This window comes from Comamonas thiooxydans, assembly GCF_000964545.1.
Classification (GTDB): Bacteria; Pseudomonadota; Gammaproteobacteria; order Burkholderiales; family Burkholderiaceae_C; genus Comamonas; species Comamonas thiooxydans.
On sequence record NZ_BBVD01000007.1, the window covers coordinates 113,442 to 228,115 of the forward strand.

At 63.8% G+C, this 114,674-nt stretch carries 98 protein-coding genes, 1 tRNA gene and 1 riboswitch (2 of these 100 cut by a window edge); of the genes, 38 read left to right on the top strand and 61 right to left on the bottom strand.

Annotated features, from left to right (window positions below):
• Positions 1 to 356, bottom strand: partial view of a PQQ-dependent dehydrogenase, methanol/ethanol family gene (locus Cth01_RS11255; protein WP_045839251.1) — the start only. 1,771 nt of this gene lie to the left of the window's left edge; the window shows 356 of its 2,127 coding nt (coding positions 1-356); it begins with the start codon at positions 354 to 356; its stop codon lies off the left edge, out of view.
• Between the two features lie 161 nt (positions 357 to 517).
• Here Cth01_RS11255 and Cth01_RS11260 point away from each other — a divergent pair, with 161 nt between their 5' ends.
• Together Cth01_RS11260 and Cth01_RS11265 are read left to right on the top strand one after the other, a co-directional pair.
• Positions 518 to 1,669 carry a helix-turn-helix domain-containing protein gene (locus Cth01_RS11260; protein ID WP_045839407.1) on the top strand — a complete coding sequence of 384 codons (1,152 nt, stop codon included), beginning with the start codon at positions 518 to 520 and terminating at the stop codon, positions 1,667 to 1,669.
• A 115-nt stretch (positions 1,670 to 1,784) separates the two neighbouring features.
• A complete protein-coding gene (locus Cth01_RS11265; RefSeq protein ID WP_003070509.1) occupies positions 1,785 to 2,300 on the top strand; it encodes an AmiS/UreI family transporter in 516 nt (171 codons plus the stop codon).
• Between the two features lie 129 nt (positions 2,301 to 2,429).
• Here the strand turns inward: Cth01_RS11265 and Cth01_RS11270 are convergent, their stop codons facing one another.
• Positions 2,430 to 3,314: a DMT family transporter gene (locus Cth01_RS11270; RefSeq protein WP_034351411.1), complete on the bottom strand. Its 885-nt coding sequence runs from the start codon at positions 3,312 to 3,314 to the stop codon at positions 2,430 to 2,432.
• An 87-nt stretch (positions 3,315 to 3,401) separates the two neighbouring features.
• On the bottom strand, positions 3,402 to 4,703 hold the full coding sequence (lplT, locus tag Cth01_RS11275; protein ID WP_034351410.1) for a lysophospholipid transporter LplT: 1,302 nt from the start codon (positions 4,701 to 4,703) through the stop codon (positions 3,402 to 3,404).
• A gap of 133 nt (positions 4,704 to 4,836) precedes the next feature.
• On the opposite strand from lplT, the gene alr reads away from it, so the two are divergent.
• Positions 4,837 to 5,943, top strand: coding sequence for an alanine racemase (gene alr, locus Cth01_RS11280; RefSeq protein ID WP_003070517.1), 1,107 nt, complete (start codon positions 4,837 to 4,839; stop codon positions 5,941 to 5,943).
• 188 nt (positions 5,944 to 6,131) lie between these two features.
• Here alr and Cth01_RS11285 read toward each other — a convergent pair whose 3' ends face one another.
• The 3 genes from Cth01_RS11285 to Cth01_RS11295 form a co-directional block, all read right to left on the bottom strand.
• Positions 6,132 to 7,331 carry an aspartate aminotransferase family protein gene (locus Cth01_RS11285; protein ID WP_045839252.1) on the bottom strand — a complete coding sequence of 400 codons (1,200 nt, stop codon included), beginning with the start codon at positions 7,329 to 7,331 and terminating at the stop codon, positions 6,132 to 6,134.
• Positions 7,332 to 7,526: 195 nt separating this feature from the next.
• Positions 7,527 to 8,351: a YggS family pyridoxal phosphate-dependent enzyme gene (locus Cth01_RS11290; RefSeq protein ID WP_034406852.1), complete on the bottom strand. Its 825-nt coding sequence runs from the start codon at positions 8,349 to 8,351 to the stop codon at positions 7,527 to 7,529.
• Between the two features lie 4 nt (positions 8,352 to 8,355).
• The gene (locus Cth01_RS11295) at positions 8,356 to 9,585 is read right to left on the bottom strand and encodes a benzoate/H(+) symporter BenE family transporter (RefSeq protein WP_045839253.1); all 1,230 of its coding nucleotides are present in this window, start codon (positions 9,583 to 9,585) and stop codon (positions 8,356 to 8,358) included.
• A gap of 108 nt (positions 9,586 to 9,693) precedes the next feature.
• On the opposite strand from Cth01_RS11295, the gene pdxR reads away from it, so the two are divergent.
• Positions 9,694 to 11,175 (top strand): MocR-like pyridoxine biosynthesis transcription factor PdxR, encoded by a 1,482-nt coding sequence (gene pdxR, locus Cth01_RS11300; RefSeq protein WP_045839254.1) that lies wholly within the window; start codon positions 9,694 to 9,696, stop codon positions 11,173 to 11,175.
• A gap of 35 nt (positions 11,176 to 11,210) precedes the next feature.
• Here the strand turns inward: pdxR and bioF are convergent, their stop codons facing one another.
• From bioF to Cth01_RS11355, 11 genes are all read right to left on the bottom strand, one after another.
• The gene (gene bioF, locus Cth01_RS11305; RefSeq protein WP_080745908.1) at positions 11,211 to 12,407 is read right to left on the bottom strand and encodes an 8-amino-7-oxononanoate synthase; all 1,197 of its coding nucleotides are present in this window, start codon (positions 12,405 to 12,407) and stop codon (positions 11,211 to 11,213) included.
• On the bottom strand, positions 12,404 to 13,087 hold the full coding sequence (gene bioD, locus Cth01_RS11310) for a dethiobiotin synthase (protein ID WP_045839255.1): 684 nt from the start codon (positions 13,085 to 13,087) through the stop codon (positions 12,404 to 12,406). The genes bioF and bioD overlap by 4 nt, the downstream gene beginning before the upstream one ends.
• The gene (gene bioA, locus Cth01_RS11315) at positions 13,084 to 14,427 is read right to left on the bottom strand and encodes an adenosylmethionine--8-amino-7-oxononanoate transaminase (protein ID WP_045839408.1); all 1,344 of its coding nucleotides are present in this window, start codon (positions 14,425 to 14,427) and stop codon (positions 13,084 to 13,086) included. Before bioA ends, bioD begins: the two co-directional genes overlap by 4 nt.
• Before the next feature lie 131 nt (positions 14,428 to 14,558).
• The gene (gene bioB, locus Cth01_RS11320) at positions 14,559 to 15,551 is read right to left on the bottom strand and encodes a biotin synthase BioB (RefSeq protein ID WP_045839409.1); all 993 of its coding nucleotides are present in this window, start codon (positions 15,549 to 15,551) and stop codon (positions 14,559 to 14,561) included.
• Between the two features lie 545 nt (positions 15,552 to 16,096).
• Positions 16,097 to 17,092, bottom strand: coding sequence for a porin (locus Cth01_RS11325; RefSeq protein ID WP_003070535.1), 996 nt, complete (start codon positions 17,090 to 17,092; stop codon positions 16,097 to 16,099).
• A 259-nt stretch (positions 17,093 to 17,351) separates the two neighbouring features.
• Entirely contained in the window at positions 17,352 to 18,494 is a 1,143-nt protein-coding gene (locus Cth01_RS11330; RefSeq protein ID WP_045839256.1) for a hypothetical protein, read from the bottom strand.
• Positions 18,495 to 18,682: 188 nt separating this feature from the next.
• Complete coding sequence (locus Cth01_RS11335) at positions 18,683 to 19,759, bottom strand: homocysteine S-methyltransferase family protein (protein ID WP_003070538.1); 1,077 nt, start codon at positions 19,757 to 19,759, stop codon at positions 18,683 to 18,685.
• A gap of 66 nt (positions 19,760 to 19,825) precedes the next feature.
• Entirely contained in the window at positions 19,826 to 20,500 is a 675-nt protein-coding gene (gene alkB, locus Cth01_RS11340) for a DNA oxidative demethylase AlkB (protein ID WP_034351391.1), read from the bottom strand.
• Positions 20,497 to 21,969, bottom strand: a complete 1,473-nt coding sequence (locus Cth01_RS11345; RefSeq protein ID WP_034406832.1) for an efflux transporter outer membrane subunit — start codon at positions 21,967 to 21,969, stop codon at positions 20,497 to 20,499. The genes alkB and Cth01_RS11345 overlap by 4 nt, the downstream gene beginning before the upstream one ends.
• Positions 21,962 to 25,156 (bottom strand): efflux RND transporter permease subunit, encoded by a 3,195-nt coding sequence (locus tag Cth01_RS11350; RefSeq protein ID WP_045839257.1) that lies wholly within the window; start codon positions 25,154 to 25,156, stop codon positions 21,962 to 21,964. Before Cth01_RS11350 ends, Cth01_RS11345 begins: the two co-directional genes overlap by 8 nt.
• Before the next feature lie 12 nt (positions 25,157 to 25,168).
• Entirely contained in the window at positions 25,169 to 26,359 is a 1,191-nt protein-coding gene (locus Cth01_RS11355; protein WP_045839258.1) for an efflux RND transporter periplasmic adaptor subunit, read from the bottom strand.
• Between the two features lie 341 nt (positions 26,360 to 26,700).
• On the opposite strand from Cth01_RS11355, the gene soxR reads away from it, so the two are divergent.
• Positions 26,701 to 27,171, top strand: a complete 471-nt coding sequence (gene soxR, locus Cth01_RS11360; RefSeq protein WP_034351383.1) for a redox-sensitive transcriptional activator SoxR — start codon at positions 26,701 to 26,703, stop codon at positions 27,169 to 27,171.
• Between the two features lie 13 nt (positions 27,172 to 27,184).
• Here soxR and hutG read toward each other — a convergent pair whose 3' ends face one another.
• From hutG to Cth01_RS11410, 10 genes are all read right to left on the bottom strand, one after another.
• A complete protein-coding gene (hutG, locus tag Cth01_RS11365) occupies positions 27,185 to 28,000 on the bottom strand; it encodes an N-formylglutamate deformylase (protein WP_012836664.1) in 816 nt (271 codons plus the stop codon).
• Positions 28,001 to 28,041: 41 nt separating this feature from the next.
• The gene (locus Cth01_RS11370; RefSeq protein ID WP_034406822.1) at positions 28,042 to 29,469 is read right to left on the bottom strand and encodes a formimidoylglutamate deiminase; all 1,428 of its coding nucleotides are present in this window, start codon (positions 29,467 to 29,469) and stop codon (positions 28,042 to 28,044) included.
• Positions 29,466 to 30,695, bottom strand: a complete 1,230-nt coding sequence (locus Cth01_RS11375) for an MFS transporter (protein ID WP_045839259.1) — start codon at positions 30,693 to 30,695, stop codon at positions 29,466 to 29,468. Before Cth01_RS11375 ends, Cth01_RS11370 begins: the two co-directional genes overlap by 4 nt.
• 3 nt (positions 30,696 to 30,698) lie before the next feature.
• A complete protein-coding gene (locus Cth01_RS11380) occupies positions 30,699 to 31,841 on the bottom strand; it encodes a histidinol-phosphate transaminase (protein ID WP_045839260.1) in 1,143 nt (380 codons plus the stop codon).
• Positions 31,838 to 33,226: an FAD-binding oxidoreductase gene (locus tag Cth01_RS11385; RefSeq protein WP_045839410.1), complete on the bottom strand. Its 1,389-nt coding sequence runs from the start codon at positions 33,224 to 33,226 to the stop codon at positions 31,838 to 31,840. The genes Cth01_RS11380 and Cth01_RS11385 overlap by 4 nt, the downstream gene beginning before the upstream one ends.
• A gap of 25 nt (positions 33,227 to 33,251) precedes the next feature.
• Complete coding sequence (gene hutI, locus Cth01_RS11390; RefSeq protein WP_034406815.1) at positions 33,252 to 34,514, bottom strand: imidazolonepropionase; 1,263 nt, start codon at positions 34,512 to 34,514, stop codon at positions 33,252 to 33,254.
• A 139-nt stretch (positions 34,515 to 34,653) separates the two neighbouring features.
• Positions 34,654 to 35,220: a HutD/Ves family protein gene (locus tag Cth01_RS11395; protein WP_034351370.1), complete on the bottom strand. Its 567-nt coding sequence runs from the start codon at positions 35,218 to 35,220 to the stop codon at positions 34,654 to 34,656.
• A 107-nt stretch (positions 35,221 to 35,327) separates the two neighbouring features.
• Complete coding sequence (locus Cth01_RS11400; protein ID WP_045839411.1) at positions 35,328 to 36,659, bottom strand: amidohydrolase; 1,332 nt, start codon at positions 36,657 to 36,659, stop codon at positions 35,328 to 35,330.
• Positions 36,660 to 36,679: 20 nt separating this feature from the next.
• Positions 36,680 to 38,377, bottom strand: coding sequence for a urocanate hydratase (gene hutU / locus Cth01_RS11405; RefSeq protein ID WP_045839261.1), 1,698 nt, complete (start codon positions 38,375 to 38,377; stop codon positions 36,680 to 36,682).
• 42 nt (positions 38,378 to 38,419) lie between these two features.
• Positions 38,420 to 39,889 (bottom strand): purine-cytosine permease family protein, encoded by a 1,470-nt coding sequence (locus Cth01_RS11410; RefSeq protein WP_045839262.1) that lies wholly within the window; start codon positions 39,887 to 39,889, stop codon positions 38,420 to 38,422.
• Between the two features lie 144 nt (positions 39,890 to 40,033).
• Here Cth01_RS11410 and hutC (Cth01_RS11415) point away from each other — a divergent pair, with 144 nt between their 5' ends.
• On the top strand, positions 40,034 to 40,750 hold the full coding sequence (gene hutC / locus Cth01_RS11415) for a histidine utilization transcriptional repressor HutC (RefSeq protein WP_045839263.1): 717 nt from the start codon (positions 40,034 to 40,036) through the stop codon (positions 40,748 to 40,750).
• 93 nt (positions 40,751 to 40,843) lie between these two features.
• Here hutC (Cth01_RS11415) and hutH read toward each other — a convergent pair whose 3' ends face one another.
• From hutH to Cth01_RS11445, 6 genes are all read right to left on the bottom strand, one after another.
• Complete coding sequence (hutH, locus tag Cth01_RS11420; protein WP_034406810.1) at positions 40,844 to 42,403, bottom strand: histidine ammonia-lyase; 1,560 nt, start codon at positions 42,401 to 42,403, stop codon at positions 40,844 to 40,846.
• 67 nt (positions 42,404 to 42,470) lie between these two features.
• Positions 42,471 to 43,238: a histidine utilization transcriptional repressor HutC gene (gene hutC, locus Cth01_RS11425; protein ID WP_034351361.1), complete on the bottom strand. Its 768-nt coding sequence runs from the start codon at positions 43,236 to 43,238 to the stop codon at positions 42,471 to 42,473.
• A gap of 10 nt (positions 43,239 to 43,248) precedes the next feature.
• Entirely contained in the window at positions 43,249 to 44,028 is a 780-nt protein-coding gene (locus tag Cth01_RS11430; protein ID WP_034351586.1) for an ABC transporter ATP-binding protein, read from the bottom strand.
• A complete protein-coding gene (locus Cth01_RS11435) occupies positions 44,028 to 44,891 on the bottom strand; it encodes an ABC transporter permease (protein ID WP_034351359.1) in 864 nt (287 codons plus the stop codon). The genes Cth01_RS11430 and Cth01_RS11435 overlap by 1 nt, the downstream gene beginning before the upstream one ends.
• Before the next feature lie 17 nt (positions 44,892 to 44,908).
• A complete protein-coding gene (locus tag Cth01_RS11440; protein WP_034351357.1) occupies positions 44,909 to 45,877 on the bottom strand; it encodes an ABC transporter substrate-binding protein in 969 nt (322 codons plus the stop codon).
• Positions 45,878 to 46,138: 261 nt separating this feature from the next.
• A complete protein-coding gene (locus Cth01_RS11445) occupies positions 46,139 to 47,071 on the bottom strand; it encodes a LysR substrate-binding domain-containing protein (RefSeq protein ID WP_080746062.1) in 933 nt (310 codons plus the stop codon).
• Here Cth01_RS11445 and Cth01_RS11450 point away from each other — a divergent pair.
• From Cth01_RS11450 to Cth01_RS11485, 8 genes are all read left to right on the top strand, one after another.
• Entirely contained in the window at positions 47,050 to 48,339 is a 1,290-nt protein-coding gene (locus Cth01_RS11450; RefSeq protein WP_174447062.1) for a CaiB/BaiF CoA transferase family protein, read from the top strand. The genes Cth01_RS11445 and Cth01_RS11450 overlap by 22 nt on opposite strands.
• Positions 48,340 to 48,371: 32 nt before the next feature.
• Positions 48,372 to 49,520: an acyl-CoA dehydrogenase family protein gene (locus Cth01_RS11455; protein WP_045839265.1), complete on the top strand. Its 1,149-nt coding sequence runs from the start codon at positions 48,372 to 48,374 to the stop codon at positions 49,518 to 49,520.
• A 45-nt stretch (positions 49,521 to 49,565) separates the two neighbouring features.
• Positions 49,566 to 50,300: a histidine utilization transcriptional repressor HutC gene (gene hutC, locus Cth01_RS11460; RefSeq protein WP_233425156.1), complete on the top strand. Its 735-nt coding sequence runs from the start codon at positions 49,566 to 49,568 to the stop codon at positions 50,298 to 50,300.
• A gap of 137 nt (positions 50,301 to 50,437) precedes the next feature.
• Positions 50,438 to 52,348 (top strand): DNA helicase RecQ, encoded by a 1,911-nt coding sequence (gene recQ, locus Cth01_RS11465; RefSeq protein ID WP_045839267.1) that lies wholly within the window; start codon positions 50,438 to 50,440, stop codon positions 52,346 to 52,348.
• A gap of 265 nt (positions 52,349 to 52,613) precedes the next feature.
• Positions 52,614 to 53,987, top strand: coding sequence for an aspartate aminotransferase family protein (locus Cth01_RS11470; protein ID WP_034351349.1), 1,374 nt, complete (start codon positions 52,614 to 52,616; stop codon positions 53,985 to 53,987).
• Between the two features lie 189 nt (positions 53,988 to 54,176).
• Positions 54,177 to 55,238 carry a GNAT family N-acetyltransferase gene (locus Cth01_RS11475; RefSeq protein ID WP_045839268.1) on the top strand — a complete coding sequence of 354 codons (1,062 nt, stop codon included), beginning with the start codon at positions 54,177 to 54,179 and terminating at the stop codon, positions 55,236 to 55,238.
• Entirely contained in the window at positions 55,235 to 56,134 is a 900-nt protein-coding gene (locus Cth01_RS11480) for an arginase family protein (RefSeq protein ID WP_080746884.1), read from the top strand. Before Cth01_RS11475 ends, Cth01_RS11480 begins: the two co-directional genes overlap by 4 nt.
• A 47-nt stretch (positions 56,135 to 56,181) precedes the next feature.
• The gene (locus Cth01_RS11485; protein WP_045839269.1) at positions 56,182 to 57,495 is read left to right on the top strand and encodes an SAM-dependent methyltransferase; all 1,314 of its coding nucleotides are present in this window, start codon (positions 56,182 to 56,184) and stop codon (positions 57,493 to 57,495) included.
• 27 nt (positions 57,496 to 57,522) lie between these two features.
• Here the strand turns inward: Cth01_RS11485 and Cth01_RS11490 are convergent, their stop codons facing one another.
• From Cth01_RS11490 to Cth01_RS11545, 12 genes are all read right to left on the bottom strand, one after another.
• The gene (locus tag Cth01_RS11490) at positions 57,523 to 58,527 is read right to left on the bottom strand and encodes an ABC transporter substrate-binding protein (protein ID WP_034406791.1); all 1,005 of its coding nucleotides are present in this window, start codon (positions 58,525 to 58,527) and stop codon (positions 57,523 to 57,525) included.
• A 14-nt stretch (positions 58,528 to 58,541) separates the two neighbouring features.
• Positions 58,542 to 58,871, bottom strand: a complete 330-nt coding sequence (locus Cth01_RS11495) for a 4Fe-4S dicluster domain-containing protein (RefSeq protein ID WP_034382744.1) — start codon at positions 58,869 to 58,871, stop codon at positions 58,542 to 58,544.
• The gene (locus Cth01_RS11500; protein WP_034406788.1) at positions 58,868 to 60,499 is read right to left on the bottom strand and encodes an FAD-dependent oxidoreductase; all 1,632 of its coding nucleotides are present in this window, start codon (positions 60,497 to 60,499) and stop codon (positions 58,868 to 58,870) included. The genes Cth01_RS11495 and Cth01_RS11500 overlap by 4 nt, the downstream gene beginning before the upstream one ends.
• 139 nt (positions 60,500 to 60,638) lie before the next feature.
• Positions 60,639 to 61,844 carry a DegT/DnrJ/EryC1/StrS family aminotransferase gene (locus tag Cth01_RS11505; protein WP_045839270.1) on the bottom strand — a complete coding sequence of 402 codons (1,206 nt, stop codon included), beginning with the start codon at positions 61,842 to 61,844 and terminating at the stop codon, positions 60,639 to 60,641.
• A gap of 1 nt (position 61,845) precedes the next feature.
• Positions 61,846 to 62,232 (bottom strand): DMT family transporter, encoded by a 387-nt coding sequence (locus Cth01_RS11510; protein ID WP_045839271.1) that lies wholly within the window; start codon positions 62,230 to 62,232, stop codon positions 61,846 to 61,848.
• A gap of 12 nt (positions 62,233 to 62,244) precedes the next feature.
• A complete protein-coding gene (locus tag Cth01_RS11515; protein WP_003069552.1) occupies positions 62,245 to 62,613 on the bottom strand; it encodes a DMT family transporter in 369 nt (122 codons plus the stop codon).
• A complete protein-coding gene (locus tag Cth01_RS11520) occupies positions 62,606 to 63,514 on the bottom strand; it encodes an alpha/beta hydrolase (protein ID WP_045839272.1) in 909 nt (302 codons plus the stop codon). The genes Cth01_RS11515 and Cth01_RS11520 overlap by 8 nt, the downstream gene beginning before the upstream one ends.
• Positions 63,511 to 64,224: an MtnX-like HAD-IB family phosphatase gene (locus Cth01_RS11525; protein WP_034406777.1), complete on the bottom strand. Its 714-nt coding sequence runs from the start codon at positions 64,222 to 64,224 to the stop codon at positions 63,511 to 63,513. The genes Cth01_RS11520 and Cth01_RS11525 overlap by 4 nt, the downstream gene beginning before the upstream one ends.
• The gene (locus Cth01_RS11530) at positions 64,217 to 65,152 is read right to left on the bottom strand and encodes an HlyD family secretion protein (RefSeq protein WP_045839273.1); all 936 of its coding nucleotides are present in this window, start codon (positions 65,150 to 65,152) and stop codon (positions 64,217 to 64,219) included. Before Cth01_RS11530 ends, Cth01_RS11525 begins: the two co-directional genes overlap by 8 nt.
• 2 nt (positions 65,153 to 65,154) lie before the next feature.
• Positions 65,155 to 65,913 carry an ABC transporter ATP-binding protein gene (locus Cth01_RS11535; RefSeq protein ID WP_063662641.1) on the bottom strand — a complete coding sequence of 253 codons (759 nt, stop codon included), beginning with the start codon at positions 65,911 to 65,913 and terminating at the stop codon, positions 65,155 to 65,157.
• A gap of 10 nt (positions 65,914 to 65,923) precedes the next feature.
• Positions 65,924 to 67,072, bottom strand: a complete 1,149-nt coding sequence (locus Cth01_RS11540) for an FtsX-like permease family protein (RefSeq protein ID WP_045839274.1) — start codon at positions 67,070 to 67,072, stop codon at positions 65,924 to 65,926.
• A complete protein-coding gene (locus Cth01_RS11545; RefSeq protein ID WP_045839275.1) occupies positions 67,069 to 68,457 on the bottom strand; it encodes an efflux transporter outer membrane subunit in 1,389 nt (462 codons plus the stop codon). Before Cth01_RS11545 ends, Cth01_RS11540 begins: the two co-directional genes overlap by 4 nt.
• A 233-nt stretch (positions 68,458 to 68,690) precedes the next feature.
• On the opposite strand from Cth01_RS11545, the gene Cth01_RS11550 reads away from it, so the two are divergent.
• Both Cth01_RS11550 and Cth01_RS11555 read left to right on the top strand, forming a co-directional pair.
• On the top strand, positions 68,691 to 69,440 hold the full coding sequence (locus tag Cth01_RS11550) for a response regulator (protein ID WP_370545698.1): 750 nt from the start codon (positions 68,691 to 68,693) through the stop codon (positions 69,438 to 69,440).
• Positions 69,425 to 70,597, top strand: a complete 1,173-nt coding sequence (locus Cth01_RS11555) for a sensor histidine kinase (protein ID WP_045839276.1) — start codon at positions 69,425 to 69,427, stop codon at positions 70,595 to 70,597. Before Cth01_RS11550 ends, Cth01_RS11555 begins: the two co-directional genes overlap by 16 nt.
• Here the strand turns inward: Cth01_RS11555 and Cth01_RS11560 are convergent.
• Positions 70,572 to 72,128 carry a DUF3482 domain-containing protein gene (locus tag Cth01_RS11560; RefSeq protein ID WP_045839412.1) on the bottom strand — a complete coding sequence of 519 codons (1,557 nt, stop codon included), beginning with the start codon at positions 72,126 to 72,128 and terminating at the stop codon, positions 70,572 to 70,574. The two genes, Cth01_RS11555 and Cth01_RS11560, sit on opposite strands and share 26 nt — an antisense overlap.
• Positions 72,129 to 72,130: 2 nt before the next feature.
• Positions 72,131 to 73,579, bottom strand: a complete 1,449-nt coding sequence (locus Cth01_RS11565; protein WP_045839277.1) for a DUF2868 domain-containing protein — start codon at positions 73,577 to 73,579, stop codon at positions 72,131 to 72,133.
• A 187-nt stretch (positions 73,580 to 73,766) separates the two neighbouring features.
• Between Cth01_RS11565 and trpB the strand changes: the two genes are divergently transcribed.
• Positions 73,767 to 74,969: a tryptophan synthase subunit beta gene (gene trpB / locus Cth01_RS11570; RefSeq protein ID WP_034351324.1), complete on the top strand. Its 1,203-nt coding sequence runs from the start codon at positions 73,767 to 73,769 to the stop codon at positions 74,967 to 74,969.
• A 120-nt stretch (positions 74,970 to 75,089) separates the two neighbouring features.
• On the top strand, positions 75,090 to 76,466 hold the full coding sequence (locus Cth01_RS11575; protein WP_233425158.1) for a glycerophosphodiester phosphodiesterase family protein: 1,377 nt from the start codon (positions 75,090 to 75,092) through the stop codon (positions 76,464 to 76,466).
• A 66-nt stretch (positions 76,467 to 76,532) separates the two neighbouring features.
• On the opposite strand, the gene Cth01_RS11580 is transcribed toward Cth01_RS11575, so the two are convergent.
• Both Cth01_RS11580 and Cth01_RS11585 read right to left on the bottom strand, forming a co-directional pair.
• Positions 76,533 to 76,853 carry a hypothetical protein gene (locus tag Cth01_RS11580; protein WP_034382730.1) on the bottom strand — a complete coding sequence of 107 codons (321 nt, stop codon included), beginning with the start codon at positions 76,851 to 76,853 and terminating at the stop codon, positions 76,533 to 76,535.
• Positions 76,854 to 76,879: 26 nt separating this feature from the next.
• Positions 76,880 to 78,112, bottom strand: a complete 1,233-nt coding sequence (locus Cth01_RS11585) for an ammonium transporter (RefSeq protein WP_034351322.1) — start codon at positions 78,110 to 78,112, stop codon at positions 76,880 to 76,882.
• Between the two features lie 209 nt (positions 78,113 to 78,321).
• Here Cth01_RS11585 and cls point away from each other — a divergent pair, with 209 nt between their 5' ends.
• The 3 genes from cls (at position 78,322) to Cth01_RS11600 (ending at position 82,050) form a co-directional block, all read left to right on the top strand.
• Complete coding sequence (cls, locus tag Cth01_RS11590) at positions 78,322 to 79,764, top strand: cardiolipin synthase (protein WP_045839278.1); 1,443 nt, start codon at positions 78,322 to 78,324, stop codon at positions 79,762 to 79,764.
• 244 nt (positions 79,765 to 80,008) lie between these two features.
• Entirely contained in the window at positions 80,009 to 81,349 is a 1,341-nt protein-coding gene (locus Cth01_RS11595; protein WP_003069580.1) for a C4-dicarboxylate transporter DctA, read from the top strand.
• Between the two features lie 8 nt (positions 81,350 to 81,357).
• Positions 81,358 to 82,050, top strand: coding sequence for a GntR family transcriptional regulator (locus Cth01_RS11600; RefSeq protein ID WP_034351319.1), 693 nt, complete (start codon positions 81,358 to 81,360; stop codon positions 82,048 to 82,050).
• Positions 82,051 to 82,125: 75 nt separating this feature from the next.
• Here Cth01_RS11600 and metH read toward each other — a convergent pair whose 3' ends face one another.
• Positions 82,126 to 84,885 (bottom strand): methionine synthase, encoded by a 2,760-nt coding sequence (gene metH, locus Cth01_RS11605; RefSeq protein WP_072248246.1) that lies wholly within the window; start codon positions 84,883 to 84,885, stop codon positions 82,126 to 82,128.
• Positions 84,886 to 84,921: 36 nt separating this feature from the next.
• Positions 84,922 to 85,031: riboswitch (S-adenosyl-L-homocysteine riboswitch) on the bottom strand.
• 417 nt (positions 85,032 to 85,448) lie between these two features.
• Here metH and gltS point away from each other — a divergent pair.
• Positions 85,449 to 86,687 (top strand): sodium/glutamate symporter, encoded by a 1,239-nt coding sequence (gltS, locus tag Cth01_RS11610; protein ID WP_034351315.1) that lies wholly within the window; start codon positions 85,449 to 85,451, stop codon positions 86,685 to 86,687.
• A 109-nt stretch (positions 86,688 to 86,796) separates the two neighbouring features.
• Here gltS and Cth01_RS11615 read toward each other — a convergent pair whose 3' ends face one another.
• Positions 86,797 to 87,300, bottom strand: coding sequence for a PACE efflux transporter (locus Cth01_RS11615; RefSeq protein WP_003069587.1), 504 nt, complete (start codon positions 87,298 to 87,300; stop codon positions 86,797 to 86,799).
• 93 nt (positions 87,301 to 87,393) lie between these two features.
• On the opposite strand from Cth01_RS11615, the gene Cth01_RS11620 reads away from it, so the two are divergent.
• Positions 87,394 to 88,305: a LysR family transcriptional regulator gene (locus Cth01_RS11620; protein ID WP_034351314.1), complete on the top strand. Its 912-nt coding sequence runs from the start codon at positions 87,394 to 87,396 to the stop codon at positions 88,303 to 88,305.
• 126 nt (positions 88,306 to 88,431) lie between these two features.
• Positions 88,432 to 89,541 carry a PPK2 family polyphosphate kinase gene (locus Cth01_RS11625; protein ID WP_174447065.1) on the top strand — a complete coding sequence of 370 codons (1,110 nt, stop codon included), beginning with the start codon at positions 88,432 to 88,434 and terminating at the stop codon, positions 89,539 to 89,541.
• Between the two features lie 154 nt (positions 89,542 to 89,695).
• Here the strand turns inward: Cth01_RS11625 and Cth01_RS11630 are convergent, their stop codons facing one another.
• A complete protein-coding gene (locus Cth01_RS11630; protein WP_052703308.1) occupies positions 89,696 to 90,619 on the bottom strand; it encodes a fumarylacetoacetate hydrolase family protein in 924 nt (307 codons plus the stop codon).
• A gap of 209 nt (positions 90,620 to 90,828) precedes the next feature.
• On the opposite strand from Cth01_RS11630, the gene Cth01_RS11635 reads away from it, so the two are divergent.
• A complete protein-coding gene (locus tag Cth01_RS11635; protein ID WP_034351570.1) occupies positions 90,829 to 92,136 on the top strand; it encodes a Glu/Leu/Phe/Val family dehydrogenase in 1,308 nt (435 codons plus the stop codon).
• 165 nt (positions 92,137 to 92,301) lie between these two features.
• On the opposite strand, the gene Cth01_RS11640 is transcribed toward Cth01_RS11635, so the two are convergent.
• Positions 92,302 to 92,378 (bottom strand) — tRNA-Met (locus Cth01_RS11640).
• Between the two features lie 181 nt (positions 92,379 to 92,559).
• Here Cth01_RS11640 and radA point away from each other — a divergent pair.
• The 4 genes from radA to Cth01_RS11660 all read left to right on the top strand — a co-directional run bounded on the left by radA (position 92,560) and on the right by Cth01_RS11660 (position 95,954).
• The gene (gene radA / locus Cth01_RS11645) at positions 92,560 to 93,945 is read left to right on the top strand and encodes a DNA repair protein RadA (RefSeq protein ID WP_045839279.1); all 1,386 of its coding nucleotides are present in this window, start codon (positions 92,560 to 92,562) and stop codon (positions 93,943 to 93,945) included.
• A 180-nt stretch (positions 93,946 to 94,125) separates the two neighbouring features.
• Positions 94,126 to 94,581: a hypothetical protein gene (locus Cth01_RS11650; protein WP_034351309.1), complete on the top strand. Its 456-nt coding sequence runs from the start codon at positions 94,126 to 94,128 to the stop codon at positions 94,579 to 94,581.
• Between the two features lie 81 nt (positions 94,582 to 94,662).
• Positions 94,663 to 95,601 (top strand): branched-chain amino acid transaminase, encoded by a 939-nt coding sequence (locus tag Cth01_RS11655; RefSeq protein WP_034351308.1) that lies wholly within the window; start codon positions 94,663 to 94,665, stop codon positions 95,599 to 95,601.
• Between the two features lie 143 nt (positions 95,602 to 95,744).
• Positions 95,745 to 95,954 (top strand): zinc-finger domain-containing protein, encoded by a 210-nt coding sequence (locus tag Cth01_RS11660; protein WP_003059801.1) that lies wholly within the window; start codon positions 95,745 to 95,747, stop codon positions 95,952 to 95,954.
• 45 nt (positions 95,955 to 95,999) lie between these two features.
• Here Cth01_RS11660 and Cth01_RS11665 read toward each other — a convergent pair whose 3' ends face one another.
• Complete coding sequence (locus Cth01_RS11665) at positions 96,000 to 96,965, bottom strand: glycosyltransferase family 32 protein (protein WP_174447077.1); 966 nt, start codon at positions 96,963 to 96,965, stop codon at positions 96,000 to 96,002.
• Positions 96,966 to 97,027: 62 nt separating this feature from the next.
• Here Cth01_RS11665 and Cth01_RS11670 point away from each other — a divergent pair, with 62 nt between their 5' ends.
• A complete protein-coding gene (locus Cth01_RS11670; RefSeq protein ID WP_045839280.1) occupies positions 97,028 to 98,161 on the top strand; it encodes a glycosyltransferase in 1,134 nt (377 codons plus the stop codon).
• On the opposite strand, the gene Cth01_RS11675 is transcribed toward Cth01_RS11670, so the two are convergent.
• Positions 98,151 to 98,915 carry a glycosyltransferase family 25 protein gene (locus Cth01_RS11675; RefSeq protein ID WP_045839281.1) on the bottom strand — a complete coding sequence of 255 codons (765 nt, stop codon included), beginning with the start codon at positions 98,913 to 98,915 and terminating at the stop codon, positions 98,151 to 98,153. The two genes, Cth01_RS11670 and Cth01_RS11675, sit on opposite strands and share 11 nt — an antisense overlap.
• 283 nt (positions 98,916 to 99,198) lie before the next feature.
• On the opposite strand from Cth01_RS11675, the gene Cth01_RS11680 reads away from it, so the two are divergent.
• On the top strand, positions 99,199 to 100,290 hold the full coding sequence (locus Cth01_RS11680) for an O-antigen ligase family protein (RefSeq protein ID WP_233425159.1): 1,092 nt from the start codon (positions 99,199 to 99,201) through the stop codon (positions 100,288 to 100,290).
• Here Cth01_RS11680 and Cth01_RS11685 read toward each other — a convergent pair.
• Entirely contained in the window at positions 100,281 to 101,180 is a 900-nt protein-coding gene (locus tag Cth01_RS11685; protein WP_174447066.1) for a lysylphosphatidylglycerol synthase transmembrane domain-containing protein, read from the bottom strand. The genes Cth01_RS11680 and Cth01_RS11685 overlap by 10 nt on opposite strands.
• Before the next feature lie 32 nt (positions 101,181 to 101,212).
• Complete coding sequence (locus Cth01_RS11690) at positions 101,213 to 102,229, bottom strand: glycosyltransferase family 2 protein (RefSeq protein WP_034351303.1); 1,017 nt, start codon at positions 102,227 to 102,229, stop codon at positions 101,213 to 101,215.
• 265 nt (positions 102,230 to 102,494) lie between these two features.
• Between Cth01_RS11690 and Cth01_RS11695 the strand changes: the two genes are divergently transcribed.
• From Cth01_RS11695 to Cth01_RS11705, 3 genes are read left to right on the top strand one after another with little or no spacing between them, the layout of a single operon-like run.
• Positions 102,495 to 103,874 carry an ArnT family glycosyltransferase gene (locus tag Cth01_RS11695; protein WP_052703309.1) on the top strand — a complete coding sequence of 460 codons (1,380 nt, stop codon included), beginning with the start codon at positions 102,495 to 102,497 and terminating at the stop codon, positions 103,872 to 103,874.
• A complete protein-coding gene (locus Cth01_RS11700; RefSeq protein ID WP_045839285.1) occupies positions 103,871 to 104,881 on the top strand; it encodes an NAD-dependent epimerase in 1,011 nt (336 codons plus the stop codon). Before Cth01_RS11695 ends, Cth01_RS11700 begins: the two co-directional genes overlap by 4 nt.
• Positions 104,878 to 106,215 carry a UDP-glucose dehydrogenase family protein gene (locus Cth01_RS11705; RefSeq protein ID WP_034351299.1) on the top strand — a complete coding sequence of 446 codons (1,338 nt, stop codon included), beginning with the start codon at positions 104,878 to 104,880 and terminating at the stop codon, positions 106,213 to 106,215. The genes Cth01_RS11700 and Cth01_RS11705 overlap by 4 nt, the downstream gene beginning before the upstream one ends.
• 52 nt (positions 106,216 to 106,267) lie before the next feature.
• On the opposite strand, the gene Cth01_RS11710 is transcribed toward Cth01_RS11705, so the two are convergent.
• The 3 genes from Cth01_RS11710 to Cth01_RS11720 form a co-directional block, all read right to left on the bottom strand.
• Positions 106,268 to 107,488, bottom strand: a complete 1,221-nt coding sequence (locus Cth01_RS11710) for a HAMP domain-containing sensor histidine kinase (RefSeq protein ID WP_045839286.1) — start codon at positions 107,486 to 107,488, stop codon at positions 106,268 to 106,270.
• Positions 107,488 to 108,237: a response regulator gene (locus Cth01_RS11715; protein ID WP_034351293.1), complete on the bottom strand. Its 750-nt coding sequence runs from the start codon at positions 108,235 to 108,237 to the stop codon at positions 107,488 to 107,490. The genes Cth01_RS11710 and Cth01_RS11715 overlap by 1 nt, the downstream gene beginning before the upstream one ends.
• A gap of 124 nt (positions 108,238 to 108,361) precedes the next feature.
• Positions 108,362 to 109,720: an AmpG family muropeptide MFS transporter gene (locus tag Cth01_RS11720; RefSeq protein WP_034351291.1), complete on the bottom strand. Its 1,359-nt coding sequence runs from the start codon at positions 109,718 to 109,720 to the stop codon at positions 108,362 to 108,364.
• Between the two features lie 106 nt (positions 109,721 to 109,826).
• On the opposite strand from Cth01_RS11720, the gene Cth01_RS11725 reads away from it, so the two are divergent.
• The 4 genes from Cth01_RS11725 to Cth01_RS11740 all read left to right on the top strand — a co-directional run bounded on the left by Cth01_RS11725 (position 109,827) and on the right by Cth01_RS11740 (position 114,151).
• Positions 109,827 to 110,522, top strand: a complete 696-nt coding sequence (locus Cth01_RS11725) for a helix-turn-helix domain-containing protein (RefSeq protein ID WP_034389906.1) — start codon at positions 109,827 to 109,829, stop codon at positions 110,520 to 110,522.
• A 113-nt stretch (positions 110,523 to 110,635) separates the two neighbouring features.
• Positions 110,636 to 111,508 carry a DMT family transporter gene (locus Cth01_RS11730; protein ID WP_082085653.1) on the top strand — a complete coding sequence of 291 codons (873 nt, stop codon included), beginning with the start codon at positions 110,636 to 110,638 and terminating at the stop codon, positions 111,506 to 111,508.
• A gap of 37 nt (positions 111,509 to 111,545) precedes the next feature.
• Positions 111,546 to 112,379, top strand: a complete 834-nt coding sequence (locus Cth01_RS11735; RefSeq protein WP_045839288.1) for a M48 family metallopeptidase — start codon at positions 111,546 to 111,548, stop codon at positions 112,377 to 112,379.
• Positions 112,380 to 112,474: 95 nt separating this feature from the next.
• On the top strand, positions 112,475 to 114,151 hold the full coding sequence (locus tag Cth01_RS11740; RefSeq protein ID WP_045839289.1) for an acyl-CoA dehydrogenase family protein: 1,677 nt from the start codon (positions 112,475 to 112,477) through the stop codon (positions 114,149 to 114,151).
• A 6-nt stretch (positions 114,152 to 114,157) separates the two neighbouring features.
• Here the strand turns inward: Cth01_RS11740 and Cth01_RS11745 are convergent, their stop codons facing one another.
• A protein-coding gene (locus tag Cth01_RS11745) for a helix-turn-helix transcriptional regulator (protein ID WP_034351280.1) crosses the window boundary here: on the bottom strand, positions 114,158 to 114,674 show its 3' portion. It continues 386 nt past the right edge of the window; the window shows 517 of its 903 coding nt (coding positions 387-903); its start codon lies off the right edge, out of view; it ends in the stop codon at positions 114,158 to 114,160.

A 114,674-nucleotide genomic window follows, 5' to 3' on the forward strand; every position in this document is an offset into this window, starting at 1 on the left:
ACACTCCATGAAGCGCTGACGTACATGATGCCGTCCACGACGACAGGCGTGGCCTCCACGCCGCGCGTGGATTCGAGGTTGTACGACCATGCAAGGCCCAGGTCCTTGACGTTGGCGGCATTGATCTGATCGAGGCGGCTGTAGCGGGTCTCGGCGTAGTCCACGCCGATGGTGGGCCAGTCGGGCGTCTTGGCGGCATTGGCGCTGATGAAAGCGCCATCGACTCGCTGCACGGCGGCCGCGGCCTGCGCCGCAGGGTCGGCTTGCGCGAGGGCCGCTGCGCTGCCCAGGCAGGCGGCCAGCATCCAGGCCATGCGACCGGGCCGTCCATGAGAGTTGTCGATCAGCCGTTTCATCGAGGTCTCCTGTTGTGATTGCTATGCCGCAAAGCATGGTGTATCGCCTGTTTTTCTTCATGATCGGGATTTCCCCAGGCTAGAACTGTTCCATTGCGGAACACATTGACCGCTCCTGCGGACAGCCTGGGCATGACATGAACGTTGATGAGCCACGCGCGATGGACGCGCTACAGCAGTGCTTCTCGAGCACCGGGGCGGAGCGGGCCTTGCAGGCTCGCCGCCAGTTCTTCGAGGCCGGCATACGCCCCTCGGGCCTGGTCAGCGAGGCGGTCATCCAGTCCTGGCTGCGCAGCCAGCGCCAGCACTGCAATGGACGGCGGCTGGCTCTGGCTCCGGTCAGCCCCAGCCGGCTGCATGCCACGCAGGAGCGCTGCCGCGGCCTGCTGCAGGCGTTGCAGCACGAGCTGCCGACCCTGGAGCAGGCACTGGCGGGCACCGGCACGCGCGTGATGCTGACGGACGACAAGGGCATCGTGCTCCATGTCTCCCCAGCATCCATGAGGCCCCGTGACGAGCGGGTCGGCCTGAACATGTCCGAGCAGGCCATGGGCACGACCGCCCCGGGCATCGTCGCCGCCACCGGCCAGGCCTGTACCGTCACCAACGGCGAGCACTATTTCGACGAGCTGCACGCCTTCCGCTGCGCAGCAGCCCCCATACGCGACGTGCACGGCCGCCTGGCCGGGGTGCTCAATCTGATGGTGGAGCAGCAGCATTTCAGTTTCGATGCCGCTCCCGTGGTCGGCATGTACGCCACGACCATCGAAAACACCTTGCTGCAGGCTCAGTCGCACGAGCATCTGGTGCTGCGCTTTCAGGTGACGCCTGCCCTGCTGCACACGCCGCTGCAGGCGCTGATGGGCGTGGCCGCCGATGGCCGCGTCGCCTGGATGAACGGCACCGCCGCCCAGCTCATCGGCCAGCCCTTGGATACAGCGTGCAGCGCGCAGGAACTGCTGGGCCATGATCTATCGTGCCTGCTTCAACTGAGCGGCCAGCCCGCCCCCGCGCCGCTGCGCCTGGCCAGCGGCCTGGGCGTCTGGATGCAGGCGCATCTGCAAACCTCGCATGGCCTTGGCTCGCACCTGGACACCAGCAGCGTGGAAGACCAGGCCAGCCCCGCAACCACCGAAGCAACGCCCGTCGCCGAGGCACAACCCCTGGCAACGCTGCGCGAGCACAGCGCGCAGCTGATCCGGGAGACGCTGGACCAGCATGGCGGCAATGTCTCCCAGGCCGCGCGCGCCCTGGGCATCTCGCGCGGCACGCTGTATCGCCGCCTGCGTGGCGGTCGGGACGAGGGTTTCTGAGCCCATTCCCGACCCATGGCGCAAGACTCTTTTGCGTTCGCCCAGGGTTCCGCCCCGCCCCGCTCGGCCCCACAATCCTGGCCGCGCTGCACCGGCCTGCAGCCAAGGAGCGTGTATGTGGTTGGGTTTGTCGCTGTTTTATGTGGGTGCGGTGCTGTTTCTCAACGGCCTGTGGATGCTGGGCAAGATTGCCGACAAGGAAATCTGGGTCATCAATATCTTCACCGGGGTGGTGTCGCTATGTATTGGTCTGGCCAGCATCTTCGGTCCGGCAGCCGATGCGGCATCGGTCAAGAGCGGCGCTCTGACCCTGCTGTTCGCCTTCACCTATCTCTGGGTGGCTTTCAATCGCTTCAGCGGTGCCGACGGCCGGGGTCTGGGCTGGTTCAGCCTGTTCGTGGCGATCACCGCTGTTCCCGTCGCCCTCGATACGCTGACCAGCGCCAGCTCGGGGCTGGACTGGTGGATGGGCGTCAACTGGGCCGCCTGGGCCGTACTCTGGGCCTTGTTCTTCGCGCTGCTGGCCCTGAGGAAAAGCATTGAACGCCCCACGGGCTGGCTGTGCATTGCCCAGGGCGTGCTTACGGGCTGGGTACCCGGGTACCTGATCCTGGCGGGGAAGCTGATGTGACCCCCTGAGGCGCTGTGCGCCTGGGCGGCCCCGCCTTCCCCCTCTCTCTTCGGGAGGGGGACGACACCTTCGGTGCGGGGCGGCGCGGCCGGCCCAGGCCCTTCCTCGGTGTCCTTGATGTGGTTTGGGCTATTTTCTCGGGGCTCTGCCCAAGGTGGCCAGCAAGGCTGCTCCCATGATGAGCGCACCGCCGGCCAGCGTGCGTGCGCTGAGCTGCTCGTGGGCGATGAGCACCGAGGAGATGCTGGCAAACACCACTTCCGACAGCATGACCACCGAGGTCACACCCGAGGGCAGACGCGCTGCGCCAAACTGCAGAGCCCAGTTGCCAAACATCAAAACCACGGCCAAGCCAAGTGCGAGAAAGGCCCAACTGCTATCAAAAGCAGGAAAGCCCGGCACCATGCCAGCGCTGCTGGCGCTCAAGGCGGTCAGCAGGCCCATGCTCATGCAGCCGGCAAACATGGCCAGCATGCGGGCCTGGGCCGGAATGCCTTGAAAGCGGCGCAGCAACACATTGGTCAGCGCAAACATGAAGCCGCCGAACACGGCCAGCGCATCGGCCAGGGTGAGACCGGCAAACAACCCGGAGAGCGAGGCATCGGCGGGCAGCAACACCAGCACCACACCGCCAAAGGCCAGCAACAGGCGCAGCAGCGCCATGGGCGTGGGCTTTTCGCCCAGCAGCTTCCAGGCCAGCAGCACCGCCCAGGCGGGCATGAGATAGAACAAGAGGATGACGCGCACCACGTCGCCCACGGTCACGGCCCAGTTGAAAGCCACGTTGTTCAGGCCCGAGCTGGCAGCCAGCAGCAGGAGCACCGGGTATTGCCAGGCCTGCCTGAGGCTGGCGGGACGCAGCGCCAGCAGACCGGCCAGCACCAGCGCATACATCGATGCCGTGGCCCACAGCGGATGCAGTCCGGCCTCATGCATGAGACGAAACGGCCACCATGACAAGCCCCAGATCAGGGCATTGAGCAGCAGCGCAAATACAGGCAGTGGACTATGCATAAAAAAGGCTTCTAACGTTTGCTCTGCAAGCGTTAGAAGCTATTGATCGTGTAGTGAATGCAGCTTGCCGGCGCCAGCTGCAGAGCTTCAATGGCAGTCGCGGCGGGCGACTTCCAGCAGCTTTTCAACCTCTGCCGGGTGCCTTCTGCAATTATTCCAGTGCCAGATGCCGATCAGCACCATGCTAGCGGCAACCAGCAGACCGAATACCGTGATCGCACCAAAGGCAGTCAGCCCCATCTTGGTGGACAGGCTGTAGAAGCCGCCCATGGCCAGAATGGCCAGTTGCTCGTTGAAGTTCTGCACCGCAATCGAGCGACCCGCGCCCATGAGATTATGGCCGCGATGCTGCAGCAGCGCATTCATGGGAACAACCAGAAATCCGCCCAAACCGCCAAGCAGAATGAGGAAGGGCACGGCCACCCAGAGATTGTCGATAAAGATCATGCAGACCACGAGCAGGCCCATGAGCACGCCCAGGGGGATCACACGCGTGGCGTTGTCCAGGCGCATGCGCATGGATGCCAGCACCGCACCGACGGCCGTACCGATTGCCACCACCCCCACCAGGGCCGAGGCCTGGGTGGTGCTGTAACCCAGGGCCGCAGCTCCCCAGGCCAGCACGATATAGCGCAAATTGCCCGAAGCCCCCCAGAACAACGTGGTGGTGGACAGCGAAATCTGGCCCAGCTTGTCGGCCCACAGGCGCTTGCTGCACTGCCAGAAGTCGGGCAGCAGACCCAGCAGATTGGCAACCAGGCTCTTGTTCGGGTCTTCGCGCAGCGGGCGCATGGCCACGCCCGTCAGCGGAATATGCAGATTGAACCAGGCCGCCACGACGTAGATCAGGATCAGCAGGGCAATTGCGGCCTCGGCAGGGGTGTCCACGCCGGTATTGAAATACGGGAAGTCAAAGCCCAGCAGATGCTGGGAAATGGTCGGCCCCACCAGTTGGCCGCCTACCAGCACGCCCAAAATGATGGAGGTGATCGTCAGCCCCTCGATCCAGCCATTGGCCTTGACCAGTTGAGAGGCCGGCAGCAGCTCGGTCAGGATGCCGTACTTGGCCGGCGAATAGGCGGCCGCGCCCAGCCCGATGACGGCGTAGGCGATCAAGGGATGATGGCCGAAGAGCATCATCAGACAACCCATCACCTTGATGGCATTGCTGATGAACATGACCTTGCCCTTGGGCAAGGCGTCCGCAAAGGCTCCGACAAAGGGGGCCAGGACCACATAGAACAGGGCGAACATGGGCACCAGGGCAGCACGTTGCCACTCGGGGGCACCATTGGCACGCAACAGCTCTACAGCGGTCACAAACAAGGCGTTGTCTGCCAGCGAGCTGAAAAACTGCGCTGACATGATGGTGTAGAAACCGCGCTTCATGAATTAGCTGTAACTGGCACCGGACGGACCGATGCCAAGGAAATAATAGACCCCGTGGCAAGTGACTGGCGGTTATATCACGCAGGCTCCAGCTGACAGTGCCAGAATCCCACTGGTCTGATTGAGAAAAACCATGCCTCGTCCCATTACTGCCACCATCCATCCTGAAGCCGTTCGCCACAACCTGGAGCGGGTACGGCAAGCCGTCCCTGATGCCAAATTGTGGTCCGTGATCAAAGCCAACGCTTATGGCCACGGTATCGAAAACGTGTTTGAGGGTCTGCGAGCGACGGACGGTTTTGCCATGCTGGACCTCGATGAGGCCCAGCGCGTGCGCAATCTGGGATGGCGCGGCCCCATCCTGCTGCTCGAAGGCGTGTTCGAGTTGCGCGACCTGGAAATCTGCTCGCGTCTGGGCATCTGGCATGCAGTGCACTGCGACGAGCAGATCGACTGGCTGGCCGCCCACAAGACCCAGGTCGGCCACCGTGTCTTTCTCAAGATGAACAGCGGGATGAACCGGCTGGGCTTTACACCCGAGCGTTTTCGTGCGGCTTATGCGCGGCTGAACGCTCTGCCCCAGGTCGACGAGATCTCGTTCATGACCCACTTCAGCGATGCCGATGTGGAGCATGGCCTGGATCACCAGCTCAGGGTCTTTCACGAAACCACGCTGGACCTGCCCGGCGAGCGCAGCGTCAGCAACAGCGCTGCCACCTTGCTGCATGGTGATGAAAACAATGTGCGCTGCGACTGGGTGCGCCCCGGCATCGTGCTCTACGGCAGCTCGCCAGACTTTCCCACCCATGATGCGGCTCACTGGGGTCTTGAGCCGACCATGACGCTGTCGTCAAAAATCATCGGCACGCAGGAGCTGCATGCCGGTGACACCGTGGGTTACGGCTCGCGTTTTCAATGCGACGGACCGCTGCGCCTGGGCGTGGTGGCCTGCGGCTATGCGGACGGCTATCCGCGCGTCTGCCCCACGGGTACGCCCGTGCTGGTGGACGGTGTGCGCACCCGCACGCTGGGCCGCGTCAGCATGGACATGATGGCCGTGGACCTGAGCCCCGTTCCCAAGGCCAGGCTGGGCAGCGAGGTCACGCTCTGGGGTCGCGCCAGCAATGGCGCCGTGCTGCCCATCGACGAGGTAGCCGCTGCTGCCGGCACACTGGGCTACGAGCTGATGTGCGCCGTGGCTCCCCGCGTCCCCAAGCAGGTGGAGGGAGCAGGCAAGTAGACCGGCCTGCTCCCGTCAAAAAGCCGCTGCAAGCACAGCGGCTTTTTATCGATTCAGAAAGCGTAGACATGCCTGCACCCGACGCGATGCAGGCATGCAGGACAGCGCATCAGAGCCCGGAATGCGGTGCCAGGAACGACCTCATCGGACCAGCGACGACTTCGGTCGCAGCGCTCACGCACCGGCAGCTAAACGGCGTGGCGGCTTGGTGCACTGTCCTGGCACAGGCTGGCGACTCTGGCAACGATGTCGTCAATCTGTGCCTCGTCGCAGATCAGCGGCGGCAACAGCCGGATCGTGCGCTCACGGGTCACGGTAATCAGCAATCGCTGTTCAGCCAGCGCGCGGCCGACCAGCTCCTGGCAGTTACGGTTCAACTCGATCCCTGCCATCAGCCCCAGGCCTCGGATGGCCTGCACACCCGGGTGTCCTCCCAGAGCCAGCCGCAGCCCGGCCAACAGGCGCTCGCCCAGCAGGGCTGCCCGCTGCGCAATGCCGTCTCTTTCCATGATGTCGAGCACGGCACAGGCCACGCGGCATGCCAGCGGATTGCCACCGAAGGTGGAGCCGTGCTGGCCGGGACAGAACAGGTTCGCGGCCGTGCCACGTGCCAGACAGGCGCCAATGGGAACGCCATTGCCCAGTGCTTTGGCCAGGGTCATCACATCGGGCGTGATACCGGCGTGCCGGTGCGCGAACCAGGCCCCTGTGCGGCCCAGGCCGGTCTGTATCTCGTCGAGCATCAGCAGCCAGCCCTGGCTGTCGCAGAGCTCGCGCAGAGCGCGCAGGTAGCCGCGACTGGCGACACGGATGCCGCCTTCGCCCTGTACGGGCTCGACCAGCACGGCGACGATACCTGGTACTTCCTGGGCCGCACGGCGCACTGCATCGATGTCGTCATAGGGCACGCGCACGAAACCGGGCATCTGCGGCTCGAAGCCCTGTTGCTTGGCCGCGTTGCCCGTGGCGGCGAGTGTCGCCAGCGTGCGGCCATGAAAAGCGTTCTCCATCACGAGAATTTGCGGCTCGGCCACCTGCTTGCGATGCCCGTGCAAGCGGGCGAGCTTGAGAGCCGTCTCATTGGCCTCGGCACCCGAATTGCAGAAGAACACCTTTTCCATGTCGGCGAGCGCGCATAAGCGCTCGCCAAGCTGCTCCTGCCAGTCGATACGGAACACGTTGGAGGTATGCAGCAGCCTCGCGGCTTGCTCGGCCATGACGGCGGCGATCTCCGGATGGGCATGACCCAGGCTGGTGACAGCCACGCCGGCGATGGCGTCCAGGTATTCCACCCCCTGCTCGTCCCAGAGGCTGGCACCGCGACCGCGCACAAAAGAAACAGGTTGGCGGGCGTATGCCCTCATCAGATGGGAATCGGTCTGTGGCATGCATTGCTCCGTGGTATGTAAAAGAAAGCTGGCGGATATCAACCAGTTCAAGAGAACTCTGCAGCGGGCCAATGCCCGGTCTCAGCGGCAAAAGCGCGCATTGCGCCTGCAGGACTTGGCGGCAGGTTGGCCGGCTTGCTACGGCCGCAACGCACAGCGCAGGCACAAGCCACCTGCGATTGCGCCTATGCCATATCAATCGGTAACGGATTCCGGCGTATCCGGATCAGAGCGCGTTGGCCAGTAATAGCTATCGGGTAACGGACGCGCGCCGAAGATGGCCTGCCCCACGCGCACCACGGTAGCGCCCTCCTCGATGGCGATCTCGAAATCGCCGGACATCCCCATCGACAGCGCATCCAGCTCCATGCCCGCAGGCGCGCTTTGCTGCAGCTGATCGCGCAGCTCGCGCAGGAGAATGAAACACCGACGCACCCGTTCGGCTTCGGCGGAAAACAGCGCCAGCGTCATCACACCACGCACGCGCAACGCGGAAAACACGGGCAGTTGCTGGATGAAACCCGGCACATCCTCGGGATTCAAGCCATATTTGCTGGCCTCGCCCGAGGTATTGACCTGCACGAACACGTCCAGCGACCGCCCTTCGGCCTGCAGATGCCTGTCCAGCGCCTCTGCCACGCGCAGGCTGTCCAATGCCTGGAACTCGCTGGCAAAACGTGCCACCAGTCTGGCCTTGTTGGTCTGCAGGTGACCGATGACCGACCAGCGCAGATCGGCCAGGTCCTGCATGGACTCCCATTTCCCAAACGCTTCCTGTACCTTGTTCTCGCCCAACAGGCGGCAGCCCGCTGCATAGGCCAGACGCAGGCTGGCTTGCGGCTTGGTCTTGCTGACGGGCAGCAAGCGCACGCTGGCTGGATCACGCCCCACGCGCTGGCAGGCAGCTGCAATGCGCTCCTGCACGGTGGCGAGGTTGCGAAGAAAGTCCTCTACCGTGCCGGCCTCGGGGTACAGGCCATGTTGATCGTGACGGGTCGGGGTTTCTGAAGTCATGGGCATCACCTCATCCTTTTTCCATGGCGGCTATCGCGGCCGACTGTGCGCTCCACGGCAGCCGGCCGTTGAGGACGGCATAGGCGAGCAGTCCTATGACCAGGCCCCAGAAGGCGCCGCCAATACCCAGCAACGTGATGTTGGCGGCGGCGGCCAGGAAGGTGATCAGCGCGGCCTCGCGCACCTTGGCATCCGCCAGGGCCGTGGCCAGGCTGGCGCCAATGGTGCCCAGCAGGGCGAGACCTGCCAGCGTGGTGATGAAGGTGGCGGGAAAGGCCATGAAGACCGCCGCCAGCGTGACCCCGAACACGCCGACCAGGATGTAGCACATGCCTGCAGCAACGCCGGCAATCCAGCGCCTGGAGGGATCTTCATGCGCCTGCGGGCCGGTAGCGATTGCAGCCGTGATCGCGGCGATGTTGAACGCATGCGAACCAAACGGAGCCATGAGCAGCGAGCCCAGACCCGTGATCGTGACGATGGGATTGGCGCTGGTCTTGAAGCCATCGTTGCGCAGCACCAGCATGCCGGGCATGTACTGGCCGGTCAGCGTGATGAGAAACAGCGGCAGCGCGACGCTGAGCAAGGCATTGAGCGAGAACTCCGGCCTGGTGAACACTGGGGCAGCAAGCTGCAACTCCAGCCTAGACAGATCGACCCGATTCTGCGACAGCAAAAAGACCAGCCCCAGCACCAGGATGCCGACGACGGCATAGCGTGCCGAAATCCGTTTGAGCACCACATAGGTCGCGATCAGCAGGCCCGCCAGCATGGGATCGACGCTCATGCCACCAAACGCCTTGATACCGAATTGCAGCAGGATGCCCGCGAGCAGTCCGGCCGCAATGCCGGCAGGAATAAGCCGGATGACGCGCTCGAAATATCCCGACAGCCCCAGCACCACGAAAGCCAGCGCGGAGACCAGGTAGGCCCCCACTGCTTCGGCATAGGGCGTGCTCGCCAGGGCAGTCACCAGGAATGCCGCAGCAGGTGTGGACCAGGCCGTGATGATGGGCTCGCGCGTCACCCAGCTCAGCAGCAGACCTGTCAGCCCTACGCCAATCGAGATCGACCATACCCAGGAGGCCGTCAGCTCGGGGCCGAGGCCCGCCACCTTGGCCGCCTGGAACACAAGGATGAAGGTACCGCCGTAGTTGACGATGACCGAGATCAGGCCTGCCACTATGGGATGTGTGAGATCGTTCCAGCGAAGAGACGAAGGCGAGTGGGTGGTTGACATGGTCTTGCAAGGGCTCCCGGAAAAGTGATTGACCCCATGGGGTAGCAGATTTATAGAATCGAAGTGGCCTGATACTCCCAGCCACTTTTTTGCAGGAATACAGACCATTTGTTCAAGCACGCCCAACTCGAATCCGTCAAAGCCTGGATCGGAGACCCCGCTCATGGCGCCTTGCCGCTGCATGCCCGCATCCAGCGGGCCATCCGGCACCTGATCCTCGATGGCGCGCTGGACGTGGGCCGGCGCCTGCCGGCATCGCGAGCCCTGGCCCAATCTTTGGGTGTCTCGCGCGATACGGTGGAGGCCGCCTATGGCCAGCTGCATGCCGAAGGCTTTATCGAACGACGCACGGGCAGCGGCAGCTTTGTGTCCGAGCAGGTGCAACGCCTTCCGGGACGCGGCCTGATGCAAAGTCCTTTGGCGCGCGTTCCCGCCCTGCGTTTGAGCCAACGCGGCGCAGCCATGTTCGCGGGCGGTGGCCTGCGTGATTTCCTCGCGCCACGCGCTTTTGCGCCCGGTGTGCCCGAGACACGCAACTTCCCGCTTCAGACCTGGGAGCGCTTGCAGCGGCAGGTGCTCAAGGAGCACGGCACCCGGGCTCTGCTGCACAGTCCGCCACAGGGCACCAAGGCTTTGCGCCAGGCCATTGCCGCCTATGTCAACCTGGAGCGCGGCGCGCGCGCCACACCTGAACGCGTGCTGGTGCTGACCAGTTCGCAACAGGCTCTGACCCTGTGCGCCAATGTACTGCTCGATGCCGGTGATCGCATCTTCATCGAAGACCCTGTGTATCACGGCGCACGCAAAGCCTTCGATGCGGCCGGGCTGGAATGTGTGCCCGTGCCGCTGGACGGCGACGGCATGCGGGTGGACTTACTGCAGACCCTACCCGCTGCCAGGGCGGTGTTTCTGACACCCTCCCACCAGTTCCCTACGGGCACCACGCTGGCTCTGGATCGCCGGCTGGCCGCCATAGCCTGGGCGCAGCAGGAGCAGGCCTGGATCATCGAAGATGACTACGACAGCGAATTTCACTACGCCGGCAAGCCCATGGCCTGCGTGCAGGGGCTGGATCAGCACGAGCGCACGATCTATGTCGGCACCTTCACCAAATCGATGTTCCCTGGGCTACGCATAGGCTATATGGTGTTGCCGGCTTCGCTGGTCGCCCCCATGACGGTGGCGCGAACCTTGCTGGATGGACACAGCGCAGCGATTGCGCAATTGACGCTGGCGCGGTTCATCGAAGGCGGGCACCTGGGTGCGCATGTGCGTACCATGCGCGCCGTCTATGCCGAGCGACGCGATGTGCTGGCGCGGCTGGTGCGCGAGCATCTGGGCGACTTCCTCGAGCCACGGGTGCCGGCGGGAGGCATGCAGATGCCTTGCACCCTGTTGCACGGCATTGCTGAACGCGCCGCCGTGGATAGCGCGCGCAGGGCGGACATAGACCTGCTCGGCTTGACGCAGCTGCATGCATCAAGCCCGCAACAGGCGGGTTTTCTCATGGGATTTGCCGCTCACACACCGCATGAGCTGGAAGTCGCCGCGAGGAAGTTGGCGCAGGTACTGCAGGCGCTACGCCACTGACAGCGACCGGCGCGCCAGCGCAAAACGGCCAGGCCTCAGCCGGCAAGCTCCTGCAGCGCCGCCAGCAATTGCTTCACATCGGCCTCGGTATGCAGCGCCGACAAGGCAATACGCAGCCGCGCCGTGCCCACGGGCACGGTGGGAGGGCGAATCGCCGGCACCCACAGGCCATGGCGGCGCAACCCCTCCATAAGGCCGAGCGCAGCGTCATTTCCGCCCACCACCAGTGCCTGCACGGCCGTGTCCGATGGCAAAAGCCGCCAGCCCTTGCCCTGCAACAAGGGCTGCAGCCCCGCACGCAGCTGGGCAATCCGAGCCTGCAGCTGCTCGCGCAAAGCGCTCTGCTCCTCAATCAGTTGCAGACTGGTTTGCAATGCGCGCGCCAACATCGCAGGGGCGGCGGTCGCAAAGGTGTAGCTACGCGTTTTTTGCAGCAGCCATTCGATCAGCAGCGCATGTCCTGCAACAAAGGCCCCCGACACGCCAGCCGCCTTGCTCAGCGTGGCCATGTAAAGCACACGCGGCGAGGCCTTGACCCCTGTCAGCCCCGCAGCCGCCAGGCTGCCACGGCCTTGCGGGCCGAGTACGCCGAAGCCGTGGGCATCGTCCAGCAGCAGCAACGCGTCGTAGCGCTCGCACAGTGCCAGCAGCCCCTCGATATCTGCCACATTGCCATCCATGCTGAAGACGGCATCGCTCACCACCAGCTTGCGCTGCACCGGGCAAGCAGCCAGCAGCTGCTCCAAGGCAGCCAGATCGCCATGCTCGAAACGGTGGATCTGGGCACGCGACAGGCGACAGCCGTCGATCAGGCTGGCGTGGTTCAGAGCGTCAGAGAAAATGGCGTCGCCCGCCCCCACCAGCGCCGGGATGATGCTGGCGTTGGTGGCAAACCCGGCATAGAAGTAAAGCGCACGGGGCAGTTGCACAAAGCGGGCCAGTTCTTCCTCCAGCGCGGCATTGGCCGTGCTATGGCCGTTGACCATTGGAGAGCCGCCCGAGCCCACACCGAAATCCTGCGCACCGGCGCAGGCCGCCTCAATCATGGCCGGGTGCTGTGCCAGCCCCAGATAGTCGTTGCTGCAGAACTGCAGCATGGGCTGCCCGTCGACCAGAATGCGCGCGCCTTGCAGGGGCGCTACGGTACGGCGGGTACGGCGCAGCGCGGCGGCGTCCAGGGCTGCCAGCTGCTGTGGAATATCCTGCAGCCAGAAATTGGAAGATGCGGTCATTGCCATTCCTTGGGCAAGGAGAAATTGGTCAGGCGAGGATCGGGAGTGGCCTGCCACGGAATATCGGCCAGCAGCGGCGCGCCAAGCCGTCCCAGCTGGTTGCGCAGCCAGTCCATGTTTTCCTCAGGCACCAGCATCTGCGGCTCCACACGGCTTGCCACCCAGCCCGCCAGCGGCAAGCCGGCGGCGCGAATCGCCTCTGCGGTCAGCACCGCATGGTTCAGACAGCCGAGCTTGACTCCGACCACCAGCACCACCGGCAGCTGCAGCGCCACGGCCAGATCGGCAATGCACAGAGTCTCGGACAGCGGCACGCGCCAGCCACCCGCGCCCTCGACCACCACGGCGTCGGCCTGCGCGGCCAGTTGTCGGTAGGCGTCGAGAATCGGCGCCAGCGTCACCTCCACGCCTGCGCGCCGGGCTGCAATATGCGGCGACATGGGGTCGGGCAGCAGCACGGGGTTGTCCAGCGCTGCCGGCACGGCCAGCGTGGAGGCCGCGCGCAAGGCCACCGTGTCTTCGTTGACCCAGCCGCCCTGCCCGTCGGGCTCGGCGCCTGCGGCCACGGCCTTCATGCCCACCACGCGCGAATGGTGGCCTGCCAGTGCGTGCAGCAGCGCGCAGCTGGCCAGGGTCTTGCCCACACCGGTATCGGTGCCCGTGACGAAACAGCCGATCATGCTTTTCCCTTCTTCGCGGCGAGCTCCGCTTCCTGCTGCAAAGTGGTATTCAACGCGGCCAGCGCCGCCTGACCCAGGTGGGCGATATCGGTATCGTTCAGCACATAGGGCGGCATGCAGTACAGCGTGCGTCCTATGGGGCGCAGCAGCAGGCCCAGATCCAGAGCCGCCTGGTGGTAGCGCTGCGCAAAGTCCGGCAGGGAGGTATCGATGTCCCAGGCCCAGATCATTCCCTGCTGGCGCGCGTTGCTGACACGGGGGTGAGCATTCAGCCCGGCGAATGCAGCACTGATTTTCCGGGCTAGCTGCCGATTGGCAGCCAGCTGGTCCAGCTGCTCGAACAGCTCCAGCGTGGCCACGGCAGCGCGGCAGGCCAGGGGGTTGCCGGTATAGGAATGCGAATGCAGAAAGCCGCGAGCGGCATCGTCGTCATAAAAAGCGGCATAGACCGCGTCGGTGGTCAGCACGGCAGACAAGGGCAGCGTGCCACCGGTCAGCCCTTTGGACAGGCAGATGAAGTCCGGCCTGATACCGGCCTGCTGGTAGGCAAACAGGCTGCCGGTGCGGCCAAATCCCACGGCGATCTCGTCCACCACCAGATGCACTGAATAGCGGTCGCACAGCGCACGGGCCAGACGCAGATATTCGACATCGTGCATGGCCATGCCGGCGGCGCACTGCACCAGCGGCTCCAGAATCAGGGCAGCAGTCTCCTGGTGATGCGCCTGCAACCAGGACTCCAGACCCTCTGCTGCGCGGCGTGCCACATCGGCGGCGGTTTCGCCAGGCCGGGCCTGACGTGCATCAGGGCTGGGCACGGTGGCCGACAGACGCACCAGGGGGCCATAGGCATCGCGAAACAGCGCAATATCGGTGACCGACAGCGCGCCTACCGTCTCGCCGTGGTAGCCGCCAGCCAGGCCCACGAAGCGGTGCTTGGCAGGATGCCCCTGGTTGCGCCAGTAATGGGCGCTCATCTTCAGCGCGATCTCGGTGGCCGAAGCGCCGTCACTGCCATAGAACGCATGGCCCAGGCCGGTCAGGCCGGCCAGGCGCTCGGACAGCTCGACCACGGGGGCATGGGTGAAGCCGGCCAGCATCACATGATCGAGCTTGCACATCTGCTCGGTCAGCGCCGCCCGGATATGCGGATGCGAGTGACCGAACAGATTGACCCACCAGGAACTGATGCCGTCCAGATAACGGCGGCCCTCGGTGTCCACCAGCCAGGGCCCGGTGGCGTGATCAATGGCAATCGGCGGCGCGGCTTCGTGCCGCTTCATCTGGGTGCAGGGATGCCAGACATGGCGCACGCTGCGGCTGGCAAGACTGTGTTCCATCAAAAACTCCTGAGGCGAATCACCCGCCTTGTCAAAACGCAGGCGCAGCGCGGCCTGGCCCGCACCAGAGGCAGGGCCATGCAATTTGCAATGAGAAAGCCCCGGCGCGACGGCCGGGGAAGATTCAGGGATCAGCTTGCTGCCGATGCCCCCAGCCCCTTGAGGCCCAGCTTGCGCATCAAGGTGGTATCGGCCTCCACATCTGGATTGCCGGTCACCAGCAGCTTGTCACCGTAGAAGATGGAATTGGCTCCCGCCATGAAGCACAGGGTCTGCACGGCCTCGCCCAGTTGCTGGCGGCCCGCCGACAGGCGCACGCGAGCCTTGGGCATGGTGATGCGCGCCACGGCGATCACACGGACAAAGTCCAGCGGATCCACCGGCTCGCTGTCGGCCAGCGGCGTGCCGGGCACGGGCACCAGGCTGTTGATGGGCACGGACTCGGGGTAGGGCTCCATGTTCGCGAGCTGGGCAATCAGGCCGGCACGGTGGACCTCGGTCTCGCCCATGCCGATGATGCCGCCGCAGCAGACGCTGATGCCCGCATCGCGCACGGCAGCCAGCGTGTCCAGCCTATCCTGGTACTGGCGCGTGCTGACCACATCCTTGTAGTACTCGGGCGCGGTGTCGAGGTTGTGGTTGTAGTAGTCGAGACCCGCATCGCGCAGCGATGCGGCCTGGTGGGGCTGCAGCATACCCAGCGTGGCGCAGGTCTGCATGCCCAGTCCCTTCACGGCACCGATCAGCTCGTTCATCTTCTCGATGTCGCGGTCCTTGGGCGCACGCCAGGCAGCGCCCATGCAAAAGCGGGTGGCTCCGGCATCCTGGGCCGCCTTGGCGGCGCGGGTGACCTCCTCCACGCTCATCAGCTTCTCGGCCTTCACGCCCGTATCGAACTCGGCCGACTGCGGGCAATAGCCGCAGTTCTCGGGGCAGCCGCCGGTCTTGACGGACAGCAGGGTCGCCAGCTCGATCTCGCCTGCAGGCCAGTTCTCACGGTGCACGCTCTGAGCACGGTGCAACAAGTCCAGAAAAGGCAGGTCCAGCAAGGACTGCACTGCCTCCACGGGCCAGCGCTGCGCTTCGGGAGCCGCGACGGGCTTGGCCGGCGCATGCCAGTGCATGGTCTGGCTGCCGCAGGCAGCGGCTTGCTGCGCGTCGGCGGCGCGCACTGGGTTGTCTTGCTCGGGCACGGAATAGGACATCGCGGTCTCTCCTCAATCGGGGGAATGCCGCGCATTTTGGGCAAAAAAATCAAGGATTTACAGAGCCCGCATGCAAATAGTTGCTCACCAAAGAGTTGCAACAAGAAGCGCTATTTTTGAGCGCTATTTCAATGCATTTGACAGATTTTCAGCACTCATTAAAAACAGCCAGCCATAACTTCTGCCAAATTGAGCTCTTGTGCACTCAATTAAGTGGAACACACCAGATTCAGACCTTGGATTTCAACGAGGAAGAGCGTAGATATCGGCAAAAAACACGGTTTTTGGCGATTTTTACCCGGACAAGGCCTGGATCAGGGCCAGAAACGGTGCTGTACCGCCCGTGCAAAGGCGGACAAACACCCCAAACTGGCGGATTTAATTCCCTCAACTCTTGTTGGACATTCGCACCGGGCGCAAAAAAGCCGCAGCAAGGCTGCGGCTGTGGGGCTGGAGGCCTGGGCTTAGAAGGCGTGAGCCATGCCCACGCCGAACGAAGTTCCCGAGTCCGCGCCGTACTCGTAGCTCTTGCGCCCCAGGCTGGCATAGAGCGTGGTGCGCTTGGACAGCGCGTAGTCGGCGCCCAGAGAGTAGAAATGATTGGTCTGCTCCTGCATGCGCTGGCGTCCATAACCGGCCTTCAGCGTGGTCTGTCCCATCTGATAGGTAGCGCCCAACGTCACGGCCTTGGCCGAGAGTGCCGTCTGTGCCACGCGCGAATAGTCCCAGGCGGCCATCACGGCGGCTGCGCCAAAGCGGTATTTGCCAGCCACGAAAGTGTCCTTGTCACCGCTGCCGTTGCGCTCGAAGGCCAGCATCCCGCTCAGGCTGTCCGAGTCGTAGTTGAGAGAGGCCGAATAACCGCGCCCTTCGCGGCGCAAGGTCAGCGGTACCTCGGTGCGCTCCGGCGAGGCACTCAGATGCAGGGTGAAGCCGGCCACCGTGGGCGAGTCGTAGAAGATGCCATTGGCCATGCGCCCATACTCGGCCGTGCCGTTGTTGCTGTAGCGGTCGGTAGGCGTGAGGTAGTGCCACTGATACCAGGCGGGCGAGGAAATGCGGTTGAAATTGGCCCAGGGGTCGAACTTCCAGTCCTGCGACCACATGGCCGACAGGGCGCGGCCCAGGCGCAAGTGGCCAAAGCCGCCCTGCAAGCCCACCGTGGACTCGTCGTGCCAGAACGGCTTGCGGCCCTGATCCTCCAGACGCCCGGTATCGATATCGAAACGTGCGCTCAGGCGGAAGGTGGCCTTGAGGCCACCGCCCAGGTCCTCCCAGCCGGCAATCGCAAGATTGCTGCGCTGAATCGTGCCGGCCTGCGCCGTGCCATCAAAGCCGCGATAGATGCCGCCGTCGATCAGACCGCCAATGCTGACGCTGGACGACTGGGCCGCAGCAGGCAGCACGGCAGACAAAAGAGTGAAACATGTGGAACAAGCAATGCCAGTACGCAAGCGCATGCCGGTGGTTCTCCTTGAATTGTGAAGTCACTGCCCCCCGCAGCCAGCTCTTGGCACAGCAGAAGACGGAGAAGGTCGAAGACCTGTGAGATGAGGTGATGACAGGCAGTCAGGCCCTGCCTGATGCACTGAAGACAGCCGGAACATGGCTGGCAGCCTGGCTGCCAATTCCGACCCGAGAAGCCTGCTCAAAAAGCAGGCAACGGGAAGCATTATGAAAGTGCGGCACGCGCAGAGTCCAGCCCTGCGTCAGCTTGGTTCAGCCGCTGCGCGCCACGCCGGAGGCGGCCCAGATGCGATTCATCTCGCTGCAGAACGGCTGGGCGCAGGGTGCCAGGCCCTGGTACTGGCAGCCTTCGGTCATGCACAGATGCGAACGGTGCTCGCCGCTGCGGCGCGGCACAGGCAGGGCATTGGCAGCCTGGGCCGCGGCCATCATCAGCCAGGGATCGGACTTGTTCTGCAGCAGTTGCTGCACTTCCTGCGCCAGCGCCGGTGCGGGCATGGCCAGAGGCAGACCGGCCATCTGTACCGGCGTCGCCTGAGCGGAACTCGCCGTGACGGGCTGCAGCTCCAGCCACAGCAATGCGCTGGTAGCAAGTGTGCTGGTCGCCACCGACGACTGCGGCTGCACCACCAGAGCCAGAGGACCGCTGCTCAAGACACCCGGATCCGCCATGGGCAGGCGCAGGGCCGTCCCCGGCCCCTGGGCTGTCGGGATGCTTGCCGCACCCACAGCCTGCGCCCAGGCGGCGGGTACCTGCAATGTCAGGGAAAAGCTGCGCTCGCCTTGCGGCGTGACCAGCGTGCCTTGCTGCACCAGCCAGTTCTGCAGCTGGGGCAGACGCGGTGCGACAGCGCCGCCAGCGGTTGCTGCCATGCCCTGCTGTGCCTGCTCCAGCGCCACGGCCGCCGTGGGCGACAGGGCCGCAGCCGTCTGCAAGGCCGAGCTGGGCGGCTGCACGCCAGACACCGCAGCCTGCGCCAAGGCCTGCATCAGCGCAACCGATCCTTGCTGGCCGGCCAGCAGTTGCAAGGGCTGGGCCTGTCCCTGCAGGCTGACCTGAACCTGCGCGAGCAGGCTTTGCACAAACTGCTGCACGGCCGCTGGCAGGCCCTGGCTAGGCCAGCTTGCCGCAGGTGCACCGGGCTGGGCCTGCACCTGCAGTGCCAGCTGCGCAATCAGATGCTCAAAGGCCTGGAGCTTGAGGTTCTGCAAGGTTTGCGGCGACCACTGCACCATGCTGGTCGCCGGGGGCGCAGCTTGAGCAGCAGGCGGTTGCTGCGCTGCGGGAAGGTCCGAGACAGCGGCTGCAGCCACATTGCCGGCCTGCGCAGCCGCCTGGCCCGTGGGCACGGACACGGGCAGTACGGAGGCAACGGGTTGCAGTGGTGCAGTCATGCGGTCGTCGGTGGCGGGGCAGCAAAGCCGGAATCAGGGCATTGTGCCCGCCCCTGCGGATAAGCATCGGAAAAAGAGCTGCCAATGCTTGCGGCTCAAGCACCAGGGCTGCCCGGATCGTGCCGGGGCCGCATGGTTCACACCGGCGATCCGAAGCGCGGGTCAGGGGCGAACCATTCCAGGCGGAATCAGGCCTCGGCCGGGTAGAACAGCTTGCGCGTGGCCGTGGCCTGCACGGCCTTGGCAATGGCACCGATATGGTCGGGCGTGGTGCCGCAGCAGCCGCCCACGATATTGACCAGACCTTCGGCCGCGAACTCGTGCACCAGACGGCTGGTGATCTCGGGCGTTTCGTCAAAACCGGTGTCGCTCATGGGGTTGGGCAGGCCGGCATTGGGGTAGCAGCTGATGAAGGTGTCGGGAGCCGCCTTGGCCAGCTCCTGCACATAGGGACGCATCAGCGTGGCACCCAGGGCGCAGTTCAGACCCACGGACAGCGGGTTGCTGTGGCGCACGCTGTGCCAGAAGGCCGTCACGGTCTGTCCGCTCAGAATGCGGCCCGAGGCATCGGTCACCGTGCCGCTGATCATGATGGGCAGGCGCTCGCCGGTCTGCTCGAAGGCCTCGTCCACGGCAAACAGCGCGGCCTTGGCGTTGAGGGTGTCGAAGATGGTCTCGACCAGGATCACGTCGGCACCGCCTTCAATCAGCGCCAGCGTCTGCTCCAGATAGGCCTGGCGCAGCTGCTCGAAAGTGATGTTGCGCGCGGCAGGGTCGTTCACATCGGGGCTGATGGAGGCCGTCTTGGGCGTGGGGCCCAGGGCGCCGGCCACATAACGCTTGTGATCGGGCGTGCTGTACTTGTCACAGGCCGCACGCGCCAGCTGGGCGCTCTTGAGGTTCATCTCATAGGCCAGATCGGCCATGTGATAGTCCTCCTGCGCAATCGTGGTCGCGCCAAAGGTATTGGTCTCGATCAGATCGGCGCCGGCAGCCAGGTATTTCTCATGGATGTCGCGAATCACGTCGGGACGGGTCAGCGACAGCAGTTCGTTGTTGCCCTTGACGTCATGGGCGAAGTCCTTGAAGCGCTCGCCCGCACCGTCGGCACCGGCATAGCCCTCGCCGCGATACTGAGCCTCGCCCAGCTTGAAACGCTGAATCATGGTGCCCATGGCGCCGTCAAGAATGACGAGGCGCTTGGCAAGCGTTGCGGGCAGCTCCTGGGCTCGAGTGTAGGCGGGGGTGGGGTGCGACTGGCTCATAGACCGCCATTGTAGGAAAGCTAGCCGACTTTGCCGGGCAGCCGGGCATTGCCCTGTCGCCAGCGCCTATTCCGATGGCTGGCCTGCCGGGTAGCGAGCCTTGGCCATGCGGAACGTCAGATTCCAGCGCTCATTGCCAAGCAGCGGGTGCTGGCCCTCCATGAGCGGAGCGACGCCATGAAACACCAGGCGCGAGGGCCCGCCCCAGACCAGCACATCGCCATGGGTGAGCGCAAGGCGCCGGGTGGGACTCTGGCGCGTCAGCCCGCCCCAGAGAAAACGACAGGGCAAGCCCAGCGAGACCGAGACTATGGGCGCAGCAAAGTCATGCTCGTCCTGGTCGCGGTGCAAGCCCATGCGCGCACCCGGCTGATAGCGGTTGATCAGGCAGGCATCGGGTGCAAAGCCCGGATAGCCGGCCAGCGCCGCCGCCCTGGCGGCCTGCTCGCCCAGAAAAGCCGGGATGGCAGGCCAGGGCTTGCCGGTCTGCGGATCGACGGCGCTGTAGCGATAGCCCTGCAGATCCGAAATCCAGCCCCAGCCGCCAGCGTTGGTGATCGCCACCGACATGAACTTGCCGCCGGGCACCTGCATGGTGCGAAATGCGGCCCGCGTCTGCAAAGCCGTCACCTCGGCCACCCAGCGCTGCTCCTCGGCTGCCGCAAACCCGCGCAGCAGCACGGCACCGTCATCAATGATTTCGGCGGGCAGGGAGTCGGCAGGAAACAGCGAAAGCGTCATTGCAACGCCATCATAGGCCTGGCCGGCGACTGGCCCTCCCAGCCGCCAGCCAGCGCCTGGTACAGCGCCACGGCGGCACGCAGGCCGCGCGCGCGGCTGTCGGCCGCCGCGTCCTGGGCCGCATAGAGGTCGCGCTGCGCGTCCAGCACCTCGTACAGGCCCACGCTGCCCAGGCGGTAGCGGCGCTGCGCGAGCTGCTCGGCCCGTGCACGCTGCTCGGCGGCCTGGGCCAGATGGGCGTCCTCGCTGCGGGTGCGCGTGAGAAGCACCAGGGCGTTCTCGGTGTCCTCCAGCGCCAGCAGCACGCTTTGCTGGTACTGAGCCAGCGCGACCTGGGCGCCCGCTTCGCTGGCAGCGATGCGCGCGCGTACGCGGCCCACGTCGAGGAAAGACCAGTCCACGCCCAGGAACACGCTGCGGCTGGCACTGCCGGCCCCGAACAGCGCGCCCGTGCTGAGAGCGGAGCTGCCCAGCAGACCGCCCAGCGACAGGCGCGGGAACAGCTCGGCCGTGGTCACGCCCACCCGCGCCGTGGCCGCATGCAGACGCGCCTCGGCGGCGGCCACATCGGGGCGACGGCGCAACAGGTCGGCGGGCGTGCCGGGAGCGATGGTCTCTGGCAACTGCGGCAACGCGGCCGGCACGTCCAGCGCCGCGATCAGTGCCTCGGGCACCTGGCCGGTGAGCACGGCCAGCCGATGCTGTGCCACGGCGATCCGGGCTTGCAGCGCGGGAATGCGCGAGCGCGTGGTCTCCAGTTGCGCCTGGGCGCGCGCCAGGTCGAAGTCTGTGCCGCTGCCATGCGCCAGCCGCAGCTGCACCAGGCGCAGCGTATCTTGCTGATTGGCGGCATTGGCCTCGGCCAGCTGCAGGCGCTGCTGCCAGCCGCGCAGGTCGGCGTAGCTGGCCGCGACCTGGGCCGCAATGGCGACCTGCAGCGCAGCCAGATCAGCGGCACTGGCCCGCAGATCGGCTCTGCCGGCCTCGATGTTGCGACGCACGCGACCAAACAGGTCCAGCTCCCAGCTCGCATTGATTCCGGCGCTGTAGCTGCGCTGGCTGCGCGGCCCGCCCATGGCTTGGCTTTCGCTGCGTCTTTGCTGCAGCGCCTGGCCCGACAGGGTAAGCGTCGGGAGCTGATCAAGACGGCTCTCGCGCAGCAGGGCCTGGGCCGCATCGAGCCGCGCCAGCGCACCGCGCAGATCCTGGTTGGCCCGCAGGGCCTGCTCGACCAGTTGCGTGAGTTGCGCATCCTGGAACTGGCGCCAGAACGCAGCGTCGGAGCCGGTCTCGGGCGATGCCTGCTTCAGGACTGCAGACGGCTCGGCCCGCGCAAACTGCGCGCCGGCCTGAGGCAGCTCGGGCGTGCGGAAATCGGGGCCGACGGCGCAGCCTGCCAGCAGGGTCGCAAGGCCCGCCACGGCATATGCCAGAGCATGCCGGCGCAAGGGTTTGCGGATCTCAGACATGGCTGCCCTCCAGGGATGTGGGTGAAACAGGTGAAGCAGGATGGGCAGGCGTGCGGGTCGCCAGCGACCGGCCCGACAGGCGGCGCAGCGTGACGTAGAACACCGGCGTGAGGAAGAGGCCGAACAGCGTCACGCCCAGCATTCCCGAGAACACCGTCACGCCCGTGGCCGCGCGCACCTCGCTGCCCGCGCCGCCGCCGATCAGCAATGGCACGGCGCCCGCGATGAAGGCGATGGAGGTCATGACGATGGGACGCAGCCGCAGACGGCAGGCCTGCAACGCGGCATCGACGATGGGCGAGCCGCGCATCTCCAGCTCGCGTGCGAACTCCACGATCAGGATCGCGTTCTTGCAGGCCAGACCCATGAGCACCACCAGGCCCACCTGCACGAAGACGTTGTTGTCGCCCCCGGCCAGCCAGACGCCGAACAGCGCCGCGCAGATGCACACGGGCACGATCAGGATCACGGCCAGCGGCAGGGTCCAGCTTTCGTACAGCGCGGCCAGCACCAGAAAGACCAGCATCACGGCGATCACGAAGACCACGGCTGCGGCATGGCTCTGCTCGACCTGCTGGTAGCTCAGGTCCGTCCAGGCCAGCTCGATGCCGCGCGGCAGCGTGCGCTGCGCAATCTCCTGCAGCTTGGTCAGCACCTCGGCCGAGGACAGCAGGCGCGGATCGGAGTCGCCGATCAGGTCGGCGGCCGGAAAGCCGTTGTAGCGCAGCACCGGATCGGGCCCGTAGCTGGGCACCACCGTGACCATGGAGCCTATGGGCACCATCTCGCCGCGCGTGTTGCGCGTGCGCAGCTGGGCGATGTCCTCCACGGCCTGGCGGTAGTCGGCATCGGCCTGCAGCATCACGCGCCAGACGCGGCCGAAGGCGTTGAAGTCGTTGACGTAGACCGAGCCCAGATAGGCCTGCAGGGTCTGGAACAGGTCGGTCAGCGCCACACCCTGGGCCTTGGCCTTGATGCGGTCCACCTTCACTTCCAGCTGCGGAATGTTGGACTGGTAGCTGCTGACCGGGTAGGTCATGCCCGGTGTCTTGGCAATCTCGGCCTGAAAGGCCTCAAGCGCCTGCTGCAGCGCTGCATAGCCCAGGCCTGCGCGGTCCTGCAGGAACAGCGAATAACCCGATCCGTTGCCCAGGCCCTGGATGGGCGGCGGCATCAGCGCATAGGCGAAGCCGCCCTCGATCTGCGCGAACTTGGCACCCAGTTCGGCATTGATGGCCTCGGCGCTACGTGTGCGCTCGCCAAAGGGCTTGAGCATGATGTAGGAGCTGGTCAGATTGGGCGTGGTCGTGGACTGCAGCGCATTGAAGCCCGCGAAGGCCGCGACCATGTCCACGCCATCCACGCTCTTGGCCGTCTCCACCATCTGGCGCGTGACCGCATCGGTGCGGTTCAGCGACGCGCCCTCGGGCAGCTTGGCGCCGGCAAACAGGTAGAGCTTGTCCTGCATGGGGATGAAGCCCCCGGGCACGGCATGGAACAGCACGGCGGTGCCGGCCAGCAGTGCCGCATAGACCGCGAACACCAGGCCGCGTCGACGCAGCGAGCGGCCCACCGAATTCTGGTAGCCATGAGCGCTGCGATCGAAGAAGCGGTTGAAGGGCCGGAAGAGCCAGCCCAGGCCCTTGTCGATGACGCGCGCCAGCGCGTCGCGCGGTGCGCCGTGCGGCTGCAGCAGCTTGGCCGCCAGTGCCGGTGACAGGGTCAGCGAGTTGATGGCCGAGATCACCGTGGAGATGGCGATGGTCACCGCGAACTGCTGGTAGAACTGGCCCGTGACGCCGCTGAGAAAGGCCATGGGCACGAAGACCGCGCACAGCACCAGGGCGATGGCGATGATGGGCCCGGAGACCTCCTTCATGGCCAGATGGGCAGCCTCCTGCGGGCTGTGGCCCTGCTCGATGTAGCGCTCCACGTTCTCGACCACGACGATGGCGTCGTCCACCACGATGCCTATCGCCAGCACCAGACCGAACAGCGTCAGCGTGTTGATCGAGTAGCCCAGCAGGTACAGGCCCGCGAAAGTGCCGATGATGGACACAGGCACGGCCAGCAGCGGAATGATGGAGGCGCGCCAGGTCTGCAGAAAGACGATGACCACCAGCACCACCAGGATCACGGCCTCGATCAGCGTGCTCTGCACGGCCTTGATCGAGTCGCGCACAAAGACCGTGGGGTCCCAGACGGACTCGAAGGCCACGCCTTCGGGCAGATCCTTGGAGAGCCGGTCCATGGCCGCGTAGACCTGCTCGGCCACGCCCAGCGCATTCGCGCCCGGTGACAGGAAGATGCCAACGGCAGCCATGTTCTTGGTGTCGCTCCACGAGCGCAGCGTGTAGTCGCTGGCGCCCAGCTCGATGCGCGCCACGTCGGCCAGACGCACGACCTGGCCGCCTTCGCCGCTCTTGAGCACGATGTCTCCGAACTCCTCGGCCGTCTTCAGCCGCCCGCGCACATTGATGGACAGCAGCTTGTCGGACTTCTGCGCACTGGGCTCGGCGCCCAGCTGGCCGGCCGAGACCTGGATGTTCTGCTCGCGGATGGCGGCGATCACCTCGCCGGCCGTGAGCTGGCGTGCCGCCACCTTGTGCGGGTCCAGCCAGACGCGCATCGCATAGTCGCCCGCGCCGTAGATGCCCACGTCGCCCACGCCGGGAATGCGCGCCAGCACATCCTTGATCTTGAGCGTGACATGGTTGCGCAGATACAGCGCATCATGCGCGCCGTCGCGGGACACCAGGCCCACGTACATCAGCGGCGTGGACGCCTGCTTCTGCGTGGTTACGCCGAACTGTCGCACCTCCTCGGGCAACCGGCTCTGGGCCTGGCTGACACGGTTCTGCACGCGAACAGCTGCCGTGTCGGGGTCGATTTCGGGGCGGAAGGTAGCGACCACCTGCAGGCTGCCGTCCGAAGCCGCGACCGACTTCATGTACATCAGGCCTTCGACTCCGTTGATGGCTTCCTCCAGGGGCACTGCCACCGACTCGGCGACCTCCTTGGGATTGGCTCCCGGATAGGTGGCGCGCACCACCACACTGGGCGGCACGACCTCGGGATATTCGCCCACCGGCAGTTGCGGAATGGCCACCAGGCCGACGGCGAACATGATGATGGAGAGCACGACCGCGAAGATGGGCCGGTCTATGAAGAATTTGGAGAAGTCCATGGCACTCCCCCCTTACTGCGCAGCGGCAGGCACAGGCTGCACGGCCGCTGCCGCCACCGGCCTGGGATTGACGGGCATGCCGGGGTAGTAGATGCGCTGCACGCCACCCACCACCAGCCGGTCACCCGCGGCCAGTCCTTTTTCCACCAGGCGCCGGCCATCGACCATGCGACCCAGCGTGAGGTCGCGACGCTCGGCCACATTGCCTTCGCCCACCACATAGACGTACTTGCGGTCCTGGTCGGTAAGCACGGCCTTGTCGTCGATCAGCAGCGCCTGGGACTCGCCCCCCTGCGGATCCGGGCCGCTTTGCATCCGCACGCGTGCGAACAGGCCTGGCGTCAGCACCCGATCGGGGTTGGCCAGGCGCGCGCGCAGGCGCATGGTGCCCGTGCCCGGCTGGAGCTGGTTGTCGCTGAAATCCAGCGTGCCCGCATGGGCAAAGCCGCTGTCGCCGACAAGGGCCACGCGCACCGCGCGGCCCTGGCCGCTCAGGCCGGCCTTCTGGTAGCGCAAAAAGCTGTGCTCGTCGGCATCGAAATAGGCATACACCGGGTCCTGCGAGACCAGGGTAGTCAGCACGCTCTGGTCGGCCTGGGCCATATTGCCCACGGTGAGCAGGGCGCGGCTGGCACGGCCCGTGATGGGCGAGCGCACCTCGGTGAAATCGAGCTGCAGCCGTGCGGTGGCCAGATCGGCCTCTGCCGCGCGCACCTGGGCCGTGGCCTGGGCCAGTGTTGCGGCCCTTGTATCGGCCTCTTCGCGCGAGACCGCATTCTCGGCCACCAGCTGACGCGCGCGTTGGTCCTGCGTCTGCGCCAGCCCGGCAGCGGCACGCGCGCGTTCGAGCTGGGCCTGAGCGCTGGCCAGGGCCGCGCGATAGGGCCGCTGGTCGATCACGAACAGCAGCTGGCCCTTCTTCACCTCCTGGCCCTCGGCGAAGGCGATGCGCTCGATATAGCCCGACACGCGCGAGCGCAGCTGCACCGACTCCACGGCCTCGATGCGGCCGTTGAATTCGTCCCAGGGGCGTACGGCCTGCAAGGCAACCTCGGCCACCTGCACCTCGGGCGCGGGCGGCGGGCCGTTGCTGGCATGTGCATCGCCCGCGCCGGGACGGCCGCAGCCGGAAAGCAGGACCAGCGTCGCGAAGCCGCCGGCCAGCAGCAAGGGCCGCAGCGGCGGCATGGAATGGACTGACATATGGACTCTCCCTGAATGAATGCGCCCGCCCTGCTGGCGGCAGTAGGCCTGACGGAACGGCCACCTCTGCCTACAAGACGCAGGAGCAGCCAGGCTTGTGACAAGCATTGGCAGGTGGCTGGGAGAGATTCAATAAAGATAGCTTCTGTCACACTTCACCAAACAACCTCAGACACAAAACCATCTGAAGTCGTTTTTCATCAAGCGAATACAGCTACGGATATCAGAAGAACTCCGGCCAGCGCTTGGGCCGTTGATTGCGGCTCCACCGGCTATCGATCACAATGGCGGCATTCTTCAAGTTCAAGTGAACTTTAAGTCAAGCTCCGGAGAAAGACATCATGAAAACTGAGGATGATCCGCTGATGAGCATCAGCGACTTCGCGCAGCGCAGCGGCGTCAACGCATCGGCGCTGCGCTTTTACGAGTCGCTGGGTCTGATCGAATCGGTGCGCAGCGCCGGCGGCAGGCGGCGCTACCACCGCTCGGGCCTGCGGCGCATTGCCTACATCGTGTTTGCGCAGCGCGTGGGCTTCACGCTGGAGGAGATCGCCGCGCAGCTGGCACGGCTGCCGACGCGGCATGTGCCCACGGGCGGCGACTGGCAGAAGATGTCGCGCATCTGGCAGCAGCGGCTGGACGAGCGCATCACCGAGCTGCAGCGCCTGCGCGACAGCCTCAACCAGTGCATAGGCTGCGGCTGTCTGTCGCTCAAGGTCTGCAGCATGTACAACCCCGGCGACCAATGCCAGCGCGGCGGCCCGGGGCCGCGCCGCTGGCTAGGCGACGAGCTGCAGGCCGAGGACCATTAGCCTCGGCCAGGGCTCAGCGGCCGCTGGCCTGGGCGAAGGCCAGCACGGCCTGCAGCAGACGCTGCATGGTGGGCTGGATACGGGCCGCGACCTCGGGCAGGTAGTCAAACGGCATCTGCTCCTGCATATAGCTGGACTGCGTCATCTCCAGCTGCACGGCGTGGAAGCCCTGCTCCGGCTGACCATAGTTGCGCGTGATGAAGCCGCCCTTGAAGCGGCCGTTGAGCACGCTGGTGTGGTCCGGCGCCTGCCGTGCAATGTCCAGCAGCTGCTGGGCCAGCGCCGGCGCGCAGCTCTTGCCGTCGGCGGTGCCCAGGTTCAGGTCGGGCAGCTTGCCCTCGAAAAAACGCGGCAGCACCGAGCGGATGCTGTGCGCATCCCACAGCATGGCCACGCCGTGCTGGCTCTTGATGCGATCGAGCTCGGCGCGCAGCTGCGCATGATAGGGCTGCCAGTAGAGTTCGCGGCGGCGCGCGACCTCCGCCTCGTCGGGCTCCAGGTCCTTGCTGGCATACAGGGGCTTGCTGTCGAAGCCGTCAACCGGGCACAGCCCGGTCACGCTCTGGCCTGGATAGAGGCTGGCACCATCGGGCGGACGGTTCAGATCGATGACATAGCGCGAATGCGTGGCGACCAGAATGGATGCGCCCAGCGCCTTGGCGAAGTCGTAGAGCTGCGGCATATGCCAGTCGGTGTCGTGGACTTCGCGCCCTTCGGGCGTGAGCCTGGCCGCAATGTCGGCCGGTACATGGGTACCGGTATGCGGCATGGAAATCAGCAGCGGTGCCGTACCCTGGTGGAAGACAAAGGGGGCGATGGCTTGGCTCATGGAGCGTCTCTCTTCTGTCAAAAATCTGAATGCAGCCGCCCTCAGGCGCCTTGCAGCAATGCCTTGCGGGCCAGGACAAAGCCCTGTTGCGCAACCTCGTGCAGCGCATGGCGGCCTGCCTGCACGCGCTGCTGGCCGCGAACCCAGACATCGGCAATGGCCGAGGTGCGATGGCTTGCAAACACATGGGCCGCATGACCGCTGTCGGCTGGCAGGCCGTTGAGGGCCACATGCCGGGCATCGAGCACCACGAAGTCGGCCTGCTGGCCCACGGCCAGACCGGCAATGGCGCGGCCGGATGCCTGGGCACCGCCGGCCACCGCCTGCAAGGTCATGGAAGTCGCCACCTGGGGCTGGGCACCGCCGCCGAGCACATTGCGCTGGCGCAGGTTCAGGCGCTGGCTGTATTCGAGCATCAGCAGCTCTTCGGCCGCGTTGACCGTGGCGTGGCTGTCCGAGCCAATGCCCCAGCGGCCGCCATGCCTGAGCCACGCCGGCATATCGAAAATCCCATCACCGAGGTTGGCTTCGGTGGTGGGGCAGATGCCGGCCACGGCAGCGCTGCGAGCCGCGCCCGCATATTCCTCGGGCGTCATATGCGTGGCATGAACCAGGCACCAGCGCGCATCGACGGGCGCATGCTCGAGCAGCCATTGCACGGGGCGCTGACCGCTCCAGGCCAGGCAGTCATCCACCTCCTGGGTCTGCTCGGCGATATGGATGTGCACCGGCGCCTTGGGCAGCATGGCGTGCAGGCCTGCGAGCGCGGCCTTGAGGCTGTCCGGCGGCACGGCGCGCAGCGAATGCGGAGCCAGGCCCAGGGCTGCCTGCTGCGTCCTGGTCACGGGCTCCAGCTGCTGCAGCAGGGAGAGCATGTTGTCCGTGCTGCGAATGAAGCGGGCCTGATCCTCGCGAGGCGGAAGACCCCCGAAGCCGCTGGTCTGATAGAGCACGGGCAGCAAGGTCATGCCTATGCCCGTCTTCTGCGCCGCACGCAGCAGCGCCAGGGACAGGCTGGCATCGTTGGCATAGGGCTTGCCGCCCACATCATGGTGCACATAGTGAAACTCGCACACCGAGGTGTAACCTGCCTCCAGCATCTCCAGGTACAGCCAGGTCGCAATCGCTTCCAGCGCCTCGGGCGTCATGCGGTTGGCAAAGCCGTACATCAGCTTGCGCCAGCTCCAGAAACTGTCCTGCGCCTGGCCACGGAACTCGGTCAGCCCGCCGAACGCACGCTGGAAGGCATGCGAGTGCAGATTGGGCATGCCGGGGATCAGCGGGCCAGCGGCGCGGATGGCGGTATCGACCTCGCCGGCCTCTCCGCTTTGCGGATCCACATCGGTGAGCACCTCGGCCAGACGCCCGCTCTCATCCCAGCTGAGCAGGACATTGCGCGCCCATCCCGTGGGCAGTAAGGCGTCTTCGGCAAAAAGTGTGCCGCTGGAGGAGGAAGAGTGCATGATCATTTCGAAATGCCTGAAGGAGATGAAACCAAACGCTGGCCACGGGCCGCAAGCGCCAGCGCAGCCACAGCCAGCAAGGCCAGCGCGGCGCTGACCTGGATGGCCTGGGTGTAGCCGCCAGTCTGGTCGAACACCCAGCCGGACGCGCTGGCGCCGACGACTGCCGCCAGCCCCACGCTGATGTAAAGAATGCCCAAAATGGCACCCAGCCGCAAGGTGCCGAACCACTGGGCGGCAAGGACGGGAAACAGGGCGATGCAGCCGCCATGCGCCGCGCCGAACAGCAGGGCAAACACGGCAAGCGCGGCCCAGCCATGTGCCTGCCACCACAGCAGGTGCAGCAGGGCCAGAAAAATGCTCAGACCCATGAGCAGACGCAGAGCTCCCAGCCTGTCGCCGAGACCGCCCAGCAGCGGCCGGCCCAGCACATTGCCAGCGCCTATCAGGGCGATCAGCCACTGGCTTGAAACGGCATCGATATCCAGGCCCTGGGCCATGGGAGCGATATGCACCAGGGCCGCAAACAAGCTCACCGAAGCCAGGAAGATGGCCAGGAAAAACCAGCCGAAGCTGCTGCTGCGCACGGCCTGGGACAGCTCCATGCCCTGCGCCTGAGCTGCAGCCTGGGCAGGGTGAGGATCGCCGTCGCAGCTCAGGCCTAGCTGCGAGGGCTGGCCGACCATGGACAGCGCGGCCGGCAGTCCCAGCAGCAAGATGGCCAGCGCAAACCACTGCATGGTGATCTGCCAGCTCTGCAATTCCAGCAGCCAGCCCGCAAACAGCGGCGCGGCGAAGGTGCCGACGCCGGTGCCGGCCGAGGCCAGGCCGGAGGCACGGCTGCGTAGCCGTATGAACCAGCGCTGCACGGCCACCAGGGCCGGTACGTAGATCAGGCCCACGCCAGCGCCCACGAACAGGCCGAAAACCACGAACAGCTGCGCCAGCGAGCGGGTCTGGCTGGCCAGCGCAAAGCCTGTGGCCAGCAGCAAGACCCCCGCACCGGTCACGCGGCGCAGGCCTATGCGGTCGGCCAGGGGGCCGGCAACAGCGCCCACGCAGTAATACAGCAAAGCCGTCACGGCAAACAGCGAGCCCACGGAGAAACGGCCCGCATCGAACTGCGTCTGGATGCTCTTGAAAAAAGCGCCAAAGGAATAAGCTGCACCGAAGGCCAGGGCGAGCAGGCCATGGGCCGCCGCCACAATCGTCCAGCCCCGGAACAGCTTCATGGCTCAGGCCTCGAGCGCGGCCAGCAAGGCCTGCACAAAACGCACGTTGTCGCCTTCGGTGCCTATGGACACGCGCAGGAAATGCTCGAAGCCGGGCTCCTTCCAGGGTTTGACGATCACGCCCTGCCTGAGCAGCGCCTCGGTCACCGGGCCATTGTGACGGCCGAGGTCGAGGAACAGGAAGTTGGCCACCGAAGGCGCAATGCGCAGGCCTTGCAGCGGCCGGCCCGGCCCTGCCAGCGCCAGCAGCTGTCTGCGCAGATCTTCGCGCAGCGCCACCGTGGTCGCCACACCGCTGCGCATGTGCGCGGGATCGTTCCAGGCGGCCAGCGCCGCACGCTGGGCCGCCATGTTCACATTGAAGGGCGAGCGCACCTTGTCCATCAGGCTCACCAGCTCGGCGCTGTCGGCCATGCCGTAGCCCACGCGCAGACCGGCCAGGCCCCAGGCCTTGGAGAAGGTGCGCAGCACGATCCAGGGCCCGACACGCGCCTCCAGCATGGCCAGCACATCGGGGTAGTCGTCGTCATGCAGCGCGTATTCGTAATAGGCCTCATCCACCACCAGCACGGTGTTGACGGGCGTGGCCTCCAGCACCTGCGCAAACTGCGCCGCATCCATCATGCAGCCCACGGGGTTGGACGGGTTGGGCAGGAAGGCTATCTTGGGGGCCTTGGCCACTGCAGCGCACCAGGCGCCCAGATCGAAGCCCAGCTCCTCGTTGAGGTCGAGGAGCTCGACCTCCGCGCCCATCATCTTCGGATAGATTTCGTGCAGGCCGAACACGGGGCGCTGGGTCACAACCAGATCGCCGGGAGCGAGAAAGACCTCGCAGAGAATCTTGATCAGGTCTTCCGAGCCGTCGCCGAACACCAGGCGCCCGGCGGGCAGCCCCGTGCGCTCGGCAATGGCTTCGCGCAAGGCCGTGCAGTTGGCATCGGGATAGTTGCCCACATCATTGGCCACATCGGCAATCGCCCGGCGCACCGAGGCGCTGGCACCGAAGGGATTTTCATTGCTGGCCAGTCGCGCAATATCGGTCACGCCATAGCGCGCCCGCACCGCTTCGTTGGACAGGCCGGCGTTGTACGCAGGCAGCGGGCGCACCTGGGCACGGGCCAGCGAGGCCACCAGGGAATTCGTCATAGATCAAACACCTTTCCGGGATTCATCAGGCCCAGTGGATCGAGGGCCAGCTTGATGGCCCGCATCGCCGCCAGCTCCGCAGGCGTGCGGCTGTTGCCCAGATACGGTTTCTTGTGCAGGCCGATGCCGTGCTCTGCGGAGACGCTGCCCTGCATCTCGCCCACGATGCGGTAGAGAAGCTCCTCCACCTGCTCGCATTCGCCGTTGACGGTCTTGCCATCCACCGAGACATGGAGGTTGCCGTCGCCCACATGGCCGAAGTACAGCGCCTGGTGACCAGGCCAGCGAGCGGCAAAGGCCTGCATGCAGGCTTCGGCAAAACGGCCGATGTCGGCCTGAGGCAGGCTCACGTCGAAGTTGATCGCGGGATGCATATTGTTGTTGAGCTCGGCCGGTGCCTCGCGCAGCTTCCACAGCTGCTGCACCTGGGCGACCGACTGGGCCACGATGGCATCGAGCACCTCGCCGGCCTCCATGGCTTCCTCAAGCACCTGCTGCAGATCGCCCTGCAGCTGCGCCTCGTCCTTGCCGTCCACATTGATCAGGGCCAGCAAGGGGTACCGCTGCTCAAAAGGCGCAGCGAGCTTGAGCCAGGCCATGGAGGCCTGCACAAAGCTGTCCCACATCAGCTCATAGGCCGCGACGCTGTTGCCGAAGCGCGATTGCATGCGCTTGAGCACGGCCAGGGCCGAGTCGAAATCGGGCATGGCCACCAGCGTCGTGGCCGTGGCCTGGGGCGCGGGGCGCAGGCGCAGCAGCACGCGCGTGATGATGCCCAGCGTGCCTTCGGCACCGATGAAGAACTGCTTGAGGTCGTAGCCCGTGTTGTTCTTGATCATGGGACGCAGCATGGGCAGCACCGTGCCGTCGGCCAGCACCACTTCCAGGCCCAGCACCTGCTCGCGCATCATGCCGTGCTGCAGCACGCCGTTGCCGCCCGCATTGGTGGAGACATTGCCGCCGATCTGGCAACTGCCGCGAGCACCGAGATCCACGCCGAACACCATGCCGACATCGACGGCAGCTTCCTGCACGGCTTGCAGGGTGACGCCGGCCTGCACCTGCATCAGTCCAGTCTTGGCATCGATGTCCTCGATGCGGTTCATGCGATCCAGCGACAGGGCCACGGCCCCCTCCATCGGAACCGCTGCACCGGCCAGCCCGGTCAGACCGCCCTGCGGCACTACCGCAATCCGGTGGGCGCTGCACAGACGCATGACCGCGCTGACTTCCTCCGTGGTCCGTGGGCGCACCAGCGCCAACGGCTGCTGGGGCGGCGTGCCGCTCCAGTCGGTGCGGCTACGCTCGGGCGTGTCCGTGCCGTGCAGCGCCACATCGGCGCCCAGGGTGGAAATCAGTTCATTGAGAAATTGTTCGTGAGACATCAGCAACCTTTCGCGCTCCCCGCTTTCAGGCTTTGGCTTGCTGCGCAATCAGGCCCTGGCGCACCACCGTACAGTCAGGCTTGCTGCCGAACCAGTAGGCCAGCTCGGCAGCCTGCTTTACGGGCCAGAGCACGAAGTTGGCGGGACGGCCCACGGCAATCAGGCCTTGCTCGTCCTGCAGACCCAGAGCCTGCGCGGCATGCCGGGTGATGCCTGCCAGAGCCTCGGGAACCGTCAGACGGAACAGCGTGCAAGCCATATTGGCCATGAGCAGCAAGCTCAAGCACGGGGAGGTACCCGGATTGTGATCGGTAGAAACGGCCATGGGGACCTTGGCAGCCCTTAACTCCTCAATCGGCGGCACTTTGGTGTCGCGCAGCGTGTAGAAGGCTCCGGGCAGCAGCACGGCCACGGTACCGGCCTTCTTCATCTCGTCAATGCCGTGTTCGGACAGGTGCTCGATGTGGTCGCAGGACAGCGCACCATAGCGGGCCGCGAGGGCTGCACCCTCCATATTCGACAGCTGCTCGGCATGCAGCTTGACGGGCAGACCCAATGCCTTGGCCGCCTGAAAGACCTGCTCGGTCTCTGCCAGCGAGAAGGCAATGCGCTCGCAGAACACATCGACGGCATCGATCAGGCCTTCGGCGGCCAGTGCCGGCAGCATGACCTGACAGACCAGATCCGTGTATTCCTGGCTGCGGCCCGCATACTCTGGCGGCAGCGCATGGGCCCCTAAAAATGTGGTGCGCACAGTCACCGCACACAGCTCGCCCAGGCGCCGAGCGGCACGCAGTTGCTTGCGCTCGTGTTCCAGGGCCAGGCCGTAGCCCGACTTGATCTCTATGGCCGTCACGCCTTCGGCCAGCAACTGCTCGAGACGCGGCAACGCCAGCGCCACCAGCTCGTCCTCCGACGCTTCGCGCGTGGCCCTGACGCTGGAGACGATGCCTCCGCCGGCACGGGCCACTTCTTCGTAGCTGGCCCCGGCCAGGCGCATGGCAAACTCGTTGGCACGCTCGCCGCCATAGACCAGGTGGGTGTGGCAGTCGATCAGGCCCGGCGTGGCCAGGCGCCCTGCGCCATCATGCCGGGGCAGCGCCTGGTATTCGGCGGGCATGGCATCCTGCGGGCCCACCCAGACCATGCGGCCTTGCTGCACCACAATGCAGGCCAGCGTGCCCTCGGGAATATCCGCCACTTCGGAGACATACAGCTCCGGCGCCAGACGCAGGTTGTACCAGCAGCCGTCGGCAGAGACTGCAGGATGGGAAATAACTTGCGTCATGGCGATGCTCCTAGTGTTCGATTACGGCAATTCAAACCATGAAACTACTAATTTCATAGCTGCATGCGCTTGCCACTCCTGATTTTTCATATCAATACATATTGAAATGACCAACCAAAGCGCGCAAGCTGCTCCTGTTTCAGCTGTGCGGCGTCAGGTTGACCAGAATCAGCCTGGCCTGCTCGTCCTGCGCCAGCAGCGGCTCGGCCTGGGGGCTGGTCCACCAGAGGCCCTGACCGGCTTGCAGTATCCGCCCGTCGGCGCATTTCCAGCCACCCTCCAGCACCATGCAAAGCCCTGCGGCGCTCAGCCCCGCCTCTGCCTGGCCACCGAGCTGCTCCAGACTGGCCGACCACTGTCCGCGCCGGGTCATGACATTGAAGTCGCTGGACGGCCCGCCCAGCAGATCGCAATCCAGCGCCATATCGCCCGAAAAGGCGAATGGCTGCCAGCGCTCGGTCAATGCATGCTCGAGCCCGGCCTGGGCGCTGTGCAGCCGTACCCCGTCGCCATCAAGCAGCATGATCTGGCGGTCTATGCCCGGAAATGCAGAAAACGGGCCGGCCTGGGCAATTGTGGCCACGCTCACGCGCCAGCCAAAGCTGTCCATGCCCGCACCCTGCGGCCAGCAGGCAATCTCGCGCGTGCTGCCGCCCCCGTTCTTCCACGGGCTGGGCGCAATCTGGTTCAGGTCAAAGCGTTGCATCGATCAAAAGCACAAAGAATTAAAACAAACGCCGCGCTAGAACCGGCGTACCCCAGCGCGGGAGTACCGAGCCGGGGCCGCAGCCGTCTGGCACGCAATGATGCGTGTCAAGGCTTGCCCAGGAAGCCCAGCGCCGCCAGGCTCATGGCCTTCACGCCGGTCTTGATGGAGGGCTCCGGCAGCGGCGCGAACTGCGGCGAGTGGTTGAACACCAGCGGCTTGCCGCCGGGGCGCTGCGAGGCGGCCACTTCCTGCGGGTCGGTGACGCCGACCAGGAAGAACATCGAGGGCACGCCCTCGGCGCCGTATTCGGCGAAGTCTTCGCTGGTGGTCAGCGGCGGCGTGCGCGCCACGTTGTCGGCCCCCAATGCGGCCTTCAGCACCGACTCGACCTGCGCCACGACGGCCGGGTTATTGACGGTGGCGGAGCTGGTGTCCGGCAGCGAGATATCGGGCTCCGGCGCGCCAGCCGCTGCGGTCGAGGCAAGCGCGACACGGCGCACGCCGTCGAGCAGTTGTGCCCGCACCGCCGGTGCGTAACTGCGGATCGTGCCGCGCAGCACCACCCGGTCGGGGATGATGTTGCCGGAGCTGCCCGCCTGCATCGCGCCGATGGTGACGACGCCGAATTCCATCGGGTCCTTGTCACGGCTGACGACCGACTGCACGTCGACGATGAAGCGCGCGGCAATCATCACCGGATCGAGCGCCTTGTGTGGCGCCGAGCCGTGGCCGCCACGGCCCTTGAAGGTGATCTGCACCTCGTTGGCGGCCGAGGTCATCGGCCCCACCGCATAACTGACGGTGCCGATGGGGCGCGGGTCGGTGTGCAGCGCCAGCGCCACGTCGGGCTTGGGAAAGCGGGTGAACAGTCCGTCGGCCAGCATGGCACGCGCACCGGCGCCGGTTTCTTCCGCGGGCTGGGCAACCAGCATAAGCGTGCCGCGCCACTGCGACTTCAGAGCCGACAGCGTGCGCGCCACGCCGACCCACGCCGCCATGTGAACGTCGTGGCCGCAGCTATGCGCCACGAAGGTCTCGCGGCCGTTCCAGGTGGTCTTGGCGCGGCTGGCATAGGGCAGGCCGGTCTTTTCCTCCATAGGCAGCGCGTCCATGTCGGTACGGACCATCACCGTGGGGCCCGTGCCGTTGCGCAGCAGGGCCACCACGCCGGTCTTGCCGACCTGCTCCGTCACCTCGAAGCCGAGGCTGCGCAGCTCCTTCGCCAGCCGGGCGGCGGTACGGGTCTCGGCAAAGCCCAGTTCGGGGTGGGCGTGCAGATCCTTGTACAGCGTATCCAGCTGCGGGTACATCTCGCCCATCAGGCGATCGATCGCGGCGGGCTCCTGCGCGGCCGCCCAGCCGGGCACCAGCAGCGCCGCGGCCAGGGCGACGCCACGCAGCAATGCGGGAGCACGGAGGATTCTCCGTTGAGTCATGTGCGCGGCGGCCATGGCGCTTACTTCACCATGGGCAGCTTCAGGCCCTGCTTGCGTGCGGTCTCAATGGCCAACTCGTAGCCTGCGTCCGCATGGCGCATCACGCCCGAGCCGCAGTCGTTGACCAGCACGCGCGCCAGCCGCGCGGCGGCTTCATCGGTGCCGTCGGCCACGATGACCATGCCGGAGTGCTGCGAGTAGCCCATGCCCACGCCGCCGCCGTGGTGCAGGCTGACCCAGGTGGCGCCGCCGGCAGTGTTGAGCAGGGCGTTGAGCAGCGGCCAGTCGGAGACGGCATCCGTGCCGTCCTTCATGGCTTCGGTCTCACGGTTGGGGCTGGCCACGGAGCCGGTATCCAGGTGGTCGCGGCCGATGACGATGGGGGCCTTGAGTTCGCCGTTCTTGACCATTTCATTGAAGGCCAGGGCCGCCTTGTGGCGCTCGCCCAGACCCAGCCAGCAGATACGTGCGGGCAGGCCCTGGAAGGCGATGCGCTCGCGCGCCATGTCCAGCCAGCGGTGGGTGTGCTTGTTCTCGGGGAACAGCTCCTTGATCTTGGCGTCGGTCTTGTAGATGTCCTCGGGGTCGCCCGACAGCGCCACCCAGCGGAACGGGCCCTTGCCCTCGCAGAACAGCGGACGGATGTAGGCGGGCACGAAACCGGGGAAGTCGAAGGCGTTCTTCACACCCTCGTCGAAGGCCACCTGACGGATGTTGTTGCCGTAGTCCACCGTGGGGATGCCCATGGCCTGGAAGTCCAGCATGGCCTGCACATGCACGGCGCAGCCCTGGGCCGCGGCCTTGGTCAGCTTGGCGTGCTGGCTGGGGTCGGCAGCGGCTGCTTCCCACTGTGCCACGGTCCAGCCCACGGGCAGGTAGCCGTTGATCAGGTCGTGGGCCGAAGTCTGGTCGGTCACGATGTCGGGCTTGGGGCCGCCGGCCTTGGCGCGCTTGACCAGCTCGGGCAGGATTTCAGCGGCATTGCCCAACAGCGCGATGGAGACCGCCTCACCCTTTTCGGTGTGATGCTTGATCAGGGCCAGCGCGTCGTCGACGTCCTTGGCCTGCTTGTCCACATAGCGGGTGCGCAGACGGAAGTCGATGCTGGACTGCTTGCATTCGATGTTCAGCGAGCAGGCGCCGGCCAGCGTGGCGGCCAGGGGCTGGGCGCCGCCCATGCCGCCCAGGCCGGCCGTGAGAATCCACTTGCCGGTCAGGTCGTTGTTGTAGTGCTGGCGACCGGCTTCGACAAAGGTCTCGAAAGTGCCCTGCACGATGCCCTGGCTGCCGATGTAAATCCAGCTGCCGGCCGTCATCTGGCCGTACATGAACAGGCCCTTGCGATCCAGCTCGTTGAACTTCTCCCAGGTGGCCCACTTGGGCACCAGGTTGGAGTTGGCGATCAGCACGCGGGGCGCGCCCGGATGGGTCTTGAACACGCCCACAGGCTTGCCCGACTGGACCAGCAGGGACTCGTCCTCATTGAGTTCCTTGAGGGACGCCAGGATCTGGTCGTAGCACTCCCAGTTGCGGGCGGCGCGGCCGATGCCGCCGTAGACCACCAGGGCTTGCGGGTTCTCGGCGACCTCGGGGTCGAGGTTGTTCTGGATCATGCGGTAGGCCGCTTCGGTCAGCCAGTTCTTGCAGCTGAGCTGGTTGCCGCGAGGGGCGCGGATGACGCGGGTGGGGTCGATGCGCGAATCGGTAGGGGTAGTCATGGCTGCTCCTTTGACAGTAATGGAGAGAATATGGAAAAGGCGTTACGGCTCGGCGCGGAAGCGGGTTGCCTCGGCGTAGAAGTCGGGCTCGACGGCTGGGGCCGGGCTGCACTTGGGATAGATCATGGCCGCAGGCACCTTCATGGACCGCTTGGCCAGTGGGTAGTACACCAGCGATGTCACCAGCAGGCTGACGATCCAGGAGATGTCGGCACCGCCCAGCATGGAGGCGAGCGGACCCTTGTACAGCGCCTGGTTCAGGAACGGGATCTGCACCAGGATGCCCAGCACATAGCAACCCAGCGCCATGAAGTTGTAGCTGCCATAACGGCCCTGGGGGTCGTATAGCGCGGGAATGTCGACCCGCTCCTTGGACACCAGGTAGTAGTCCACCAGATTCACCGCGCTCCAGGGCACGAAGACGGCGAGCAGCAGCAGCACGAAGTTCTTGAAGTTGTTCAGGAAGTCGGCGCTGGCCAGCAAGGCCACCACCAGCGACAGCAGCACGAAGCCGACGATGTAGGCGATGCGCGCGACGGGCGAGATCTGCGTCTTGTTGTTGAAGCCGCTGACCGTGGTCAGGATGGTCATGAAGCCGCCGTAGGCATTGAGGCAGTTCACCGTGAGCTTGCCCGAGACGATCACCAGGTAGATCACGATGGCGGCCGGACCAGCCAGGTCACCGATGAAGCCGACCTGGTTCTTCAGGAACTGGCCCCCCAGCGCGGCGACCAGCACGCCCAGCGTCATGGCGATCTGCGCGCCGATCACGCTGCCCATGAAGGTGGTGGTGAAGGCCCGCGACGTAGGCGTGTTGGACGGCAGGTAGCGCGAGTAGTCGGCGACGTAGGGCGCGAAGGTCATCTGCCAGCCGGCCGACAGCGCGATGGTGAGCAGGAAGCTCGCCCAGGTGAAGGGCTTCTGGCCGAAGGCGCTGGCCACGTCGTACTGCATGCCCAGGCGCACGGCCAGGTAGGCAAAGCCCAGCAGCCCGATCACCGTGGCCACGCGGCCGAGCACGTGGATGAGGCGATAGCCCACCACGGCCACGATGGCGGTCAGCGTGCCGAAGATGATCATGCCGGTCTGCGGGGCCGAGAAATCGAACATGCGGTTGATGGCTTGGCCCGAGAGAACCGTGCCCGTGGCCGCGAAGCCCAGGTACATGAGGATCACCAGCAGCAGCGGCAGGGCCGCGCCCTTGACGCCGAACTGCACGCGGCTGGAAATCATCTGGGGCAGGCCCAGGCGCGGGCCCTGGGCCGAATGCAGGGCCATGACGATGCCGCCGAGAATGTTGCCGATCAGCAGACCGATGATGGCCGTCATGGCCTCGGCGCCGAACACGATGGCCAGCGCTCCGTCGACAATGGCCGTGATCTGGCAATTGGCTCCGAACCAGAGGGTGAACTGGCTGGAGGGCGAGCCGTGGCGCTCGCTCTCCGGAACCATGTCTATGGTTCTGGTCTCGATGGCGCCAGAGGAACCCAGCGTGGCTGTATCAATACTCATGAATTGCTCCGTCAATCCCTCTGGATGTCTCTTATATGTCCGAACAACTTTCATTTATTTTCGCGAAGTTGTATAGACGAATTTTGTGATTTACTCCCACCCACGTCAATCATCTAGACAGCTTTTCTGATCCACACAAACCCTATGTCGCGAACCGATACCACCGCCGCCGTACCTGCGTTCCAGCGCATCAAAGACCATGTGCTGCAGCAGATTCAAAGTGGCGTATGGCAGGAAGGCCAGGCCATTCCCAGCGAGGCCGCCCTGGTCAAGCAGTTCAATGTGGCGCGCATGACCGTCAACCGCGCGCTGCGCGAGCTCAGCGACGAAAAAACACTGATGCGTGTCCAGGGCTCGGGCACTTTCGTGGCCCAGCAGAAGTACCAGGCCACCCTGGTGGAGCTGCGCAATATCGCCGACGAAATTGGCGCACGCGGCCACCGGCACCGGGGGGAGTTGCAGCGGCTCGAGCGCTGCAAGGTCGATGCCGCCCTGCTGCGCCAGTTCGAGCTGAGCGCCGCCACCCATCTGTTTCACTCCGTGGTCGTGCACTTCGAGAACGATGTCCCCATCCAGATCGAAGACCGCTATGTGAATCCGGCCGTGGCTCCCGACTATCTGAGCCAGGACTTTGCAAGCCAGACGCCCAATGCCTACCTGGTGCGCGTGGCTCCGCTGCAGGGCGTGAATTTCTCCATCGAAGCGAGCATGCCCACGGCCGAGGTGGCGGAGCTTTTGCGCATGGAGGTCACCGAACCCTGTCTGGTATTGCGCCGCAGAACCCGCTCCCAGGGCCAGGTGGCCTCGGTTTCGGCACTGTGGCACCCGGCTTCGCGCTACCAGTTCGCCGGCAGTTTCTGACCCGCCGCCCCGGCAAGCGCAGCCGGAACGCTGCCCCGCAACGGCAAGAACCGCTCTTGCCCGATGCTTGCGGCGTGACGGCATGGTGGCGGCTCAGACCGCGTTGCTCGGCAGAATGCTCTGCAACACCTCGGGCCAGGCGGTTTCCAGCGCCCACAGACGCATGATTTCGATATCGGGGGCCAGATAGCGGTCCTTGTCCAGATAGGGCACCTGACTGCGGATCAGCGCGTACTGCTCCTCGATCAGCGGCGAGCTCTTGAGCCGGCGGTCGAAGTCCATGCCCTGGACTGCGGCCATGGCCTCCACGCCCACGATCACGGCCGTGTTCCTGACCATGTCTGCCAGGCGACGCGCGCCATAGGTGGCCATGGAGACATGGTCTTCCTGGTTGGCCGAGGTGGGCAGACTGGTCACGCTGCTGGGATGGGCCAGGCACTGGTTCTCGGCCGCCAGGGCAGCCGCCGTGACCTGGGCGATCATGAAGCCCGAGTTGACGCCGCTGTCCTCGATCAGAAAGGCCGGTAGGCGCGATAGTCCGGTGTCCAGCAGCAAGGCCATGCGACGCTCGGAGATGGCGCCGATTTCAGCGATCGCCAAGGCCATGATGTCGGCGGCGAAAGCCACGGGTTCGGCATGAAAGTTACCGCCCGAAATCACGTCGCCGTTATCGAACACCAGCGGATTGTCCGAGGCTGCATTGGCTTCGATGACCAGCACGCGCGCGGCATGGCTGAGATTGTCCAGGCAGGCGCCCATGACCTGCGGCACGCAGCGGATGGAATAGGGGTCCTGCACGCGCCCGCAATTGGGGTGCGAGGGGTCGATGGCGCTGCCGTCCAGCAGCGAGCGCACGGCAGCCGCCACGGCGATCTGTCCCTGCTGGCCGCGTGCCGCGTGGATGCGCGCATCGAAGGGCTTGATGGAGCCCTGTATGGCTTCCAGCGTCAGGCAACCTGCGACCAGTCCTGCGGCCAGCACGCTTTCGGCCTGGAACAGACCCGCAAGCGCCAGCGAGGTGGAGACCTGGGTTCCATTGAGCAGTGCCAGCCCTTCCTTGGGGCCGAGCACAAAGGGCTCCAGGCCGATATGCTGCATGGCCTCACGGCCGGAAACGAGCTTGCCGCCCACCTTGGCCTGCCCCTCGCCGATCAGCACGCAGGCCAGGTGCGACAGAGGCGCCAGATCGCCCGAAGCCCCTACCGACCCCTTGGAGGGAATCACGGGCAGGACATCGGCATTGGCCAGGGCCAGCAGCGCGTCCACCAACGCCGTGCGGGCTCCCGAATGCCCGCGGGCCAGACTCACGGCCTTGGTGGCCAGAACCAGACGCACCACATGATCCGGCAGCGGCTCGCCCGTGCCGACACTGTGCGAAAGCACCAGATTGCGCTGCAGCTCGGCCAGACGCTCATGGGCGATCTTGGTCGAAGCCAGCTTGCCGAAACCGGTATTGATGCCGTAGACCACCTGGTCTTCATCGACGATGTGCTGCACATGCGCCTCGGCCTTGCGCATGGCCGCATAGGCGGCCTGCGCCATGCTGAGCTGCACGCCGCCGTCCTGAATGCGGCGCAGCTGAGCCAGCGTGAGTTCGCCGGGATGCAGTTCCAGTTCGGAGTTCGAGAGCTCTTGGGTGGTGGTCGTGTTCATGGCTATACCTGTCTATACAGTCAAGAGAAACAAAAACGTACTGAGGGATTCAAGGGCCTGGCCGGGATCAGCCGCCGTGCACTGAATCGGTTCGGAAACGGCTACCGAGTCGGTAGCGCATGCCCGGATGCACGCAATGCACCCAGGTGATAGGGACGCCGCGCAGCCAGGTACGACGCGTGAGCATCAGGCAAGGCTGGTCGAGAGCCATCTGCAGCAGCCGGGCCTGCTCGGCCGTAGGCAAGATCGCATCGACCACATGCTCGATCTGGTCGTACTGCACATTGCGCACCAGATAGACCGAGGGTTGCACGGCAGAGAAATCCTGGTCCATGAAGTCGGGGACCAGGCGGGGGTTCACATAGCGGTCTTCGATCTGGACCGGCAGCTCGTTTTCGAAGTGCACGCCGTGCAGGTGAAAGACCGAGGCGCCAACCGCCAGGTCCAGCGCCGCAGCGACCTCGGGCGAGGCGGACTCGCGGCGCATGTCGAGCAGCTCGAAGCGATGGTCATGCCCGCGCTGGGTGATCTCTTCACCGATATTGGCGATGCGCAGCAGGGTCGATTGCGGCTTTTCCTCGGCCACGAAGGAGCCGACACCGGCCACACGCACGATCACGCCCTGCTCGGCCAGCTCGCGCAGCGCACGGTTCACCGTCATGCGCGCCACGCCGAACTCGTTCACCAGTTCCTGCTCGGAAGGTACGCGCGCACCGGCGGCCAGCGATCCGTCGCCGATCTTGCGCAGCACATGGTCCTTGACCTGCTGGTACAGCGCGAGCGGCATCTGGGCGGCAGGAGCCGGTTTGCGCTGTGCAGGGTCTCGGACATTCATGATGCAGGCCTCAGTGAGCAGCCGCAGCCAGTGACTCGGCGCGAATCTCTTCCGTCAACCGGGCCTTGAGCTCCATGAACTCGGGCGAGGTCTTGACGGTGTAGTGGCGCGGGTGCGGCAGATGGACCGGAATGTCTGCCTTGATGCGGCCCGGACGCGCGCTGAACACGGCCACGCGATTGGCCATGAAGATGGCTTCATCGATATCGTGGGTCACGAACATCACCGTCTTGCGCTCGGCCTCCCAGATGCCCAGCAGCAATTCCTGCATCAGAACCCGGGTCTGGTTGTCCAGCGCACCGAAGGGCTCGTCCATGAGCAGGATCTTGGGATCGTTGGCCAGCGCACGCGCGATCGCCGTGCGTTGCTGCATGCCTCCAGACAGCTGCTTGGGATAGTGATTCTCAAACCCGCGCAAACCCACCTTGGCAATGAAGTAGTCGCTGCGCTCTTTCTGAATGGCTTCGCTCACGCCTTTCTCGCGCAGCCCGAAGCGGATGTTCTGCGCCACGGTCAGCCAGGGGAACAAGGTGTAGCTTTGGAACACCATGCCGCGGTCGGCGCCAGGCTCCTGCACCAGTTTCCCGTCCAGCAGCACCTGCCCTGTCGTCGGGAAGTCCAGACCCGCAACAATGCGCAGCATCGTCGATTTGCCGCAGCCCGAGGGGCCGAGAATGGTCACGAAATCGTTCTCCCGGACCTCGAAATCCACCGGCAGCAAGGCCTGGGTGCTGACGCCTTTGTGGCTGGTGAAGGTGCGCGAAACGCCTTGAATGGACAGCTGGTTCATCACAGGGAACTCCATTCGAACATGCGACGGTTGACGGTTTTGAAGATGAAATCCGACACCAGACCGATGAGCCCGATGATGATGATGCCGAAGATGATCTGTCCGGTATTGAGCAGCGCCTGGCTGTCGGTGATCATGTGCCCGATGCCCGAGGACGAGCCGATCAGCTCGGCGACGATCACGTAGGTCCAGGCCCAGCCCAGCACCAGGCGCAGGGTTTCCGCGATGCCCGGGGCGGCACCGGGAATCAGCACCCGCTTGACGATGCCGGTATTGCTGGCGCCCAGTGTGTAGGCGGCCTCCACCAGGTCCTTGCGCGCACCGCCCACGGTCACGGCCACCATGAGGGTGATCTGGAACACCGAGCCGATGAAGATGACCAGCAGCTTCTGGGCTTCGCCCACGCCGGCCCAGAGAATCAGCAGCGGGATGAAGGCCGAGGCGGGCAGGTAGCGGCAGAACGAGACAAAGGGCTCGAAGAACGCCTCCACGGGCTTCCAGGCCCCCATGGCAATGCCCAGCGGCACGGCCACGACGCTGGCCAATATGAAGCCCCCCATGACGCGCCATACGGTCATGCCGATGTCATGATGAAAGTCGAACTCCGTGAACAGCAAAATGCCTTCGCGCAGCATCGTCAGCGGGCTGGCGAGAAAGGTCGGCGAGACCAGTCCGCCAAAGGTGACGGCCGACCAGATCAGCAGGAACAGCACGAAGAAGCCCGTGCCGAGCAGCCATTTGGCCTTGGGGCTGACAGGCTCCAGAGGGGCCATGTAGCGCCGGCGAGCCGGCCTCACGGAAGGCGATGCCACCTGAACCGATGCGGGTGATGCAGACTTGATAGAAGGTGATACCGCTTCCATGTGCAACCTCTTTGCGCTTACTTGATGAAGCTGGCGTCGTACATGACGCCGTAGTTCTCAGGAATGCTGCGAATCACGCCGGCCTCCTTGAGGATGGCAGCAGACTCCTTCATGAAAGGCAGCAGGTCGCTGGCAAAGAATTTCTGATTGGCCTCCTTGTCCGACCATTTCAGAAAGGCTGCCGACTTGCCGAACTGCTCGCCGCTTTGCTTGACGGCCGCGCCCATGATTTCGTAGCTCTTTTCCTTGTCGGAATTGATCATGGCGATGGCATCGAAATAGGACTGGGTCAGCGCCTTGGCGGCTGCCGTGTTGGCCTTGAGCCACTTGGGATCACAGCCCACGGTATCCATCACCATCGGGTAGTCGATGGTGGTGGCCAGAATCTTGCCTGCGCTAGGGTTGGCGCGCACCGTGGACAGGTAGGGCTCATAGGTCATGGCCGCATCGTTCTGACCGGAGACAAAGGCCTGTGCCGCAGGCTGGGGCTCCAGCGACACGGTCTTGATGTCCTTCATGGTCATGCCGTTCTTGTTCAGCATCCAGGCCAGCCCGAAGTAGGGAGCCGTACCCGGCGCGCTGACGGCGACGGTCTTGCCTTTCAGATCGGCAAAGTTCTTGACGTCGTTGCGCACGGCAATGCCGTCCGCTCCAAAGGACTTGTCCATCTGGAAGATCTGCACGATCGGCACACCATTGGTGTTCCAGGCCACATGCGTCTCCACGGTGGTGGCGGCGCATTGCACGGCCCCCGAGGCCAGCGCCAGATGCCGGTCCTTCTGGGGAATCATCTTGATTTCGACATTGAGGCCGTTCTTCTTAAAGATCCCGGCCTTGTCCGCGAGCGTCAGCGGCGCAAAGCCTGTCCATCCCGACATGCCCAGGACGATCTTGGTCTCCTGAGCCGCTGCATGTTGTGCAGCAGACACTAGAACGGTTGCGGCTAATGCCAGTTGCCAGATTGGAACGCGACGTGTCGATTTCATGGGACTCTCCTCGGTCGATGCCAAAGCAGTTCGGTTGTTGATGCGGACTTCAAGCCTTGCACGACAGTGCAGACAGCGAAGTTTGCGATTGCTGATTGAACATGTATATACAGGCTTACCCGAGCGCCATAGTTACCGTATTTCCCAGCTGTATAGACATGAGTCAACAATCCACAAAAGCAAGCTATGTGCCAATTCGCTCGCCCGCGAGCCGCCTCCGCCGGCCTTGTGGGCGCGCACCAAAACAGCCCCCGCGTTGCGCTAGTCGGGTGCAATCACGCTTTTTGCCACGGTCAGAAATGGTGCAATCAGCGCCGAGGCATTGCTCCTGGGCACCGACAGCACCACGGCCTGCTTGGCGACGCGGCCCTTGATTCTTTTGCAGACCAGCCGCTTGCCGTCGTGGGTTCGGTCGACCACCGGCCGCGTGGTCAGAACGCTGACGCCATGCCCGTTGGCGACCATGGAACGCACCAGCTCTATCGACGCCAGTTCATAGTTCACCGTGGGAACCACGCCCGCCTCCCGAAACAGCGAGAGAAAGTACTCTCTGCTCTGAGGCAGGTTGATCAGCAGCAACGGCGACTGGGCCAGCTCCGCCAGACTCACGCTGGGCGCCGCAGACAGGGCGTGCCTGGCAGGCAGCAAGGCATAGGGCGGCAACGCGGCAACCGGGTGCATGGTCAGCAAAGGGCGAGCCAGGCCCAGGTCATATTGCAGTGCGGCATGGATCTCCCCTCGCTCCACTTGCCGCGTCAGGGAGGCGATGTCCCCTTCGATCAACTCGATGTCGATGGACGGGTGGCGCTTTTGCATCTGGGTGAGCAGTTGCGGAATCCACAGCGCGCCCAGCGTGCTCAGAAAGCCCAGCCTCAGCGTGCCGGAAACCGCCTGCTTGCGTGGCTCCTGAAGCAGTTGCGCAGCCTCCAGAAGACTCAGGGCCTCCCGGCTTCTGGCCAGCCCTGCCGCGGTCAGGTCCAGCCCGACGGCATGTTTGCGCACAAAAAGCTTCTCGCTCCATTGGGCCTCCAGGTCGGCAATCGCCTTGGAGATGGAGGGCTGTGAAACATTGATGGCCAGCGCCGCCTTGGCCGTGCTGCCGTGGCGTGCCGCGGCGACAAAATATTCGAGCTGGCGCAGATTTATCTGAATCAATTTTTTGAATCCAGTGAATGGGAAATGAATATTTTCCATTGATTCATGTTTTGGGCAGCATGCAGGCATCGCTTCAGATCAACAGCAGGACTCCCATGCTTGCATCAACCGAAAAAACTGCCTCCCGTCCGCTGGACGGCATCCGCATCCTGGACTTCACCCGGGTTCTGGCGGGCCCCATGTCCACGGCCTTGCTGGCCGATCTGGGCGCGGAAGTCGTGAAGGTGGAGCCGCCCCAGGGCGACGACTACCGCGCCATCGGCCCCATGAAGAATGGGCAAAGCGCCTTGTTCACGGTCATGAATCGCAACAAGCAAAGCCTGGTGCTGGACCTCAAACATGCGGATGCGGTCGCCGTGGTGCATGAGCTGGCCCGGCAGGTCGATGTGGTGGTCGAGAACTTCAGGCCGGGCGTGGCCGAGCGCCTGGGCATCGGCCCCGAAACGCTGCGCGCCCTCAATCCCCGGCTGGTGTATGTCAGCGTCTCCGGCTTTGGCCAGACCGGCCCGCTGGCCCACCGCCCGGCCTACGACATCATTGTTCAGGCCATGAGCGGCCTGATGGAGGCCACGGGCGAGCCTCAAGGCGCCCCCACCCTGGTCGGCGAGGCGGTCAGCGATGTGGTTGCCGGCCTGTTTGCTTCCTGGGCGACACTGGCGGCCCTGTTGCAGGCGCAGAGAACCGGAGTCGGCCAGCATGTCGATGTCGCCATGTTCGACACCACGCTGAGCTTTTTGGCGACATCGATGTCGCGCTATCTGTTCACCGGCCAGCCTGCCCGGCGTGTGGGCAACCGGCATCCGCTCTCGGCGCCGTTTGGCGTCTACAGGGCACGTGACGGCCATTACGCCCTGGCCGTGCTCAACAAGAAGCTGTTCGACGCCACCGCTGCTGCCATGAACCTGCCCGAGCTGGCCAGCGATCCACGTTTTGCCAGCGATGAAACCCGCTCGGCCAACGAGCCCGCATTGCGCGCCGCGCTGGAGGGCTGGAGCACGCAGCACGATGTGGCCGATGTGGTGGCGCGGCTCGAAGCGGCAGGCGTTCCCGCAGCCCCCATCTGGAACATAGAGCAGGCCCTGAACTCCGAGCAGATCCGCTCGCGTGGCCTGCTCTGCGAGGTCGAGGACGAACGCCTCCCGGGCCTGCAGCTGCCGACACAGCCCGTGCATTTCAACGGCGCTCTGCCCAATCGTGCGCAACGCGCACCGGCCCTGGGCGAACACACGGAGCTGCTGCTGCAAAGCTGGCTGGGCCGCAGCACGGATGCCATTGCCGCCTTGCGCGAAGCTGGCGCTTTGGGTTGATTTTGATAGCAAGAAAACAAGGAGAGACCGCCATGTCATTGATTCGTCTGGGCGCGACCGAAGAAGATCAGGCCGTTGCCGATGCCGTTGCACGCTTTGCCGAGGAAACCTTGGCGCCCGTGGCCCAGGTCATGGACGAGGAAGCCTTTTCCGCCACGCGCCATGTGCCCGGCCTTTCCGCACTGGGCGTGATGGGCATGAATCTGCCGGAACGCTTTGGCGGACCGGGCGTCACCCCCACCGCCATGCTGATGTCGCTGGTCGCCATCTCGCGCGCCTGCGCCGCGACCTCGTCCATGATCGGTGCTCACTACCTGGGCACGGATGCCGTTCTCATAGCCGGCGACGAAACGCAGCGCGAGCAATGGCTGCCGCGCTGCGCCAGCGGGGAATGGCTGGCGGCCTTTGCGCTGACCGAGCCGCGCGGCGGATCCCACCCTGCAGACATGCGTACCCGGGCCGTGCGCGACGGCGACGACTATCTGATCACAGGCGTCAAGCACTTCATCTCGAATGCGGCGGAGGCCCGCTTCATGGTGGTGTTCGCCAAGACCGATGCGGAAGCTGCGGCACGCGGGGTCAGCGCCTTCATCGTGCCGCGCGATCTGCCCGGCATACAGATTTCGTCGCCCGAGAAGCTCATGGGCATTCGCGGCGGCCATGCCTTTGAAGTCTCGCTGGACAGCGTGCGCGTTCCTGCCGCCAACCGCCTCGGTGCCGAGGGCAGCGGCTTCAAGACTGCCATGAAGGTGCTGGACAACAGCCGCCTGGACGTGGCTGCGACCTCTCTGGGCATTGCCGAGGCCGCACTCAGGGCGGCGGCCGACTGGGCCAACCAGCGCCTGGTGGGCGGCGAACCGATAGCCAACAAGCAGGGCATACAGTTCAAGCTCGCCGACATGAAGCTGCGCCTGGAAGCCGCCTGGGCGCTGACCATGCAGGCCCTGGCACTGCGCCAGCAGGGGCAGCCGTTCACCCAGCAGTCGGCCATGGCCAAGCTGTTCGCCTCGGAGATGGTGGGCTTCGTGACCGACGAGGCGCTGCAGATCCATGGCGGCTACGGCTATACCCGGGAAATGCCGCTTGAGCGCTATGTGCGCGATGCCCGCATTCTGCGCATCTACGAAGGCTCTTCCGAGATTCAGCGCACCATCATTGCACGCTCCGTATTGAACGCTTAGAAGGCGCAGCGGCACCCGGCCGGATTTGCTGGTGTAATCCACTCCATGGACAAACACTCTTCCATGTCGCTGCACGGGAAAATTCTCACCGAGATTGAACAGAACATTCTCAGTGGCCGCTGGCCGCCCGGCTATCGCATCCCGTCGGAGATGGAGCTGACCGTCCATTACCAATGCTCGCGCATGACGGTGAGCAAGGTGCTCAACAAGCTGGCAGAAGCCGGTCTGCTGGTGCGCAAGCGCAAGGCGGGAAGCTTTGTGACGCGCCCGCAAACCAGCTCTGCCGTGCTGGAGATTCCCGATCTGCGCCAGGTGGTGCTGGGCATGGGCCAGGAGTATTCGAGCAGGCTGCTCGGGCGCACGCAAAGGCGCAGCACGCGCGAGGACATGGAGGCCATGCGCATGACCCGGTCGGCCTCGATCGTCCATGTGCTGTGCCTGCACATGGCGGGATCGCGTCCGTTCTGCATAGAAGACCGCCTGATCAATCTCGAATCCGTGCCGGACGCCGAGCACGAGCCGTTCACCGAGCACAGTCCCAGTTCCTGGATGGTCAACCACGTGCCCTGGAGCTCGGCCGAACACCGCATTCGTGCCGAAGCGGCCAGCGAGGAAACCGCCGGCCTGCTGGAGATCAAGCCCGGCTTTCCCTGTCTGGTGATCGACCGCCGTACCTGGACCGGGCAGCTGCCCATCACCTTTGTGCGCCTGACCTATCCCGCCGATCTCTACGAGCTGGATGCGCATTTTTCGCCCTCCACCATAGGGCAGGCTGGCTGATTGCGCATAACCCGGCCTGGGCAGCGCGCCGGGTCGCGGCGCACAATAGGGCCAGTTCTGATGCTTGCACCAGAGGCCAAATCGGCCTCTTCCCCATATCCAGCAAGCGCCTCCAGCTATCGATTCAAGAGTACCCGGTGTCTTCCGCGCAATCCATTCTGCAAGCCGTTTTTGGCTACGAGCAATTCCGTGGCCCCCAGCAGGCCATCGTCTCGCATGTCATCAACGGCGGCGATGCGCTGGTGCTCATGCCCACGGGCGGCGGCAAATCGCTGTGCTACCAGGTTCCGGCCATTGCGCGCCAGCAGCTCGGCCACGGCGTGACGATCGTGGTCTCGCCGCTGATCGCGCTCATGCACGACCAGGTCGGTGCGCTGCATGAGGCCGGCATCAGCGCCGCCTATCTGAACTCCACCCTGAGCTACGACGAGACGCAGGAGGTGGAGCTGCGCCTGCAAAGCGGCGACATCACCCTGCTCTATGCCGCTCCCGAGCGGCTGAACACGCCACGCTTTCTGGGTCTGCTCGACGATCTGCATGCCCAGGGCAAGCTGTCGCTGTTCGCCATCGACGAAGCGCATTGCGTGAGCCAGTGGGGGCACGACTTCCGCCCCGAATACCGCGCGCTGAGTGTGCTGCACCAGCGCTATGCCGATGTGCCGCGCATCGCGCTGACGGCCACGGCCGATGCGCTGACGCGCGCCGACATCATCGAGCGCCTGCAGCTGGAAGCGGCCCAGCATTTCATCAGCAGTTTTGACCGCCCGAACATCCGCTACAAGATCGCCGAGAAAAAAGACGTCAGCAACCAGCTGCTGCGCTTTATCGAGCGCGAGCATGAGGGCGAGGCCGGCGTGGTCTATTGCCAGTCGCGCAAGCGTGTCGAGGAGCTGGCCCAGACCCTGGTGCAAAACGGCATCAATGCCCTGCCTTACCACGCCGGCCTGCCCCAGGAAATGCGCCAGAACCATCAGGACCGTTTTCTGCGCGAAGAAGGCGTGGTGATGTGCGCCACGATTGCCTTCGGCATGGGCATCAACAAGCCCGATGTGCGCTTTGTGGCCCATGTGGACATGCCCAAGAACATCGAGGGCTACTACCAGGAAACCGGCCGTGCGGGCCGCGACGGCCTGCCCGCCGATGCCTGGATGGCCTACGGTCTCAGCGACGTGGTCAACCAGCGCCGCATGATCGACGAAAGCCCGGCCGAGGAACAGTTCAAGCAGGTGATGCGCGGCAAGCTCGATGCCCTGCTCGGTCTGGCCGAGGCCACCGACTGCCGCCGCGTACGCCTGCTGGCCTATTTTGGCGAGCAATATGGACAGGAGCCGAGCCTGGATGGCAAGCCACTGCAGGCCGTTGCCCGCACCCATTGCGGCAACTGCGACAACTGCCTGGAGCCGCCGGCGCTATGGGATGGCACGGATGCGGCACGCAAGCTGCTGTCCACCATCTTCCGCGTGCACGAGGCCAGCGGCCTGACCTATGGTGCGGGCCACATCATGGACGTGCTGCGCGGCAAGGAGACGGACAAGGTCACGCAGTACGGGCATGACAAGGTATCCACCTTCGGCATCGGCAAGGAGTATTCGGAGCCGCAGCTGCGCGCCGTGATGCGCCAGTTGCTGGCCACGGGTGCCCTGGGCCTGCACAAGGTGGTGAGCGAGAACAGCGGCCATGTGTTTGACACCCTGTGTCTGGCCGCGGGCTCACGTGCCGTGCTCAAGGGCGAGATACAGGTGCAGCTGCGCGAGGCCGTAGCCGCATCGCGCAGCAAGAAGCAGGGCAAGAAATCGGCCTCCAATGCAGCTGCGGTCAATCTGGGTCCCGACGCACAGGTTCGCTTCATCAATCTCAAGGCCTGGCGCGCCGAAGTCGCCAAGTCTCACAATCTGCCGGCCTATGTGATCTTCCACGACGCCACGCTGGCATCGATTGCCGAACTCAACCCCCAGAGCCTGCAGGAGCTGCAGGGAGTCAGCGGCATGGGCACCAAGAAGCTCGATGCCTATGGCGCCGAGGTGCTGCGCGTGGTGGCACTGGGCTGATCGGCCCGGATTCGGCAGCGGTCTGGACGCCGCCTCGACGAGCGGCAGCGAGCCGCGCCCCGTACTTTGAACAGGGCCGGGCAAGCTGCTGCAGGCAGCTGCGCGCGCCCGGACATCTGTCGCCGCCATTTGCGGCGCTGAAAATTGGCCGACGCAGAGCTCTCCACAATTCCCACACAAATGCTCGACAGCCCGGAAATATTGCAAACGCACACTGCTGCCGCATACCGTTGACCGAATCCATTTTTGCGGAGCACTTTCTGCTGTGATCAATACTGCCCAATTGCTGGCTGACGAAGCCAAATACTGCTCGTTTGGCGACACCGTCCACTACGTCAATCCTCCGAAGATTTTCACGGGCTGCGAAGGCAGCTATATGTACGACGATGCAGGCACGTCCTACCTCGATCTGCAGATGTGGTATTCGGCCGTCAACTTCGGCTACAAGAACAAGCGTCTTGAGGCCAAGATGATCGAGCAGCTGCAGGAGCTGCCCCAGGTGGCCAGCCAGTATCTGCACCCCACCAAGATCGAACTGGCCAAGTTCATTGCCGAAGACGCCAAGCGCAAATGGGGCCACGACGGCCGCGTGCACTTCAACGTGGGCGGCGCGCAAGCCATCGAGGACTCGCTGAAGGTCGTGCGCAACGCCAGCGGCGGCAAGAGCCTGATGTTCGCGTTCGAAGGCGGCTACCACGGCCGTACGCTGGGCGCGTCCTCGATCACCTCCAGCTACCGCTACCGCCGCCGTTTCGGCCACTTCAGCGACCGCGCGCAGTTCATCCCCTTCCCCTACCCCTTCCGCCGTCCCAAGGGCATGACGTCCGAGGAGTATGCGGACCAGATCGTGCGCGAATTCGCACGCAAGTTCGAAAACGAATACCACGCGGTCTGGGACCCCAAGACCAACCAGTGCGAATACGCGGCCTTCTACGTGGAACCCATTCAGGGCACGGGCGGCTACGTGGTTCCTCCTCCCAACTTCTTCAAGGGTCTGAAGAAGGTGCTGGACGATCACGGCGTGCTGATGGTGGTCGACGAAATCCAGATGGGCTTCTGGCGTACCGGCACGCTGTGGTCGGTGGAAAACTTCGGCATCAAGCCCGATGTACTGGTGTTTGCCAAGGCACTGACCAATGGTCTGAATGCGCTGTCCGGCCTGTGGGCACGCGAAGAGCTGATCAACCCCACGGTGTTCCCGCCCGGATCCACCCATTCCACCTTTGCCTCCAACCCGCTGGGTACGGCCCTGGGCCTGGAAGTCATGAAGATGACCCACGAGATGGACTTCGGCCGTCAGGTGCGCGAATCGGGTGCCTACTTCCTCGAAGGCCTCAAGGAGCTGCAAAAGCGCCACAAGGAAATCGGCGATGTGGACGGCCTGGGCCTGGCGCTGCGCGCCGAAATCTGCACCGAGGACGGCTTCACGCCCAACAAGGCGCTGCTGGACAAGATGGTGGACATCGGCCTCGAAGGCGGCCTGGAATACCAGGGCCAGAAGCGCGGCCTGGTGCTGGACGTGGGCGGCTACTACAAGAACGTGATCACCTTCGCGCCTTCGCTGATGATTTCGCGCAGCGAGATCGACGAAGCCATGGTGCTGCTGGATCAGTTGCTGAGCAAGGCTAAAAAAGCGTAACCGCCCTGAGCGGCTTTGCCTAGGCGGCCCCGCCGCTTCCCCCTCTGTCTTCGGGAGGGGGACGACAGCCTCGCTGTGCGGCGGCGGAGGCCGCCCAGGTCTTGCTCGCTGTCTCTTGCTTGGGTTGTGCCAGTTTTCTGCGCTGCAGACACACTCAGGCGCCATCACAACCGACTACAAAAAGGCGAAATGGCGACGGAAAATTTCCGCAACCAGCTCGAACCCAGTGGCTTGCTGCAGCAGTTCACCAACCATCCTCCAGAAGGCTTTGCCTTGCTGAAGGAATGGCCGGCGCCAGCATTCACCGCCCCCTTCGATTTGCTGACCACAGCCGATGACGCGCTCAAGGCGCGTCTTCTGTCGTTGCCGGGCGGGCGCTGTCTGAGCTCCAGGCTCAGGCTGAAGACGGACTTCATCGGCAGCACGGTCAGCGAGTATGCGCCCCTGCCCCAGGGCGTGGATGCGGCCACGCTGGCGCGGCAGCTGCGCGCCGTGGCGGGCCGGACCATGCTCACCATCATCAAGGATTTGCCCCAGGCATCGCCCTTGCTAAGCGAGGAAGACAACTGCTTTGCGCAGGAGTTGTCTTCCTCGCTTTCGGAGCAAGGGTTCATTGCCCTCGAAGGCCAGGCCCTGGCCTATGTGCCCATCAGCTTTGCCAGTGCGGACGAGTATCTGGCCGGCCTGTCCAAAAACCGCCGCAGCAGCCTCAGGCGCAAGCTCAAAAGCCGCGCACAGCTCTCCGTACAGCGTATCCCTACCGGCGCAGCCTTTGCCGCTGATGCCCAGGTGGATGCCTACTATGCGCTGTTTGATGCGGTGTACGCGCAAAGCGACATTCACTTCGACAAACTCACGCGCAGCTTCTTTGCCGACTTGCTGCGCGATGCGGACAATGGCGGCATGGTGTTCGAGTATCGCGACGCGCAAAGCGATGCGCTGCTGGGCTGGAATCTGTGCTTCGAGCACGACGGCAGGTTGATCGACAAATACATAGGCCTGTCCTACCCCGCAGCGCGCGAAGCGAATCTCTATTTCGTGAGCTGGATGGTCAATCTTGAATACGCACTGGAGCGGGGCCTGTCCCACTATGTAGCGGGCTGGACCGACCCGGAAGTCAAGGCTCAGCTCGGCGCCAGCTTCACCATGACGCAGCATCTGGTCTTCATCCGCAATCCCGTGCTGCGCGCCTTGGGCCGGCGCTTCTCCGGTCTGTTTGAAAGCGATCGCCAGTGGAGTGACAAGGCATGATGCAACAAACACCTGTGGTGCTGGATGTCGATGAATCGGTAGGCCCGCTGCTCCAGGAGAAGCGGCTTGCGCTCGCCCAATGGCAGGAGCTGGTGCGCTTTGGCTGCGGCCTGCGCAGCTTCAGGCGCTTCACCCAGGCCATGCAGGAGCAGTTGCCCGCGCAGCACGGTACCGTGCTCATGGGCAGCGGCGACTTTCACCATCTGAGCTGGCCGCTGATCGAGCGCTGCATTGCCCAGAAGGGCTTCAGCGCCAAGCATCCGCTGCGCGTGGTGGTGCTGGACAACCACCCGGACAATATGCGCTTTCCCTGGGGTGTGCACTGCGGCTCCTGGGTGCGACGCGTGGCCATGCACCCGGCCGTGTCGCAGGTCCATGTGGCAGGCATTACCTCGCAGGACATAGGCTCGGCCCACGCCTGGGAGAACTATCTGCGGCCGCTGCGCGCCGGCAAGCTCACCTACTGGAGCTGCGGCGTGGACACCGGCTGGGCCAAGCGCCTGGGCGCGGGCAAGGCGTTTCGCAGCTTTGCCAATATCTCGGAGCTGGTACAGGCGCTGTCCAGCCATCTGCATGACTGGCCGCAGGACACGTATCTGAGCATAGACAAGGATGTGTTCGCCGCCGAAGTCGTGCGCACCAACTGGGACCAGGGCCGGATGCTGGAAGAGCAGGCCGTGCAGCTGATCGATGCGCTGCGCGGACAGATCGCGGGCAGTGACATCACGGGCGACGTGTCGTCATGGCACTATGGCACCTGGTGGAAGCGACTGATGAGCGCGGGCGACGGCCAGGACACACAGATTGACGCTGCTACGCTGGCCGGCTGGCAGGCCGGGCAGCATGCATTGAACCAGCGGCTGATACAGCGCATAGCGCTCAGCAGCACGAGTTAGAGCGATTTCACAGGCCACTTTTCAACACTTCGCTTCAAGGAGCTGACATGCTGGATCGGTTGACCGAAAAATTGCTGCAACAGGCATTTGCACCTCTGGTCACCACGGGACGGCTCGAAGTCATCACTCCTTCAGGAAAGGCGCTGATCTTCGGCGACGGCGGCCAGCCTCAGGCGCGCCTGCGCTTTGCCGACAGACGTGCCGTCCTTGCGCTGCTGCGCGACCCCGACCTCAACTTTGGCGAGCTGTTCATGCAGCAGCGCCTGCTGGTCGAGCAAGGCACGGTCTATGACGTACTGGAGCTGGTGCTGCGCGGCGCCAGGCAGGTGCCCGTCAGCGCCACGGTACGCTTGCTCGATGCCTGGCGCATGAAGCTGCGGCCCTTGCTGCAGAACAATCTGCGCGGCAAATCGCGTGCCAACGTGGCGCATCACTACGATCTGGACGACCGGCTCTATCAGCTGTTTCTCGACAGCGAGCGCCAGTACTCCTGCGCCTATTTCGAGCAGGGCAACGAAGACCTTGAAACGGCACAGCTGGCCAAGAAGCGCCATATCGCCGCCAAGCTGCTAATCGAGCCGGGCCAGCGCGTGCTCGATATCGGCTGCGGCTGGGGCGGTCTCTCGCGCTATCTGGCCGAGGTGGGCGGTGCCGGCCATGTCACAGGCATCACGCTGTCCACGGAGCAACTGGCCGGCGCGCAGTCCAGGGCCTCGCAATCCATCCATGGCGAGCGGCTGGAGTACCGACTGGAAGACTACCGCGACATGACTCGCGAAACACATGGGCCGTTCGAGCGCATTGTCTCCGTCGGCATGTTCGAGCATGTGGGCACGAGATTCCATGACGCCTTCTTCCGCAAATGCCATGAGCTGCTCAGCGAGGACGGCGTGATGCTGCTGCACTTCATCGGCAACAGCGATGTGCCCGACTTCAACAATCCCTGGATTGAGCGCTACATCTTTCCCGGAGGCCATATTCCGTCGATGTCGGAGTTCACGCCAGCCATAGAGCGCGCGGGGCTGGTGATCTGCGATATCGAGGTGCTACGCCTGCACTATGCCCAGACCCTGCGCCTGTGGCGCGAGCGTTTCATGGCACGCCGTGCCGAAGCCGCAGCCCTGTATGACGAGCGCTTCTGCCGCATGTGGGAGTTCTATCTGTCCATGTCGGAGACCGCGTTCCGCTATCAGGACATCGCCATCTTCCAGGTTCAGCTGGCGCGCAGACAGGATGCCGTACCGCTCACGCGCAGCTATATCGCCGAGCGTGAGACAGCACTGAAAGCCAGGGAATCCGGACAGAAATGCAGAGTCTCCGCGATGACAGATCCCACTGAAGCAAGGGCAAATATCGCTTGACTCCAATGATCTTGTCAGAAGAAAAGCTCATGAAAACCCGGGAATCTTCCAGCTCTCAACGGAAAAATCCTTGCGCACCAGCTTTTCATTGAGCAGGAAGCGTTTGGCCTCGGAGATCAAATGCAAGCCTTGCTCCGGATAGGCCTGAGCGGGCAGATTGCTCAATGCCACAGAGGCTTTGACCGCAGGCACCGGGAAACCGCTGGCCTCGGCATGAAACGCCAAATACGCTGCGCTGTCGCTACGAATCTCCCCCAGGGCAATGCTGCGTGCACGGCCCCAGGTAGCAGGAAATTGCGGCAACCTCGCAAGCAGTTTGGGAGAAATCACAATGACCGATGTGCCCAGCAGCGTCGGATATTGCGCAGCCTCTGCCAGAACCGGAAAGCCTTGCTGCGCCAGCAACGGCCCCATATTGATAGGTGCGGCAAACGCAGCTACATCCCCACGCTCCAGCGCCGGTGCACCGTCGCGCGGCAGCATATGCACCACCTTGACCCTGCCGCTCAAACCATGCTGCCTGAGCAGACCCAGCACAAAGCGGTGCATGTATGAGCCCAGAGCCACGCCAACGACTTTGCCCTTGAGCTCCTCCACCGTCTTGATGCCAGCCTTGGGGGTCAGCAGCCAGGTGTTCATGCCCACGCAATCAAAACCCAGCAACTTACCTTGAAAGCCTTGCGCATGAGCGACCACTGCGGGTGTGTCGCCATAGATGCCGATGTCCAGATGGTCGGCAATGAATGCTTCGTTCAAGTCCGGTCCATTGGGAAACACACGGGTCACGACCTGGGAGAAGCCCAACGTGCTCAGCTCCCGCTGCAAGATACCCTGCTGCAGCGCCCAGCCCGTGGCATAAGCAGGCTTCTTTCCAGGACCGATATAGCCGATACGCAAGGTCTGCACCGCGCTTTGAGACTGCGCTTCACCCAGCATGGGAATGCTTGCCGCCAAAGCGCCAAGCAGCCATTGACGACGATTGAAAGCGGCACAAGAGCCTGCTTCCGACAAACGGATTTCATGTTCTGACATGGATGACAAAATTTCTAATGCGCACGCGCCAGCAGCTCGTAGCTAGCATCCAGTGCCGCGGTAGATTGGCGACCTTTGCCCCAACCAACGGAGGCGCGATAGCTGCCCAGCAAAGCTTGCGTGGCAGGCGCGAGCTCATCAACATGGGCTGCAGCATCTGCCACCGGGGCAACATACAAGGCGTCCTCAGGGCAATACAGCTCGCACATAAAGCAAGTCTGGCAATCGCTTTGCCGGGCAATGCGCGGAGCCTGCCCTTTGACCATGTCGAACACATTGGTAGGACAGGCATGGACGCAGATATTGCAGCCGGTGCAACGCTCTGAACTGATGATTTCGATCATGCGAGCACTCCTTCGGAAGACGGCACTTCTTTGACCCGCTGACGACGCACCCAGACTTCATCAAGGCCGCCAGAAATCAATCGATGTCTCTGGCCAGGGTCCAATTCTTGATGATCGCGACGGCGATGCATGCCCCGGGTTTCGGTACGCTGCAAGGCACTCCGGTACATCCATCGCGAGGTAGCCAGCATGGCTGTTGCCTCCCTCAGGCGCAGGCGCTCTTCGATGGACTGGAACTGCACACCAGTACGCAGGCGCAGCCACAAGGCATCAAGGTTCTGCAGAGACTGCTGCAACTCATCGGATTGGCGATTCCAGTTGCGCTCGTACGGGAAGACTTCGGCCTGTACCGCTTGAATCAGCTGACTGCTGTCCAGCCGAGCTTGACCCTGCTCCTCAAGACCTGGACTGCCAGCGCGGTAAAGCTGCCGTGTTTTCATCGGGTTATGCAAGGCAAAGCGCGCAGCGCCGGCACCAGCCCAGAATCCCGAAGAGAGCGCCCAGGCTGCGTTATGACTTCCGCCTCCGGTAAAGCCACCACAGATCAGCTCGCGCGTTGCTGCATCGCCTGCAGCGTACAGCCCGGCCACGGAGGTTGCACAGTCGGCATCCACCACATTCAGACCGCCAGTGCCACGCACCGTTCCTTCCAGCCGCAAGCTGACCGGGAACATTTCATGAAAAGGGTTGATGCCTTTGCGGTCAAACGAGACAAAGAAGTTGGGCTGTGCCGTGCGCATCCATGCCTGAATGCTCGCATCGGCTTTGTCCAAGCGCGCAAAAACAGGCTGTGTCTGCAACGTCTGCGCAATGATGCTGCGCCCGCGCGAAGACCCTGCACCATCGATCAGCGAGCCGTCTGCATAGTAAAAACTGGCCCAGTTGTAGAACAGTGACTTGGTGACCGAAGAGAACGCTGGCCCCAGCCCATAGGCATTGGAGAATTCCATGCCCGAGAGCTGTGCCCCCACCTCGGCGGCCATCAGGTATCCATCACCGGTCAGCACATTGCAGCCCAGCGCGCGGCTAAGGAAAGCGCAGCCACCGGTGGCAATGATGGTTGCACTTGCACGCACGACCCAGGTATCTTCGGCTTGCCTGCGCACACCTGTTGCGCCGCATACCGTGCCAGCGTCATCCACGAGCAATTCCAGCGCCGGGCTATGGTCAAGAATACGTACGCCGGCAGCCTTGACCTGCTTGCGCATCAAACGCATATATTCAGGGCCCTGCAGGGAGTTGCGCCGCAGCTTGCCTTCCACATCGACAGGGAACGGGTAGCCCCATTCAGTCAACAGCTCGATGTTGTTCCAGGTCTGCTCCAGCACCCGATCCATCCATGCCTGCTCGGCCAGCATGCCACCCATGGTGTAACGACTGGCTTTGGCTTTCTCACGCAAATCCCCGGTATTGTCGACATGCCAAACGCCGCAGCCCGAAGGTGCAGTTGCGCCCGATGTTCCGCAATATCCCTTGTCGACCAGCAGCACGTTTGCCCCCTGGCTGGCTGCGCTGATGGCAGCCCATGCCCCTGCTGGTCCAGCGCCGATAACCAGAACATCCACGTCGTGCTGGCAAGCCCCCGCCGCGCTTGACAGCGCTTGCCTCGAGCGTTTTCCTACTCCCATTTTCACCACTCCTTGTGCCTTGATCTGCGGGGCAACAGGCCATGCAGTCCGTTCAAGTTCAGTGTAGAAACGAGCCGGCTAAAACAGAACGAATGGATTTCTATATCGTTATTGCAGACAGATTGCAGGCGTAGGCGTATCAGCGTGCTGCCAGCGTGTCCAGCAAATCCGCAAAGCGCTCGTCATCCAGCCATGGGCTATTGCTGATGGCGAGCAAGCGCTGTGCCCAGTCTCGCGCCTGGCTGACCGCGTCGTCGCGTGCAGCACCCAGCACATGGTCGTAGCGGCCATAGTCGGGCAGCACATGGACAAAGGGCAGAGACAGACCACAGCCACCGCCCCAATGCGCGCGCAGCACGGCATCCCTGGCCTGCTGGCTCGGCATGCGCAGCAGGATCACCGGCCACACGCCCTGCGCCCGGGGGGCGGCATCCTGCACCACTTCCAGCCCGCAAGCCTGCAACTGAGCGATGCGCAGGCCGGCCTGCCCGGATGCTTGCCGCTGAAACGCCTCCAGCCGCCGCAATGCCCTTGCCCCCACGCTCTGGCGCCAGCGTCCCAGACTGTGCTGTGGAATGAGATCGTCGAAGTCATCGCCTGCGGCCTCTACCCAGTCACCACGCGACAATGATTTCTCCAGCGGCTTGCCATAGGCCATGCGCAGACCCGAGGGCCGGTAGAGCATGGCGTAGCCCAGCAGCTCGATGCTTCGGCGCAGCTCCCACCACAGGCTGAACCGGGTGGCGGCGCCGGCTGCGCTCAGCGCAGCACGCATGGAAGGCTCGCGCGCCATCAGCACGCCACCTTCAAAGGTGCTCAACCCCTTGCCGACGGCCAGGCTGAAAAAGCCGATATCGCCTTTGAGGCCCACCGAAGCTTCGCCGCTGCGCGCTCCCAGCGCCTGGGCGGCATCCTCGATCACATAGGCGCCCACGGCGCGCGCGCATTGCAGGGCGGCGTCCACATCGGCCACACGCCCGCACAGATGCGTGGGCAGCACGGCCAGCGTCCGGTCGCTGCACAGGCGCTGCAGGCAGACAGGGTCCATGTCCAACGCGTCGGCGCGCAGATCGCACAGGCGCAGCTGCAGCCCGCACTGCGCAATCGCTAGCGCCACCAGCGGACAGGTATAGGCCGGTGCAACGACCTCGCTGCGCCCAGGACTGAGGGCCTGCAGGCTGCGCAGCGCCACCATCAGGGCCGAGGTCCCCGAGCATTCGAGCTGCACCGCCTCCACGCCCAGCCAGGCAGCCAGCTGTCCTGCCAGGCTGCCCGCACCCGAAGGCCAGAGGTCGCCGAGCTGTAGTGGCAGGCCGGCCGTTGGCGGCACCGTGGGCTGGCGCATGTCAGGCGACCTGCTCGGCCTCTGGCTTCTCGCTCACCGCCAGGCACATGATGCCGGCCACGATGAACAGACAGCCAATGATCTGCGGCCAGCCAATGGGCTCGTTGAACAGCCAGTACGAGAGCGCCAGCACCGAGATGATCTCCAGATGCGAGGCAGCGAATGCCGGGCCGATGGGAGCGTGCTTGAGCAGGCTCATCCAGGTGAAAAAGGCACCGATGTAGCCAACGAATGCACCGTAGATCCAGGGCTGGCTGAACACGCGCAGCAGCCAGCCGGTGGAGAACTCCAGCGGCAGTGCGGAATCACCGGCCTGCTTGAAGCTGAGCTGCGCCAGCGTGTCAAAGGCCATGAGTACCAGAAAGCCGACAATGTAAAAACGCTTCATAGCCGACGGCCCTCAGTGCAATCCAACGATGGCCACGCCTACGGACACCAGCACGATGCCGGCCACGCGCATGGGCGCGAGCTTTTCGCGAAACAGCACCCGCCCCAGAATCATGATGGCGACGATGTTGATCGAGCCCAGCAGCACCCCGTCCGACAGCGGCACCAGCGACAGAAACGCCAGCCAGACCAGAAACTCCGCCACATAGCAGGCAATGCCCACCCACAGCCAGGGCCTGGCCAGCATGAAGCGCCAGCGCTCCGTGCCATTGCGATGCCCCGGCTCGCTGGCCGCGGCCTTGAAGGCCAGCTGCCCCCCGCTGTCCACCAGCACATTGAGTATCCACAGCGTCACCACCAGGGGCGAGAGATCACTACCCATTCGCACCCCTGGCAGGCGCCGCCGAGCTGGCGATGCGCGCGATGAACTCGTTGAGCTTGGCAATCACTGTGCGGCGCTCGCGGTCGATGGTGATCATGTGATAGCAATTGTCCAGCAGCACCAGGTCGACATGGGCGTTGACCGCGCCACGTTGGATATCGTGGGCATTGCTGACCGAGGAAATATCGTCTTCCCGGGCATGAATGACCAGACAGGGCGAGCGCAGCTGCGCCAGTCCGGCCTGCACATTCGCGGACAGGGCGCGCAGCTCGATGACGCTCCACCAGGGATTGCCAGGCAGGCCTGCGGCAGAGCTGTCGCCGCTGTTCATCTGCTCGACCACGCGCGCGCGCAAGGCCTCGTCCTTGATGCCGTAGGGTGGGGCCTCCATGAAGACACTGTTGCGGCCAATGCCCAGCAGGCGAAAAAGCGGCAGCAGGAACGCCAGCTTGGTATAGGCCGGAATGCTCCAGCCGTCATAGCGGAAGGTGGTGGACAGCGCGCAGACGCCCGCCACCTTGTCGGGATGGCGCTCGGCCACGGCCAGCGACAGCAGCGCCCCCATGGACAGACCGCCAACCACCATATGGTCCACATGCTGCAAGAAGCGCTGCAGACCCGACTCCACACTTGCCAGCCAGTCCGTCCAGCGGGCAGCCACCAAGTCCTCCATGCTGCCGCAATGTCCTGCCAGCTGCACCCCGTAGACCGTGAAACCCTGCTTGTTCAGACCTTTTGCGAGCAGGCGCATCTCGGCCGGCGTGCCGGTCAGGCCATGGATCAGCAGCACGCCCGTGCGGGCATTGCTGCCTTCGCCGGGCATGACGAATTCATGCGGCGTCACACATAGCTGCTGCAAATCCGGCTGCTGCAGCAACCCAAATCCATCAGAGGCATTCATGCAGTCTGCTCCATGCCGAAGATGACTTGCTCCAGCAACTGGGTGGCCTGCGCAAAATGCTCGAAGCGCGCATGGGCAATCCCCTGGCTCTCGCAATAGTCGATGAGCTTGTACTTGGCCAGCACGAAATCCGCCTTGCCGGAAACGCAGAAGTCCGACGTGCTGTCGCCGATATAGAGCACCCGCCCGTGCACGGCCTGCTGCTCGGCCAGACGTTCGCACTTGCAGTTGCCGCTGGCCCGTGTGCAGCGATTGCTGGCCCAGGGCGAATCCAGTCGCCAGCTGCGCTCGCCCGTCTGAACCAGATGGTTGGCGATGACTTCCAGATCCCCGAGGCCATGGCGTGCGAGCACATGGCGAATCGCATAGTCAATGCCGTCGCTGACGACCTGCACCTTGATGCCATGCAGCCTGGCCTCGGCCACGAAGCCGGCAAAGTGCTCATCGATCTCGATGCTGTCCAGATGGTTCTGCAGTTCAGCCTCGCTCATGTCCAGCAGAGCCACCTGCCCCTTCATGCATTCGCGCGAGCCGATCTCGCCACGCTCCCAGGCGTCCTCCAGCTCCTGCCAGCCCGGCCTGCCAAAGCGGTTGAGCAGGGTATCGGTCACGTCCAGCAGGCTGATGGTGCCGTCGAAATCGCTTTGCACCATCCAGCCGGCCGAAGCTGTCCCTGCCGGCGACGGGCAAATCTGAATGCGCTTATTCATGGAAACTGACCCTCACGTTCTGACCGACCTTGACATTGGCCGGCGGCTGGTCAAATGCCAGCACGCATTCCACAACTCTTACCGGGCCGCGCTGTGCATCGTCCTGCAGCCTGGCCGTGCCGTAGACGGGGCTGATTCGCAGCACGGTCGCAGCGGGAAACTCCTGGCGGGCAGCGCTGCCGTCTGCGTCCACCGTCACCAGGGCCTTCATGCCTTCGCGAATCGCCGTCACAAAGCTTTCGTTGACTTCGGCACGCACGATAAAGGGGCGCTTGGGCAGCAGCACCGCCACCGGACTGCCGCTTTGCAGCATGCTGCCGCCCTGTGCCTGCAGACGCACCACGACTGCGGCCTCGGGCGCACGCAGCTCGTGGCGCTGCAGCAGAGCCCTCAACTGCTCCGCCTTGCGCTTGGCGACCGTGACTTCTGCAGCCGCAATATCCACTTCGGACTGTGCATCACGCAGGGCCTGCACGGCTTCGTCCACGCTCTGCAGATCCGCTGCCCCCTGTTTGGCAGCAGCCTGCCAGCGCGTCAGCGTGGACTTGAGCGCGGGCAGGCGATCCTGGCGCGTCTTGAGTTTGGTCTGTGCCAGCTGCAGCTCGGACTCCGCCACCGCCAGATCGGCGCGCGCGGCATCGTCCGCGAGACGCAGCACCGGCTGGCCTTTCTGTACGCTCTGGCCTTCCTTGACCAGCAATTGCTGCACCACCCCCGATGCGGCCGAGGAGAGGTCGAGCAGACCACCTTCTACGTCGATCTTGCCCCGCGCAACGGCTACCTGGCTTTGAGGCTTGATCTGGGCTGCAGCCGGCGTGATCACGGAGGCAGCATCCTGAGACGGAGAGCACCCGCCCAGCATCAGCACGGCCGCCGCCAGCAGCGGCGCGCCCGACACAATGCTGAGACGAAATGGGCTTGGGTTCATGTTTATTCCTTGATGGGGCTGTTCTGGCGCCAGTCGCTGCGAATGGCGCCGTCTTCCATGCCCAGCACACGATCGGCGTGGCGCACCAGACGCGGGTCATGGCTGACGCAGAGCACCGTGGTGCCGTGCGTGCGCGCCGCACGGTGCAGCAAGTCAATGACGCGCTGGCCGCTCTCGGCATCCAGCGCACTGGTGGGCTCGTCGGCAAACAGCAGGCGGGGCTGCTTGGCCATGGCACGTGCGATGGCCACACGCTGCTTCTCGCCGCCCGACAGCTGGGCCGGGCGCATATGACTGCGGTGCGAGAGCCCCACTTCGTCGAGCGCCTCCCTGGCACGGCGCAATGTCTCGGCGTTTCTGAGCCCCATATAGCCAAGCGGCAACTGCACCTGCTCCAGTGCCGTCAAGGCCGGAAACAGATTGAAGCCCTGGAAGACGAAGCCCGTATGGCGCAGACGAAATTTCTCCAGCGCCGCCGTGCCGAGCTTGGCCAGGTCCTCGCCCAGTGCGATCGCGTGACCGGCATCGGGCTTTTGCAGTCCCGACATCAGCGACAGCAGCGTGCTTTTGCCGCAGCCCGAAGGGCCGGAGATCAGGCTCAGCTCCCCCGCATAGAGGCTGACGGACAGCCCTTGCAGCACATGCACCTGGACGATGCCCGAGACAAAGGATTTGTCGAGACGCACGGCCTCGAGGCTGGGCGCTGCATCCTTGGCTGCAGCAGGCGTTTTGATGCGTTCCATCATGGTCTCGGCTTGCATGTTTCAGGCCTTAACGCAACAGGGTTGCCGGGTCGGCACGCAGCAGGCTGCGCATGGCGCCCAGACCCGACAGCAGCGACAGCACGGCCACCAGAAAGCCACAAGCGAGTACCGCTGACAGGTTGAGGGCAACAGGGACGCGGTAGCTGGATGCAATGCTGAGCAGCACCGCGCTGGCCAGTGCCGCCAGCACAAAGCCCAGGCCGCCAATCCAGCAGGCCTGCTCGACCACCACGCGGCCCAGTGCCGCTCGGCTCACGCCCAGAGCATTGAGCACCGCATACTCGCGGGCGGACCCTGCCACCACCGCCTTGAGCGACTGGCTGGTCACGATGGCGCCCACCAGGCAGACGATGACGGCCATGAAGAGCACGCCGGCACCGGCTCCGGTATCGAGCATCCAGTAACGCTGAGAGCGGCGCGCAAAGGCATCGGCCGTCCAGACCTCGTACGGGCCGAAGCTGCTGCTGGACTGGCTCAATCTCGCCTGGGCCTCGCCTGCCTTGGCAGCTTGCTTCAGGCGTGCCACGAAATAGGTGCTGCCATGCTCGGCACTGGTTTCTGCAATTTCGCGGGCCGAGCTGAGCGAGGAGATCACGTTGACGCCACCCAGGCCGCGCAAGCCGTCTACGGCAGCCACGATCTTGACCGCATGGTTGTTGATCCAGGCCGTGCTGCCTTCCTGCGCGCCCAGAGTCCCCAGGTCCGCCCTGTCAACAATCACGGCACCGGGCTCGCGCAGCAGCTGCCGCTGCCAGGATGTGAGCACCTTGGTGAACATCATGGAGTTGTCCGCAGTGCTGACGCCCGAGAGATAGACCGAGACTCCGCCTCCGGTCGCGCCCTGGGCACCGGCGCGCGCGCGCCAGTCGCCATCGACCCAGACATAGGATTCCACGGCCGCCACATCGGGGTCCATGCGCAGGCGCATCTCCACATCGCTGCCGATATTGCGCCCGAAGTTCACGCTTTGCGTGCCCGGATAGCCCACCCAGAGATCGGCCGAAGAGGCCGTCACGTAGATCGCGGCAGAGCCGAAGATGCCCAGCACCAAGGCGGCCTGCATGGCCAGCAGAACGCCCGAAAAGCCCACGGCGAACACCGAAGGGACAAAGCGTCTCCACTCATGGATCAGCGTCTTGCGCGCCAGGGCAATCATGGCTGAGCCTCTGTGGTCCGGGTAACAAGCGCGGCATCGACAGGCGCAGCACCCACTGCCTTGTAGAGAGCCACATAGGCCAGCGCCTCGGCAGCCCTGGCGGTTGCCAGCTCGCTCTGGTTTTGCAGGCTGGCGCGGGCGCTATCGATGCCCGCAAGCTCGCTGGACAGGCCCAGTTGCTGGCGCACTGCCTGAGCCTTCTCGCGCCCGGCATGAATCTGCTGCTGGGACTGCAGCTGCTGCTGCCTTTGCTGCTGGGCGGCAACCGCTGCCAGGGCAGTTTCGGACTCGGCAATGCCATTGAGCACGGCCTGGCGGTATGCCTTGATGCTGGCCTGCAGCGCCAGCTCCTTGCCGTCCGCCACAGCACGGCGGCGACCCCAGTCAAAGAGCGGAATGTCGATCTGCGGACCGACCATGGGAATGGAGTCCGAGGTCGTGCGGTGATTGCGCGTCAGGTTGTATGCATACAGCAGGGACCCCGTCAGGGTCAACCGCGGATAGAGCGCCGCGCGCGACACGCCGACCTCGGCCGCAGCCTGCTCCACCGCAGCCTCGGCACTTTGAATATCGGGGCGGTTGCGCAGCAGGTCTGCCGGCAATACGGCAAGCGCCTGCATTGCGGGCAATGCGGCATCCGTCCTGGGCTGCAGCCACTGCGGCTCGGCACGCTCACGTCCCAACAGGGCAGCCAGCGCATGGGCACCACGCGCCTGGGCTTCGTTCAGGGTGAACAGCTGAGACTCTGCGGTGCGCAGCTGCAGCTGTTGCTGCTCCAGAGACTGGGCATCTGTCAGTCTCTGCTCATGCCGAATCTGCAAGAGCTGCAGCTGTCGCTGCGCCTGCTGCAATTGCCTCTCGACCAGGCTGCGCTGCACCTGGGCCAGCCGGATATCGAGATAACGGTGCACCACTTCGGCCACCAACGCCACCCGCGCTGCATGCAGCTGGGCTTGCGCATCCAGCACGCCGGCCGTGCCTGCACGGCGCGCCGCTTCGGAGTCACCAAACAGGCCAAGATCCCAGCTCACATCAATGCTGGCATGAAAGTAGGTGTCAACTGCCGCGATATCCTGCAGGGTCCGCGCTCCGGTGCTGACTATGGGGCGGAAAGCCGCATCGGCCGTACCCGCCAGCAAGCGCTGCTGACGCAGACGCAGCACGGCCTGAGCCACATCAAGGTTCTGGGCCAGCGCCTCGTCCACCAGCACATTGAGAGCAGGGTCATTCCAGGCGCGCCACCAGTGGGCCAATGCCGCAGGGTCCGACTTTTGAGCCGACTCCTGCTGCTGCCACTGAGGTGGCGTGGTCCGGTCCAGCTTGACTGCCTCGGGCGCAGCACAGCCTGCCAGCAACGACAAGGCACACAGACACAGACTGCCCATGCGAAGACGCGAGACGTGGGAAGGAAATATCACAGCGCAGTTGGCTCAAGCTATAGGTGTCACCCGGGAAGCTGCAGAAAGCAGAAACAGCTTTCCATCCTCGCCATTGAACGGCAGCAAGCTTTCGCCAGATTGCAGGGTTTATGTAGGAATTATGGAGAGCCGTAGCCATTCGGCTATTGCAGCGGCAACGCACATAATGTGCAGATAACAAGTTTCAGGGAGTCCAGCAGATGCATGACTTTGCTGCACACAAAACCATGACTACTTTTGCTCAACCTGCTTCCACGCCCATGGTGCTTGTAGTCGAAGACGAACCCGGAATTGCCGGCGTTCTCAGCGCCTATCTGGAGCGCGACGGCCTGCGCATTCGCATGGCGCAAGACGGCGAGGAAGCCCTGCAGAGCTTTCGCCAGCTGCGCCCGGACCTAGTGCTGCTAGACATTCATCTGCCCAAGGTCGATGGAGTGGATGTGCTGCGCATGATTCGCAATGACAGCGATGTCCCCGTCATCATGGTGACGGCCCTGGCAGACGATGTGGACAAGCTGCTGGCACTGCGCCTGGGGGCGGACGACTATGTGGTCAAGCCTTTCAACCCTCCCGAGGTGGTGGCCCGGGTGCGTGCCGTGCTGCGCCGTACCCAGGCCAAGCCTGCGCCGGTGGCCGCTCCCATTCGCGTCGGCCCCATAGAGATCGACGTGGAAGCCCATAGTGCAGCCGTCTATGACGATGCGGGCCAGGCCGTGCCTCTGGCGCTGACGCTCACGGAGTTCCGTCTGCTGGCCTGCCTGGCGGCCCAGCCACGCCGCTGCTTTTCACGTGCCTACCTGATTGAGAACTGCCTGCCGGAAAGCGATGCGCTGGAGCGGGTGATCGACTCCCACCTATCCAAACTGCGCCGCAAGCTGCAACTGGCCGGCCAGGACGGGCTGATCGAGACCGTGCGCGGTATTGGCTATCGTCTATGGCCCTGGGACTGAACCGCATCTGGGTCCGCTTTGGTCTGTGGATCACGGCCGCTGTGCTGCTGGCCATTGCCTCTCTGGCCATTGGCGTGCTGGCGTTTTCCGAGCTGCAGTACCGCGAGTTCTACCGCCACCTGCCAAGCCCCGTCAAAACCGAGCTGGAGGCGCTGAAGTCCCAGGATCTGGAAGACAGCCCCAGAGCCCTGCAGATCTACTCCGAGTACTGGGAAGGCGACCGCCTGTTTGGCGAGAAATGGTCGCTGGTCATCGGCCTGGCTGTCAGCCTGCCTTTCGGCATGGCCGTGGGCTTCTGGATTTCGCGACGCATCACCAGTCCGCTGGCCTCCATGGTGGAAGTGGCTGCGCGCGTGGAGCGTGGCGATCTGGCCTCCAGAGCCGTCAAGGGCAATGCCCATGGCGAGATGGCAGAAATGATCGATGCCTTCAACGGCATGGTTGATTCGCTGGAGACGCTGGAAGCAGAGCGTCTGGCCACGGCCGCCTCCATCTCCCACGAACTGCGCACCCCATTGACGGTGCTGCAGGCAAGACTGCATGCGATCTGCGACGGCGTCATCGACTCCAGCCAGGCCGAGATGAAGACGCTGCTGGCTCAGGTCGAGCATCTGGGACGACTGGTCGGCGATCTGCACACCCTTTCCATGGCCGACGCCGGACAGCTGTCTCTGCGCAAGGAACGCATAGACCTCGCCGCACTGGTCGGTGATGTCGTCGAGGACTTGCACCCGCAGCTGCAGAAGCTGGACATGGCCCTGTCACTGGATCTGCCCATGCAGGACGGCGATGGCAGCACCGACATCAAGGCCGACACCGATCGCTTGCGCCAGATCACCACCAACCTCATCAGCAACGTGCTGCGCCATGCCAGCAGCGGCCACTGGCTGAGCATCCGGGTGTATGCGAGCTCCGACCACCAGAACCAGTCATGGGTGATCCTGGAAGTAGGCGATGCGGGGCCCGGCCTTGCTGACGAAGTTCAGGCCCATCCGTTCCAGCGCTTTGTCCAGGCCCCAGGAAAGCGCCGTCGGGAAGGCTCTGGCCTGGGCCTGTCCATCGTCAAGGCTCTGGTGACCTCGCAGGGCGGCACCGTCAGCACGGGCGTCTCCGAGCGTGGCGGCGCGCTTTTTACCGTGCGCTTTCCCCGTCTCTGACACCGCACTCTGCATTCAGCCCCGGATAGAGGTCGGCCATGATCTGCTGCAGGCTTTGCGAGAGCAGCTCCATCATGGCGACTCTCTGCGCATCGGCAGCCGCTCCTGCGGCATGTGCTTCGCGCAGCTGCGCCCAGAGTGCCGCCCATTGCGCGGCATGCGTCTGCACCGTGCCTTGGGCCAGCTCACTCCATTGACTGGGCGCCGCAGGGCTGGTGTAGCGACCGCGACCACGGCCGAAATGCGAGATCAGCAGGTACTTGAGCAATACCTGAGCAGCTGCTGCGTTCAGATAGTCGGTCGAGAGTTGAAAGCTCTGCTGCTCCTGGTCGAACATCTTGTTCGCGCCCCAAGCCGCGCCCCCAAAGGTGATGGCCCCCAGCAGCGCCCCCACCAGGGCACCGGCACCCAGCGTCAAACCTCCTGCCATCAGATCGGCCCCCAGTCCTGTGGCTGCGCCGGCAGTCAACGCCCCCCACAAGCTGGCTGCCTGCGCATCGACCGGCGTGGTGATCTGAAGCTGGCTGCGCAATTGCTCCTGTATCTGACTGGCCGCCTGACCGTCGAGTCCATGAATCTCGAGCAAGCGCTGGGTGGACTGCACATCGGCCTGACGCAAAGCCTGCATCAGCCGCTGAACGGCTGCCTTGGCCTGGGCTCCGAGCCGCTCTTCACCCTCTGCCGATTTACCCAATTTGGCGGTGAGCTGGCTCAGGCTTTGCCAGGCTCGCGCCAGCAGTTTGCCTTGCTCGGGATCAAGCTTTTCATGCAGACCTGCCGCAGCTATCAGCTGATCTGCCATGACCCCCAGGCTCGCCTGCTCGCGCTGCTGCTGCAGCAAAGCTCGCTGTGCCAGCAGGCGCTGATAGGCAGACTGTTTGGACTGAGGCAACAAAGGCGCAATGCTTTGCATCATCTTGCGCTCATGCCACCAGCTGCGCGTGAAGGCATCCAACACCAGCACATCGCGCACCACGCTTTGAAAGCTCTGCGTCGCCTGCTGCCAGCGCCGCAAATCTTCCTGTGTCTGCTCTGCCGTGGTGTCGCTGCCAATCTGGTTGAGAAGCACGATGACCGGCTTGTTCATCCAGGCCAGAATGTTCATCTCGGCGCTCCAGTAGCCTGCATCGGCCGGGTCTTCTGCCGCGTTGACGAGGTAGAGCATCACATCCGCATGATCGCGCGCAGCGAGCAAGGCACGCTGACTCAGATAGAAAGGCCTGTCGCGCCAGCGATCCCAGACATTGCTGAGAAACCAGCCCAGCGGATTGCCCTGCTGCCGCAGGCGTTCATACAGCCGCACCGAGTCGCCAAAGCCCGGCGTATCCCAAAGCCACAGCTCATCGCCCTGCTGCGTTTTCTGAAGCAGATAGCGCTGTGACTGAGTGGTCACATGTGCGACATCGTCAATCTCGCCGACATCGTCGGCCATCAGCGTACGGGTCAGCGTGGTCTTGCCGATATTGGTGTGCGACAAAAGACACCACTGAATGCTGCTGTCAATCGGAACCAGCTCGTTGCTCTCACTCATCATCACACTCCTGCGCCGGGCACCAGGGTCGCGTTCAGACCCGCGCCGCGCACAAATTCCCGCCACAGCTGCTCGCGCTCCTGCACTCGCGCCGGGGCACCGCTGTTGCGCGCACGAAAGTCCGCCGCCCATAGCCACACATCGGTATGCGCACCCCAGCGGTTCAATACCTGCGCCAGCAGCACGCCATGAATTTCCGTCTCGGGCGTAGCCGCCAGATTGAGCAGCAGCACCTGCTGTGCGTCAACAGCCGAAACGTCCGGCAAGGGCGATCCATAGGCCAGCACGGGCAGCAACGCAAGCTGCGCACCAGCGCCGTAGCTCTGCGCCACATGGCTACGCAGGGCGGCTTCGCGCTCAGGCGTGATGTCCAGGCTGTAGGGCTGCACCAGCAGCGCCGTTGCACGCCCCGCCCAGTCACGCTGCAGCTTCTGGAAATAGGGCTGCTGCAGCGGCAATGCCAGATGCTGGCTCAACCACCAGACCCTGGCACCTTGCCACAGCGCCAGCAGCAGACGCGGTGCCACCACCATCAATCCCAGCAACCAGCTGTAGAGCTGCACCCAGCGCGGCCCCGCCTCTGCGGCATCACCGGCCGACCAGCCCTGCAGTGCCTGGATCTGCGCCAGACTCCACGGTGCTTGGCCCAGCAGATGCTGCACCGGCGCAAACAGCATGTTCAGACAGGTCTGCACGGCAGACGGCGAGAGGAAAGTGCTCTCCCACCCCACTTGATAAGCCTTGGTAAGGCCGGTGAGCCATAGCGATGCCAGCGCACCCAGTGCCAGCATTGCCGCACCCAGATGCAGACACACAAGCCATTGCGCACGGCGCGGTCTCTGGTTGACCTGCCACCAGTTGCGCTCGAAGTTCAGCGCCATCTTGCGCAGCCCGGTGCCGCGCGAAACACTCCACCTTTTCGTCTGCAGCTTTTGCAGCCAGCCACCGGGCGCAGCCACGGGCCGCTGTGCCGCAGCGCCCTGACCTGGCTCAGGCTCCAGCGGTGCAATCACTGTTTGCCTGCGCCGAACAAGACTGCGCAGCCAGGACAGCAGCAACAGCACATAGACCAGCAAGTTCCACAGCACGATGCCGATCAGGGAGGCGGAGAGCAGATCCACACGATGCGGGTCCGTGATCGCATGACCCGCAAAGCCCAGCGCAAATGCCGCTGTCATCACGGCCAGCACCAACCAGCGTGAAATACCGGCGTGCTGCCGGGCCACGGCGCGTATGTCGGCAGGCAGCTGCGCTGCAGCAATCACGCGTTGTGCCCGCTCCTGCAGAAAACTCTCGAACGCTGCACGGCCGCCGCCCTTGGCCTTGCCCTGGGCGTGCAGGCACTCCTGCGTGATGGCCGTGCAACGCTCGGTCGTGGGCAGCGCCTCGTGCGGAGCTGCGGTTTCCAGGGCATGGGCAAAGACAATATCGCGGGCTGAGCTGGCTTTCATGTCGCTATTGTGTTTCAGAGCAGGGGCAGGTTGCCTGCCAATATCAAAACAATAGCTGTCAGCGCTTTCATCTTGAGGGCTGCGTTCATTTCTGTGCTGATTCCATCCGGACTTGCCTGCAAGCGACTTGAGCCCGCCGTGTGCTATGAATGCAGCTTTGCTGCACCACACACCAAGGAGACACGCCATGACCCAGAACCCCCAGGCCATGCCCGATGCGCAAGGCTTCTTCGGCCCCTACGGCGGCCAGCTCGTGCCGCCAGAGCTCAAGCGATGCATGGACGAGATTGCCGCAGCCTACGAGGAGATCGTCAAACGCAAGGACTTCCAGGACGAGCTGGCCGCGCTGTTTGCCGACTATGTGGGCCGGCCCAGCCCCATCTTTCACGCCAGGCGCCTGTCCGATCAACTGGGCGGCGCACAGATCCATCTCAAGCGTGAGGATCTGAATCACACGGGGGCTCACAAGATCAACCACTGCCTGGGCGAGGCACTGCTGGCCAAGTTCATGGGCAAGAAAAAAGTCATTGCCGAGACCGGTGCCGGCCAGCATGGCGTGGCCCTGGCCACGGCCTGCGCGCTGGTGGGCATTCCCTGCGAGATTCACATGGGCCAGGTGGATATCGAGAAGGAGCACCCCAACGTCACAAAGATGCGCATCCTGGGCTGCAATCTGGTGCCCGTCACGCGTGGCGCGGCCACGCTGAAGGAGGCCGTGGACAGCGCCTTCGAGGTCTATCTGCAGGACCCCGTCAACACCATTTACGCCATCGGCTCGGTGGTCGGCCCCCACCCCTTTCCCATGATGGTGCGGGACTTCCAGTCCATCGTCGGTCGTGAGGCACGCGAACAGTTCCAGACCCGGCACGGCAAGCTGCCCGACCATGTGGCCGCCTGCGTGGGCGGGGGCAGCAATGCCATGGGCATCTTCACGGCCTTCCTGGGTGACGAGTCCGTGCATCTGGTGGGCGTGGAACCTGCCGGTGAGGGCGTGGACAAGCCCGGCCGCCATGCCGCCACGCTGTCGGTTGGCAAGCCCGGCGAGATTCACGGCATGAAGTGCTATGTGCTGGAGAACGCCGACGGCACGCCGGCCGCCGTGCACAGCATTGCGTCGGGCCTGGACTACCCCGGCGTGGGTCCGCAGCACAGCTATCTCAAGGATATAGGCCGCGTGGACTACCAGTCCGTGGACGACAAGGAATGCCTGAATGCCTTCATGACGCTGTCGCGTGTGGAGGGCATCATCCCGGCGCTGGAAAGTGCGCACGCCGTGGCCTGGGCCATGCGCGAAGCGCCGGGGCTCGGCAAGGACCAGCATATTCTGGTCAACCTATCGGGTCGCGGCGACAAGGATGCCGATTACGTCGCCAGGAAGCTGGGACTGTAACTGCCGCATCCCGCACAGGGCAGCCGCCCCGGCAGCCCTATGCTTCGGAGCGTGAAATGCTCTGAGGGCACGGTCACAGAACCGTCATCAACAACCGCAAGCATGAGGCGATCTCCATCCATGCCTGAAACCATGTCCCATACCCGCCACCCCGTCTTTGCTCTGACCTTGCTTGCCGCCCTTGCCCTGAGCGCCTGTGGCGGCGGAGATGGCCCGACGCCGGCGCCTGCGCCGCAGTTTCTGACGCTGGACGGCAAGCAGCCCCAGGTCATCGCCCACCGTGGCTATTCGGGACTGTACCCCGAGCAGACACAGATGGCGTATGAGAAAGCCATTGATGCCGGTGCCGACATGATCGAGCTGGACATGCACATGACGCGTGACTGCCAGCTGGTGGCTCGCCACAACGCCTGGCTCAGCGACAGCACCAATATCGCCGAGGTCGCCAAGATCAATGCCTATGTGGCGGGCCGCAAGCGCAACACGCCCGGCGTGCTGGTCAACGTGAAGTACCCGGCCATTGCCGCCAACGGCCCCGCGCAGTACCTGAGTGACCGCATCGACCCGAACAATCAGAAGTCGGTGCTGCAGGCTCTGGTGGTTGACGGCGAGGACCACACCGGAGACTGGTCCATCTCGGACTTCAGCCTGCATGAGTTGCGCACCCTGCTGGGCGGCACCACGCTGGACAACCGCGCCGATCGCCCCACGGAATGGAACGGCAAGCTGCCACTGATCAGCGCACAGGATGTGATCGATATCGCCGTGGCCAAGGGCAAGGCGGCAGGCCGCACGATTGCCGTCTACGCCGAGACCAAGAACCCTTACTGGAACAACCAGCAGGCCATCGCCAACAGCTGCGGCACGGGCGAGCATCCGTTCGAAGATGCCGTGATGGCGCTGCTGGAAAAAAACCGGCTCAACACCAAGGATGCGCCCATCTACATCCAGAGCTTCGACCCTGACAGCCTGAAGTATCTGCGCAAGGCGGGCATGCGGGCCAAAGGGGTGCAGCTGATCGATGGCAACGACTACAACTTCAGGGACGGCTCCGTCGGCTATATCACCGCCGACGAATGGACCTTCATCAGCGGCCGCCCCTATAGCTGGACTCTGGCCGGCGATGCGCGCAGCTTCGCGGTCATGCAGACGCCAGCAGGCCTGGCCGAGATCAAGACCTATGCCGACGGCATCGGCCCCTGGAAACCCCAGGTGCTGGCCCATTCCGTCGTTCCCTACAAGGACGGCGCAGGCCTCAAGGACGTCAACACGCTCAAGGACACCGGCCTGATCGCCAACGCGCACAAGGCAGGGCTGGTGGTGCACAGCTTTACCTTCCGCAGTGAGGCCAGCCGCCTGGCTGGCATCTTCAAGGGTGACCCTGCTCAGGAATACCTCGCTTACTACCGCCTGGGCATTGATGGCGTATTCACCGATTTCACTGCTGCTGGCGTCAAGGCTCGCGAAGCCTATATCGCCGAGCTGAAAAAGCCATAGGCCAGGCTCGTAGCCGGCATCGGCCTGAGCGCCGGGGCCGTCCCGGCCTCAGGACCTGCTTGTGCCTCAGCGCAGCCCGCCGATATAGCGTGCCGAGGTGCGCAGTATCTCGGCGGCCTTGGCGGTGACGGAGCTGTCGCTCTGCGCAGTCTCGGCAGGCGCTGCATGCCGGGGCTTGTCGCCGCTCCAGCTGTCCTGCAGACGCCGGGCCAGGCGCGCCAGCTCCTCGTCCTGTTGCTCTCGTGCATGCTCCAGCGCAAAAGCCACCATGGCCTGTGCATAGGCCTGGTTACAGGCCATCCATTCGGTATCGGTCACCCGGCCCGTCCTGCGCCGCAGCACCACATGCAGATGTGCGGCCACCGCCACTCGCTCGCTGTCCTCCATACACCGCTCCTGTCTTTGATGGATCACTAGTGCTGACGCTCCAGATGCAGACTGATATCCAGGCCCTCCATTTCCTGCACGGCATCCACACGCAAAGGCATCAGCAGACGGATCAGCACCAGCACCCCGGCCGTGGCTGCGCCGCTGTAGGCAGCCACCGCGGCCACGGCAATCAACTGGTTCATCACCGTGGCGCCTGTGCCCGCAATCAGGGGGTCGGCAAACACCGCCGTGAGGATGGAGCCCGCAATGCCGCCCACGCCATGCACGCCGAAGACATCGAGCGAGTCATCGGCCCCGAGACGGCGCTTGAGCCAGGTTGCGCCCCAGAAGCAGACGGCGCCCGCAATCAGGCCTATCCACACCGCACTGCCCACCTGCACAAAGCCCGCAGCCGGTGTGATGGCCACCAGTCCGCCCACCATGCCTGAGAGCAGGCCCAGCAAGGTCGGAGCACCGCGAACCAGCCACTCCACCACCATCCATGCCAGCCCGGCGGCCGCAGCCGCCACGAGAGTGACCACAAAGGCCAGCGCTGCACGCCCGTCGGCAGACAGGGCCGATCCCGCGTTGAAGCCGAACCAGCCGAACAGCAGCAGCGCCGTGCCCATGGCCGTCCAGCCCAGGCTGTGCGGCTCGAATGGCTCGGTTCCGTAGCCGCGCCTGCGCCCCATCATGAAGGCACAGACCAGTGCCGCCACGCCCGCATTCACATGCACCACGGCACCGCCGGCAAAGTCCAGTGCGCCGAGCTGGTTCAGCCAGCCCCCGCTCTCCCACACCCAGTGGGCCACCGGCGCATAGACCACCACGCTCCACAGCGCGGCAAACACCAGCAGGGCCGCAAAGCGCATGCGCTCTACCACGGCCCCCACGATCAGCGAGGTGGTGATGATGGCGAATGCGGCCTGGAACAGGGCATAGGCCGCCTCGGGCAGATGCGGTGCCAGATGGCTGACCGAGATCATGCTGCGCCGGCCATCGAAGTGCAGCGAGGCAAACCAGGCTCGTCCCAGATTGCCAAGCCAGGCAGACTCGGCGGTGAACGCGAGCGAGTAGCCCAGGCCGAACCAGGTCAGGGTCACCACGCAGGCCACCGCAAACACGGCCACCATGGTGTTGACCACATTCTTGCGCCGCACCAGCCCCGCATAGAACAGGGCAATGCCCGGCAAGGTCATCAGCAAGACCAGCGCCGACGCGACCATGACCCAACCGGTATCTGCCTTGTCGATGGCAGTCAATGGCACCATTTCCATGCACTCCCCCCCTGCTTGTTTGCTTTGACAAAAAAGGAAGCAGGTTCCATGCCAGTGCCATGTCGATCTGTCGATGCTTCATGATGGATAGCAGCATGCGTTGACCCATCAAGGCCTTTGCGCCTGTTTCATGAGAACCACGACGGGCAGCTTGTGCTCAGGCCTGAGCCCGTTATGCTCGACAAGGTCCATCGTTGCTGCACTGATTCATGACCTGGCTGCTGCTGACTCTTCATGTATTGCTGATTGCCGGCTTCGGCCTGCGCATTCTGCTGCGCAGAGACATGCGGCCCGATGTGCGGCTGGCCTGGCTCATGGTCATCGTGCTGCTGCCCTATGTGAGCTGCCTGCTGTACTACCTGTTTGGGGAAGTGGCCCTGGGCCGCGTACCAGGCCGCAGAAGGCTCAATGTGCGCGAGTTCTGCCAGACCCGGGGCAGCGCCCTTGCGACCGCCCCCGGCCCCATGCCGCAGGCACGGCCCGCCATTCCCGATCAATGGCTGCCGGCCTTCCGCTATGCCTCGTCCATCAACGGCTTTGTACCGCTGCCCGGCCACAGGGCCGAGCTCATGCGCGATGGCGCGCATGCCCGTGCGCAGATGCTGGCCGACATGGATGCCGCGCACCACGAGATCAATGTGCTGTACTACATCTGGCTGGACGACAGCACCGGCACCGATGTGGCCTATGCCCTGATGCGTGCCGCGCAGCGCGGCGTGACCTGCCGGGCCATGGTCGACGGTCTGGGCTCGCGCGCACTGACACGCTCGCCACTGTGGCAGCAGATGCGGCAGGCCGGCGTGCACCTGGCGATTGCCCTGCCCATTAGCAATCTGCTCAAAGTCATGCTGACCAGCCGCATCGACCTGCGCAACCACCGCAAGATCACGCTCATAGACGGCAGGATCAACTATTGCGGCAGCCAGAACTGCGCCGACGAAGGCTTTCGCATCAAGGCTCGCTATGCCCCCTGGGTGGACATCATGCTGCGCCTGCAGGGTCCGGTGGTCATGCAGATGCAGCAGGCTTTTGCCAGCGACTGGGCGCAGTCCGATGCGAGCCTTGCACCACCGACAATCGAGGCCGGCGCTGCCGCTGACGACGGCTTCCATGCCGTTGCGATTGCCGAAGGGCCGACGGAAAGGGCACGTTCTACACCCCAGCTGGTTGCCAGCCTGCTGGCCTGTGCGCAGCGCGAGGTCGTGATCTCCACTCCCTACTTCGTGCCCGACAGCACGGTGCTAGATGCCTTGTGCGCCGCCGCGCTGCGCCAGGTGCAGGTCACACTGATCCTGCCCGCCCGCAATGACTCATGGATAGTCGGTGCCGTCAGCCGCAGCCATTACTGGCGGCTGCTGAGCGCCGGCGTCCACATCCACGAATTCCGCCCTGGCCTGCTGCATGCCAAGACCCTCTGCCTGGACGGATCGGTCAGCCTGATCGGCTCCACAAATCTGGATCTGCGCAGCTTTGACCTGAACTTCGAAAACAATGTATTGCTGCACGACGAAGCCATTACCGAGGCCATCCGTCAGCGCCAGCAAAGCTATCTCCGCGATTCCGATGTGGTGACGCTGGCACAGGTGCATTCGGCTCCCTGGTGGAAGCGCATCTGGGACAACCTGCTGGGCGCCCTGAGCCCGCTGCTGTAAGCACCATGCCCTGGCTTTGGGCATGCCCAAAGCCCGCGCACCACGCGCGTGCACACTGGTGACCCACTCGCACCAAGGCGGAACGCCCTTTTATTTCATACGTGAAAGTCAGGGCTGATCCTCCCCTAATTTACACAAATCTGCAGGAATACCCTCTGCTGGCACGCCTTTCGCTTGCCTACATTCTTGTATGCAAGTTGCAGACAACTTGCATACAAGATTCCACAACTTGCGAAAGACGACTATGCGCCGCTTTGTCAGATCACTGTTCGGACAGGTGGTGATCGCACTCATACTGGGTGTGCTCGCCGGACTACTGGCCCCTGAATGGGCCGTGAAACTCAAACCCCTGGGCGATGGCTTCATCAAGCTCATCAAGATGATCATCCCCATACTGGTGTTCTGCGTTGTCGTGCACGGCATTGCCGGTGCAGGCGACCTCAAGCGCGTAGGCCGCGTGGGCGTCAAGGCCCTGATCTATTTCGAGGTGCTGACCACCATCGCCCTGGGCATGGGCCTGGTGCTTGCCTTTGTCTTCGAGCCCGGCGTGGGCATGAACGTGGACACCAGCAAGCTCGACGCCTCGGCCATGGCGGCCTATGCCAGCAATGCCGACAAGCTGACCAGCGGCGGCACGGTGGACTTTCTCATGAAGCTCATTCCCACCACCGTGGTGGAAGCCTTCGCCAAGGGCGACGTGCTGCAGGTGCTGCTGTTCGCCGTGCTGTTCGGCTGCGCGCTGACCATGCTGGGAGAACGCGGCAAGCCCGTCTCCGCGCTGGTGGACGCCTTGTCCATGGCTCTGTTCAAGGTCATGGGCATCATCATCAAGCTGGCACCGCTGGGCGTGCTGGGCGCCATCGCCTTCACCGTGGGCCAGTACGGCATAGGCTCGCTCAAGCAGCTGGGCATGCTGGTGGCGCTGTTCTACGTCTCGGTGCTGATCTTCGTGTTCGTGGTGCTGGGTCTGGTGATGCGCCTGTCCGGCTTCAGCCTGATCAAGCTGCTGCGCTATCTGCGCGAGGAGCTGACCATCGTCTTCGCGACAACCTCCTCCGACAGCGTGCTGCCCCAGATCATGGCCAAGCTGCGCAATATGGGTGTGCGCGACTCCACCGTGGGCCTGGTGATTCCCACCGGCTACTCGTTCAACCTGGACGCGTTTTCCATCTACATCACACTGGCTGCTGTCTTCATCGCCCAGGCCACCAACACCCCGATCAGCATGTCCGACCTGCTGACCATTCTGGCCATCGCGCTGGTGACCTCCAAGGGCGCACACGGCGTACCGGGCTCGGCCATCGTGGTGCTGGCAGCCACCCTGCATGCCATTCCCGCCATCCCTGCGATCGGCCTGGTGCTGGTGCTGTCGGTGGACTGGTTCATGGGCATTGCACGCGCCCTGGGCAATCTGATCGGCAACTGCGTGGCCACCGTGGCGATTGCTGCCTGGGAGGGAGACATCGACCGCGAACGTGCCCATGCGGTACTTGACGGCAAGGCCGAGCCACTGACCGAAGAAGAAGACCATGCATCTGCTATCGTGCCGCCTGTCGTAGTCCCCATCCCTCACTCCAGCCACTGAACCAAGCAATGACTCCTGCCTCTCCACAGCACATCGCGGAACGCGTCGTCGAAGCCATCCTGGCCCAGAAACTGGCACCCGGGGAGCGGCTGGGAGAGCAGGAGCTTGCCAACAATTTCGACGTCAGCCGCACCGTGGTGCGCGAAGCGCTGATGCAACTGCAGGCTCGCGGCTTCGTCCAGGTCCAGGCCCGCAGGGGCTGGTACGTGGTCCAGCCCTCGGCTGCCGAGGCCATGGATGCATTCTCTGCACGGCGAATCATCGAGACCGGCATATTGCAGGAAGCCGGCAAGCCGCTGCAGCGCGTCATCACCAGACTGCGCCGCCATATCGCCCAGGAGCAGAAAGCCATCGCCGGGGCGGACAGCGCCACGCGTGCCTTCCTGCTTGCGGATTTCCATGTCTGCCTGGCCGAACAGATGGGCCACAGGCTGCTGGCCGACACGCTGCGCGATCTGACGGCACGCACCACCCTGGCTGCCACGCTCTACCAATCCACGCACAGCGCCAGCCAGTCCTGCGCCGAGCACGAACGCATCGTGGCCGCCCTGGAACGCGGCGACACCGAGGGTGCCAAGGCGCTGCTGCTGGAACATATAGGCATGGTGGAACGCTCGCTGGAAATCCGTGCGACCGAGACCGAGGAGCCCGGCGGCCGATTGCGTGCCACGCTCGCCCCCGTGCTTAAGCAACGCCTCTGAGCAACGCTCTCCAAACCAAAAAGCCAGGGTCGACCCTGGCTTTTTTCATTTGCGAAGTGCGATCTCGAAGCTGGTTCAGCCCAGATTCGGCGCCAGATAGCGGCGCAGTTCCTCGACATCCATGCCACGTCGCTGAGCCATGTCGGCGAGCTGGTCTTCGCCGATCTGGCCCACGTTGAAGTAGCTGGCCTCGGGGTTGCCGATGTAGAAGCCGCTCACGCTGGATGCCGGGTTCATGGCCAGGCTCTCGGTCAGCGTCATGCCGATCTCATCGGCCTGCAGCGCCTTGAACAGGTCGATCTTGGCCGTGTGATCGGGGCAGGCAGGGTAGCCGGGCGCGGGGCGAATGCCCTTGTAGGCTTCCTTGATGAGCTCCTCGTTGCTCAGGTTCTCGTCTTCGGCATAGCCCCACAGATCCTTGCGCACGCGCTGGTGCAGGCACTCGGCAAAGGCTTCGGCCAGGCGGTCGGCCAGGGCCTTGAACATGATGCCGCTGTAGTCGTCCAGCGCGGCTTCGAATTCCTTGTCCTTCTTCTCGGCGCCGATGCCGGCGGTCACGGCAAACAGGCCGGCATAGTCGGCAATGCCCGACTCCTTGGCGGCCACAAAATCGGCCAGGCAGCGGCTGGGGCGCATCACGGGCCGGCCATCCGGGCCGTCCACGGCCTGTTTTTCGGTCTGCTGGCGCATGCCGTACCAGGTGGTCAGCACCTGGCTGCGCGACTCGTCGGTGTAGAACACGATGTCGTCGCCCACGCGGTTGGCGGGAAACAGGCCCATCACGCCATTGGCCTGCAGCCAGCGGCCGTCAATGATCTTCTGCAGCATGAGCTTGGCATCGGCCAGCACCTTGCGCGCCTCCACGCCCACGACCTCATCGTCGAGGATGGCCGGGTAGGGACCCGCCAGATCCCAGGTCTGGAAGAACGGGCCCCAGTCGATGTACTGGGCAATTTCGGCCAGGTCGAAGTTCTTGAACACGCGGCGGCCCAGGGTGCGCGGCACCACAGGCGCATGGCCCACCACGGCGGCATTGGCTCTGGCCTGCTCCAGCGTCCACAGCGGCGTCTTCTTCTTGTTGGCATGCTGGGTGCGCACCTTGTCGTAGTCGGCGCTCAGCTCGTCCAGATAGGCCTGCTTGCCGTCGCCCAGCAGGCTCTGCGCCACGCTGACCGAGCGCGAGGCATCGGGCACATAGACCACAGGGCCGTCGTACTTGGGGGCAATCTTCACGGCCGTATGCACGCGCGAGCAGGTCGCGCCGCCGATCAGCAGCGGAATCTTCTTGATGCGGAAGTAGTCGTCCTTGTCCATCTCGCCGGCCACATACTGCATCTCTTCGAGGCTGGGAGTGATCAGTCCCGACAGGCCGATGATGTCCGCCCCCTCGGCCTTGGCACGCGCCAGGATCTCGTGGCAGGGCACCATCACGCCCATGTTGATGACTTCGAAGTTGTTGCACTGCAGGACCACGGTGACGATGTTCTTGCCGATGTCGTGCACATCGCCCTTGACGGTGGCGATGACGATCTTGCCCTTGCTGGTCACGTCCAGGCCCGCCGCTTCCTGCTGGCGCTTCTCTTCCTCGATATAGGGCACCAGGTGGGCCACGGCCTGCTTCATCACGCGCGCGGACTTTACCACCTGGGGCAGGAACATCTTGCCGGCGCCGAACAGGTCGCCGACGATATTCATGCCGTCCATGAGCGGGCCTTCGATCACGTGCAGCGGGCGACCGCCGCCCTGCACCACGATCTGCTGGTAGGCCTCTTCGGTGTCTTCGGTGATGAAGTCGGTGATGCCGTGCACCAAGGCGTGCGACAGACGCTCACCCACAGTCTTCGGTGCCTCGGGCGTGCCGCGCCACTCGAGCTTCTTGCTGTCGTCCTTGGCCGCGCCCTTGGCGCTGTCGGCGATCTCCAGCAGGCGCTCGGCCGCATCGGGGCGGCGGTTGAGCACCACATCCTCCACGCGTTCGCGCAGCTGGGGTTCCAGGTCGTCATACACACCGACCATGCCGGCATTGACGATGCCCATGTCCATGCCTGCCCCGATCGCATGATAGAGGAACACCGTATGGATGGCCTCGCGCACGGGGTCGTTGCCACGGAACGAGAACGAGACATTGGAGACGCCGCCAGAGACCTTGGCACCGGGCAGGTTCTGCTTGATCCAGCGTACGGCCTCGATGAAATCGACGCCGTAGTTGTTGTGCTCTTCGATGCCGGTGGCCACGGCAAAGATGTTGGGGTCGAAGATGATGTCCTCGGGCGGGAAGCCCACTTCGTCAACCAGAATGCGGTAGGCTCGTTCGCAGATCTCGATCTTGCGCGCAAAGGTGTCGGCCTGGCCTTTTTCGTCAAATGCCATCACCACGGCGGCAGCGCCATAGCGCTTGACCAGCTTGGCGTGCTTCTTGAACTCCTCGACGCCCTCCTTCATGGAGATCGAGTTGACGATGCCCTTGCCCTGCAGGCAGCGCAGACCGGCCTCGATCACGTCCCACTTGGAGCTGTCCACCATCACCGGCACCTTGGCGATATCGGGCTCAGAGGCAATCAGGTTCAGAAAGCGCACCATGGCGGCCTTGCTGTCCAGCATGGCCTCGTCCATGTTCACATCGATCACCTGGGCGCCGTTTTCCACCTGCTGGCGCGCCACGGCCAGAGCCTCTTCGTACTGCTCGTTGAGGATCAGGCGCGCAAAGGCCTTGGAGCCGGTGACGTTGGTGCGCTCGCCCACGTTGACGAACAGAGTCTCATCGCCGATGAAGACGGGCTCCAGGCCCGACAGGCGCATGGGAGGAATGGCAGTGGAAGGGGTAGCAGCGGACATCAGCTCACCTGTGTGAAAACCAGAAACAGAATCGAAAACAGGTGAGCGCCGTTGTGAGTGCCAGCAGATCGTCGACCGGATCTGCGACCCCGAGCCTGACGGGTCAAACATCTCTGGGATGACCGGCTGCAGCGCTCCTCGGGGTGAAGCCCGTCATTCTACGGCGAGGGCGGGCAATCGGGGCTTCAAGGCGCTTTGCCCCGCGGCTGTGCAGGATAGCTCTTTGCGAACGGCTATAGCAGATTCGACTTTCCACACCCCAAAAACAGGAGCAGGGCAAAAGGTAATTTCGCAAAACACGAATGCAACCATCTCATTTCAAGCATATTCCCGGCATGGTGCGCATCCGCAAGGAATGGCGCACATCGCTTTCCTGCTCTCAGGCAGCCCGGCACCGACGGGGCCGCCTGCCATGAGTGGACAAGCACCTACAGCCCCTATCTTTGAGTCTTTGGCACCATCGACAGCAAATGTCTGGTCCATGTGCTCAGCCGTGCACAGCCGATTGCCAGCCATGACCAGGCAGGCCATTCAGCCCTCGCATGGAACACCCAGGAGATCCTATGAACGTGACCTTCGGCGCGTACTACACCCTCATCATGGCCGTGCTTGTGCTCATGCTTGGCAAGCTCATGACAAGACATATCCGCTTTCTGCGCGACTTCAATATTCCCGAGCCTGTCTCCGGCGGCCTGGTCGTGGCGGCCATCATCTTCATGCTGCATCAGACCACGGGACTGGCGCTGAGCTTCGAGGGCAGTCTGCAGTCGGCTTTCATGCTGGTGTTCTTCTCGTCCATCGGCCTGAGTGCGAACTTCGCGAAGCTGCGTGAGGGCGGCTCTGCGCTGTTCATCTTCCTGGGCGTGATTGCCGTCTTCATCATGATGCAGAACATCGTGGGCGTAAGCCTGGCCACCGTGCTGGGACTGGACCCGTTGATCGGCCTGGTCGCAGGCTCCATCACACTGGTAGGCGGCCACGGAACGGCCGGAGCCTGGGGCTCGGTGCTGGAAAACCAATACGGTCTCACGGGAGCCACCACCCTGGGCATTGCCTGCGCCACTTTCGGCCTGGTCATCGGCGGCCTGCTGGGTGGACCGCTGGCCAAGCGGCTGATCACGCGCCATCAGCTGGCCCAGCCGCTGACCGAGTCCGAGCAACTGCGCGCCGATGCTCCCACGGTGAGCGAAGGCAGCGAGGTCGCCAACTTCGAGTCACCCAACAAGGCCCCGCGCCTGATCACGGCTGATGCTGCAGTGGAAACACTGGCCCTCTTCGCTGGCTGCCTGGCCTTTGCCGAATTCATGACCGGCCTGACCAAGGGCACGGCCATCCAGCTGCCTACTTTTGTCTGGGCGCTGGGGGGCGGTGTGGTCATCCGCAACGTGCTGGACTATATGTTCGGCTTCAAGGTGTTTGACCGCGCCATCGATGTCTTCGGCAATGCCGCGCTATCCATCTATCTGGCCATTGCCCTGCTGTCGCTCAAGCTGTGGGAGTTGACCGACCTGGCCGGCCCGTTGATGGTCATCCTGGCCGCACAAGCCATCGTCATGACGCTGTATGCGGCATTTGTGACCTTCCGCATCATGGGCAAGAACTATGACGCCGCCGTGCTGGCTGCCGGCCACTGCGGTTTCGGCATGGGCGCCACACCCACGGCCGTTGCCAATATGCAGGCCATCACCAACCAGTACGGCCCGTCGCACAAGGCCTTTCTGATCGTGCCCCTGGTCGGAGCCTTCTTCATCGACATCATCAACGCCTTTGTGCTGCAGGCCATGATCAGCATCGTTCGCTGATCGCAGCTTGCGCCCACAAAAAAGGCGTGTTCCTGTCAAACAGGAACACGCCTTTTTTCATAGCTATTCACGCTTTATGGAAAAGCGCCAGAGACATATCTGACTCAGGTCATGCAGCCACGGCCTGGGCCGAAGCCGGCAAGCCGAAGATGCGGTCAAAGGCCCAGTTGAAGGCAAAGGTGTAGACCATGAAGAACACCAGCAGACCGGCTTCCATCACTGCAGCTTCCCACAGCGAGATGCCGAACCACCAGGCCATCAGCGGGATCAGCATGGCAGCGATGCCGCCTTCGAAACCGATGGCGTGCACCACGCGGCGCATCAGGGAGCGGCCCTTGACGCTCTGGCGCGATTCCCATTTTTCGAACAGGTGGTTGAAGCTCAGATTCCAGCAGATCGCGATCACCGAGGCAGCCACGGCCATGACGCCGGAATCGCTGGCCTTCTGGCCGATGGCCATGAAGATCAGGCTGGAGACGATGATGGCAATGATTTCGTACAGACCCACATAGAGGATGCGACGTTTGGGACCTTGAAGGCCCTTGGCCTTGGCGGGGGTGGCAAAAGCGGCGGTATTTTTGAGAGAAACGGCAGAGGAAGAAGCGGATGCCATCGCTGAGGCTTGTTGAGACATGGGCTGCAGTGTATGTTCTATAAATTGAAGATAAAAGTCAGTTCCTTTCAATTTTTCTGACAGATCGACACCATGCCCTTTAGCGCCGACCAGGTTCCGCTGTTTCTTGCCGTGCTCGATGCCGGCTCTTTCTCAGCGGCTGCACGCAAGCTGGGGCGTGTGCCCTCGGCCGTCAGCATGGCCATTGCCCAGCTGGAGGCAGAGCTGGACCTGCAGCTGTTTGACCGCAGCGGACGCGAGCCCGTGCCCAGCGCCGCCGCCCGCGCGCTCGAGCCGCAGGCACGCCTGCTGGCCGAGCAGTTGCAGTTGCTGAACTGGCAGGCTCAGGCGCTGCATGCCGGGCTGGAGGAAAGGCTGACGCTGGCCATCGCCCCCGAACTGCTGGCCACGCACTGGAGCGAACCGCTGAACCGGCTGGTGCGCGAGTTTCCTGCGCTGCCCATTGAGGTGCTGGCAGCTCCCCAGGCAGATGCGCTGGAGCTTTTGCATGCGGGCCGCGCCCATCTGGCCCTGGTGTTCGAGCGGCCCGCCATTGACGGGCGCGAGGGTTTCCAGGAAATGGGCCGCGAGACGCTGGTGGCCGTGATGTCGCCGCAGTTCGAACTCTGGCAGCAGGCGCTGGCCGAGCATGAGCAGGGCCGCACCACACGGCCACAGCTCACGGTGGAGCAACTGGCTGCCACGCGTCAGGTACTGGTGGCCAGCCGCGACCCGCAGCAGACAGATCCGCGCTTTGTGTTTGCGCGACAGCTCTGGCGCACGGACAGCCACCAGGCAGCGCTTTCGCTGATAAGTGCAGGCCTGGCCTGGGGCTGGCTGCCCAAGGGCCTGGTGGAGTCGCATATCGGCAGCGGTGCGCTGATGGAAATTCCCGTGCTCAACATCAGCAACGGCACGACCTTGTTCGTGGACTGGGTCTGGTCCAAGGAGCGGGCCCAGGGTCTGGCGGCCAGGCGCTTTGTGCAACTGCTGCGCGAGCGCTGAACCGCCATGGGCTGGCCTCCAACATCTGGTCTTGAAGACAAAAAAGCTTAAGGAGCAGAATGTACAAGCGCCAGCCGCTAGTCATTCCATAGCGAATCAATTTGCACTGCACAGGAGTTTCAATACATGCCCCGTCAGCCCGCCAAAGCCGCCCCCGCTACCTCGTCTGCCGTGCAGGCCGAATCCGATCGCCAGCCAGCGCGCAAGCGCCTGCCGTTTCCGACCAGTGAATCGGTACAGGCCTCCAAGGCAGCCATGCCATCGCCCTCCCGGCCTGTGCCGCGCAAAAAGCCTGCCGCCAAAACCGTGAGCCGGACCGCTGCGCCCACGGCAAAAGCGCCCGCCGCTGCCCAGGTCTATCCTTTCGAGACCAAGGACAAGGCGCTGCGCAAGCTATGGCAGCCCTGGCAACCGGGCCAGCCACGGGACAGTCGTTCGACCACCGGACACCCTCGGCCCGCAGTGGAGTTGCAGAAGTTCGACCCGTCCGCCAAGCCCTTCTCCTCCGACAAGGGCAAGCAATATGACAAGGACAGCGTGAACCAGCTGGCCGAGGCTCTGGACGGGCTGCAGAATATTTTCTATGCCGACCGGCGTTTCAAGCTGCTGGTCATCCTGCAGGGCATGGATGCCGCAGGCAAGGACGGCACGCTGCGCGCGGTCTTCGGTCGCATGTCGCCGCTGGGCGTGCGCACCGTGGGCTGGAAGGCGCCCACCGAAACCGAGAAGGCGCATGACTACCTGTGGCGCATTCACCAGCAGTTGCCAGGTGCGGGCGAGATCGTGCTCTTCAACCGCAGCCAGTATGAGGATGTGCTGGTGCCTGTGGTCAACGGCTGGCTCACGCCCGAGCAGCAGACCCAGCGCTATGCACAGATCAACGACTTCGAGCGCATGCTCAGCGAGACCGGCACGGTGATCGTCAAGTTCATGCTGCACATCAGCAAGGACGAACAGCGCGAGCGGCTGCAGCAGCGGCTGGACGACCCCTGCAAGCACTGGAAGTTCGACGAGAACGACCTCAAGGTACGCGCCCAGTGGGACGACTATCAGCAGGCCTACGGCCAGCTGCTGGGCGCCACGCACACACCCTGGGCACCCTGGACCATCGTGCCCGCCGACTCCAAGACCCACCGCAATCTGATGGTAGCCACGGTGTTGCGCGAGGTGATGGGCAATCTGGAGCTCAAGTATCCGCCTGGGGCACCGGCGCTGGATCACATCAAGGTCCGGTGACGCACACAGCTGCCGCCGCCATCAGAGCTCGCACATCGCTCTCAAAAAAAGAGCTATTAGCGTTTGTGTTCAATGATTTTCAGATTGAAAAATATCTGAAGTCATTCATCAAAAGGCGCTAGCAGCTCCTGTTTTTGAAAACTACCGGGACAGATCAGAACTGCCAGCCCAGTGCGCCCAGGCCGTCGAACTCCATCTCGAAGCGATCGCCGGCTTGAAGCGGCATGCAGCCGCACCAGGTTCCCGTCGTCACCACGGTGCCGGCAGGCACGCTGCCGTATTCGCGCGCCACATGCTGCAGCCAGTCCACCAGCAGCCAGGCCGGATCGCCCAGGCTGTGCGTTCCGGTAAAGCGCTGTGGCGGGCCGTCATTCACGGTCACCGTGCACAGCTGCCGGGCCCAGTCGCGGCCGGCAATGACAGAAGCGCTCTGCCACTCGCCCAGTGCCAGTCCACCATGGCATTGGCCGTCGGCCAGCAAGGCCAGGGCCGGGGCCTTGAGGCCGTCGCGCCAGCGCACATCCACCCATTCCACAGCCACGCAGACGGCATCCACCAGAGCCAGCGCGCTGTCGTAATCAAGGGCTGCGGCCTGATCGACGCTCACATCCAGGCCTATGCGCAGGGCGATCTCGGCCTCGGCACAGCGCAGATTGAAGACGGTGTCGGGCGCAGGCACCGGATTCACACCCTGGCGAATGCCGTCCTCGGGCAGCGGCACATGCAGCAGCGCGGCGTTGCGGCCCGGGCCGCCGGACTTCCAGTAGCGCGGCGCGCGATCGGCGGGCCACCAGTTCCAGGTACGCGCCAGCGCGCTTTGCACGGCACGGGCATCGGCGGCATCGCGCATCAGCGCCGCCACGTCGGCGCCCTGGGCCTGAGCCGTGCCCAGTTTGCGCGACCACCACAGCGCATCGGCCGTGGCATAGCTGTCCTCGGGCAATTCGGGCCACCACGTCTTCCAGTCGGGCAGCACCTCGTCCTGCGTCTGCAGCTCGGGAGCCAGACCTATGGGCGGGGTATTGGCAAACGGTGCCGGGCCGCACCAGCCGCTTTTGCAATCATTGTTTTCAGACATGACGGCAATGATGGCAAATTTCCGGTCTCCATGTCAGCAATTCAGTGCTTGGCCCACATCCAGAGCGGCTTTCGGATGGTTATGCACAAAATGCATAGCATCTCAAACAAGAAGCCTTGGACAGGAAAATTCGGCGCGCGCACACTGTGAATCCCGGACAGCAAGGGCTTACAACGACCTTGCTCCACTCAGTCAACCAGGCCTACATCATGCAAGCCAAAGACTCTTCAGCGCTGTCCACAGCGCATGCTCTGCCCTCCTACCTCAACTCCGATCATCTCGGTCCCTGGGGCATTTATCTGCAACAGGTCGACCGTGTCACCCCCTACCTGGGCTCGCTGGCCCGCTGGGTGGAAACGCTCAAGCGCCCCAAGCGCATCCTGATCGTCGATGTCCCCATCGAGATGGACGACGGCCGTATCGCCCACTTCGAGGGCTACCGCGTGCAGCACAACCTGAGCCGCGGTCCCGGCAAGGGCGGTGTGCGCTTCCACCAGGATGTGACGCTGTCTGAAGTGATGGCACTGTCGGCCTGGATGAGCATCAAGAATGCCGCCGTGAACGTGCCCTACGGTGGCGCCAAGGGCGGCATCCGTGTCGACCCGCGCAAGCTCTCCAAGGCCGAGCTGGAGCGCCTGACACGCCGCTATACCAGCGAAATCGGTCTGCTGATCGGCCCCACCAAGGACATTCCGGCACCTGACGTGAACACCAACGGCCAGGTCATGGCCTGGATGATGGACACCTACTCCATGAACACGGGCGCCACGGCCACCGGCGTGGTCACCGGCAAGCCCGTGGATCTGGGCGGTTCGCTGGGTCGCGTCGAGGCCACGGGCCGCGGCGTGTTCACCGTGGGCGTGGAAGCAGCCAAGCTCACCGGCCTGAATGTGCAGGGCGCACGCGTGGCCGTGCAGGGCTTCGGCAATGTGGGCGGCACTGCGGGCAAGCTGTTTGCCGATGCCGGTGCCAAGGTCGTGGCCGTGCAAGACCATACAGGCACCATTCAGAACGCCAATGGTCTGGATGTGACGGCATTGCTGGAGCATGTGGGCAATACCGGCGGCGTGGGTGGCTTTGCCGGTGGCGAGGCCATGGATGCAGCCGCCTTCTGGGGCGTGGATTGCGACATCCTGATCCCGGCGGCACTGGAAGGCCAGATCACCGAGGAAAACGCCGGCCAGATCAAGGCCAAGCTCGTGATCGAAGGTGCCAACGGCCCCACCACTCCTGAGGCCGACGACATCCTCAGCGAAAAAGGCGTGCTGGTTCTGCCCGACGTGATTGCGAATGCCGGCGGCGTGACCGTGAGCTACTTCGAGTGGGTGCAGGATTTCTCCAGCTTCTTCTGGACCGAAGACGAAATCAACGCCCGTCTGGTGCGCATCATGCAGGAAGCCTTTGCCGGCGTCTGGGCCGTGGCCCAGGAGCACAAGGTGACACTGCGCACCGCCACCTTCATCGTGGCCTGCAAGCGCATTCTCCACGCCCGCGAGGCACGCGGCCTGTATCCATGATCTGCCTCTGAAGCGGCTTTGCCGCTTCCCCCTCTCTGGCACCACCGGAAGGGGGATACCGGCTTCGCCATCGGTCCGGCCCCAGCTTGCCGTCTCTTGGAGAGGGCAAGCGGCTTTGAGGCCCAAACAAAAAAAGCCTTCTGTTTCCAGAAGGCTTTTTTTGTTTGGTTGCGCGAGAAGGATTTGAACCTCCGACCTTTGGGTTATGAGCCCAACGAGCTACCAGACTGCTCCATCGCGCGGTAATTTGTTTCTCAACAGCAGTCGCTGTGTCGATAGGAGCAATTGTAGCCTAAATCGGCCTGTCATGCGGAGCAGTTATATAAACACGCGCTTTTTATGGTTACTGGCTCTGAAATTTGTCGCCCGCCCCGCATTGGGGGCAGCAATTGCCACCCGGGCCAGTCGGTATAGTTGCCGCCCATGGCCAAAGAGAAAACCACTTTCACCTGCAACGCCTGTGGCGGCACCAGCCCGCGCTGGCTGGGCAAATGCCCGGGCTGCGGCGCCTGGAACACCCTGGTCGAGACCGTGGCCGACTCCGCCTCGGGCGGCAAGAATCGCCTGAGCCAGCCCCAGGGCTATGCAGGTCTGGCCAATGCCCAGCCCGTCACTCCGCTGTCGGCCATCGAGGCCCAGGATGTGGCGCGCACCCCCAGCGGTATCGAGGAGCTGGACCGCGTGCTGGGCGGCGGCGTGGTCGAAGGCGGCGTGGTGCTGATTGGCGGAGATCCTGGAATAGGTAAGTCCACACTTCTTCTGCAGGCCATGGATGCATTGCATCGTATCGGTCTGCCCACGCTCTATGTGACGGGCGAGGAAAGCGGCGCCCAGGTGGCGCTGCGCTCGCGCCGGCTGGGGCTGGACAACAGCCAGGTCAATGTGCTGGCCGAGATCCAGCTCGAGAAAATCCTGGCCACCGTGGAGGCCACCCAGCCCGCCGTGGTGGTCATCGACTCGATCCAGACCGTGTATTCGGACCAGCTTTCCTCGGCACCGGGATCCGTGGCCCAGGTGCGCGAGTGCGCGGCCCATCTGACGCGCGCGGCCAAGACCACGGGCATCACCATCATTTTGGTGGGCCATGTGACCAAGGACGGCGCGCTGGCCGGCCCGCGCGTGCTCGAGCACATGGTAGACACGGTGCTCTATTTCGAAGGCGACACGCACAGCAACTTCCGTCTGGTGCGCGCCATCAAGAACCGCTTTGGCGCCGTCAACGAGATCGGCGTCTTCGCGATGACAGAAAAAGGCCTCAAGGGCGTGACCAACCCCAGCGCCATCTTTCTGAGCCAACACAGCGAGCCCGTGCCCGGCAGCTGCGTGCTGGTGACACTGGAGGGCACGCGCCCCATGCTGGTGGAAATCCAGGCCCTGGTGGACCAGGGCGGCCCGGCCGCGCGCCGCCTCTCCGTCGGCCTGGACCGCGACCGGCTGGCCATGCTGCTGGCCGTGCTCAACCGCCATGCGGGCGTGGCCTGCGCCGACCAGGATGTCTTCGTCAATGCAGTGGGCGGCGTGCGCATCAATGAGCCTGCAGCCGACCTGGCGGTGATGTTAGCAATCACTTCCAGCCTGCGTGGCAAGTCACTGCCCAAGGGCTTTATCGCGTTTGGCGAGGTCGGTCTGGCCGGCGAGGTGCGCCCCGCCCCTCGGGGTCAGGAGCGACTCAAGGAGGCGGCAAAGTTGGGATTCACTATCGCCGTAGTTCCCAAGGCCAATGCCCCCAAGAAGCCCATCGCCGGCCTGACCATCCATGCCGTGGAGCGCGTTGATGAAGCCATCAACATCGTGCGCGGCATTGACTGATGTATTTTGATAGCTGCTTGCGCTTATGAATCATCGACATCAGGTAGTAAATAATCTGAAATCGTTTTTCTAAATACGCATGCAGCTACTGTTTTTGAAAACCCCTTGATCACAGCAGCCTGTACGGGCATACGCACTGTCCGCACACTCAAACCCATACCCTCGTATGACAATAAGCCCATGAATTTGCGCAATATTTTGGTTCCCCTGGGCTTGATCGTGCTGGTGATCGCGGCCTACAACTCTGCGGGCTGGCCCGGCGTGGCGGCCGTTGCAGGCGGCATCATCATGTGGGTGCTGCTGCACTTCACGCGCCTGATGTCCATCATGAAGAAGGCGTCGGACCGGCCTATCGGCTATGTGGGCAGCGCCGTGATGCTCAATGCCAAGCTCAAGCCCAAGGCTCCTCTGGTCCATGTGGTGGCCATGACCCGCTCCCTGGGTCAGCGTCTGTCCGAAGAGGGCCAGAGCCCGGAAATCTACCGCTGGACTGACGGTACACAGTCCCATGTGACCTGCGAATTTGTCGCTGGCCGTCTCATGAAGTGGGAGCTGCAGCGTCCCGAGCAAAAGGAAGACTCTGCGGCGGCTGATGCGCAAGCAACAGACCGGACATCTGCCCCGACCTCCCCCTAAAATGGCAGCTTCAGGAGACAAGCGCTGCCGCCGCCCCGGCAGCAGCGCCCGCCGAACACACAACCCATAGAGGATGGTTTTATGAGCCCTGTTGTTCCCTCGATGTCCGACCGCGACGGCAAGATCTGGATGGATGGTCAGCTGGTGGAGTGGCGCGATGCCAAGATCCACGTGCTGACCCATACGCTGCACTATGGCTGCGGCGCCTTTGAAGGCGTACGCGCCTATGAAACCGCACAGGGCACGGCCATCTTCCGCCTCGAAGAGCACACCAAGCGCCTGTTCAACAGCGCCAAGATCCTGCGCATGCAGATCCCATTCAGCCAGGAGCAGGTCAACCAGGCTCAGGTCGAGGTGGTCAAGGCCAACGGCCTCAAATCCTGCTATCTGCGCCCGCTGACCTGGATCGGCGACCGCAAGCTGGGTGTCTCGCCCAAGGGCAACACCATCCACCTGATGGTGGCGGCCTGGGCCTGGGGCGCCTATCTGGGCGAGGAAGGCATGCAGCGCGGCATCCGCACCAAGATTTCCAGCTTCACCCGCCACCATGTGAACATCACCATGAGCCAGGCGAAGGCGGTGAGCAACTACACCAACTCCATCCTGGCCAATACCGAGGCTCTGGACGACGGCTACGACGAGGCCATCCTGCTGGACGCATCGGGCTTTGTCTCCGAAGGATCGGGCGAGAACATCTTTGTGATCAAGGATGGCGTGATCTACACCCCCGACCTGTCCGCTGGCGCACTCAACGGCATCACGCGCAACACCGTGCTGCACATCTGCAAGGACCTGGGCCTGGAAGTGGTGCAAAAGCGCATCACCCGCGATGAGCTTTACATTTCGGACGAGCTGTTCTTCACCGGCACTGCCGCAGAAGTCACGCCCATCCGCGAAGTGGACCGCGTGCAGATCGGCGAAGGCTGCCGCGGCCCGATCACCGAGAAAATCCAGGCGGCCTACTTTGACATCGTCAACGGCCGCAATCCCAAGTACGCACACTGGCTGACCTTGGTATAAATCACCCCCTGGGCGGCTTTGCCGCTTCCCCCCCGGGGGACAGCACCGTCGCTGCGGGACGGCCCTTGCTTGGTGCTTCTGACCTCAATTGCGCCAGTATTTCCGGCCATGCTTCATTATTGAAAACACGAAAGACACGAGAAATGACCACGAATGCCGTCGTCGAACTGGCCGCCAAAGACCTCAACGCACAAGGTGGCGTGTTCTGCCCCAGCCCCAAGGCCGACATGAAACTGTGGAACAGCCACCCCAAGGTCTATCTGGACGTGGCCAAGACCGGCGACGCCAAATGCCCTTATTGCGGCACGACCTACCGCCTCAAGGCCGGTGAGGTGTTTGCTGGCGGGCATTGAAGCAACCACCGTTCATGAAAGAGGCTCCCGATAGGAGCCTCTTTTTTATGCCTCGGGATTGAGAGCCCGATGCCAGGTGCTGCCTGGCACTGCCCCGCCATGGGCTTTGAACATTTCCGTGAAATGCCGCCTCTCTCCGCCTCTGAGCTTGACGATGGGAGCACTGATCTTCGGCCCCTGAACCCGACACAACTGGGGATACAGCAAATACCATTTCCAGCGCAAGGCATGGTGATAGTAATAAGCCGAGTCCTCGGCCTTGAACAATGCCATGCGTGAATACTGTCTTTGGCGCAGCACCTGCTGTGCCGTGACATGGATCAGCAGGTAATGAGGATCGCCAATGTTCTGCCGGATATCGACCCAATCGGGCTGTGCCTGGAGCCGCTGCAGATAGGCCTCGGTTCCCTCGACAATCAAGGCTTGGTGAAATTCCCGCTGCCAGGCGACGATGAAATCGGAGCCCGCCAAAGCGCCAAATGCCCAGCTTTCGATCACAGGCCTCTGCACCTGGGTGGTGAATTTCTCAAGATAGAAACCCACAAACTCAGTCCTGGAGTCGACGGCTGCCTGCATCCAGCCCAACGAGCGCGTCAGCAGGGTGCTGGCATCCAGCCAGAAGCCTCCATGCAGGGCCACGAGGTACAGGCGCAGCCAGTCAGATTGTTTGGTGGGATGCAGCTCATGGAACCGGGCAGGCAAAGCTTCTTGTGCCACGTACTGGGCCAGGTTGCCAGGATGCACAAGGCATACTTCATAATCCGGACACTGCAAACGCCAGCTCTGGATGCATTCGCGCACAAACGAGTCGGGCTGAGCATGGTTCCAGTAGGTCCACAATTTCTTGGGAATCGCAGCGCCCGGCGACGCCGCTAATTGCGGTGCGGGAGCAGCTACCTTGCCTTCGACAATGACCGGTATTGCGTCGCAATAGCTTGCTGAGGATTTCAGCGTCCGGGGCTGAACCAGCTTCAATGCGCTTTTGAATAATTGGGCAGGAATCCGGGTCATGGTGCGGAGAACAAAAAGAAACAATAGACGCAAATGATCTGTGCAGATTGTCCATCAGAACAATGAACTCACACTCTTTCCCTGAGCCAAAAACTGACGCTACAACGCCGATCCGAATCCTGCACTTCGTGACCGGAGGGTTTTCCGGCGCCACCCAGGTCGCGGTAGACCTGAGTCTGGCCGCACTACACACGCCAGGCTATGAAGTTCTGCTGGTGCTGCGCCGCAAGCCCAGCACGGATGAGCGCAAGATCGATGCCCTGCGCCAGCAAGGCCTGCAGGTCAAGGTGGTGTCCAACTGGCTGCATGCACTCACCGTCTGGGAGTTGCGCAAAGTCATTCGAGACTTCAAGCCCGATGCGATGTTCGCCCATGGTTTCAGCGACCATATCTGGGGCAGGCGCGCTGCTGCAGCCGAGGGTGTGGCGCATATCTTTCATGTGGAGCACAACTCGCGTGAGCGCTACACGCCGCGTCGTCTGCGCCAGGCCCTGGCGCTGGAGCCGTTCACCCAGGCCCATATCGGCGTCTCTGAAGGCGTCAGAACCAGTCTGGTCGAACGAGGTTTCCCGGCCGAAAAATGCATTGCCATCTGCAACGGCATCGACCTGACACGCTTTGCTCAAGACGCCATGCCCCAGCGCTGGCAGGAACGCGAGCCGGCCATTTACATGGCGTCGCGCTTTGCGCGCCAGAAAGATCACGACACGCTGATCAGGGCTCTGGCCGCGCTCAGGCAACGCGGCCTGACGCCCACACTCTATCTGGCCGGCGCAGGCAAGAGTTCGCTCAGGGCCAGAGCCGAGCGGCTGGTGGCTGAGCTGGGACTTGAGCAGCAGGTTCGCTTCCTGGGCAATGTCTCGGACCTGCCCCAGCGACTGTCCAGAACTCAGATCTTTGTTCTGGCTACGCACTGGGAAGGCATGCCTCTGGCGCTGGTGGAAGGCATGGCCGCAGGCTGTGCCTGTGTGGTGTCCGATGTCATCGGAGCCCGGGAAGTCGTCACCCCCGAGGTGAACGGCCTGCGGGTGCGGGAGTCAGACCCCGACTCCATGGCAGACGCTTTGCAAAGACTGCTCCAGAATCCAGCGCTGGCCCAGAGCCTGGGCGCAGCGGCGCGCGTCCACGCACTAAGCCACTACGGACGAGAACAGATGTGGTCCCACTATCAAAGACTGCTGCCGGTCAGCGCTTGAGAACTGCCGTTACAAGAGGCTTTGAAGCCCGAAAGTTCCCCCAGCTCAAAGCCAGCTTCATCTTGAATTTGCGCATTTTTTGCAAATGATTCGCCGGTGCTTCTTTTTGGGCCCAGATGCTGCTGATCTCGCTGGTGTCATCCAGAGAAATGACCGAGGGGTAGACCCCGTACACACGCAGGTCGTTCTCAAACCAGAAGCGAATATCCACATCGACTGGTCTATCGAAGGGAACACGTGCCTCCAGCATCTTGCGGGCACCGGATCGACTGATGACATAACCGGCAGCAAAGCTGGGCACCCGCTGATAGGAGATCAGTTGCAAAGATCCCTGAACCAACGGACCTTGATCCGCGATCTTTTCCGGCTCGCGCCCGTAGAGCTTGATCATGTCCCAGCTGCCATCGGCGGGCAGTGCTTCAATCGCGGCCAGCGCCTGGGGCAAATCTGGCAGAAGCCGCACATCATCCTCGAAGACAACCATGGCAGGAGCGTCGCTATCCATGAGTTGCTGCCATGACCTCAGATGACTGGCGTAACAGCCCTTCTCTCCGTTGCTCAGGGGTTTGAAGTAGCGGCCATGGCTTTGCGGCGCACAGAAGTAACGTTTTTGCTCGGCCTCGGACAGATCCGCCCACCACACTGCAGGCAAGCGCGACGCTGTCAACCCCATTTGCGAGAACTGGGCTGTCATCCGCTCGCGGCGCTTTGCATCCTTGGACAGATTGATAAAGACAATGGGTAATGACGACATACACTTCTGCACCGAATACAAGACCTGCAGTGTAGGTTGAAGCCAACTGCCTCGCAGGAGAACCTGATTGACAGCTATGAATGTGCCTACACAAGTCACACCTCGAACCGGCAAGCGGGCGACTGCTCTTGCGCATGCCCTGGATGCCGCCTGCTTTGCATTCTTTGCGTTGAGTCTTTGCGTCCCCTCTGGCTACTCTTACGGATCCACAGCCCTGGCTCTTTTGACTCTCGCCGGTTGTATCGCTGCCCGCCCCCAAGGCCTTGCCAGGCGCGAGACTTTCGTGCTGGCGGGGCTTCTGCTGGTGCTGGGCCTGCTCTGGAGCCTGTCCTTCGACCACTGGTTCTCGGCTGCGGGCTGGGGTTATGGCGCGAAATACGCGCTGGCCGCTCTCTGCCTCTGGTATCTGAGCAAAACAGGTATCCGGCTCACTGCCATTGTCTGGGGCCTGGCTCTGGGGAGTGTGGGTGCTCTGGCGATTGCTGCGTATCAGGCCGACGTGCTCAAGATGCTACGTGTCTCCGGCTTTACCAATGCCATCCAGTATGGTGGCATCGCCATGTATATGGGTTTTGCCACCTTGTCCCTGGCTTTGCTGGGCCACTGGAGCAAGTCTCAAACAGCAGCTCTGGGGCTAATGGCTGCATGCGGTATTTATGCGTCCTTTCTTTCCGACTCCCGCGGCTCCTGGGTCGCGATACCGCTGCTGATCGCGGCCATCTGGCTGATGGCATGGCTCAATGGCTACAAGCGTCTGGCCAGCATGACGGCGGCAGCCATGCTGCTGCTCGGGCTGATCGTGGCAGTGCCGGCCTACCAGAAGCTGGAACAACGAAGCAGCGAAGCTGCTCGGGAAGTCTCACAGTATCTGCAAGACCCGCAGAAATATGCAGTGACCTCTGTCGGCCAGCGTCTGGAGCAATGGCGGCTTGCCATACATCTGATCGAACAGCGCCCCTTCAGCGGCTGGGGACTGGCTGGCTACCCTGCGGCCAAGCAGCAAATGGTCGATCAAGGCCTGGCCCACCCTTCGGTCATGGAATATGGGCATGCGCACAATGAAATCCTGGACATGTGGGTCAAGCGCGGGCTGCCGGGTCTGATCCTGCTGCTGGCGTTCTATGCCGTGCCTGCAGCCATTTTCTGGCCCACGCAGCGCCGTCTGGCGCATGCCGATGCGGCGCAGCGCTCCAAGCTGCTGGCTCTGCGCGCGGCCGCCACGCTGCTGCCGCTGGCCTACTTCGGCTTTGGCTGGACCCAGGTGTTCTTCGCGCACAACAGCGGAAACATGTTCTATATTTTCAGCCTCGCCGTGCTCTGGGGCGGTATTTGCAGAATGGAAACCCAGTCTGCAGTCGCCAAAACTCAGTCCTGAGACCTGCCCGGCAAACCCAGGGCCAGAGCTCCCAGAGCCCCCTGGCCCAGGGCAAAGACACCATACAAGAGCCCAACCCCAACCGCTAGTACCGCAGGGACTCCGAAGGGCGCCAGGGCTGCCACTGCAGCAGCTTCACGGGTGCCCCAGCCGCCCACACTGACAGGCAGTGCAGCCATCAAAAACACGGGGGCAATGACAAATGCCCATACAGCCAGCGGCAAATGCAGGCCCAGAGCCATGGCGCCACAGGCCAGCGCACCAGCAGACAGCAATTGCACCAATGCCGAAGATGCGGCTTGCACCCACAGTTGCAGCAGGAAGTTCGGGCTACTTGCCGCCAAGCGCACAGGCTCCATCCATGCACCAGGCAACTTGAGCCAGTTGCTGCGCAGGCCCTGCAGAACAGCCCAAGGCAGCAGCAACCACAGCATGATGACGACAAGCAGCAGAGCGATGAAAACCGTGGTGTTCATGTGTATCCAGGGGGCCAGTGTGGAAGCACAGGCCACCGCCCCCAGGCCACCGATCGCGCACAACATCCACAAACCGCTGACGCGATCCAGAATCACCGAAAGATTGCTTGCCGCCTTGGCCTGCCCGGTCTTCTGCAGCGCAATCGCACGATAGACATCACCGCCCACAACAGCGCCAGGCAGCAACACATTCAGGCCAATGGCCTGAAAGTACCAGCGTATGCCAGAGGCCAGCGACATCTTGGCCCCGAGCCACCGCGCCATGGCACGCCAGCGCCATGCCGACACCGCGTTCGAGGCAATGGAAATCCCCAAGCCCCCCAGCAACCACCAGGGGCTGGCCTGCTGCAGCCGGCCCCACAGTTGCACAGGGTTGGCGAGATAGACAACGGCTGCCAGCAAAGCGATGCCCATCAGGGCTCGGACAACCGCCTTACGCGCCTTGCTCACAGGACCGTAGTCTCGGTTTTCGCTGTTTTTTCTTCGGGCTTGTGCCTGGCTGCGCTGTAATCCTTGGCGTGGTACTGAAGGCCGCTGCCCGACTCGTAATAGATACGCGTCAGCAGCTCGCCGATCAGGCCCGCTGCGATGAACTGCATGCCCATCAGCACCAGCATGACTCCCGCCATCAAGAGGGGTCGGCCGCCAATCGATTCGCCCATGATCTTCTGTGCCAGCAGCCACAGCAGGATCAGCACGCCAGGCGTTGCCATCCACAGTCCCATGCCGCCAAAGGCATGCAGCGGACGCTGGCGAAAGCGCATGAAAAAGACAATGAAGATCAGATCCAGAATCACCCGGAAGGTGCGATCTATGCCGTATTTGGAAACACCGCGCGTGCGTGCATGGTGACGCACCGGAATCTCCGTGATACGCGCACCGGCATCACGCGCCAGTGAGGGAATGAAGCGGTGCATCTCGCCATAGAGGCGAATGCGGTCAATGATTTCGCGGCGATAGGCCTTCAATGCACAGCCATAGTCATGCAGCTGCACATTGGTGAATTTGGAAATCAGGCGGTTGGCCAGCACCGAGGGCAGGCGGCGCGACAGGGCCTTGTCCTGGCGGTTCTTGCGCCAGCCCGAGATCATGTCCACATCGGGGTCGTTTTCCAGACGTTCCAGCAACAGCGGAATATCGCCGGGTTCGTTTTGCAGGTCGGCATCCAGCGTGACCACATACCGGCCGCGCACCCGGTCAAAACCGGCCTGCAAGGCACTGGACTGGCCGTAGTTGCGCACCAGACAGACGGCACGCACCCAGGGATGCTGTTCGGCCAGCTCGCGCAGACGTCTGGCACTGCCATCCGTCGACCCATCGTCCACCGCAATCAGTTCGTAGCTCAGTGACTGGGTGCGCATGGCCTCGTCAATGCGGGCCACCAGATCGGGCAGATTATCGAACTCGTTATAAACAGGAACAACGATGGAAACTTCGGGATTGGAATCGTGCACGGACGTCATGCTCAATGATTTTGGATAACAGTCACCTATACTAACTGAATACCCTAGGTGCCATTTGCGCCAGGCCCATTGTTTGGCCTGCAAAGCCAAGCGCAATCGTAAGTGCGCACTATCAAAACATGTGCACCCGCCAAATCCTATGGCATCAAACTCCTCGACTTCTATTCGCCCAGACTGGCAGCAGACCCTTTATGCCAAGCCATGGATATGGCTGGCTCTTTTAGTTTGTGCCCATATCGTTTCCCGTATCAGCATTTCAGCAGGCATGAAATGGGATGAATCCGAACAGATTCTCTGGGCCCAGCAATTGCAGCTGGGTTATGGCCCGCAGCCGCCTCTGTATACCTGGATGCAATGGGCGGTCTGTCAGCTTCTCGGCCCTTCGGTGCTGGCTCTGGCATTGCTCAAACATCTGCTGATTGCCCTGGCCTATTGCCTGGCATGGCTGGCTGGCCGGCAGTTGCTCAATCAAAAAGGTGCCTGGTGGGTTGCCGCAGGTCTGCTGCTGATGCCGCCCTTCGGCTGGGACTCGCTGCGCGACCAGACTCATACGGTGATGGTGACGGCCATGACCATGGGCTTGTGGTGGGCGGTACTGCGCCAGGTTCAAAAGCCGCAAGCCGTCAATTTTGTCTGGATCGGCCTCTTCTGCGGTCTGGGCATGCTGTCCAAATACAGCTATGCCATGCTCATTGGCGCCTTGTTCGTGGCCTCCATGACGGTGGCACAGGTCCGCTCGGCCATCTTCGCCAGGGGCTGGTGGCTGGCTCCGCTGGTGGGCTTGCTGGTGTTTGCGCCCCATGCCTTCTGGCTGGCTTCGCACTGGGGCATGGCAACCACCGAGACCGTACAGAAGATGTCCATCTCCACCGAGGCCTCGCATCTGAAAGGTCTGGGCAATCTGCTCAAGGCCCTGCTTTCCACCCTGGGCCTGTGGCTGATTGCCGCCGTACTCAGCTATCGCTCCAGACTCTGGAAGCCCGGCACCGACGCGTCTTTGCCCAGCCAGGAATGGGCCAGGCCTTTGCTGCGCAACTACCTGCTCATCATTGCCGTCTGCCTGCTGGGCATGGTGCTGGCAGCTGATGTCACGGACTTCAAGCAGCGCTGGATGCTGCCTCTGACGGCTGTTGCACCCTTGGCCCTGTATGTCTGGCGCCCGGCACTGCTGGAACAGGGCGTGGGCCGCATGTTCACCGTCTTCGTCATCGTCTTTGCCCTGATCTTTCTGATCATGGCCACGCTGCGCCCCTGGCAGGGCGGCCGCAAGAACGATCCCGACGAGCTCAACCATCCGGTCAAGACACTGGCCCAGGAACTGCGCCAGGCCGGTTATGACGGCAAGGGCGTCATCGTCGGCTCGGACCATATGATGGCGGCCATGCTGCATTCGCAGTTCCCGCAAACCTATGCCCTGGGCTGCTCCGATGGCGCCCAGCTGAGGCAGTGCCTGTCTCAGGCCGGCGCCGATACCGCAGGCGGCCTGCTGCTGATCACACGCGCCGACAAGCCCGTCGCGGGATGGTGGGACGGCATCTTCACCACCCAGGCAAAAACCGCGCTGCAGACACTGAGCATCCCTTTCGAGAAAATGCCTGCCAGCGCAACACCTGCGCAATACCAATATCTCTGGATTGCCCCATGAATCCTGTCCTGATCACCGGCTGTGCCGGCTTTATCGGCATGCATTGCGCCAAGCGACTGCTTGAGCAAGGTGTGGCCGTGGTTGGCATCGACAACCTCAACAGCTACTACGATGTGGCGCTCAAGCATGCCCGCCTCGCCGAGTTGCGCCCACACGCCCACTTCCGCTTTGTGGAACTCGATCTGGCGGATCGGCAAGGCATGGCCGACCTGTTTGCCGAGGTAGCCCCCAGCAAAGTTCTGCACCTGGCCGCGCAAGCCGGTGTGCGCTACTCCATCGATCAGCCCGACGACTATACCGACTCGAATCTGCTGGGCTTTGGCAATGTCCTGCAAGGCTGCCGCAAGCACCAGGTCGAGCATCTGGTCTATGCCAGCAGCTCCAGCGTCTATGGCGGCAACACCAGGATGCCGTTTGCCGAAAGCGACGCGGTGGACCACCCCATCAGCTACTACGCAGCCACCAAGAAGGCCAATGAGCTGATGGCCCATAGCTATGCGCACCTGTACGGCATTCCCACCACAGGCCTGCGCTTCTTCACGGTGTACGGCCCCTGGGGCCGCCCCGACATGGCCTTGTTCAAGTTCACCAAGGCCATGCTGGCGGGCGAGAGCATCGATGTCTATGGCGAAGGCAAGCTGGTGCGCGACTTCACCTATATCGACGATATCGTCGAAGGCATCATGCGCGTTCTGGACAAGCCCGCCACGCCCGACGCTGGCTATGACAGCCAGAACCCCAACCCCGGCACCAGCACCGCGCCCTATCGCATCTTCAATATCGGCAACAACTCGCCCACCGTGCTGATGGACTACATCGCGGCACTGGAGGGCGCCCTGCAAATTACCGCCCGCAAGCAAATGCTCCCCATACAGCCCGGCGACATGCACAGCACCTCGGCCGACACACGTGCCCTGCAAGCCTGGGTCGGCTTCTCGCCAGCCATGCCCGTGGCCACGGGCGTGCAGCATTTTGTGGATTGGTATCGCTCTTTTTATCGCGTATGAAAGTTACTGTCTTTGGTACCGGCTATGTCGGTCTTGTGCAAGGTGCCGTGCTGGCCGATGTCGGCCACCAGGTGCTTTGCGTGGATGTGGATGAGAAGAAAGTCGCGGCACTCAAGGCTGGCCAGATTCCCATCCATGAACCAGGCCTCGATGCACTCGTCATCAACAACCAGCAACTGGGTCGTTTGCAGTTCACCACCAATGCCGCCGAAGGCGTGGCGCACAGCGAGCTGATCTTTCTGGCCGTGGGCACGCCGCCCGACGAAGACGGCAGCGCCGACCTGCAATATGTGCTGGCCGTGGCCCGCACCATCGCCCAGCACATGGACGGACCGCGCATCGTCATCAACAAATCGACCGTGCCCGTGGGCACGGCGGACAAGGTCTCGGCCGTGATTGCCGAAGGCCTTGCGCAGCGCAATCTGCAGCACCCTTTCGATGTGGTGTCGAACCCCGAGTTTCTCAAGGAAGGCGCGGCAGTGGGCGATTGCCAGCGCCCGGACCGCATCATCATAGGCACCGGCAACCCGGCTTCCGAAGCCAAGCTGCGCGAGCTCTACGCTCCCTTCAACCGCAATCGCGACAAGATCGTGATGATGGATGTCCGAAGCGCCGAGCTGACCAAATATGCGGCCAATGCCATGCTGGCGACCAAGATCAGCTTCATGAACGAGATTGCCAACCTGGCGGAAAAGCTGGGTGCCAACGTGGAGGCCGTGCGCCGCGGCATTGGCAGTGACCCGCGCATCGGCTACCACTTCATCTACCCGGGCGTGGGCTATGGCGGCAGCTGCTTTCCCAAGGACGTGAAGGCGCTGATCCACACAGCCAGGGAGGTCAAGTTCGAGCCTCTGCTGCTCAATGCCGTAGAGGACCGCAACCATGCCCAGCGCAATGTGCTGTTCGAGCGCATCAGCGCCTTCTACAGCGGCCAGCTTGAGGGCAAGACCATCGCCGTCTGGGGCCTGGCTTTCAAGCCCAATACCGACGATATGCGCGAAGCGCCCAGCCGCAATCTTCTGGAGTCGCTCTGGGCCGCCGGTGCCAAGGTGAAAGCCTACGATCCCGTTGCCATGAAGGAAGCCCGTCGCATCTACGGCGAGCGTGCCGACCTGGAGCTGGTGGACAGCCCCCTGGCTGCCGTGCAGGATGCAGACAGTCTGGCCATCGTGACCGAATGGCAGATCTTCCGTGCGCCGGACTTCGACCTGCTGGCCACAACACTGAACGACAGAATGATTTTTGACGGCCGCAACCTCTACGAGCCTGCCCTGCCTGCCAGCCATGGCCTGGGCTATGTCTCCATAGGCCGCCCCGCCCAGCAGCCGCGCTGAAACAAAAAGCCCCGCAGGCAGAAACCTGCGGGGCTTTTTTCCGGGCAGCGGCTCAGGACAGCGGCAGGCAGATCACAAAGCTCGCACCGCTATGGCCGTCTTTGCGTGCCTCGCAGTGCACCGTGCCACCATGCCGCTCGGCGATCGAGCGCACCAGCGACAGGCCCAGGCCCACGCCGCCGGAGCGCTCGCTGGCCCCGGGCAGGCGATAGAACTTCTCGAAGATACGCTCGCGCTGCGCCTTGGGAACCCCGGGGCCGTGATCCTCGACACGGATCAACGCCATGCCATCCTGTTTGGACAGGGACAGAGTGATCTCGCCCTCGCTGTAGCGGCGCGCATTCTCCAGCAGATTGCGCACGGCACGGCGCAGCAGTTTCGCGATCCCCTGCACCTCAAGCGGACCATCGGTCTGCATCTCCAGATCGGCATCGATGCGCGCGCATTCCTCGGCCGCCAGACCGATCAGATCGACCGACTCCACCGTGCCCACATCGACCTCGCTGGAGTCCAGGCGGCTGGCCAGCAGGATCTCGTCGACCAGTTGGTCAAGCTCGCCAATATTGCGCTGGATCTCGGCCTTGGCGCGTGCGCTGGCCGGGTCGTCACCCATGAACTCCAGGCCCATGCGGATGCGCGTCAACGGCGAGCGCAGTTCATGCGAGGCGTTGGCCAACAGAGATTTGTGAGACGTCATCAAGGTCTCTATGCGCGCCGCAGCAGCGTTGAACTGGTGCGCCAGATCCGCCACCTCATCGTGACCATGCTCGGGGACACGCACCGACAGATCGCCCTCGCCAAAGCGCTTGACGCCGCGCTGCAGGTTTTCCAGACGCTTGAGCAGACGGCGAATGATGGGGAACACACCCACAACCACCGCCACGCCGACCAGGCCCAGCATCCACAGAAAGCCGAACGGCGGCCGCAGCCAGAAGGCGACGGCACCGTCACGCGGAGGAGGGCGGCCCTCACGCCACTCGCGTGGCGCCATCCATAGCTCATAGACCTGCCCGTCTCTGGCGGCAATTTCAAAACGCACGCCATCCACGGGCGAGCCGGAGATGCGGTTGCCACGCCCCTCCACCAGCACCTCGCCCTCAGGGCCCTTGAGCACCATCTCGCGCGAGGGAGGCGTGGTGCTGTTCTGGGCGCGCTGCTCTTCGGCAATATTCCAGGCCCAGGCCACGCACAGCGTGAGCACGGCCACGCCGACCACCACGGCCAGCCAGATGCGCAGATAGAGGCGCTGGGAGAAGATGTGCAGCAGCTTCATCAGTCTTGCTGCTTGGCAAAGACATAGCCCACGCCGCGCACCGTGAGAATGCGCTTGGGAGCCTTGGGGTCGGCCTCGATGGCGGCGCGGATGCGGCCCATGTGCACGTCGATGGAGCGGTCGAAGGCCTCCAGTTCGCGGCCGCGCACGGCTTCCATGATCTGGTCGCGCGTCAGAACGCGACCGGCGCGCTCGGCCAGTGCCACGAGCAGGTCGAACTGGTAGGAAGTGAGATCGGCCTGCTGCTCGCCCACCGACACGGTGCGGGCATCACGATCGATTTCCAGGCTGCCGAAGCGCATGACGGCATTGGCGGGGGCCGCCTGGCTCTCGCTGCCTTTACGGCGCAGGATGGCGCGAATGCGGGCCAGCAGCTCGCGCGGCTCGAAAGGCTTGGGCAGATAGTCGTCGGCGCCCAGCTCCAGACCGATGATGCGGTCCATGGGATCACCCTTGGCGGTCAGCATCAGCACCGGAACCTGTGCGGGGGCACCAGGCATAGAACGTATGCGGCGGCAGACTTCAAGGCCGTCCATATCGGGCAGCATCAGGTCCAGGATCACCAGATCGGGCAGCTCGACCGAGCCGCCATCGCCGGGCTGCAGCTGTTCCAGGCCGCTTTTGCCGTCAGCCATATGGGTCACTTCCAGGCCGTTATTGCCCAGGTAATCGCTCACCATTTGCGCCAGGCGAACGTCGTCCTCAATCATCAGAAGTTGGTGCGTGCTCATAGGGGGCAGTGTAGTCATGCTCGCGCCTCGGTATTTCTTCAAGACGCCATGCTGCAGCACGCAGGTGACCTGCTCTTGTCTGGTGCGTAAAGTTGGGTAAACGCCGAGTCGCTCAAAAACAATAGCTGTCAGTGCTTGTTCATCAAGCGTCAGAGCCAATTTTTACTCTGGATGCCAGGAAAATCAGCAGCAGCACGGGGAAGCCCATCAACGCCGTGGTGTGGAAAAACGCCTCGTAACCATAAGCATCGACAAACGCCCCCGAGAAACCCGCCAGCCACTTGGGGGCCAGCAGCATCATCGAACTGAACAGCGCATATTGCGTGGCCGAGTACTGCACGTTGGTCAGGCCCGAGAGATAGGCGATGAAGGCCGCCGAGGCGATTCCCCCGGCGAGATTGTCGGCGCTGACCACCCAGACCAGCGCCGAGACATCGTGGCCGCGCGTAGCCAGCCAGGCAAACAGAATATTGGTGCAGGCCGACAGCACCGCGCCCAGCATCAGCACGCGCATCACGCCCCAGCGCACCGCCATGGTGCCGCCCACAAAGCCACCCAGCAGCGTCATGATGACGCCGAACACCTTGGTCACGGCAGCCACCTCTTCCTTGGTATAGCCCATGTCCACATAGAACGGATTGGCCATGATGCCCATGACCACGTCGCTCACGCGATACAGGCCGATCAGCGCCAGCAGCAGCAACGCCTGCCAGCGGTAGCGGCCTATGAAGTCGGCAAACGGAGCGATCAGCGCGCCCTTGATCCACTCGGCCGCATTGCGTGCCGGTGCCATGGGACGGGCTTCAGGCTCGGGCGATAGCAGCACCGTGATCATGCCCACCAGCATGCTCGCCGCCATTGCCGTATAGGCCACATGCCAGGCCTGCACCATATAGCCCTGCACATCACCTTGAACCTGGGCCGCCACCCACAGCACGCCGGCGCCAGCCCAGATCATGGCCAGGCGATAGCCGGTCTGGTAGGTGGCCGCCAGAGCCGCCTGATCGTCGACCTTGGCGGACTCGATGCGATAGGCATCCAGCGCGATATCCTGCGTAGCCGAGCCGAAAGCCACCAGCACCGCGCACAGCACCAGCGGCTGCAGGGATTGCTTGGGGTCCATGAAGGACATACCGAGCAGGCCCGCCACGATCAGCAGCTGCGAAAACAACAGCCAACTGCGGCGACGCCCCAGCATGCGCGTCAGTGCCGGCAAGGGCAAACGGTCCACCAGCGGAGACCACACCCATTTGAAGGCATAGGCCAGACCCACCCAACTCAGGAAGCCGATCGTCGTGCGATCGATATCGGCCTCGCGCAGCCAGAAGCTCAAGGTGCCCAGCACCAGCAACAGCGGCAGGCCGGCCGAAAAACCCAAAGCCAGCATGCGCAAGCTGGTGGGCTGGGCATAGACCTTGAAGGCCTGGCTCCAGCTGCGCTTGGGCTTGATGACGACATCTGCGGAGGAGGGGTTGCGACTTGTTTGGGACGACTCGGTCATGGTCTGGTTCTCTGAGGCAGAGGGCATTATCGGTTGCCCACGCCAGTCGCCGGGCGCTACCATTGGCCGGATCACCGTCTCTTTCTGTAAGCAAGCAAGATTAGCCATGAGCCGTGACACCGCATCCCCGCACCCCGTGCTTGACCAGGCACAGGCATCGGTGCGCAGCTACAGCGGCGAGCATCAGGCCCATGCCCATGACCATGCCCAGATTCTGTTTGCGCTGCAGGGCCGCATGGAGCTGGAGGTGGGTGGCAGGCCCAGCTTTGTGGACAGCGCCTGCGGCATGGTCATTCCCGCAGGTACCGGCCACGGCTATCTGGCAGCACCGCAAACCCAGGTGCTGGTGATCGATGCGCCCATGATCCAGGGGCTGGACAAGCTGCGCCGCTTTGCCGTGCCCCCGGCGTTGCGCTTTCCCCAATCAAGCCTGTCAGCTGCCGCGCAGATGGCTCTGGTGCTGCAGGCTCCCACCTTGCTGCAACGTCGCGGCATGGATCTGCTGTGGCTGCAGCGCCAAGTGCAGGCGGCTTTGCATGAAAGCTGGCCCACGGCCCGGCTGGCGGACCTGGTGCATCTGAGCGTGGCCCAGTTCCATGCCCGTTTCGTGGAGTTGACGGATCGCACGCCGCAGGACTGGCTTCGCGGCCTGCGTCTGGACGCTGCCGTGCTGCAGCTCAGAAAGGGGGCGGCACTCGAAGCGACCGCACTGCGCTGCGGCTACGCATCGGCCAGCGCCCTGGCCTATGCATTGCGGCGCGAGCGCGGCCTGACATCGCGCCAGTTGCGTGAGCGCCGCTGAGCCTCCCCTCGCACTTCAAGCGTTTCTCGACAGATGGGCGGCCCGGGCCCGCGCATGATGGCTCACTCATGTCTGTCACTTCCGCTATCTCTTCCCCATCACCCCGCAGCGCCTTGGGCCCTGTCGGCCTGGTGCTGGCCGCCGCCATGCTCTGGGGCACCACGGGCACGGCACAGCATTTCGCGCCTGCACAGCTCTCGCCCTACTGGGTGGGCGGCCTGCGCATGGTCATGGCCGCGCTGTTCTTTGGCGCGCTGGCGCTGCTGCTGGACCGAAGCCATGCGCGCCAGCCCATGCGCTGGGCGCGTATCGTGTTCTGCGGCCTCTGCATGGCCATCTACAACCTCAGCTTCTTTGCCGGCGTCAAGGCCAGCGGCGTGGCCCTGGGTACGGCGCTGGCCATAGGCAGCGGTCCCATCTGGGCCGGCCTGATGCAGGCCGTGGTGCAAAAGCGCATGCCCAGCCTTCAATGGTGGCTTGGTACCTGCACCGGCGTGGGCGGAGGCATTGTCATGGCGCTGGCCGCCACCGACAGACAGCATCTGCCATGGGCGGGCATGGCCCTGTGTCTGCTAGCCGGTCTGTCCTATGCGGCCTACGCGCTGGTCAACCAGGCACTGGTGCTGCAAGCGCGTGTGGCCACGGTCAATGCCTGGGTGTTTGCCTGCGCGGCCATGCTGTCGCTGCCCGTTTCGGCCTGGCTGGGCGGGCCGCTGCAGATCAGCGCCAGCGGCTGGGCCGTGGTGATCTATCTGGGCATGGTCGCCACGGGCTTTGCCTATCTGCTGTTCTCCGTGGGCCTGCGCGGCATGTCTGCCGCGACCGGCGTGGCACTGAGCAAGGCCGAGCCGATCACCGCTTTTGCGCTGTCGCTGCTGGTGGTCGGCGAGCGCCCCGCCTGGTGGTCCGTGATCGGTCTGCTCGGCGTGATCGGCGGTCTGTGGCTGGTAGTGCAGGCAGAGCGCAAGACTGCAGAAACCGTCTGACCCGAGGCAGACTGCAGCTCGCATAGACTTGGCGCTTATGCACGCCCTCATCTCATCCCTGCGCCTGCCCGCCACCCGCAACTGCCTGCTGCCCGCACTGGTCTGTGCTGCGCTGATGCACGCGCCAGCGCAGGCGCAGGTGGAGGTCGGCAAGGCATCGGTGATGCGCCAGCTGGTGCCGGCCGAGACGCTGGAAAGCTCTGCGACCCAGCAGTACCAGGAGCTGCTGCAAAAGGCCAAGGCCCAGGGCGCGCTGGCAGACGCCGGCAACCCGCAGCTGCAGCGCCTGCGCAGCATTGCCCAGCGCCTCATCCCTTATGCCGCGCAATGGAACCCGCGCGCCAGCCAATGGCGCTGGGAAGTCAACCTCATAGGCAGCAAGCAGATCAACGCGTTCTGCATGCCCGGCGGCAAGATCGCCTTCTACACAGGCATCATCGACCAGCTCAAGCTCACGGACGACGAGATCGCCATGGTCATGGGCCACGAGATGGCCCATGCCCTGCGCGAGCATTCGCGCGAGCAACTGGCCAAGAACCAGGCCACCAGCATAGGCATATCGCTGGGCGCGCAATTGCTGGGTCTGGGCGATATTGGCAATGCCGCTGCACGCCTGGGCGGGCAATTGCTCAGCCTCAAGTTCAGCCGCAACGACGAAAGCGATGCCGACCTGGTCGGACTGGAACTGGCCGCACGCGCCGGCTACAACCCGCAGGCCGCCGTGAGTCTGTGGCGCAAGATGGGCCAGGCCACGGGCGAAGGCGGCATAGGCTTTCTCTCCACGCATCCGACGGGCCCCGATCGCATCCGCCAGCTGGAGGGTAACGTGCCGCGCGTCATGGGCTTGTACGAGCAGGCACGCAGGCGCTGAACACCAGCGACAAGGCGGCTGAAAACCCGCTTTGCGTCAGCCATGCGGCGCTCTATATTGGCCTGTGACGAGCGCACAGCCACAGGAGTGATCGCATGCAGGCCCTGGACACCCATGACGTCTTCAACCAGTTCGATGAGCTGACCGGCATCAATCTGCTGCAGGCCGACGCTGCCTTGCAGGAAGTGCTGCAGCGCCAGCAGGCGCAGGGCTTTGTGCCGGCTCTGAACCGCTTTGCGCAACAGCTTGGCGAGAAGCACAACTGGGAGCATGCCGAACTCGCCAACCGCCATACGCCCGAGCTGCAGCGTTTTGACGCACGCGGGCGTGTGCTAGATGCCGTGGAATTCCACCCCAGCTGGCACCGCCTCATGGAGCTGTATCGCAAACAGGGCCTGATCTCCTTGCCCTTTGAGAGCCCAAGCCGCGGCCGCTGGAGCGCCTGGGCCGCCGGCTTTTACCTGCACGGCCAGGTGGAGCAAGGCACGCTATGCCCAGCCACCATGACCACCGCGGCCATCCCCGTGCTGCAAAAAGAGCCGCAGCTGTGGAGCCAGTTGCAGGCCCGGTTGTTCAGCCACGAGTACGACGCACGCGATCTGCCCTTGAGCCAGAAAAAATCCATCTGGATAGGCATGGGCATGACGGAGAAACAGGGCGGCTCGGACGTGCGCGCCAACACCACGGTGGCTCGCCCCGTGCATGAGGGAGGTCGCGGCGGCGAGTATCTGCTGCGCGGCCACAAATGGTTTTTCTCGGCCCCCATGTGCGACGCCCATCTGGTGGTGGCTCGCATGGCCACGGCAAGCGGTGAGCTCGGCGGTCATGCCTGCTTTTTCGTGCCGCGCTGGCGCCCTGACGGAAGCAAGAATCCCGTGCGTGTGCAGCGCCTCAAGGACAAGGTAGGCAACCGCAGCAACTCCAGCTCGGAAGTAGAACTGCAGGACGCCTGGGGCATTCTCATGGGCGAGGAAGGCCGAGGCATTCCCACCATCATCGAAATGGCCAGCTACACGCGGCTGAACTGCGTGCTGGGCAGCGCGGCCATTTTGCGCAGCGCCACCGTGCAGTCGATTGCCTATGCGCGCCAGCGCTCGGCCTTTGGCAGACATCTCGCGGATCAGCCGCTGATGGCCACCGTGCTCGCGGACCTGGCCCTCGAAAGCGAAGCCTCCATGCAGCTCGCCATGCATCTGGCTCAGGCCTATGAGCTGGAGGCCGAAGGCGATCTGCTGGCTCGCGCCTGGAAGCGCATCATGACTCCGGCCGCCAAATTCTGGGTCTGCAAGCGCTCGGTGGAGATCACGGGCGAAGCCATGGAGGTCTTTGGCGGCAACGGCTATGTACAGGACAGCATAGTCGCGCGCCTGTTCCGCGAAGCGCCGGTCAACTCCATCTGGGAAGGCTCGGGCAATGTGATGTGTCTCGATGTGCTGCGCGCCATGGGCCGAGAGCCCGAGGCCACGCGCCTGCTGTTGCAGGATCTCAGCGATATGGCTGCCGGCCAGCCCCTGTTGACGTCCACGGCGCAATCGCTGGCCAAACGCCTGTCCGCTTCCCCCGAGACACTGGAGCCGCAGGTCCGCCGACTGGTGCAGGACTTGTGTCTGCTGGCCCAGGCCTGCCTGCTGCACAGACATGCACCCGACCCCATGGCCGATGGCTTCATCCACACCCGCCTGGGCGCGCAGAACGGGGCCATGGTGGTCGGAGCATTCGACCCGGCTGGGCTTGACATCGCCGCCGTGCTGGAGCGTGCCCTGCCCTTGTGAATACCGTCAGGCTGCGACCAGCACTTTCAGCTGCTTGAGGCTTTGCGCCACGCTCTTTCCGCTGGTGTCCAGCACATGGTCGGCCTTGGAATAAAAGGCCGATCGGCCGTCCAGAATCCGGCGCAAATCATCCATGGCCTCGGGATTGGCCGCCATGGGCCGCGTGTCGCCCTGGGCCACGACACGGCTCATATGCTCATCGGGCTGGGCCTGCAACCAGACCGTGGTGCAGTGGCTGAGCAACTCGTTGAAGGTCGCGGGGTCCGAGACAATGCCTCCCGGCGTGGCAATCACCACGTCGCTGTAGATCTGCACGGCCTCTTCCAGTGCGCGGCGCTCGTAACGACGATAGGCGCCAGCTCCATAGAGGTCATAAATCTCGCGCACGCTGCAACCGGCCACTCGCTCGATCTCCTGGTTCAGCTCGAGAAACGGCACATTCAGCTGCTCTGCCAGCATACGCCCCAGCGTGGACTTGCCCGCGCCACGCAGGCCTATCAGGGCAATGCGCGAAGCCCGGTGC

Bases quoted from the DNA above. Each gene is read 5' to 3' on its own strand.
- Cth01_RS11555 (WP_045839276.1), top strand. From the start codon at position 69,425: ATGGCCCTGGGACTGAACCGCATCTGGGTCCGCTTTGGTCTGTGGATC.
- Cth01_RS11350 (WP_045839257.1), bottom strand. From the start codon at position 25,156: ATGGACTTCTCCAAATTCTTCATAGACCGGCCCATCTTCGCGGTCGTG.
- Cth01_RS11655 (WP_034351308.1), top strand. From the start codon at position 94,663: ATGAGCCCTGTTGTTCCCTCGATGTCCGACCGCGACGGCAAGATCTGG.
- Cth01_RS11715 (WP_034351293.1), bottom strand. From the start codon at position 108,237: ATGACTACACTGCCCCCTATGAGCACGCACCAACTTCTGATGATTGAG.
- bioF (WP_080745908.1), bottom strand. From the start codon at position 12,407: ATGACCGCATCTTCCAATTTCTGGCTGCAGGATATTCCACAGCAGCTG.
- Cth01_RS11545 (WP_045839275.1), bottom strand. From the start codon at position 68,457: ATGGGCAGTCTGTGTCTGTGTGCCTTGTCGTTGCTGGCAGGCTGTGCT.
- Cth01_RS11260 (WP_045839407.1), top strand. From the start codon at position 518: ATGGACGCGCTACAGCAGTGCTTCTCGAGCACCGGGGCGGAGCGGGCC.
- Cth01_RS11705 (WP_034351299.1), top strand. From the start codon at position 104,878: ATGAAAGTTACTGTCTTTGGTACCGGCTATGTCGGTCTTGTGCAAGGT.
- Cth01_RS11295 (WP_045839253.1), bottom strand. From the start codon at position 9,585: ATGTCAACCACCCACTCGCCTTCGTCTCTTCGCTGGAACGATCTCACA.
- Cth01_RS11595 (WP_003069580.1), top strand. From the start codon at position 80,009: ATGCGCCGCTTTGTCAGATCACTGTTCGGACAGGTGGTGATCGCACTC.
- Cth01_RS11445 (WP_080746062.1), bottom strand. From the start codon at position 47,071: ATGGAAAATATTCATTTCCCATTCACTGGATTCAAAAAATTGATTCAG.
- alkB (WP_034351391.1), bottom strand. From the start codon at position 20,500: ATGACGCTTTCGCTGTTTCCTGCCGACTCCCTGCCCGCCGAAATCATT.
- Cth01_RS11385 (WP_045839410.1), bottom strand. From the start codon at position 33,226: ATGTCTCACGAACAATTTCTCAATGAACTGATTTCCACCCTGGGCGCC.
- Cth01_RS11585 (WP_034351322.1), bottom strand. From the start codon at position 78,112: ATGGAAATGGTGCCATTGACTGCCATCGACAAGGCAGATACCGGTTGG.
- Cth01_RS11600 (WP_034351319.1), top strand. From the start codon at position 81,358: ATGACTCCTGCCTCTCCACAGCACATCGCGGAACGCGTCGTCGAAGCC.
- Cth01_RS11700 (WP_045839285.1), top strand. From the start codon at position 103,871: ATGAATCCTGTCCTGATCACCGGCTGTGCCGGCTTTATCGGCATGCAT.
- Cth01_RS11370 (WP_034406822.1), bottom strand. From the start codon at position 29,469: ATGATCATGCACTCTTCCTCCTCCAGCGGCACACTTTTTGCCGAAGAC.
- metH (WP_072248246.1), bottom strand. From the start codon at position 84,885: ATGTCCGCTGCTACCCCTTCCACTGCCATTCCTCCCATGCGCCTGTCG.
- Cth01_RS11550 (WP_370545698.1), top strand. From the start codon at position 68,691: ATGCATGACTTTGCTGCACACAAAACCATGACTACTTTTGCTCAACCT.
- lplT (WP_034351410.1), bottom strand. From the start codon at position 4,703: ATGAAGCGCGGTTTCTACACCATCATGTCAGCGCAGTTTTTCAGCTCG.
- Cth01_RS11540 (WP_045839274.1), bottom strand. From the start codon at position 67,072: ATGATTGCCCTGGCGCGCAAGACGCTGATCCATGAGTGGAGACGCTTT.
- Cth01_RS11620 (WP_034351314.1), top strand. From the start codon at position 87,394: ATGCCCTTTAGCGCCGACCAGGTTCCGCTGTTTCTTGCCGTGCTCGAT.
- Cth01_RS11535 (WP_063662641.1), bottom strand. From the start codon at position 65,913: ATGCAAGCCGAGACCATGATGGAACGCATCAAAACGCCTGCTGCAGCC.
- Cth01_RS11375 (WP_045839259.1), bottom strand. From the start codon at position 30,695: ATGAAGCTGTTCCGGGGCTGGACGATTGTGGCGGCGGCCCATGGCCTG.
- Cth01_RS11515 (WP_003069552.1), bottom strand. From the start codon at position 62,613: ATGGGTAGTGATCTCTCGCCCCTGGTGGTGACGCTGTGGATACTCAAT.
- Cth01_RS11740 (WP_045839289.1), top strand. From the start codon at position 112,475: ATGCAGGCCCTGGACACCCATGACGTCTTCAACCAGTTCGATGAGCTG.
- gltS (WP_034351315.1), top strand. From the start codon at position 85,449: ATGAACGTGACCTTCGGCGCGTACTACACCCTCATCATGGCCGTGCTT.
- Cth01_RS11685 (WP_174447066.1), bottom strand. From the start codon at position 101,180: ATGGGCATCGCTTTGCTGGCAGCCGTTGTCTATCTCGCCAACCCTGTG.
- cls (WP_045839278.1), top strand. From the start codon at position 78,322: ATGACCTGGCTGCTGCTGACTCTTCATGTATTGCTGATTGCCGGCTTC.
- Cth01_RS11430 (WP_034351586.1), bottom strand. From the start codon at position 44,028: ATGAACCAGCTGTCCATTCAAGGCGTTTCGCGCACCTTCACCAGCCAC.
- Cth01_RS11510 (WP_045839271.1), bottom strand. From the start codon at position 62,232: ATGAAGCGTTTTTACATTGTCGGCTTTCTGGTACTCATGGCCTTTGAC.
- hutC (WP_233425156.1), top strand. From the start codon at position 49,566: ATGGACAAACACTCTTCCATGTCGCTGCACGGGAAAATTCTCACCGAG.
- Cth01_RS11380 (WP_045839260.1), bottom strand. From the start codon at position 31,841: ATGACGAATTCCCTGGTGGCCTCGCTGGCCCGTGCCCAGGTGCGCCCG.
- soxR (WP_034351383.1), top strand. From the start codon at position 26,701: ATGAAAACTGAGGATGATCCGCTGATGAGCATCAGCGACTTCGCGCAG.
- Cth01_RS11475 (WP_045839268.1), top strand. From the start codon at position 54,177: ATGGCGACGGAAAATTTCCGCAACCAGCTCGAACCCAGTGGCTTGCTG.
- Cth01_RS11710 (WP_045839286.1), bottom strand. From the start codon at position 107,488: ATGAAGCTGCTGCACATCTTCTCCCAGCGCCTCTATCTGCGCATCTGG.
- Cth01_RS11325 (WP_003070535.1), bottom strand. From the start codon at position 17,092: ATGCGCTTGCGTACTGGCATTGCTTGTTCCACATGTTTCACTCTTTTG.
- bioA (WP_045839408.1), bottom strand. From the start codon at position 14,427: ATGGAACACAGTCTTGCCAGCCGCAGCGTGCGCCATGTCTGGCATCCC.
- Cth01_RS11485 (WP_045839269.1), top strand. From the start codon at position 56,182: ATGCTGGATCGGTTGACCGAAAAATTGCTGCAACAGGCATTTGCACCT.
- Cth01_RS11335 (WP_003070538.1), bottom strand. From the start codon at position 19,759: ATGAGCCAGTCGCACCCCACCCCCGCCTACACTCGAGCCCAGGAGCTG.
- Cth01_RS11290 (WP_034406852.1), bottom strand. From the start codon at position 8,351: ATGCCCATGACTTCAGAAACCCCGACCCGTCACGATCAACATGGCCTG.
- Cth01_RS11400 (WP_045839411.1), bottom strand. From the start codon at position 36,659: ATGACTCAACGGAGAATCCTCCGTGCTCCCGCATTGCTGCGTGGCGTC.
- Cth01_RS11410 (WP_045839262.1), bottom strand. From the start codon at position 39,889: ATGAGTATTGATACAGCCACGCTGGGTTCCTCTGGCGCCATCGAGACC.
- hutC (WP_034351361.1), bottom strand. From the start codon at position 43,238: ATGAATGTCCGAGACCCTGCACAGCGCAAACCGGCTCCTGCCGCCCAG.
- Cth01_RS11505 (WP_045839270.1), bottom strand. From the start codon at position 61,844: ATGCGCCAGCCCACGGTGCCGCCAACGGCCGGCCTGCCACTACAGCTC.
- Cth01_RS11665 (WP_174447077.1), bottom strand. From the start codon at position 96,965: ATGACCCGGATTCCTGCCCAATTATTCAAAAGCGCATTGAAGCTGGTT.
- Cth01_RS11735 (WP_045839288.1), top strand. From the start codon at position 111,546: ATGCACGCCCTCATCTCATCCCTGCGCCTGCCCGCCACCCGCAACTGC.
- Cth01_RS11630 (WP_052703308.1), bottom strand. From the start codon at position 90,619: ATGTCTGAAAACAATGATTGCAAAAGCGGCTGGTGCGGCCCGGCACCG.
- Cth01_RS11450 (WP_174447062.1), top strand. From the start codon at position 47,050: ATGGGAAATGAATATTTTCCATTGATTCATGTTTTGGGCAGCATGCAG.
- bioD (WP_045839255.1), bottom strand. From the start codon at position 13,087: ATGATCGGCTGTTTCGTCACGGGCACCGATACCGGTGTGGGCAAGACC.
- Cth01_RS11500 (WP_034406788.1), bottom strand. From the start codon at position 60,499: ATGGGAGTAGGAAAACGCTCGAGGCAAGCGCTGTCAAGCGCGGCGGGG.
- Cth01_RS11670 (WP_045839280.1), top strand. From the start codon at position 97,028: ATGAACTCACACTCTTTCCCTGAGCCAAAAACTGACGCTACAACGCCG.
- Cth01_RS11725 (WP_034389906.1), top strand. From the start codon at position 109,827: ATGAGCCGTGACACCGCATCCCCGCACCCCGTGCTTGACCAGGCACAG.
- radA (WP_045839279.1), top strand. From the start codon at position 92,560: ATGGCCAAAGAGAAAACCACTTTCACCTGCAACGCCTGTGGCGGCACC.
- Cth01_RS11660 (WP_003059801.1), top strand. From the start codon at position 95,745: ATGACCACGAATGCCGTCGTCGAACTGGCCGCCAAAGACCTCAACGCA.
- alr (WP_003070517.1), top strand. From the start codon at position 4,837: ATGCCTCGTCCCATTACTGCCACCATCCATCCTGAAGCCGTTCGCCAC.
- Cth01_RS11675 (WP_045839281.1), bottom strand. From the start codon at position 98,915: ATGTCGTCATTACCCATTGTCTTTATCAATCTGTCCAAGGATGCAAAG.
- Cth01_RS11480 (WP_080746884.1), top strand. From the start codon at position 55,235: ATGATGCAACAAACACCTGTGGTGCTGGATGTCGATGAATCGGTAGGC.
- hutC (WP_045839263.1), top strand. From the start codon at position 40,034: ATGTCGCGAACCGATACCACCGCCGCCGTACCTGCGTTCCAGCGCATC.
- Cth01_RS11565 (WP_045839277.1), bottom strand. From the start codon at position 73,579: ATGAAAGCCAGCTCAGCCCGCGATATTGTCTTTGCCCATGCCCTGGAA.
- Cth01_RS11395 (WP_034351370.1), bottom strand. From the start codon at position 35,220: ATGCAACGCTTTGACCTGAACCAGATTGCGCCCAGCCCGTGGAAGAAC.
- Cth01_RS11560 (WP_045839412.1), bottom strand. From the start codon at position 72,128: ATGAGTGAGAGCAACGAGCTGGTTCCGATTGACAGCAGCATTCAGTGG.
- Cth01_RS11435 (WP_034351359.1), bottom strand. From the start codon at position 44,891: ATGGAAGCGGTATCACCTTCTATCAAGTCTGCATCACCCGCATCGGTT.
- Cth01_RS11270 (WP_034351411.1), bottom strand. From the start codon at position 3,314: ATGCATAGTCCACTGCCTGTATTTGCGCTGCTGCTCAATGCCCTGATC.
- Cth01_RS11345 (WP_034406832.1), bottom strand. From the start codon at position 21,969: ATGTCTGAGATCCGCAAACCCTTGCGCCGGCATGCTCTGGCATATGCC.
- Cth01_RS11455 (WP_045839265.1), top strand. From the start codon at position 48,372: ATGTCATTGATTCGTCTGGGCGCGACCGAAGAAGATCAGGCCGTTGCC.
- Cth01_RS11520 (WP_045839272.1), bottom strand. From the start codon at position 63,514: ATGAATGCCTCTGATGGATTTGGGTTGCTGCAGCAGCCGGATTTGCAG.
- Cth01_RS11490 (WP_034406791.1), bottom strand. From the start codon at position 58,527: ATGTCAGAACATGAAATCCGTTTGTCGGAAGCAGGCTCTTGTGCCGCT.
- Cth01_RS11330 (WP_045839256.1), bottom strand. From the start codon at position 18,494: ATGACTGCACCACTGCAACCCGTTGCCTCCGTACTGCCCGTGTCCGTG.
- hutU (WP_045839261.1), bottom strand. From the start codon at position 38,377: ATGACTACCCCTACCGATTCGCGCATCGACCCCACCCGCGTCATCCGC.
- bioB (WP_045839409.1), bottom strand. From the start codon at position 15,551: ATGCACTGGCATGCGCCGGCCAAGCCCGTCGCGGCTCCCGAAGCGCAG.
- hutI (WP_034406815.1), bottom strand. From the start codon at position 34,514: ATGACGCAAGTTATTTCCCATCCTGCAGTCTCTGCCGACGGCTGCTGG.
- Cth01_RS11580 (WP_034382730.1), bottom strand. From the start codon at position 76,853: ATGGAGGACAGCGAGCGAGTGGCGGTGGCCGCACATCTGCATGTGGTG.
- Cth01_RS11495 (WP_034382744.1), bottom strand. From the start codon at position 58,871: ATGATCGAAATCATCAGTTCAGAGCGTTGCACCGGCTGCAATATCTGC.
- hutG (WP_012836664.1), bottom strand. From the start codon at position 28,000: ATGAGCCAAGCCATCGCCCCCTTTGTCTTCCACCAGGGTACGGCACCG.
- Cth01_RS11625 (WP_174447065.1), top strand. From the start codon at position 88,432: ATGCCCCGTCAGCCCGCCAAAGCCGCCCCCGCTACCTCGTCTGCCGTG.
- trpB (WP_034351324.1), top strand. From the start codon at position 73,767: ATGACCCAGAACCCCCAGGCCATGCCCGATGCGCAAGGCTTCTTCGGC.
- Cth01_RS11355 (WP_045839258.1), bottom strand. From the start codon at position 26,359: ATGTCAGTCCATTCCATGCCGCCGCTGCGGCCCTTGCTGCTGGCCGGC.
- Cth01_RS11265 (WP_003070509.1), top strand. From the start codon at position 1,785: ATGTGGTTGGGTTTGTCGCTGTTTTATGTGGGTGCGGTGCTGTTTCTC.
- Cth01_RS11615 (WP_003069587.1), bottom strand. From the start codon at position 87,300: ATGGCATCCGCTTCTTCCTCTGCCGTTTCTCTCAAAAATACCGCCGCT.
- Cth01_RS11690 (WP_034351303.1), bottom strand. From the start codon at position 102,229: ATGACGTCCGTGCACGATTCCAATCCCGAAGTTTCCATCGTTGTTCCT.
- Cth01_RS11650 (WP_034351309.1), top strand. From the start codon at position 94,126: ATGAATTTGCGCAATATTTTGGTTCCCCTGGGCTTGATCGTGCTGGTG.
- Cth01_RS11530 (WP_045839273.1), bottom strand. From the start codon at position 65,152: ATGAACCCAAGCCCATTTCGTCTCAGCATTGTGTCGGGCGCGCCGCTG.
- hutH (WP_034406810.1), bottom strand. From the start codon at position 42,403: ATGAACACGACCACCACCCAAGAGCTCTCGAACTCCGAACTGGAACTG.
- Cth01_RS11285 (WP_045839252.1), bottom strand. From the start codon at position 7,331: ATGCCACAGACCGATTCCCATCTGATGAGGGCATACGCCCGCCAACCT.
- Cth01_RS11720 (WP_034351291.1), bottom strand. From the start codon at position 109,720: ATGACCGAGTCGTCCCAAACAAGTCGCAACCCCTCCTCCGCAGATGTC.
- Cth01_RS11635 (WP_034351570.1), top strand. From the start codon at position 90,829: ATGCAAGCCAAAGACTCTTCAGCGCTGTCCACAGCGCATGCTCTGCCC.
- Cth01_RS11575 (WP_233425158.1), top strand. From the start codon at position 75,090: ATGCCTGAAACCATGTCCCATACCCGCCACCCCGTCTTTGCTCTGACC.
- Cth01_RS11440 (WP_034351357.1), bottom strand. From the start codon at position 45,877: ATGAAATCGACACGTCGCGTTCCAATCTGGCAACTGGCATTAGCCGCA.
- Cth01_RS11525 (WP_034406777.1), bottom strand. From the start codon at position 64,224: ATGAATAAGCGCATTCAGATTTGCCCGTCGCCGGCAGGGACAGCTTCG.
- Cth01_RS11695 (WP_052703309.1), top strand. From the start codon at position 102,495: ATGAAATGGGATGAATCCGAACAGATTCTCTGGGCCCAGCAATTGCAG.